The organism is Paenibacillus sp. NPDC058367 (assembly GCF_042723305.1).
GTDB lineage: Bacteria > Bacillota > Bacilli > Paenibacillales > Paenibacillaceae > Paenibacillus_AQ.
In genome coordinates this window covers 173,015-288,357 of sequence record NZ_JBHXIZ010000002.1, presented here as the reverse complement: position 1 = coordinate 288,357, position 115,343 = coordinate 173,015, and the positions used below count along the sequence as shown (strand labels likewise).

The 115,343-nt window shown below is 41.6% G+C and carries 100 protein-coding genes and 1 pseudogene (2 of these 101 running past the window's edge); 21 read left to right on the top strand and 80 right to left on the bottom strand.

Annotated features, from left to right (window positions below):
* The 7 genes from ACFWMP_RS11835 to ACFWMP_RS11805 all read right to left on the bottom strand — a co-directional run.
* Window positions 1–388: the 5' end (the start) of an MFS transporter gene (locus tag ACFWMP_RS11835; protein ID WP_379423798.1), read on the bottom strand. Its footprint begins 848 nt before the window's first position; 388 of the gene's 1,236 nt are visible here — the first part of the coding sequence; it begins with the start codon at window positions 386–388; its stop codon lies beyond the left edge, outside the window.
* 164 nt (window positions 389–552) lie between these two features.
* Window positions 553–1,017 (bottom strand): MarR family transcriptional regulator, encoded by a 465-nt coding sequence (locus ACFWMP_RS11830; protein ID WP_379423797.1) that lies wholly within the window; start codon window positions 1,015–1,017, stop codon window positions 553–555.
* A gap of 201 nt (window positions 1,018–1,218) precedes the next feature.
* Window positions 1,219–1,866 carry a FusB/FusC family EF-G-binding protein gene (locus ACFWMP_RS11825; RefSeq protein WP_341053146.1) on the bottom strand — a complete coding sequence of 216 codons (648 nt, stop codon included), beginning with the start codon at window positions 1,864–1,866 and terminating at the stop codon, window positions 1,219–1,221.
* A 228-nt stretch (window positions 1,867–2,094) separates the two neighbouring features.
* Entirely contained in the window at window positions 2,095–2,889 is a 795-nt protein-coding gene (locus ACFWMP_RS11820) for a PHP domain-containing protein (RefSeq protein ID WP_379423796.1), read from the bottom strand.
* A gap of 34 nt (window positions 2,890–2,923) precedes the next feature.
* Window positions 2,924–3,757, bottom strand: coding sequence for an energy-coupling factor transporter transmembrane component T family protein (locus tag ACFWMP_RS11815; RefSeq protein WP_379423795.1), 834 nt, complete (start codon window positions 3,755–3,757; stop codon window positions 2,924–2,926).
* Window positions 3,744–5,492, bottom strand: a complete 1,749-nt coding sequence (locus tag ACFWMP_RS11810) for an ABC transporter ATP-binding protein (RefSeq protein WP_379423794.1) — start codon at window positions 5,490–5,492, stop codon at window positions 3,744–3,746. The genes ACFWMP_RS11815 and ACFWMP_RS11810 overlap by 14 nt, the downstream gene beginning before the upstream one ends.
* Window positions 5,485–6,363 carry a DUF8171 family membrane protein gene (locus tag ACFWMP_RS11805; protein ID WP_379423793.1) on the bottom strand — a complete coding sequence of 293 codons (879 nt, stop codon included), beginning with the start codon at window positions 6,361–6,363 and terminating at the stop codon, window positions 5,485–5,487. Before ACFWMP_RS11805 ends, ACFWMP_RS11810 begins: the two co-directional genes overlap by 8 nt.
* Before the next feature lie 180 nt (window positions 6,364–6,543).
* Between ACFWMP_RS11805 and ACFWMP_RS11800 the strand changes: the two genes are divergently transcribed.
* Entirely contained in the window at window positions 6,544–7,377 is an 834-nt protein-coding gene (locus ACFWMP_RS11800; protein ID WP_379423792.1) for a MurR/RpiR family transcriptional regulator, read from the top strand.
* A 106-nt stretch (window positions 7,378–7,483) separates the two neighbouring features.
* The gene (locus ACFWMP_RS11795; protein ID WP_042189511.1) at window positions 7,484–8,158 is read left to right on the top strand and encodes an SOS response-associated peptidase; all 675 of its coding nucleotides are present in this window, start codon (window positions 7,484–7,486) and stop codon (window positions 8,156–8,158) included.
* A gap of 146 nt (window positions 8,159–8,304) precedes the next feature.
* Here the strand turns inward: ACFWMP_RS11795 and ACFWMP_RS11790 are convergent, their stop codons facing one another.
* The 3 genes from ACFWMP_RS11790 to aroA all read right to left on the bottom strand — a co-directional run bounded on the left by ACFWMP_RS11790 (window position 8,305) and on the right by aroA (window position 11,581).
* The gene (locus tag ACFWMP_RS11790) at window positions 8,305–8,838 is read right to left on the bottom strand and encodes a hypothetical protein (protein WP_379423791.1); all 534 of its coding nucleotides are present in this window, start codon (window positions 8,836–8,838) and stop codon (window positions 8,305–8,307) included.
* 322 nt (window positions 8,839–9,160) lie between these two features.
* Window positions 9,161–10,216, bottom strand: coding sequence for a chorismate synthase (aroC, locus tag ACFWMP_RS11785; RefSeq protein WP_379423790.1), 1,056 nt, complete (start codon window positions 10,214–10,216; stop codon window positions 9,161–9,163).
* A gap of 18 nt (window positions 10,217–10,234) precedes the next feature.
* A complete protein-coding gene (aroA, locus tag ACFWMP_RS11780; RefSeq protein ID WP_379423789.1) occupies window positions 10,235–11,581 on the bottom strand; it encodes a 3-phosphoshikimate 1-carboxyvinyltransferase in 1,347 nt (448 codons plus the stop codon).
* A gap of 105 nt (window positions 11,582–11,686) precedes the next feature.
* Between aroA and ACFWMP_RS11775 the strand changes: the two genes are divergently transcribed.
* Window positions 11,687–12,583 carry a LysR family transcriptional regulator gene (locus ACFWMP_RS11775; RefSeq protein WP_379423788.1) on the top strand — a complete coding sequence of 299 codons (897 nt, stop codon included), beginning with the start codon at window positions 11,687–11,689 and terminating at the stop codon, window positions 12,581–12,583.
* A gap of 41 nt (window positions 12,584–12,624) precedes the next feature.
* On the opposite strand, the gene ACFWMP_RS11770 is transcribed toward ACFWMP_RS11775, so the two are convergent.
* Both ACFWMP_RS11770 and ACFWMP_RS11765 read right to left on the bottom strand, forming a co-directional pair.
* The gene (locus tag ACFWMP_RS11770) at window positions 12,625–12,885 is read right to left on the bottom strand and encodes a helix-turn-helix domain-containing protein (protein WP_379423787.1); all 261 of its coding nucleotides are present in this window, start codon (window positions 12,883–12,885) and stop codon (window positions 12,625–12,627) included.
* Between the two features lie 15 nt (window positions 12,886–12,900).
* Window positions 12,901–13,893, bottom strand: a complete 993-nt coding sequence (locus tag ACFWMP_RS11765; protein ID WP_379423786.1) for a hypothetical protein — start codon at window positions 13,891–13,893, stop codon at window positions 12,901–12,903.
* A gap of 402 nt (window positions 13,894–14,295) precedes the next feature.
* On the opposite strand from ACFWMP_RS11765, the gene ACFWMP_RS11760 reads away from it, so the two are divergent.
* The gene (locus ACFWMP_RS11760) at window positions 14,296–15,015 is read left to right on the top strand and encodes a class I SAM-dependent methyltransferase (protein ID WP_042189522.1); all 720 of its coding nucleotides are present in this window, start codon (window positions 14,296–14,298) and stop codon (window positions 15,013–15,015) included.
* Between the two features lie 83 nt (window positions 15,016–15,098).
* Here ACFWMP_RS11760 and ACFWMP_RS11755 read toward each other — a convergent pair whose 3' ends face one another.
* Window positions 15,099–15,197: a YjcZ family sporulation protein gene (locus ACFWMP_RS11755; RefSeq protein ID WP_231573297.1), complete on the bottom strand. Its 99-nt coding sequence runs from the start codon at window positions 15,195–15,197 to the stop codon at window positions 15,099–15,101.
* A 354-nt stretch (window positions 15,198–15,551) separates the two neighbouring features.
* Between ACFWMP_RS11755 and ACFWMP_RS11750 the strand changes: the two genes are divergently transcribed.
* Entirely contained in the window at window positions 15,552–15,731 is a 180-nt protein-coding gene (locus ACFWMP_RS11750) for a hypothetical protein (RefSeq protein WP_042189524.1), read from the top strand.
* A 116-nt stretch (window positions 15,732–15,847) separates the two neighbouring features.
* On the opposite strand, the gene ACFWMP_RS11745 is transcribed toward ACFWMP_RS11750, so the two are convergent.
* The 12 genes from ACFWMP_RS11745 to ACFWMP_RS11690 form a co-directional block, all read right to left on the bottom strand.
* On the bottom strand, window positions 15,848–16,705 hold the full coding sequence (locus ACFWMP_RS11745; protein ID WP_339242192.1) for a hypothetical protein: 858 nt from the start codon (window positions 16,703–16,705) through the stop codon (window positions 15,848–15,850).
* A gap of 353 nt (window positions 16,706–17,058) precedes the next feature.
* Window positions 17,059–17,823, bottom strand: a complete 765-nt coding sequence (locus tag ACFWMP_RS11740) for a VOC family protein (RefSeq protein ID WP_379423785.1) — start codon at window positions 17,821–17,823, stop codon at window positions 17,059–17,061.
* Between the two features lie 2 nt (window positions 17,824–17,825).
* The gene (gene proC, locus ACFWMP_RS11735; RefSeq protein WP_379423784.1) at window positions 17,826–18,632 is read right to left on the bottom strand and encodes a pyrroline-5-carboxylate reductase; all 807 of its coding nucleotides are present in this window, start codon (window positions 18,630–18,632) and stop codon (window positions 17,826–17,828) included.
* 18 nt (window positions 18,633–18,650) lie between these two features.
* Window positions 18,651–19,478, bottom strand: a complete 828-nt coding sequence (locus tag ACFWMP_RS11730; RefSeq protein ID WP_076299273.1) for a MetQ/NlpA family ABC transporter substrate-binding protein — start codon at window positions 19,476–19,478, stop codon at window positions 18,651–18,653.
* Between the two features lie 11 nt (window positions 19,479–19,489).
* Window positions 19,490–20,509, bottom strand: coding sequence for a uroporphyrinogen decarboxylase family protein (locus ACFWMP_RS11725; protein ID WP_379423783.1), 1,020 nt, complete (start codon window positions 20,507–20,509; stop codon window positions 19,490–19,492).
* A gap of 31 nt (window positions 20,510–20,540) precedes the next feature.
* On the bottom strand, window positions 20,541–21,200 hold the full coding sequence (locus ACFWMP_RS11720) for a methionine ABC transporter permease (RefSeq protein ID WP_042189536.1): 660 nt from the start codon (window positions 21,198–21,200) through the stop codon (window positions 20,541–20,543).
* Window positions 21,175–22,218, bottom strand: coding sequence for a methionine ABC transporter ATP-binding protein (locus ACFWMP_RS11715; protein WP_042189539.1), 1,044 nt, complete (start codon window positions 22,216–22,218; stop codon window positions 21,175–21,177). Before ACFWMP_RS11715 ends, ACFWMP_RS11720 begins: the two co-directional genes overlap by 26 nt.
* A 46-nt stretch (window positions 22,219–22,264) precedes the next feature.
* Window positions 22,265–23,425, bottom strand: coding sequence for an amidohydrolase (locus ACFWMP_RS11710; protein WP_379423782.1), 1,161 nt, complete (start codon window positions 23,423–23,425; stop codon window positions 22,265–22,267).
* Window positions 23,426–23,445: 20 nt separating this feature from the next.
* On the bottom strand, window positions 23,446–24,117 hold the full coding sequence (locus ACFWMP_RS11705; RefSeq protein WP_379423781.1) for a GntR family transcriptional regulator: 672 nt from the start codon (window positions 24,115–24,117) through the stop codon (window positions 23,446–23,448).
* A 243-nt stretch (window positions 24,118–24,360) separates the two neighbouring features.
* Window positions 24,361–25,713, bottom strand: coding sequence for a sodium-dependent transporter (locus tag ACFWMP_RS11700; RefSeq protein WP_379423780.1), 1,353 nt, complete (start codon window positions 25,711–25,713; stop codon window positions 24,361–24,363).
* A 211-nt stretch (window positions 25,714–25,924) separates the two neighbouring features.
* On the bottom strand, window positions 25,925–26,797 hold the full coding sequence (locus ACFWMP_RS11695; RefSeq protein ID WP_042129067.1) for a carbohydrate ABC transporter permease: 873 nt from the start codon (window positions 26,795–26,797) through the stop codon (window positions 25,925–25,927).
* Window positions 26,798–26,812: 15 nt separating this feature from the next.
* Window positions 26,813–27,763 (bottom strand): ABC transporter permease, encoded by a 951-nt coding sequence (locus ACFWMP_RS11690; protein WP_042132288.1) that lies wholly within the window; start codon window positions 27,761–27,763, stop codon window positions 26,813–26,815.
* 155 nt (window positions 27,764–27,918) lie between these two features.
* On the opposite strand from ACFWMP_RS11690, the gene ACFWMP_RS11685 reads away from it, so the two are divergent.
* The 4 genes from ACFWMP_RS11685 to ACFWMP_RS11670 all read left to right on the top strand — a co-directional run bounded on the left by ACFWMP_RS11685 (window position 27,919) and on the right by ACFWMP_RS11670 (window position 33,789).
* Entirely contained in the window at window positions 27,919–29,730 is a 1,812-nt protein-coding gene (locus ACFWMP_RS11685) for a sensor histidine kinase (RefSeq protein ID WP_379423779.1), read from the top strand.
* Window positions 29,731–29,734: 4 nt separating this feature from the next.
* A complete protein-coding gene (locus ACFWMP_RS11680; RefSeq protein WP_379423778.1) occupies window positions 29,735–31,345 on the top strand; it encodes a response regulator transcription factor in 1,611 nt (536 codons plus the stop codon).
* A 105-nt stretch (window positions 31,346–31,450) separates the two neighbouring features.
* Entirely contained in the window at window positions 31,451–33,130 is a 1,680-nt protein-coding gene (locus ACFWMP_RS11675) for a type 2 periplasmic-binding domain-containing protein (protein WP_379423777.1), read from the top strand.
* 122 nt (window positions 33,131–33,252) lie between these two features.
* Complete coding sequence (locus ACFWMP_RS11670) at window positions 33,253–33,789, top strand: CDP-alcohol phosphatidyltransferase family protein (protein ID WP_231573298.1); 537 nt, start codon at window positions 33,253–33,255, stop codon at window positions 33,787–33,789.
* A 4-nt stretch (window positions 33,790–33,793) separates the two neighbouring features.
* On the opposite strand, the gene ACFWMP_RS11665 is transcribed toward ACFWMP_RS11670, so the two are convergent.
* The 7 genes from ACFWMP_RS11665 to ACFWMP_RS11635 all read right to left on the bottom strand — a co-directional run bounded on the left by ACFWMP_RS11665 (window position 33,794) and on the right by ACFWMP_RS11635 (window position 43,537).
* On the bottom strand, window positions 33,794–34,390 hold the full coding sequence (locus ACFWMP_RS11665) for a DUF1349 domain-containing protein (protein ID WP_379423776.1): 597 nt from the start codon (window positions 34,388–34,390) through the stop codon (window positions 33,794–33,796).
* A gap of 174 nt (window positions 34,391–34,564) precedes the next feature.
* Window positions 34,565–37,681, bottom strand: coding sequence for an ATP-binding protein (locus tag ACFWMP_RS11660; protein WP_379423775.1), 3,117 nt, complete (start codon window positions 37,679–37,681; stop codon window positions 34,565–34,567).
* A gap of 168 nt (window positions 37,682–37,849) precedes the next feature.
* Window positions 37,850–38,569, bottom strand: a complete 720-nt coding sequence (locus ACFWMP_RS11655; RefSeq protein ID WP_379423774.1) for an ankyrin repeat domain-containing protein — start codon at window positions 38,567–38,569, stop codon at window positions 37,850–37,852.
* Between the two features lie 30 nt (window positions 38,570–38,599).
* Complete coding sequence (locus ACFWMP_RS11650; RefSeq protein WP_042189558.1) at window positions 38,600–40,111, bottom strand: S-layer homology domain-containing protein; 1,512 nt, start codon at window positions 40,109–40,111, stop codon at window positions 38,600–38,602.
* Between the two features lie 146 nt (window positions 40,112–40,257).
* On the bottom strand, window positions 40,258–40,950 hold the full coding sequence (locus ACFWMP_RS11645) for a response regulator transcription factor (protein WP_379423773.1): 693 nt from the start codon (window positions 40,948–40,950) through the stop codon (window positions 40,258–40,260).
* Window positions 40,928–42,427 (bottom strand): sensor histidine kinase, encoded by a 1,500-nt coding sequence (locus tag ACFWMP_RS11640; RefSeq protein WP_042189562.1) that lies wholly within the window; start codon window positions 42,425–42,427, stop codon window positions 40,928–40,930. The genes ACFWMP_RS11645 and ACFWMP_RS11640 overlap by 23 nt, the downstream gene beginning before the upstream one ends.
* 267 nt (window positions 42,428–42,694) lie before the next feature.
* Complete coding sequence (locus tag ACFWMP_RS11635; RefSeq protein WP_042189564.1) at window positions 42,695–43,537, bottom strand: sugar phosphate isomerase/epimerase family protein; 843 nt, start codon at window positions 43,535–43,537, stop codon at window positions 42,695–42,697.
* Window positions 43,538–43,781: 244 nt separating this feature from the next.
* On the opposite strand from ACFWMP_RS11635, the gene ACFWMP_RS11630 reads away from it, so the two are divergent.
* Window positions 43,782–44,681 carry a LysR family transcriptional regulator gene (locus ACFWMP_RS11630; RefSeq protein ID WP_379423772.1) on the top strand — a complete coding sequence of 300 codons (900 nt, stop codon included), beginning with the start codon at window positions 43,782–43,784 and terminating at the stop codon, window positions 44,679–44,681.
* A gap of 8 nt (window positions 44,682–44,689) precedes the next feature.
* Here ACFWMP_RS11630 and ACFWMP_RS11625 read toward each other — a convergent pair whose 3' ends face one another.
* Both ACFWMP_RS11625 and ACFWMP_RS11620 read right to left on the bottom strand, forming a co-directional pair.
* A complete protein-coding gene (locus tag ACFWMP_RS11625; protein WP_379423771.1) occupies window positions 44,690–45,679 on the bottom strand; it encodes an aldo/keto reductase family protein in 990 nt (329 codons plus the stop codon).
* A gap of 210 nt (window positions 45,680–45,889) precedes the next feature.
* Entirely contained in the window at window positions 45,890–46,978 is a 1,089-nt protein-coding gene (locus ACFWMP_RS11620; protein WP_379423770.1) for a DUF1648 domain-containing protein, read from the bottom strand.
* A 396-nt stretch (window positions 46,979–47,374) separates the two neighbouring features.
* Between ACFWMP_RS11620 and ACFWMP_RS11615 the strand changes: the two genes are divergently transcribed.
* Both ACFWMP_RS11615 and ACFWMP_RS11610 read left to right on the top strand, forming a co-directional pair.
* Window positions 47,375–47,713, top strand: a complete 339-nt coding sequence (locus tag ACFWMP_RS11615; RefSeq protein WP_379423769.1) for an alpha/beta fold hydrolase — start codon at window positions 47,375–47,377, stop codon at window positions 47,711–47,713.
* 62 nt (window positions 47,714–47,775) lie between these two features.
* Entirely contained in the window at window positions 47,776–48,450 is a 675-nt protein-coding gene (locus tag ACFWMP_RS11610; protein ID WP_379423768.1) for a CerR family C-terminal domain-containing protein, read from the top strand.
* A gap of 57 nt (window positions 48,451–48,507) precedes the next feature.
* On the opposite strand, the gene ACFWMP_RS11605 is transcribed toward ACFWMP_RS11610, so the two are convergent.
* The 3 genes from ACFWMP_RS11605 to ACFWMP_RS11595 form a co-directional block, all read right to left on the bottom strand.
* The gene (locus ACFWMP_RS11605) at window positions 48,508–49,767 is read right to left on the bottom strand and encodes a M24 family metallopeptidase (RefSeq protein ID WP_379423767.1); all 1,260 of its coding nucleotides are present in this window, start codon (window positions 49,765–49,767) and stop codon (window positions 48,508–48,510) included.
* Between the two features lie 324 nt (window positions 49,768–50,091).
* On the bottom strand, window positions 50,092–50,409 hold the full coding sequence (locus ACFWMP_RS11600) for a MurR/RpiR family transcriptional regulator (RefSeq protein ID WP_379423766.1): 318 nt from the start codon (window positions 50,407–50,409) through the stop codon (window positions 50,092–50,094).
* Entirely contained in the window at window positions 50,381–50,575 is a 195-nt protein-coding gene (locus tag ACFWMP_RS11595; RefSeq protein ID WP_042189585.1) for a hypothetical protein, read from the bottom strand. Before ACFWMP_RS11595 ends, ACFWMP_RS11600 begins: the two co-directional genes overlap by 29 nt.
* Window positions 50,576–50,748: 173 nt before the next feature.
* On the opposite strand from ACFWMP_RS11595, the gene ACFWMP_RS11590 reads away from it, so the two are divergent.
* Window positions 50,749–51,957 carry a GNAT family N-acetyltransferase gene (locus ACFWMP_RS11590; RefSeq protein WP_379423765.1) on the top strand — a complete coding sequence of 403 codons (1,209 nt, stop codon included), beginning with the start codon at window positions 50,749–50,751 and terminating at the stop codon, window positions 51,955–51,957.
* Window positions 51,958–52,053: 96 nt separating this feature from the next.
* On the opposite strand, the gene ACFWMP_RS11585 is transcribed toward ACFWMP_RS11590, so the two are convergent.
* The 13 genes from ACFWMP_RS11585 to ACFWMP_RS11525 form a co-directional block, all read right to left on the bottom strand.
* On the bottom strand, window positions 52,054–52,971 hold the full coding sequence (locus ACFWMP_RS11585; RefSeq protein WP_379423764.1) for an N-acetylglucosamine kinase: 918 nt from the start codon (window positions 52,969–52,971) through the stop codon (window positions 52,054–52,056).
* Window positions 52,972–52,999: 28 nt separating this feature from the next.
* Window positions 53,000–54,562, bottom strand: coding sequence for a glycoside hydrolase family 3 protein (locus ACFWMP_RS11580; RefSeq protein ID WP_379423763.1), 1,563 nt, complete (start codon window positions 54,560–54,562; stop codon window positions 53,000–53,002).
* Between the two features lie 17 nt (window positions 54,563–54,579).
* Window positions 54,580–55,722 (bottom strand): exo-beta-N-acetylmuramidase NamZ family protein, encoded by a 1,143-nt coding sequence (locus ACFWMP_RS11575; RefSeq protein WP_379423762.1) that lies wholly within the window; start codon window positions 55,720–55,722, stop codon window positions 54,580–54,582.
* A 98-nt stretch (window positions 55,723–55,820) separates the two neighbouring features.
* On the bottom strand, window positions 55,821–56,528 hold the full coding sequence (locus tag ACFWMP_RS11570) for a PIG-L deacetylase family protein (RefSeq protein WP_379423761.1): 708 nt from the start codon (window positions 56,526–56,528) through the stop codon (window positions 55,821–55,823).
* 2 nt (window positions 56,529–56,530) lie between these two features.
* Complete coding sequence (locus tag ACFWMP_RS11565; protein ID WP_379423760.1) at window positions 56,531–57,502, bottom strand: GNAT family N-acetyltransferase; 972 nt, start codon at window positions 57,500–57,502, stop codon at window positions 56,531–56,533.
* Window positions 57,503–58,723, bottom strand: a complete 1,221-nt coding sequence (locus tag ACFWMP_RS11560) for an anhydro-N-acetylmuramic acid kinase (protein ID WP_379423759.1) — start codon at window positions 58,721–58,723, stop codon at window positions 57,503–57,505.
* Window positions 58,723–59,583, bottom strand: a complete 861-nt coding sequence (locus tag ACFWMP_RS11555) for a carbohydrate ABC transporter permease (RefSeq protein WP_042129105.1) — start codon at window positions 59,581–59,583, stop codon at window positions 58,723–58,725. The genes ACFWMP_RS11560 and ACFWMP_RS11555 overlap by 1 nt, the downstream gene beginning before the upstream one ends.
* Window positions 59,584–59,601: 18 nt before the next feature.
* Complete coding sequence (locus ACFWMP_RS11550; protein ID WP_042189608.1) at window positions 59,602–60,504, bottom strand: carbohydrate ABC transporter permease; 903 nt, start codon at window positions 60,502–60,504, stop codon at window positions 59,602–59,604.
* Between the two features lie 104 nt (window positions 60,505–60,608).
* Window positions 60,609–62,063 carry an ABC transporter substrate-binding protein gene (locus ACFWMP_RS11545; protein ID WP_036688723.1) on the bottom strand — a complete coding sequence of 485 codons (1,455 nt, stop codon included), beginning with the start codon at window positions 62,061–62,063 and terminating at the stop codon, window positions 60,609–60,611.
* Between the two features lie 57 nt (window positions 62,064–62,120).
* Window positions 62,121–63,026, bottom strand: coding sequence for an N-acetylmuramic acid 6-phosphate etherase (murQ, locus tag ACFWMP_RS11540; RefSeq protein WP_379423758.1), 906 nt, complete (start codon window positions 63,024–63,026; stop codon window positions 62,121–62,123).
* A 570-nt stretch (window positions 63,027–63,596) separates the two neighbouring features.
* Window positions 63,597–64,460 carry a MurR/RpiR family transcriptional regulator gene (locus tag ACFWMP_RS11535; protein ID WP_042129113.1) on the bottom strand — a complete coding sequence of 288 codons (864 nt, stop codon included), beginning with the start codon at window positions 64,458–64,460 and terminating at the stop codon, window positions 63,597–63,599.
* A 305-nt stretch (window positions 64,461–64,765) separates the two neighbouring features.
* Entirely contained in the window at window positions 64,766–64,903 is a 138-nt protein-coding gene (locus ACFWMP_RS11530; protein WP_379423757.1) for a hypothetical protein, read from the bottom strand.
* Window positions 64,904–65,191: 288 nt separating this feature from the next.
* Window positions 65,192–65,449, bottom strand: a complete 258-nt coding sequence (locus ACFWMP_RS11525) for a TetR family transcriptional regulator C-terminal domain-containing protein (RefSeq protein ID WP_379423756.1) — start codon at window positions 65,447–65,449, stop codon at window positions 65,192–65,194.
* 88 nt (window positions 65,450–65,537) lie between these two features.
* Here ACFWMP_RS11525 and ACFWMP_RS11520 point away from each other — a divergent pair, with 88 nt between their 5' ends.
* Window positions 65,538–66,239 carry a response regulator transcription factor gene (locus ACFWMP_RS11520; protein WP_379423755.1) on the top strand — a complete coding sequence of 234 codons (702 nt, stop codon included), beginning with the start codon at window positions 65,538–65,540 and terminating at the stop codon, window positions 66,237–66,239.
* Window positions 66,240–66,245: 6 nt separating this feature from the next.
* Window positions 66,246–67,637, top strand: a complete 1,392-nt coding sequence (locus ACFWMP_RS11515; protein WP_042189621.1) for a sensor histidine kinase — start codon at window positions 66,246–66,248, stop codon at window positions 67,635–67,637.
* 82 nt (window positions 67,638–67,719) lie between these two features.
* Here ACFWMP_RS11515 and ACFWMP_RS11510 read toward each other — a convergent pair whose 3' ends face one another.
* The 4 genes from ACFWMP_RS11510 to ACFWMP_RS11495 form a co-directional block, all read right to left on the bottom strand.
* Window positions 67,720–68,073 (bottom strand): YxeA family protein, encoded by a 354-nt coding sequence (locus ACFWMP_RS11510; protein ID WP_042194171.1) that lies wholly within the window; start codon window positions 68,071–68,073, stop codon window positions 67,720–67,722.
* Between the two features lie 5 nt (window positions 68,074–68,078).
* On the bottom strand, window positions 68,079–69,998 hold the full coding sequence (locus ACFWMP_RS11505) for an ABC transporter permease (protein WP_379423754.1): 1,920 nt from the start codon (window positions 69,996–69,998) through the stop codon (window positions 68,079–68,081).
* A complete protein-coding gene (locus ACFWMP_RS11500) occupies window positions 69,985–70,752 on the bottom strand; it encodes an ABC transporter ATP-binding protein (RefSeq protein WP_042189627.1) in 768 nt (255 codons plus the stop codon). The genes ACFWMP_RS11505 and ACFWMP_RS11500 overlap by 14 nt, the downstream gene beginning before the upstream one ends.
* A gap of 153 nt (window positions 70,753–70,905) precedes the next feature.
* Window positions 70,906–72,054, bottom strand: coding sequence for a VanZ family protein (locus ACFWMP_RS11495; RefSeq protein ID WP_379423753.1), 1,149 nt, complete (start codon window positions 72,052–72,054; stop codon window positions 70,906–70,908).
* Window positions 72,055–72,238: 184 nt separating this feature from the next.
* On the opposite strand from ACFWMP_RS11495, the gene ACFWMP_RS11490 reads away from it, so the two are divergent.
* Entirely contained in the window at window positions 72,239–73,183 is a 945-nt protein-coding gene (locus tag ACFWMP_RS11490; protein WP_379423752.1) for a DUF418 domain-containing protein, read from the top strand.
* A gap of 66 nt (window positions 73,184–73,249) precedes the next feature.
* Here ACFWMP_RS11490 and ACFWMP_RS11485 read toward each other — a convergent pair whose 3' ends face one another.
* From ACFWMP_RS11485 to ACFWMP_RS11470, 4 genes are all read right to left on the bottom strand, one after another.
* Window positions 73,250–74,890, bottom strand: a complete 1,641-nt coding sequence (locus tag ACFWMP_RS11485; RefSeq protein WP_379423751.1) for an alkaline phosphatase — start codon at window positions 74,888–74,890, stop codon at window positions 73,250–73,252.
* 194 nt (window positions 74,891–75,084) lie between these two features.
* Window positions 75,085–76,221 carry a glycoside hydrolase family 18 protein gene (locus ACFWMP_RS11480; protein WP_379424299.1) on the bottom strand — a complete coding sequence of 379 codons (1,137 nt, stop codon included), beginning with the start codon at window positions 76,219–76,221 and terminating at the stop codon, window positions 75,085–75,087.
* Window positions 76,222–76,225: 4 nt separating this feature from the next.
* Window positions 76,226–77,326, bottom strand: a complete 1,101-nt coding sequence (locus ACFWMP_RS11475; RefSeq protein ID WP_379423750.1) for an acyltransferase — start codon at window positions 77,324–77,326, stop codon at window positions 76,226–76,228.
* Between the two features lie 44 nt (window positions 77,327–77,370).
* Window positions 77,371–78,696: a glycosyltransferase family 2 protein gene (locus tag ACFWMP_RS11470; RefSeq protein WP_379423749.1), complete on the bottom strand. Its 1,326-nt coding sequence runs from the start codon at window positions 78,694–78,696 to the stop codon at window positions 77,371–77,373.
* 655 nt (window positions 78,697–79,351) lie between these two features.
* On the opposite strand from ACFWMP_RS11470, the gene ACFWMP_RS11465 reads away from it, so the two are divergent.
* Entirely contained in the window at window positions 79,352–80,701 is a 1,350-nt protein-coding gene (locus tag ACFWMP_RS11465) for a lytic polysaccharide monooxygenase (protein ID WP_379423748.1), read from the top strand.
* 378 nt (window positions 80,702–81,079) lie between these two features.
* Here the strand turns inward: ACFWMP_RS11465 and ACFWMP_RS11460 are convergent, their stop codons facing one another.
* The 9 genes from ACFWMP_RS11460 to ACFWMP_RS11420 form a co-directional block, all read right to left on the bottom strand.
* Complete coding sequence (locus ACFWMP_RS11460; protein ID WP_042189640.1) at window positions 81,080–82,915, bottom strand: carbohydrate-binding protein; 1,836 nt, start codon at window positions 82,913–82,915, stop codon at window positions 81,080–81,082.
* Window positions 82,916–83,053: 138 nt separating this feature from the next.
* A complete protein-coding gene (locus ACFWMP_RS11455) occupies window positions 83,054–84,640 on the bottom strand; it encodes a response regulator (protein ID WP_081951162.1) in 1,587 nt (528 codons plus the stop codon).
* 10 nt (window positions 84,641–84,650) lie between these two features.
* Window positions 84,651–86,456, bottom strand: coding sequence for a sensor histidine kinase (locus ACFWMP_RS11450; RefSeq protein WP_379423747.1), 1,806 nt, complete (start codon window positions 86,454–86,456; stop codon window positions 84,651–84,653).
* 120 nt (window positions 86,457–86,576) lie between these two features.
* Window positions 86,577–88,934: a hypothetical protein gene (locus ACFWMP_RS11445; RefSeq protein ID WP_042189647.1), complete on the bottom strand. Its 2,358-nt coding sequence runs from the start codon at window positions 88,932–88,934 to the stop codon at window positions 86,577–86,579.
* Between the two features lie 137 nt (window positions 88,935–89,071).
* Window positions 89,072–90,703, bottom strand: a complete 1,632-nt coding sequence (locus tag ACFWMP_RS11440; protein ID WP_042189649.1) for an extracellular solute-binding protein — start codon at window positions 90,701–90,703, stop codon at window positions 89,072–89,074.
* Window positions 90,704–90,759: 56 nt separating this feature from the next.
* The gene (locus ACFWMP_RS11435) at window positions 90,760–91,641 is read right to left on the bottom strand and encodes a carbohydrate ABC transporter permease (protein WP_042189651.1); all 882 of its coding nucleotides are present in this window, start codon (window positions 91,639–91,641) and stop codon (window positions 90,760–90,762) included.
* A gap of 43 nt (window positions 91,642–91,684) precedes the next feature.
* Entirely contained in the window at window positions 91,685–92,638 is a 954-nt protein-coding gene (locus tag ACFWMP_RS11430; RefSeq protein ID WP_042189653.1) for an ABC transporter permease, read from the bottom strand.
* A gap of 218 nt (window positions 92,639–92,856) precedes the next feature.
* Window positions 92,857–95,445 carry a metallophosphoesterase gene (locus tag ACFWMP_RS11425; protein WP_379423746.1) on the bottom strand — a complete coding sequence of 863 codons (2,589 nt, stop codon included), beginning with the start codon at window positions 95,443–95,445 and terminating at the stop codon, window positions 92,857–92,859.
* Window positions 95,446–95,534: 89 nt separating this feature from the next.
* Window positions 95,535–96,443: a chitosanase gene (locus tag ACFWMP_RS11420; protein WP_231573302.1), complete on the bottom strand. Its 909-nt coding sequence runs from the start codon at window positions 96,441–96,443 to the stop codon at window positions 95,535–95,537.
* A gap of 235 nt (window positions 96,444–96,678) precedes the next feature.
* On the opposite strand from ACFWMP_RS11420, the gene ACFWMP_RS11415 reads away from it, so the two are divergent.
* A complete protein-coding gene (locus ACFWMP_RS11415) occupies window positions 96,679–97,518 on the top strand; it encodes an AraC family transcriptional regulator (protein WP_042189655.1) in 840 nt (279 codons plus the stop codon).
* 21 nt (window positions 97,519–97,539) lie between these two features.
* On the opposite strand, the gene ACFWMP_RS11410 is transcribed toward ACFWMP_RS11415, so the two are convergent.
* The 10 genes and pseudogenes from ACFWMP_RS11410 to ACFWMP_RS11365 all read right to left on the bottom strand — a co-directional run bounded on the left by ACFWMP_RS11410 (window position 97,540) and on the right by ACFWMP_RS11365 (window position 108,426).
* A complete protein-coding gene (locus ACFWMP_RS11410; protein WP_197071321.1) occupies window positions 97,540–98,190 on the bottom strand; it encodes a polysaccharide deacetylase family protein in 651 nt (216 codons plus the stop codon).
* Between the two features lie 78 nt (window positions 98,191–98,268).
* A complete protein-coding gene (locus ACFWMP_RS11405) occupies window positions 98,269–98,874 on the bottom strand; it encodes a YkoP family protein (RefSeq protein WP_379423745.1) in 606 nt (201 codons plus the stop codon).
* Window positions 98,875–99,225: 351 nt separating this feature from the next.
* Window positions 99,226–99,632 (bottom strand): annotated as a pseudogene (locus ACFWMP_RS11400) (MFS transporter); the annotation flags it as partial.
* 19 nt (window positions 99,633–99,651) lie between these two features.
* Window positions 99,652–100,842, bottom strand: a complete 1,191-nt coding sequence (locus ACFWMP_RS11395; RefSeq protein ID WP_042189661.1) for an NAD(P)-dependent malic enzyme — start codon at window positions 100,840–100,842, stop codon at window positions 99,652–99,654.
* A 70-nt stretch (window positions 100,843–100,912) separates the two neighbouring features.
* A complete protein-coding gene (locus tag ACFWMP_RS11390) occupies window positions 100,913–102,256 on the bottom strand; it encodes a 2-hydroxycarboxylate transporter family protein (protein WP_339242283.1) in 1,344 nt (447 codons plus the stop codon).
* A gap of 178 nt (window positions 102,257–102,434) precedes the next feature.
* Window positions 102,435–103,142 (bottom strand): response regulator, encoded by a 708-nt coding sequence (locus tag ACFWMP_RS11385; protein WP_042189663.1) that lies wholly within the window; start codon window positions 103,140–103,142, stop codon window positions 102,435–102,437.
* Window positions 103,139–104,746, bottom strand: coding sequence for a DcuS/MalK family sensor histidine kinase (gene dcuS, locus ACFWMP_RS11380; protein ID WP_042189665.1), 1,608 nt, complete (start codon window positions 104,744–104,746; stop codon window positions 103,139–103,141). Before dcuS ends, ACFWMP_RS11385 begins: the two co-directional genes overlap by 4 nt.
* Window positions 104,747–104,901: 155 nt before the next feature.
* Window positions 104,902–106,434 carry a flavocytochrome c gene (locus ACFWMP_RS11375; protein WP_339242286.1) on the bottom strand — a complete coding sequence of 511 codons (1,533 nt, stop codon included), beginning with the start codon at window positions 106,432–106,434 and terminating at the stop codon, window positions 104,902–104,904.
* Between the two features lie 182 nt (window positions 106,435–106,616).
* Window positions 106,617–107,027, bottom strand: a complete 411-nt coding sequence (locus tag ACFWMP_RS11370) for a DUF6855 family protein (RefSeq protein WP_339242287.1) — start codon at window positions 107,025–107,027, stop codon at window positions 106,617–106,619.
* Between the two features lie 121 nt (window positions 107,028–107,148).
* Window positions 107,149–108,426, bottom strand: a complete 1,278-nt coding sequence (locus ACFWMP_RS11365) for a hypothetical protein (RefSeq protein ID WP_339242289.1) — start codon at window positions 108,424–108,426, stop codon at window positions 107,149–107,151.
* A 270-nt stretch (window positions 108,427–108,696) separates the two neighbouring features.
* Between ACFWMP_RS11365 and ACFWMP_RS11360 the strand changes: the two genes are divergently transcribed.
* Entirely contained in the window at window positions 108,697–109,170 is a 474-nt protein-coding gene (locus ACFWMP_RS11360; RefSeq protein ID WP_042189671.1) for a hypothetical protein, read from the top strand.
* Window positions 109,171–109,309: 139 nt separating this feature from the next.
* On the opposite strand, the gene ACFWMP_RS11355 is transcribed toward ACFWMP_RS11360, so the two are convergent.
* Window positions 109,310–109,888: a sugar O-acetyltransferase gene (locus ACFWMP_RS11355; RefSeq protein WP_339242292.1), complete on the bottom strand. Its 579-nt coding sequence runs from the start codon at window positions 109,886–109,888 to the stop codon at window positions 109,310–109,312.
* 175 nt (window positions 109,889–110,063) lie between these two features.
* Between ACFWMP_RS11355 and ACFWMP_RS11350 the strand changes: the two genes are divergently transcribed.
* Window positions 110,064–110,954: a LysR family transcriptional regulator gene (locus ACFWMP_RS11350; RefSeq protein ID WP_379423744.1), complete on the top strand. Its 891-nt coding sequence runs from the start codon at window positions 110,064–110,066 to the stop codon at window positions 110,952–110,954.
* 193 nt (window positions 110,955–111,147) lie between these two features.
* Here the strand turns inward: ACFWMP_RS11350 and hcp are convergent, their stop codons facing one another.
* Both hcp and ACFWMP_RS11340 read right to left on the bottom strand, forming a co-directional pair.
* Complete coding sequence (gene hcp / locus ACFWMP_RS11345) at window positions 111,148–112,440, bottom strand: hydroxylamine reductase (RefSeq protein ID WP_379423743.1); 1,293 nt, start codon at window positions 112,438–112,440, stop codon at window positions 111,148–111,150.
* 94 nt (window positions 112,441–112,534) lie between these two features.
* Window positions 112,535–113,935: an MFS transporter gene (locus ACFWMP_RS11340; RefSeq protein WP_339242298.1), complete on the bottom strand. Its 1,401-nt coding sequence runs from the start codon at window positions 113,933–113,935 to the stop codon at window positions 112,535–112,537.
* A 234-nt stretch (window positions 113,936–114,169) separates the two neighbouring features.
* Between ACFWMP_RS11340 and ACFWMP_RS11335 the strand changes: the two genes are divergently transcribed.
* Window positions 114,170–115,343, top strand: partial view of a spore germination protein gene (locus ACFWMP_RS11335; protein ID WP_379423742.1) — the 5' portion only. The gene runs 407 nt beyond the window's last position; only the first 1,174 of its 1,581 coding nucleotides appear in the window; it begins with the start codon at window positions 114,170–114,172; the stop codon falls past the right edge of the window.

Genomic DNA, 115,343 nt, shown 5'->3' with positions numbered 1-115,343 from the left:
TGCTTATGCTCCCGCCTGTTATACCTTCGATTATACGTCCAGCAAATAGTACCCATAGAGCCCCTCCTATGCCAAAAACCAAGTACCCGACGGCGGAACCCAACAGGCATACTAAGAGTAATGGACGCCGGCCATATTTGTCGCTCAAAGCTCCAAGTACGGGGGCTGCAAAAAATACACAGACTGCATATACCGAGGTTAGCATCGTAACAACTATTGCTTGTTCTCCAGGACTGCTTGTATAAGGCTGCACTAAGAATGGGACGACAGGCATTATGATACTAAAGCCTATTCCGCAAAGAAACACAGAGATAAGACCGAATATTAATGCGTGTTTATCTACGGATTGTCCTGTGTTCTGTTCATTGTGTGCTTTAAATATGGACATTTATGTTCACTCCTTAAAGTTACTGTTTTGATTCCTAGGAAACATGTTTATCGTATCGTCATTTTGTTTCCTTGTCAACAAAATAATAACAATAAAAATGCAGCCGTTCTCCATAGAGCCCGACTGCATGTGGTTTCATTTTCATTATTGAAATTTTATTCCGATTAAATATCTTTACCCTGTTTCTTTATTTCCGCATCCAAATGACTACTATACTTTTCCACGAAACTAAGCATACTATCAAATTGTTCCTCGGTAATCTGCGCAAAGACGGCTTTATCCCGCTCTTGAAACTCTTTGTGAAGGTCCTCATGGATTTTATAAATTACTTTTCCTTGCTCAGTAAGCCTAAAATAGATTTCTTTTTTGTTATCCGACTTCTGGTAGCTTTCGATCAGGCCTTTTTCTATGAGTTTCTTAGTTAATTTACTTATGGCACCGCGAGTCATAAAAAAGGACTCAGCAAGTTTTGTTACGTTGGAATCTACATTTTTTTCAATGTATTCAATACAATGTACTTCGGAAGATGTATAACCCTTAAGGCTTCCTTCCATCTTATCTTTGTTAAGCCAAACCATCTTATTATATATGTCCCTGACACCCGTTAGGATCTGATCTTCTTTGTTCATGACCTGTCCTCCCACCCACTCTTGCATTAACAATATTATATCACATTATTTTTTTGTTTCTATTTCAACAATATTCAAAATAATTAATTCAGAATTGAACGAACAGCAAATAGGGTTTCGAAACGGAAATCATTCGTTTCAAAACCCTATTGCTCTATAGTCTGAAGCTACCTACAAAAGCAGCCTTTGCTAATCCTAACATTATGCACGAGTGGAGAGAATGAATCTCTCTAGTGCTGCTGTATCCGTAATCCTATGATTACATTCTTGGCTCTCAATGCAAATATATTGGCCAATGGAAGAGTAATCATCCGGCGAAGATTTTGCAAGCCTGGTCTTGACCGTAAAGAAGGCGAGCTGCTGCTGCCGATTACAGAACAGGCAATACCCCTTCTTGTTCATTGGTGTCATTCTACCCTCAATACCGATAAACTGCCCTTCGAACGGATATACAATAAATAGTTTATTGGTAGCAATATCTATCCAGCTCAAATATGTCATATATCGAAAGTCGATTGCTGATAAATCAGGTACCTTCAGCTTCTTATTCTTAGGGAATAACTTCTGAATCTGTTTCGGTGTAATCTGTGGAAAAGGTTCTAAATAAGGCTCTAATCCACTAAGATACTTCTGAAAATCGTATGCAGTCTCAAAGGCAGATATTTGTTGCAGCAACTGTTGCTGACTATCACTTAGTGTTGAAAAAGCTTCTACTACATTCAACGATGAACGATATCTTACCGTCTCCAAGACTCTTCGATCCGCTACAGTTCGCAGTGTTTTTAGAAGGAAGTCTGTTTGTTTTTTAATAAAATTATATTGATGGTTTCTAATAAATGGTGTATTCATTGCTCTTCAGCCCCTTATATTTTGTAATTTCATAAGGTGCAAAGCCCATTATTAGAAACGATAATATTTAGTTTGGGCGATCATCCATCCTATCGCACCTCACGCAAAGTATCGCCCTAATTTAGGCTTTGCGTGAGGAACTTCTAGCTAATGGGCAAACCAGCATTAGCACAGTACCACCTCCGATTACATTCACGAAAAAAGTATAACAGGAATGTTTGGAATCGGCTAGACCAGGTTACCAACCTCTGCATCATCTCTGGAAGGTGCTTCACCAATGAGCTGCTTCAAAAGTTTCTTCATCATGACCGAAGCTTTCACTTTGGTGTGAAGACAAGGCGAAAGCTCAATTTCGTAGTTTCCTTGCTTAATGGTTTCTTTCAATTCCTCAACCGTCGAGCAGGTAATATTCAACCGATTCAGAACACTCCCATATTGCAGACATTGATGACTATCACTACCGGCAATCACAGGTACACCAAGCTTTTCAGCAAATGGTGTGATCAGGTTCTTATAAGTCTCTGCCCCCTGCATGTAAATATCCTTTGCATTGAAATCAAAAGCATCTAATCTCCGAAGCAGCTCCGGGTCCAGTTGATGTAATGGCGTAGAAGTTCGGAAAGGATGAGCTCCGATTTTCCAAAGGTTATGTTCGTCAGCCATGTCCAGCAGATCCTTGAAAGGAATAAAATCCCCCTCCTGAGTATGCTCATCCAGTAAAGCGCGAACTGCTAGAACATTCTCCTTAAGACCGATCAGCAGGATATGACCTGTCTCCGCGATATCCACCTCCATACCTGGAAACAGTTTAAGTCCGTTTACATCATAATAATGTCCGTTATAAGGATAAGTCTGGTCCAGCGTCTCATACATCGCAAAGAAATTAGAAGTGTTAAAGTGCTCGGTCAAAGCTACTGCCTGTAATCCATTCGCTTTCGCCTCAAACATCATTTCAGCAAAATATTCAGGGGAAAAGGTCGATTTCTTAGATAATTTACCGTGGGTATGCAGATCAATATTCATGTCTAATTCGTCTCCTTTGAGCTTATGAGTGATGTTAATACACCAGTTTAGGGTAGAGGTAGCCGATCCAGAAAAGCAAAATAACATAAACGGTGGATCCGGATAAAAAGTACCAGTCGGACCACTTCATTTTCAAATAAGATAACTTGATCTTCTTCACTTTCTTATTATTCAGACCGTAGCTAAATCCCCTAGTCTCAAGCGCCTCGATCGTGGTCCGGGAACGTTTAGCGGTGTTTAGCATGAGTGGATAAAAAGCCAGGATCACAATGCGCAAATAATACGTTGCTGTTCTCCAATACAACAAACCATGTTGCAGCGGTCGTTGCCCTCTCAGTCTGAAGGATAACAAAATCTGATGGAATTCCTCCAATAACGTAGGCAAAATACGATAACCATAAGATAAGCTGAAAGCAAATGTATCAGGAATCCCTAAGGATAGCAGGCCGTCGCTAAGTCTTTCCGGATCGAGACTGGAGAACACCGTAATACTCGCTAGTGATATCACTGAAAGCTTAAGTGTCAGCGTCAACATAGGCAGCAACGATTCAATTCCTCCGCCGAAAAAGAGAGACAGGATGAACATCCACCCAATTTGGCTGATTAATCCCAGACACAATATAAAAATAATGTATGGGCTGACTCGGGAGAGGACAGTCGTTAAGACCATAAGCACGATCATCCCTAATAGAACTGTACGGTTATGTACAAACCAAGGCACAATGGCAAAGAACAAATACCAAAGTAGCAGCGTTCGCGGGTCGAGCCTCCCCAGAAAAGTACTGCTGCTGTTATAAGCAGTCCCTAAGAGTTCCAGTTTAATTTGTTCTACAGATATACGGTCAAGTGCCCGTTTAACGGCTTCCATGGATTGCAGTTACCTCCTTTTTCACTTCCACTAGACTTATGAATTCCTCTAAGCTGCTGCAAATTTTGGGCAAACCGAGCATACGACTCAGCTCCATCAATTGTGTCTGAGCCAGACCCGCCCTCCGTAATAGAAGTCCGTCAGCGAAGATTTCATCTTTCGTTCCGTCAGCAATAATCCTGCCTTGATGCATAACGATAATCCTAGTCGCCCATTCAGACACAAGCTGCATATCATGTGTCGCGATCACCACTGTCTCAACATGACTGCGAAGTGTATCCAGCACATGAACCATTTCCTGTTTGGTCGAAATATCCAGATTCGCCGTTGGTTCATCGAGCAGCATGACGGCAGGACGAACAGCGGCACCAATGGCTAGCGATACTCGGCGCTGCTGACCCCCACTCAGAAGTCGAGCGTCACGTTCTGCTAATTCATTGAGCCGGAAAGCTTTTAGCATTTTTGCTACTCTCTCTTCTGTGTCTGGTAGCTTCCGTGCCTTCAAATAATAAGCAATTTCTTTGCGTACAGAATCCTCAATAAACATTTCCTCTGGGTTCTGAAATACGTATGCTACGGTACTGGAGAGACGCTCGGGTGGCAGACCGTTCACGGTCATCCCTTTCACATTTACGGTTCCAGCTGTAGGTCTGACAATTCCAGCAATCAGCTTCATTAAAGAAGATTTGCCCGCTCCGTTGTTGCCAATAAGAGCGATAGACTCACCCTGCCGCAGATCTAACTGAACACCATTCAAGACTGGATGCTTCGTCTTATGAATCGTACGGTATGAGAGGTGTACATTCTCCATCTGAACGACACTCTTCTCTTCCCGAATTACAGTAAGGGACTGCTCCTTCATATAGTCAGATGGATCATTTCTCTGGATCGCATGCTGCCGTAATATCATGTGGGCGTTCCCTTCTTCAGCACTCAAGGGAAGGAATTGGGTTAGCCGCGCATCAGATTGCAACAGCCAAGCTGCCCGAGTCACATCGGGGGGATAAATGCCCAGCTCCAGCAGTTCTTTTACAGATGAGAGGGCTTCACGCACCGGCTTCTGCCAGCGCATTCTCCCCTTATCCATCAGGACAACATGCTTACAATAGTCTGCAATAAATTCCGCATGATGTTCGATCACTACAATGGTCTTCCCATGCTCCTCATTCAAACGGCGCAAAATATCATAGATATGGCGGGCATGCTGCGGATCCAGCTGAGCTACCGGTTCATCAATGACCAGAATTTCTGGATCCATCGCTAGTGCTCCGGCTAAAGCGAGCAAATGTTTTTGCCCGCCACTCAATTGCCAGATGAATTCATTTCTTAAATCACTAAGTCCGGTTAGTGCCAGTGCTCGCTCTCCCCGTTCCTTGTAATCGGCAAATCCATAATTGAGTGGCGTAAACGACACATCATCAAGAACCGTCGGACGCACCAATTGATTCTCAAAATCCTGATAAACATACCCTATATGCTTGGAAAGCTCAGCTACACTTTTCCCATCCGCCGGTTGTCCACAGATCGTCACCTCTCCAGTGAAGTCCCCTGTGTAATAATGAGGAATCAGGCCATTAAAGCATTTACACAGCGTGGATTTTCCCGAACCATTACTGCCGATAATAGCAATGAAATCTCCTTCTTCTAGCCGCAAGGATACTTCTTGCAGTACAGGTTGTTCGGCTCCTGGATAAGTAAAGGTAACTCCGTTCAGTTCGAGTATTGAATTACGCATCTACTTGACCCGCTTCCTGTCTTTTACGTGCAGAACGCAGAATCAGGGATATAATCGCTGTTGCTGCAACAATTGCCGCTACCAGCATACTCAGCCAGATTAAGCTCTCTTCATTGGACTCTGCCCATGCAAACTCAAAGTCACCAAAGTTCCATCCGGATTCCGAGAGCAATTCCGATCCAAGCGCAACCATGACCATAATCGTTCCAAAAATAACGAGCTTAGGAGATAACCAAGCCCCTGTTGCATATTTCATGTTCCGTTCACGCGGCTTCATACCAAGCAAAGGTTCGATTTTTCCATATAAACGTGGAACCAGATACATAGTTGGAATTAAGGCGAACAAGATACCGGAGAAGAGTACATCGTTCAAAAAGCCAACTCCCTCGATTACAACGATACTCTCTGCCAGACCTTTAACAGCTTCAAGTTCTTCTACACCCACCCATACTTTCACTATATCCACAACGGAGCTGAAGAACTGGTGAATTGCTACGCCAGTAATCGCCGCCACTCCAACCTGTCTACGATTCTTCGGATCAGATACCATACGGCCAGCAGTATACATCGCCAATGAGAAAGTGATGAATTTCTCCAATTCGCCCAGCCCACCAAATTGACCTAACATTAGTTCCCCGAAGATCACTTCACCTACAGCTGCCCCAATAGCCGCATACAATGGATGGAACAGCATACATAAGGTCAAAGGAATGAAAGCGAAATATTCAATCGATAATTCAATGGGGCCTAGTTTGATCCCAGGCACAAGCTCCGTAAACATATTGGACAAGCCATAAAGCGACATCGACAATACAAAAATCATCATTTTTTGTGACTGGGTCAGCGTGTAGCGTGTTTTTATCGTACTCATGAATATTTGGCCTCCCTACAGGAATTTATCTTTATTATAAGAAGGTCATGTCAACACAACTTTTACCAATTGTTAAATGGGAGTAATATTTTTTTCAGTATTTTTAACGTTGTAAAAATATTTACAACATCTTCGCACGTTATATTCTATTTATTGCTTCATATTAGGAGGAATGAGAGATTGTATAAGGATTGGAATCGTCGCGCTTTCTCACCAAATCAACGAATTATTGCTGACTTCATTCAAAAAAATGAGCAACGTGTGGTCTACATGACCGAACAGGAAATGGCAGATGAGCTTCAATTAAGTATCGCCTCTGTCTCACGGTTCTGGAAAGCGGCTGGATACAAGCATGCCAAGGATTTCAAGAGCAGACTCCGTTTCCGCTTCGAGTCTACTCCTTCCATAAAAATGCGTGATGCCATGCAAAGATCGGATGATAGTTCACTCCCTCAAGTGCTGCTGGACAATTGCTTACATCATCTGCAAGAAACACGCCGCTATTTAAGCGACGAGGCGCTGCAGCGCGCAGTGGATGCTCTGTCGACAGCACGAATTGTGTATGTATATAGCCCTGGTCCGTGTGCTGGACTGGCAGAGCTGATGATCTATCGTATGGCACGTTTTGGAATACAGATGAAAAAAATGGCCCCCAGCGGTCACGAACTGCTAGAGACCTTAATGCATGCTGATCAAAAAGATGTATTGCTTGTCTTTGGATTCGTTCAACTGTTACCTGAAATCGAAGTGATTCTGGACCATGCACGTGAAGCTAATTACCAGGTCATCCTGATCACCGATAGACTCGTGTATCCTCGATCCCAAGATGCAGACATTGTACTGTATGCCGGAAGAGGTGAGGTTTGGGAGTTTCACTCCATGGTCGGTCCCACGTATATTATTGAGAATCTGATTCTTGGGGTAGGCTTAGTAAACAGGGAGAGTAGTCTGAGTAAGCTGGACAAATTGCAGCAGCTAAGGGCGCAATATGGAGGGAAGCTTCCGAGGAGCTAGGTTAAGCTATAAAGAAACGGAGTGATTGCTAAAATAGGACCATGGAAATCATGAATAATTTACCTCCTTTTACAAACACTACGAAACAAAAGGAGGCTGATGTTTCATGTGTCAACGTTTTTCTCTGGCGGCCGAACTACAAGACATTAGGGATCATTTTGAAATCAAACGGGTGATGTACTACTATAAAGACCGCTATAATATTAGTCCCACACAGGATATGCCTGTTGTATTACAGCAGGATGGTGAGCGAATTCTGGATGAGTTCCGCTGGGGCTTCGTTCCTTATTGGGGTAAAGATGCGATCAATGCGGATCTCCGAAATGTGCATCAGAATCCAACCTATCGCAAGATGGTGGACAAGCAGCGCTGTATTATCCCTTGTAATGGATTTTACTATTGGAAAAAAGAAGGCAAAAAGACTTATCCAGTTCGGGTAGTCATGAATAATCGCAGTATGTTCGGAGTGGCTGGTCTATACGAAATTTGGCGGGATACGCGCGGGGAGCCTCTTCGCACCTGCTCTCTGGTCATGACAGATGCCAATCCACTGATTAGCGAATTTGAGAGCCGGATGCCGGCGATTTTGTCCCCACAGGATATCACTCGATGGCTTGATGAGGAGACAAATGATCTGGAAGCACTGAATCCGATTCTGCGGCCTTATTCAGCAGATGAAATGCAGGTGTACCCGGTCACACCAATGATTAGTAACAACAGGAATGACTCGGCTGATTGTATTCGGGAAATGGATCTGAACGAATCCTGGGTAAAGCCCTGAAATAATAGCAGAATTAGATTAGAATACCTAAATAATGAAGCAGCGGTGCTAGGGCTGGAAACTACAGACTTAACATACCGCTGCTTTTATTGTTACCGCTGAATATTGAAAGCAAGTAGCTGCTCGGACCTCTATTCTTCTACTGTCTACTTGACGGAGAGTTCGGTTTCATATCGTTCAAGCTTTTCAGAAACACCGTCTACCCATTCTTGATCATCCCATATTTGTGGATTGTTAATCTTCCTTTCTGCAGGGTGACCCGTTGTGAAAGTATCTACACCATCTTTGTATCCAAAGTACAAATCAACAATTTCCAATGACTTGTTTAAAGATTGAACTAATAGTTTGCAAGTCATTCCAGACCCTTCGCTTGAAAAAGGTAAGCTTAAATAGTAAAGATTCTTATCAAGTTTTTTAAACACTTCTTCCTTAAACTCATTATCAAGGCCGAAATTCACACTACTGGCACCACTCAATTTCTGCTTCTGTGTCAATTCCAACATTTTATTTGTGAAATTAAGAAGATTTGCATTCGAGATATAGTTCTCAAATACTACAGTTTCTTGTTTTGCAACAGCTCCGGTATATAGATTAATGAAGGCTTTACCAAAGGTCACAATGGAATCATAATCATCTTCACGGATCTGATCTTCTTTTATAGAAAATTTACGATTAGCCAATTCATTTAAGCTTTCTGCTGCTAATTTCTCTGACGGTCAACAGATGCAAATAACATCAATACTACAATACCTAACGTGAATATTCTCATAAAACCACCTTTTTTAACCCGTTCTTAGTTTATTTTTGAAATTTTACTGGTTCTCTGTCGTTGTTTATTAACGCCCCTCCTTTATTTTGTATTTTGTATATTGAATGAGTTCTTTTCTGTTTTTCTAATTCCATAATATACTAAATGAGGTTTCTATATGGGGTGAAATCGATGCGTGAACAATAAAAAGCCCATTAGCGCAATATGTGCTAATGGGCTATGCCGCTTTTGTATTATCCAAGCATAGCGGCTTGTCGTTTGTACTGATCCTCCAGTACTAAACAAGCCATAGCCTCTACGACAGGTACGATTCTCGGGCAAATACATGGATCATGTCTGCCTTCGGTGCGTATCTCTTGTTCTTCCCCTTTGATGTTAGTCGTTTGCTGTGGCACAGAGATGGACGAAGTAGGCTTTACACTGATCCGAAATACGATTTCTTGTCCTGTGCTAATCCCCCCGATGATTCCTCCGGAATGATTAGTTAGAAAACCATCGTTATTCCTCGCATCATTATGCTCACTCCCCAGCATCGTTGCTGCTTCGAAGCCAGCTCCAAATTCTATCCCTTTAACAGCGCCAATGGACAGCATAGCTTTCGCCAGTTCTGCATCCAATTTATCAAAGACCGGCTCTCCAAGACCCGGAACCACGCCACGAATACGGCATTCTACAATGCCACCACAGCTATCCCCAATCTCGGCTAACCCCTCAATTTTTTTAATCATTTTGTCAGCTGCAATTGGATCACAGGCACGGACAGCGTTTTGTTCAATCACACCCTCATCGAAGGATTCACATCTTATGCCTCCGATTTCTTGTGTGTACGCTACTACCTGTACGCCTCTTCTCTCTAACAACTTACGAGCTATCGCACCTCCGGCCACTCTTGCCGCAGTTTCTCTACCTGAAGCACGTCCGCTACCGCGATGATCCCGAATGCCGTATTTCTCTAAATAAGTAAAATCGGCATGGCCCGGACGAAAAGCGTCCTGGATCTCGCTGTACGCTTCTGGTCTCATATCGTGGTTTTGAAGAACTACAAAGAGCGGTGTACCTGTTGTTTTTCCCTCAAATACTCCAGATTGTATGTGGACAACATCATATTCTTTACGAGGAGTAGTCACTGAAGATTGGCCCGGTTTTCTCCGATCCATCTGTTTCTGTATATACGCTTCGTTAATCTCGACGCCTGGTGTTACACCATCCACTATGACCCCTACCGACACACCATGTGATTCACCGAAGGTTGTAATTTTGAACACTTCACCGAATGTATTTCCTGCCATTATATATGCACTCCTTATTTAGTATTGGACCTGTACGCCTAACGCTGACAACCGGTCAAAATAATCTGGACAGGTCTTTGAGACACAACCAGGGTCGTTAATCTGAATATTTTCAATCTTCAAGCCGATTAAAGAAAGCGCCATAGCCATCCGGTGATCGTCATGAGAATTTAGTAAAGCTGGGATTGGCTGACCCGGATATACCGTTAGACCATCCTCAAACTCTTCCACACGTATTCCGAGCTTACTTATTTCTTCACATATCGCGGATATCCGATCACATTCATGATGTCTGATATGTGCAGCATCCTTTAGAGTGATTGGTCCATCTGCAAAAATAGCCATAGCAGCCATTGTTAGTGTTTGATCCGACCATTTCTTCATACTCACTGTGAATCCACCCTTAAGCCGTGGGACACCTTGTACTTCAACAAAGTTTTCCCCACGAACAACGGTACAGCCCATTACCTCCAGAACGTCTAAGAACTCGATATCAGGTTGACTTGTATTGCTAGCATTGATCCCTTCAATTCGTACACGTCCTGCCGTAAGCGCAGCTACCGCCCAGAAGTAACAGCATGTGGATACATCAGGCTCTAAAGTGATCGCTTGTCCCTGATACTTTCCTGTAGGAACCGTTATCGATTGACCATCCTGAGATGCTTCTGGTGTTACACCAAAGGAGGCCATCATGGTAAGGGTCATCTCGACATAATCTTTTTGCACAACTTCTCCATCAATATACACGGTTACCGGTTTTTTGGCATACGGTGCGGCTAGCAGTAATCCACTTATAAATTGACTTGAAGTGGAGCCGGGCAGCGTTGCCTTTCCTCCTTGCAGACCTTTTGCCTCTAATGTAAAAGGTAAACAACGCTCGGCTTGTTTATACTCAAATTGTGCACCCAGGGTCGTTAATGCGTCGAGTAATGGGGCGAGTGGTCGCTCACAAAGCCGTTTACTTCCATTCATTGTCCAAGTGCCAGTCCCTGCCGCGAGTGCAGCGGGTAAGAATCTCGCAACCGTACCAGCCGCTCCTACATATAGCTCACCAGTCGGATTCGGCCAGTTGCCGCCACATCCATCAACAACAGCTGTCTCTTCTTCTATCACAACGGGAATCCCCAGTTTCTTTAATGATTCAATACACCAGTAAGAGTCATCACTTCTTAATATTCCCTTTATTTCTGAACGTCCATCAGCTAAAGCAGCGATTACCAAGGCCCGATTCGTCAGACTTTTGCTTCCTGATATGGCTATCGTTCCATTGATTACCGCTTTCGCTGGGCTAATCTTCACTATGTGTTTATCGCTATTCGTTGACCATGGAGAACGTGCTTCTAAGTCCGGTTGATTGGATTCCACTTCATCCACCCCTTTGAATTATTCCTCTAGCCTGATTATAATGAATGAAATGAAATAAATGAAATTGGATTTTTACTATAATGATATAGAGGTGATCTATACCACATGTTCAACTTGGAGTGGTATCGTATTTTCTGGCAAACGGCACGTCATCGAAATTTAACAAAAGCTGCAGGGGAACTACATATTACACAGCCTTCTGTGAGTTATGCCATTAAACAAATGGAAGAAGCCTTAGGACTGAAGCTATTTCACAGGCTGTCCAAAGGTGTAGAGCTTACAGAAGAAGGACGAGCGCTATTTGAATATGTGGAGCAATCCTTTTCCATGCTGGATTCTGCACAGAAGCATCTGCAGAGCTTGAAGCAGTTAAATGAGGGAGAAATACGAATCGGAGCCAGTGATTATCTGATCAAGCATCTTTTGTTGCCGCAGTTGAATACCTTTCATAGCACATACCCAGGTATACGAATTCGTCTCTCTCATGGGAAGACGCCAGACATCACTAAGCGTTTAAAAGATGGTGAGATCGACTGCGCCTTTGTCCATATGCCGCTTCACGATCCACTGCTAAATATACAGAAGCTGGCTGTGTTAGAGGATTGTTTTGTAGTAGGTGAAGCCTATCAAGAATTAGCTAGTCGTTCACTAACCATGAGAGAAGTGTCAGAGCTGCCTTTAATCCTATTTTCTCAAGGGAGCAGCACTAGAGTATTTGTTGAACAATGGTTTGCGACTAAGGGATTATCGGTAATTCCAGATATTGAATTAGGGAGTATAGAATTGCTAGCAGAGTTCGCCAGATTAGGGTATGGGGCAGCTTTTATCAGCCGTTCTTTCGTGCAAGAGGATCTTCACAGTGGAAAGCTTCATGAGTTGAAGTTAGAAGATCCGCTTTTACCTCGCAGTATAGGTTTTGCAGTACGACGGGATCGAAAGCTGTCTATTGCGGCTGAGCAATTTGTTCAGATGATTGGGGCACGGCTATCTGAGGGTTTATAATTCTTTGACTAAAAAAGCAAAAACACCGGGAATCCCGATGTTTAATTCATTCCTAGAGCTTCTTTAATTTGCGGGATAGATAAACCGTTTGTTTTCATCTCTTTGATCCAAAGAATGCGTACGACGGTTTCCTCTCTTTTATATCTGCGTGTTAAATTCTCCTCGGCCTGTTCAAAGGGAAGCATGCCTTCTTCTGTGTAATGTTTGAGTGTACTATAACGAGAGTTTGTGATTCTTACCAATTCACCTATAGATACATACTCTGAAGCCAAAATATTCTCCATGGAACGTTGCCTAGACATTGATAACCAACTCCTTTACAGCGGGCGCTTCGGAACAAGACGCACACCTTGGATTGGCACTTTCATCATTACAAAATGCGGGATCGCATCGTATAACAAGTTATCAATTTTAAGGGTCGCAATCGATCCTCTTTCCATCACCTTAACTTCATGTCCATAGGACAATAATCTTGTAATAACTGCGTCTAGTCTTTGATTAGAATTATCAAACCAAGACTCTGTTTCTATAAAGACAGCTCGCGATGGCTCTAGGGCAGGGAATAAAAGATTGATGCTACTACCGATAAAAGTCTTCGCAAACTTTGTCTTCAATTCTAAAAAGCGTTTGATTCCCAGCTCAATTCCATGGCGAATTTGTATTGGAAGCAATGCCTTTGCCCATACATTACTTTGGTATAGATCATGTAGTTTGATATTTACCTTTTCTATTTCATTTAGCGAGAAGAAATCATGCATGCATCCACATTCACGAAGCAGCCACAGCATACAAATGACCTCATCCGTTACTGAACCCTCTTCCAAAATCTCTGCGCGAATGTTCTCTGTAATGCTTGAGTACGCCTCCATATTACTGCGATACGCTCTAACTTCAACTTCGGCAGTATCAAAATACATGTCGCTCCCTAACAGACTTGGGATATCTTCAAGCAAATCCATTGCTTTAAGATAATCTGAAATCGCGGTCTCGAACTTTTTTAATTGTTTGTTAGACAGCATGGAGGCCTTTTTTACCCACCAATTAAGATCACCCTTCACTTCAGCATGTTTATGAAGCAAGGGCTGTAGAACCGTTTCTCTATAAAGTGTTGAATGAGCTTGATCCAATCCTTCCTTGGGCAAAGTTAACTTGTTCTCTGATTGCGTAAAACATCCCTCTAAGTAAAGCTCCAATATAACCGCTGCTGCCATACAGCGTAAAGACACTTTCTTGACAGTAGTCATATGAAGACTTCTCTGTGCATTAAGCGCGATCACTGAAAAACTTGGTGCTAATTTTAAATCCATCATAACCATCCACCCCTATCCATAAATTCGTATTTACTGGATGATATTTATTCCGTATGGTGAGCGTTTTGATTTACTTACTACTTACTACTTACTACTTACTACTTATCACTTACAATACTCTACATTTACATTATTTTCAAGTGTTCTTGAATAAATTAAATAAAACCCCAACTCGTAATCGGAGACTACTAAAAGAACGGACATTCATATCCTTTTTAGCAAAAAAATCCAGATCGTCAAGCAATTACGCACATTGCTTGACGACCTGGATTTTAACTTAAAAATAAACCAACATTTTCTTTTTATGTATGTTCTTAAGTCATTAATATTTAGCACTGCGGTACAAAGTTATTTTTTTTTCATATTATAAAATAAGACCCGCAGTGAAAGGAATTTACACTCATGGAATATTTGAATATGCTTGCTAAATTAGGTGTTGGAAATGCTCATCCTGGAGGGTTTACTGCAACTTTAAAGCAGTTTGAACAATATCCGCTACCACCTGCTTCCCGAATCCTTGAAGTTGGTTGTGGCACTGGCAGAACATCTTGTTATTTAGCTGCACAAGGTCATGATGTAATAGGTATAGATATTCACCCAGATATGATCTCAAAAGCAAAAATACGGGCTGAAAAAGAGAATTCTTTAATTCAATTCTTAGTAGGTGACGCAAGTTCGCTTCCTTTTCCTAACGAGTCATTTGATGTGATTCTTGTTGAGTCTGTATCCATTTTCACTGATACAGAAAAGGCATTTTCGGAATATTATAGGGTTTTGCGGACTGGAGGCAAGCTTTTTGATAGAGAAATGATTCAATATAAACCTATGTCTACAGAAATCAATCAAGTGATTAGTACATTTTATCATGTTGAGAATCTATGGGACTTTAATAAATGGTCAGCATTAGTAAACACTATGGGATTTTATCATTCACAGATAGATGGTCCCTTCTTGTTTCCTAAATCAAGTGAGGATCTTACAGAGCATCCAGACCATTATCAACAAATGGATACTGATTCCTTTCTTGACCATACGATTTGGGAAGTGATCAGTAAGTACAACAGTATAATGGACCGTTATCATGAATACATCGGATTTATTCTCGTTATTGGAACGAAATAAAGGATTGGCATGTCCATCAACATTTGCAAAAAAAGAACAATAGCCTTGGAACAGTGGCTATTGTTCTTTCTGATAGCCTGCTATTATACAAAGAAACAAGCAGATAATATAATTACCAATAAGATATAAAGAACCAAAATTTCTCCAGTAGAAGTAAATCTGCCTCCAACTCCACCGCTCATTGATTATCCCTCCCTTTTACTTCCTAAAATATAATATGCGCCACTATTCTAAAAGTATGGACTATCACCTAATTAACCGAAGGAAAAACACGGCACGTGCTGACAAACAAAAATCACATTCCCATCGATATTAAACATTATAGATTAAGGTTAGTCATTGGACATAAAAAAGACTTGCTCGAAGTAGCGATGCCCGACTTATCATCTATCTTAAGGCTGAAGCTAGCGTCCTCTAACTCTATTACAGGCACTCCGTATATCGATATCGAACCCCAATGTTTAGCGGTGGTTGCAGGATCGGAGACATGGAATATAGCGTGTACGATTTCAACATGCCCAGAAGGTTGAGGGTGGATGGATCTGGACGATGTTAATCTCTCCAACCTCATTCGTCTCTCACATGGGAAGACACCTGAGATCACTAAGCATTTAATAGATGGTGAAATCGACTGTACCTTTGTACATATGCCTCTTCACGATCCACTAAGACAGAAAGAAAGCTATCCGTTGCGGCTAAGCAATTCGTTCAAATGATTGGTGTAAGGCTATTTGAGGATTTCAAATGAAGGAGGATTCCCAAAAGCGATACACATAGTTATACTCGAACGTACCATTTTTGCGATAAGTGTATGCGTCTGATGCAACAGATATTAACGCTCCCATCCATTTGGATACCACTTGTCCCAGAAGGCATGAGCAGCTTTCTTGTAGTCTTCGACATTCGTGATTCTTGAATAGTCTCCGCTATAAATCTGATACTTGAAAATAACTTTGGGCTTCTCATCTTCATCCAAAGCATCTATATATGGATCGTAATTGTCAAGCATAACTCCAATCAACCCCTCGTAAGTACCAAAATACCCTCTATTCTTATGATCAACTATATAGCTATCCATATCAAAATTACCCTTTTCATAAAACATGTAATCCACCGAAAACTCTATTTCTTTATGAGCACTATCCGGGTGAGTTTCAAAGTACCTAATAAGCGCTGAGATAATTTCCCCCTCTGCTAACCAGTTTTTCTCTAGTTGCTTGTCGATGTCGATGCGATCATACATCACACCTAAGTGCAAGTCGGTAGAACTGTCCCTAATAAGTACTGGTCCTGAGATATTTTCAGGATAGATACCTTGATATTTATTAAGATGATTATCTGGGTTGTACTTCTCTAGAATATTGAAAACTTCTTGTCTCAGTTCGAAAGCATCATTATTAAAGTTATCTTCAAACTTGCCTGTTTCCAGGCGCTTCTGGATTTGAATAGCTAAGCTAGGGTCTCTCTTGTCAAAGGCCTCGGCAATAAGATCTCCTGTTTTAGTACCGTGAGCATTATTTTCATACTTTTCGTACCACACATCAACTTCTCCAATTTGGAGACCATATGTCTGCTCCAGATAGGAAGTAACCTCAGCTTTCTCTTTCGAATAATCTGGTTCTTCACTAATCAAACTGCATCCCGAAAGAATAAATAAAGAAATAAAGAATACTAGTACTGCTCTTTTCACACAAACGACCCCCTAGAACTTTTTGACCTCGCTGACCCACGTCACTAACACTTTCCTATTTTCAACACTGTTTCCGGAAACCATTTCATAACTAATATTCCCAATTTCCACAATTAACCATTATTATAAATATTCACAAAACGTTATACAACCACTTTTATGAACAATTAAAATCTGAAAAACACCGGATCTCTCCCACAAATGCTCATAGTGTATTTACCCTCTTGACCCTTAGAAACGCGCAAGACATCCTCTTAAGCAAAAATGCCAGACCACCAAGCAATTAAGTACATTGCTTGGTGGTCTGGCTTTGTATTTAAAAAGAAATCAAAAATGTAAATATGCTACTTCCTTTAAACAAAAACATACTCCCCGTCACCGATCTGAACCGTCTTCCCTTTCAGCGCTAACGAATCAGTCTCAAAAATCACCTGCTTGAACTGGTTCTCATCCCCTTGCACGAAAGCAAAAGACTTATCTCTTATCGCAAGTTTGAAGGTACCGTCCCCTGACTCTGCTACAGGCAATCCGAATTTCGATCCCCAATGTTTAGCGGTAGCTGCAGGATCGGAGACATGGAATACAGCGCGCACGATTTCAACATGACCTGCAGGATGAGGCTGGATTACTCCAGACGATGATAATCTCTCTAACCTCTCTGCATCTGTCCCGCTCCATTGAATGATAAACGGATAGACTAGGCCTTGAAAGTCACCACCGATAGTCATCATGCGCCACTCGATTAATCTTCCCTCGTTATCTAGACGCTTCCCATCGATGATTGGAGATAGTGATAAACCCGCTGCTTTCATGGAAGCCGCTACTTCTTCAATATCATCTGTCCGGATAACTACTCTGCTTAAGACTTCATGCTCCGGCAGAAGTTTTACAGCGTCTTTCACCACTAGATTATGTTCAGTCGCCTCTGCTAGTTCAAGATTCTCAATGCCCAGAAATTCGAGATAGGTTAGCCCGAAATAACTTAATGCGTTATAGGTTCCCCAATCTTTATGAGAGCCCCCCTTAAAAGCAACCAAATCATGAGCTCTAAAGATTTCAACCGGTTTAGACAGATCATTGACGTAGTGTACTAAGTGATCCCATTTCACTGTTGCCATGATTACTTCACTCCTAGCTCAGTAGTACGCTTCACAGCTGCCAGAACACTTCTTTGCAGACCTGCTGCGAAATCACTATTATTTAATTCGTACAAGCCATGCATCCCAACTCCGCCAGGTGAATTATTAATATCAAGCAGCTGTCTTGGATGCAGCCCTGTCTGCTGCAGCATAGCTACCGATCCCATCATATTCTCCAGTGCAACATTCCAGGCTTGCTCACGCGGCAATCCGGCAAGCACACCTGCATCTACAAAAGACTCAATGAAATAATAAATATAGTTGGGGCCAGCCACACCAAATCCAGTGAAAATATCCATGAATGTCTCATCCAGATATTGCACTTTACCAAATCCGAGTAAGAAATGCTCCACTTGATCACGGCTAGCGTAAGCATTTAATGCCACACCGCTATATCCGTAGCCTGTATCCGTCAATGTATTTGGAATGACACGGATAATGGACCTCTCAGCTCCAAAATAACCTGCTAATTGGACATTCGTCACACCTGCCACAATCGATAAGATGACTGCGGTAGGTGAAGCGAATTGTTGTACAATTTGTCCAAGTGTAGTCAAATCATCCTGTGGGCGCACCGCAACCACAATCAGATCTGCAGTAGATAGGCTTTGCTCCTGTGAGCTCTTCGTATCTATTCCGTATTTGGTACTCAAAAACTGAAGACGAGCTTCATTAATGTCAGATACACTAATTTGATCTACCGACAGGGTGTTGTTGGATATACATGCGCGAATGATCGCTTCCGCCATCTGTCCTCCACCAATAAAATGAATCTTTTCTTGTGTCACTTGCGTTCACTTCCTTACTTAATTGTTGTCCCATGCTTCAGGCAGAATGAAACCATCATATTTCTCTATTCCACGAATATATTCTTCGAACTCTTTAGATTCATAAGCTGCTTTCAAGTCTTTCGCCCACTGTGTATTTTCATCCTTTTTATTAACCGATACGATAATTCTGTGTTCCATAGGCGTATTTTCAATTTTCAAGGCATCCGTAATCTTTCTGTCTGAATTAGCAATATAATTCCCGTTTACAACGCCGTAATCAACATCTTGCAGTGAAACTAGAATTTGAGCAGGGTCCAATATTTTAATATCAATGTTATATTTATCCGGTTCCATGCTGTTGATGTTAAAATCAGCTACGCCTGCGCCATCTTTAATCTTGATCCAACCCAATTCTTCCAGGATACGAAGTGCACGCTCTTGGTTCACCGGATCATTCGGAACAGCTACGGTTGTACCATCTTTAACATCGTCAAGTGTAGTATGATTTACGGAATAAAGACCTTGTGGTGCACCAGGCGCATAAGCAATTCCTACCATGTCTGCTTTGATTTCTTTGTTGATTGCCTCCATGTATGCTGTGCTTTGGAAGATACTTGCGTCAATGGAGCCTTCCTTCATCGCAGGATTGACCTGCATGTTTTGCGAAAAGGACTTAATTTCAACGCTATAGCCTTGTTTCTCTAGGATCGGAAGGATCGATTGGCGGAATTGCTCCTCATAGGTTCCCACACCAAATCCAATGGTAAGCTTCTTCTTATCTCCAGAATTATCGGATTGACTATTCCCGCAAGCCGTCAACACCGCTAGAACCCCTATCATCAACACTACTATCAACTTTTTCATAACTTCATCTCCTATTCAAATATAGATTGTTTTAGTTGTGCTAACGCCTCATCCGTCACATTAAGTGGGATAGCGCAATTTGGAGAAAGAATAAAAGGCTGGTCTTTCATTAATGTCAGTGCTTCTTTAGCCTGCTGCTTAATTTGTGCGATATCGTTTACAGCGAACAACGCATGATCGACGCCACCTACTTTAGTAGCTTTAAGATCCGCCTCTAAACCAGGGTTCCCCTCGGCTACAGTATCCCAGCTGATCCCATCAATTCGATAATCATTAAATTTCTCAGGCTGGGCATAAGCCCCACAAGTATGAAGAATGTTTTTGCCGTAGCTTGCAGCTTCTAAGACAATAGAGTCATAAGGTCTGGAGAACTCGTCAAACATGGCTTCATCAAATAATCCTGGGTGAGCGGTGCCTGTCACAGCGTAGAACAAACCGTCAGAACCCACTTGCTGCAGCTCTTGTACATAATCGGCTAAGGTTAATGAAATCGCATGTAACGCATGGTGCGCTGCCGCACGATGCTCCTTAAATAACGACTCCAAAGTTACCGGATGCTCAATGCCAAACACTGTTTTTGTAACATAAGCAGAACGTCCTACAATAAATAGCAATACAGTCAATGGAGAGAATACCGTTTGGATTAGTGGGGTATCAGGTAGTCCTTGACGAATTTTTCTAACACTCTCTAAGTGTTCGGCCAAGGAAGCTGTATGCACCGCCTTTTTAACTTCGATATCCCATAGATTAACCGCTGATGGAATTGCTGTTGTTTGCTGCCTTGGAAATACAGTCTGATAATCCGTAAAATCATATTGATTGCCCCAAGCTTCCGCCAAATAAGTTGCTCTAGGATTGATCTTGACCCAGTCCCAATCATATTGTTTCGTAAAAAAAATCGTAGTTTGCGCTAAATCATCTGCAGTTTGTTCTTTGTCGATAAAATGCCGCCAACCACTTACAATTGGGCGATCTGCCTTTTCTCCAGATAATATCGCTTTAAATCGATCTTGCTTGCTCCATTCACTCATCTGCCAAACTCCCTCCCGGAATATGTAATGACTAATAACGGCGAATTTTTCTTGCTAGCGTGTTGCCTAAAGATTGAATGCCTTGCACTAAAATAATGAGAATAACAACAGTAGCTACCACGACAACCGTATCAAAACGTTGATATCCATATACAATCGCCAAGTCGCCGACACCGCCGCCCCCTACCGTTCCAGCCATTGCAGTTGCACCGATCAACCCGATCGTCGCCGTTGTCAAAGACAGAATTAATGATCCAACCGCCTCTGGCAACAAAAAGTACCAAATCACTTGAAATGGCGTAGCCCCCATCGCTTCAGCAGCTTCAAGAATTCCCGGGTTTACTTCAAGCAAGGAGTTCTCTACCAAACGGCCAATATAAGGTGCGATATAGATAATTAAAGGTACGATCGCTGCGCTTGTCCCAATCGAAGTATGAACAATTAAACGTGTGAAAGGTACAATCGCTACAAGTAAAATAATAAAAGGCAGAGAGCGTATAATGTTGATGATCGGATTTAGTATGGCGTAAAGCGCTTTGTTCTCCAAAACCCCACCAGGACGAGTGATTACAAGCAATATCCCAAAGGGTATCCCTATCAATGAGCCAACAAACAAGGAGACGCCAACCATCTGAATCGTTTCAATAATCGCCTGCAGAAATTGATCACCTGTTAATGTGGTCGAAAACATTAGATTCTACCTCCTCTACACCGACTCCATGACGTTTTAAGAAAGATAACGCATTGTTAATCTCAGCTGTATCTCCACTGCATTGAATAATTACTGTACCCAGTGTCGTTTCCTGAATCTCGGTCGTGTTCGCAAATAAAATATTGACCTTCATATCGAAGGATCGAATCATCTCGAACAGGATAGGCTCAGAGGCGCTTTCTCCAACAAAATTAAGTTTATAAAGAACACTTCCGGGTTCTGTTTTGATGGATTTTTGGACGCTTGGCGTAATGCTGTTCTGAATAACCGTCTTCACAAAATTTTGTGTGGTCTTATGCTTCGGACTACCGAATACATCTAGAACACTTCCTTGCTCAATAATTCGGCCCTCTTCCATCACCGCCACCTTGTTGCAAATCTCTTGAATGACAGACATTTCATGTGTAATGATCATCACAGTAATGTTGTACTCTGCATTGATTTTTTTTAATAGCTGTAAGATAGAATGTGTCGTCTGTGGATCTAAGGCAGAAGTCGCTTCATCACATAATAGGATGGATGGATTCGAGGCAAGCGCTCTGGCAATCCCGACCCGCTGCTTCTGTCCACCTGATAATTCACTAGGGTAACTCCCTGCTTTGTCACTTAATCCAACAAACTCTAGCAACTCTTGTACACGCTGGCGGATTTCATTCTTATTCTTTTTTAAGAGAACTAGAGGAATCGCTACATTATCAAATACTTTTTTAGATTCTAATAGATTAAAATGTTGAAAAATCATGCCGATATTCTTCTTAGCCGCCCGTAACTCTTTATCGTTATAGGTTCCTAAATCACGCCCAGCAACGAAGACCTGTCCTTCAGTAGGTCTTTCCAAATAATTGACTAAACGAATTAATGTACTTTTCCCCGCACCACTATAGCCGATAACGCCAAAGATATCGCCTTTATCGACCTTTAAATCGATCCCTTTAAGAGCATCAATCGTGATTCCTTTCCGAGTGAACGTTTTGGAAACCTGCTTTAGTTCAATCATATACATTCCTCTCAATCATCTTTAGGATTTAGGTCTAGGAGATCAATTAAGCTTTGACTTGTAGCTTCACCAGCGCTTGTTCTGCCAATAAAGCGAAGTACTTCGCAGCGGGTAAAATCGCAGCTTCATCCACATCGAATCGAGGGTGATGTAAAGCATAGGCTGGGCCTGATCCTATATTTACAAAAGCACCCGGTATCTGTTGTAAATAAAAGGAGAAATCTTCTCCTCCCATTTGCGGTGGGATGTCATGTACTATATATCCGGCATCTGAAGCGACCTCTTTGGTAAAGTCAGCCCATTCGCCATGATTAATCGTTGCTGGTGGTCCTGGATACCAATGTAGCTTAGCCTCTGCCCCAGCAGCTGCAGCAATTCCTTCGATGATTCGGGTCATTTGGATTGGAATCTGGCGACGAATCTCTTCATTGTAAGTTCGCACCGTACCTTCTAATTCCACTTTTTCCGGCAGGACATTCCATGTGAAGCCCCCATTAATTCTGGTGACACTTAACACAACCGGTTCAGTGGTACTATTTTGACGGCTTACGATGGTTTGTAGCGAGGTAATGATCTGAGCCGCAGTGACAATGGAATCCACACCTTTTTCAGGATAAGCAGCATGAGCGCCGACACCTTTTATCGTAATTTCAAACCGATCAACACCTGCAGTTAAAGCTCCTGTTCTTGTTCCAAAAGCTCCTGTAGGCAGGTCTGGTGAATTATGTAAACCGAATATAGCGTCAACACCTTTGAGTCCTCCTGATGCTAAGACACTCTCCGCTCCATGCCCTGTTTCTTCTGCTGGTTGGAACAATACTATAACCTTGCCAGGCAATTCACTTTCACGTGCCTTTAACAATAAGGCAGCTCCTAGAATCGTAGCCGTGTGAAAATCGTGCCCACAAGCATGCATTTTTCCAGGAATCTCAGAAGCAAAAGATAATCCAGTCTGTTCCTCTATCGGAAGTGCATCAATATCACAGCGAATAGCTACAACAGGTCCATTACCTTGTCCGATCTCTGCGATAAGTCCGGTTTGTAAAGGAAGGTCTAGAATATGAATATTGGCATGGGTCAGCCATTCCCGTAATTTCTCTGTGGTCTTAAATTCTTCATAAGCTAATTCAGGCTCTCTATGTAGGTTTCTACGAACATCAATTAATTGATTCGCTAATGCTTGATCAACCTCATTAAGTATATTCATAGTAAAGTGCTCCCCTTTCTTTATGCTTCCAACTTTTCTTCAATACCTTTAATCCGGTCAAGTGCAGTAGCTAGACTGCTTAAAATATGATTTCGCATTGCTTTTTCAGCGCCATCTTCATTGTGGTCAGCGATCATTTGCAAGATAAGATCATGTTCTTCATCCGCCTGTGTATTCCAATCTCCATGCATGGAGACGAATCTACAATAGCGAAGGGAATGATCTCTTAATTGATTCAGAACTTTCTCGAATGTTTTTAGTTCGCTGATTTCTGATAAATAATCATGGAACTCAAATCCATAGGTTACAAAATTCTGATTGTCGCCAAGTTGGAAGGAGTGTTTCATTTTTGTAATCATCGTCGTTAAATTAACAATATCGTTCTCTGTAGCATGCTTAGCTGCATTTCTTGCGATATAGCCTTCAAGCATGCTGCGAATTTGGAATATTTCTTCAACCTCTTTGAGTGTCACAGAAGCCACCCGCAGTCTTCCATTTGGCTGTCGAATGAGAAAATCCTCGTTCTCCAATCTCTGTATTGCCTCTCTTAGTGGAGTACGACTAACCCCTAGTAACGCTGCCAAATTTTCTTCATGTACAGGTTGATTCGGCTCTAATTCACTATCAATAATTTTTTGTTTTAATGCATCATAGGTATTATCCTTTGACAACCTACGTGATCGTATCGCCATATTTATGTAGCTCCTCATCGATAATCTGTCGGGCAAGAGCCTCAACAATATATTTGTATAATTGTATACAATTATTAGTTTTGAATTGATTCGTGCAATCTTTTTTTATACTATATTCCAATTAATCCACCTAGTCAAGTAGGATTTAGAGGAATAATGTATTTATCTTCAATATCAAAAAAAGCTCTACAACCACAAGGGTCGTAGAGCTTTTTTTGATGATTTTTTAGAAATTGAATTAAATTAAAATTTAATAATCCCTGAAGTATGAAGCAACACCAAGAACACCAGAATCGGCGCAACATACCGGAGCATAAATAACCAAACGCGGAACCAACCTGCCTTAAGCCCAGCCGCTTCTGCTGCCCCTTTCCAGAAATAACCGGCAAAGATGGTAACCAACAGACCGCCTAGTGGCAACATAATGTTAGAAGTTACAAAATCCACCCAATCGAACAACGCTTTGCCGCCAAACGATAGCTCAGGGACCATTCCCAGTGACATCGCCGAAGGAACACTGAGGAGGAAACATACTAATGACAAAATCCAAACTGAACGTTTCCGGCTCCAATTCCAGCGCTCCATCGCGAAAGATACAGGCACCTCAAGCAGAGATACGGCAGAAGTTAAAGCGGCAATCGCCAGCAAGATAAAGAACAAACCACCAAAGAATGCACCAAATGGCATTGCTGAGAAAGCTGCTGGTAAAGCAATGAAAATTAGCGAAGGACCTTGATCAGGAGCAATGCCAAATGAGAATGTCGTCGGAAAAATAATCAATCCTGCGATAAACGCATATAACAAATCTCCTGCCCCGACTGCGAGTGCAGCAGTTCCTAGCGATTGTTTTTTATCCACATAAGAGCCGTAAGTCAGGAGAATTCCCATCCCAAGCGACAATGAAAAGAAAGCATGTCCCAAAGCGACTAACGCAGATTCCGCCGTCAGCACCGAAAAGTCTGGTTTTAGGAAAAAGGCTACTCCTTCGTTTGCACCTGGTAAGGTAACCGCACGAATCATCAATACAATTAGGAGAACAACCAGACCAGGAATCAATACCTTATTAAATTTCTCGATCCCGCCTGATACTCCAAGAATAACAACACCCGCCGTTATAAGGATTGCTATCCCCTGCCAAACAATTGGCATAGGTCCAGATATAAAGGAGCTGAATTCACCTGCATAATTACTGGAACTGAACAATTGTCCATTGAAGGCAATCATTGCGTAGTTCAACGTCCATCCTGCAACAATGATATAAAAGGAAAGAATTAAAAATGGTGCAAGGACTTGCAGAAATCCGACTGCCATCCAGTTCTTCCCGCCTCCGGCACGTACAAATGCAGTAGCCGCGCTTCCACGTCCGCTACGACCGATGGCCAACTCTGCCAACAATACGGGTAAACCGATCAACACTAAACATACAATGAAGAGAAGGAAGAAAGCCGCTCCCCCATTTTCCCCAGTGATATACGGAAATTTCCACATATTCCCCAGTCCTACTGAGCTCCCAATCGCTGCGAAAATAAAGCCGGCGGAAGAGAAACGCTCCTTCTTCTCTGAGAGAAGATTTTTTTCACCTTTAAATTGATTCATTCTTATGCCCCGTTTTCTTTTTTTTCTTTTTTAGACCTCATTATAGCCTATGTTAGCTTGATCGTCATATGAAAATTTTCTGAATATTTTTATTGTTTTCAATAATTATCCAATTTAGCCATGAAATCCATCTAAATAAAAAAAGAGCTACATGTTCTAGTCTTGGACTAGAACCGTAGCTCCTTCTTCAAACTCTTTTTCTAAAAAGAGATTATTCTTTTACAGCACCTACCACAATCCCAGTTACAAAGAAACGTTGCAGGAATGGATAAACCAATAGAATTGGCAAAGCACTTATAAAAATCTGCGAGGCCCGGATGGTTCGTTGTGATAAATTAGCAACGGCTGCCGGATCAAGCTTAGACATATCTGCCTGAACGATAATCGTCTGCATAAACGTCGCTAGCGGAAGCTTGTCTGCATCTCTGATATAAATAATACCGTCAAAATAAGCGTTCCAGTGTCCTACCATAAGGAATAGAGAGACGGTTGCAATAACAGGTAAGGAGACCGGTAAATATATTTTCACAAAGGTCTGAAAGTGTCCTGCCCCATCAATAAAAGCTGCTTCCTCAAGATCTTTAGGTACGGTACGGAAGAAATTCAGAAGCAAAATGATGTTAAATACAGCAACTAATCCAGGAAGAATAAGTGCCATCAATGAATTCATAAGACCAAGCTTCAGAATTAGAATGTAACCCGGTATCAGACCACCGCTGAACAGCATGGTGACAACAAAATACCAAAGATAAACGTTTCTTGCACGAAAGACTCTTGTTTCCTTAGACAGCGCATAAGCTGCAACCGTATTTACTACCAGCGCTAGTCCTGTTCCGAGTACTGTCCGTTCCACAGACACCCACAAGGAGTTAAGGAAATTGACATTATTAAACGTCTTTGCATAGGCTTCAAAGGTAAAGCCAATCGGCCAGAATGTGACTAATCCAGCATTAGCAGGTGCGGATGCACTAAGAGATACCATGAGTAAGTGGTACAAAGGTAGCAGGCAGAGCACGGAAAGGATAGTCAAGCACACATTATTGATAATACTGAATATTCGATATGGAATTGTTTTATGGTACATCAGTTGTCATCCTTTCTAGAAAATTCTGTACCCTGCAAATCTATAAGCAAGTCGGTAAGAGACTACAATTAAGACTAAGCTAATTAACGATTTGAATAGATTAACTGCGGTTGCGAAACTGAACTGTCCGCTTAGTAGACCTTCTCTATACACGAAAGTATCAATGATATCTCCCTGCTGATAGATCAATGGACTGTACAAGTTAAAGATCTGGTCAAAGTTTGCGTTGAGCACATTACCCAGTGCCAAGGTGGCGATTACGATAGCGATTGGGATTAACGCAGGAATTGTGATATACATCGTTTGTTTCCAACGCCCCGCCCCATCCACTTCAGCAGCTTCATAAAGTGATGGATTGATACCCGAAAGTGCCGCTAAAAAGATAATCGTATTGAAACCAAACTCTTTCCAAACATCACTAGCAATGATAGTGAACCTGAACCAGTTGCCGTCTCCTAGGAAGAAAATCGGCTTGATGCCGAATACAGATGTGAGGAATTGATTGACAATACCTGTCTGAGCAAGGATATCAATGAGAATCCCTGAAAGTGTAACCCAAGACAGAAAGTGCGGAAGATAAACGAGTGTTTGAATAGTTCTTTTAAGGCCCATTCTTCTTACCTCATTAAGCAATAAGGCGAAGATAAACGGAATAATCAAGTTCAAAACAATTTTAGAGCAAGCAAAAAATAACGTATTCCACGTAATGGACAGGAAATAATCATTCTCCCACATGTACCTGAAATGCTTAAGTCCGACCCACTCGGAATCAAAAAAACCTAGTGCAGGTTTATAGTCTTGAAATGCCATAAGAATTCCGGACATCGGAATATAAGAAAAAATAAAAACCATGATTGCCGCTGGCAACACCATAAAATGGAGAATCCATGGTTGATTAAAGCCTTTTTTTCTTTTTTTACTCGGCTGACTTTCTAGGCTCGCCTGTGGTATCGAGTTAACCTCCATATTAGCCTCCATAGCTCTCTCCTGTTCCCAAAAAAAATATTTTGTGTGTGATGGGGATCTCTGCTATAAATAGTATCAGGCGTTTCTCAGGTTTGACTATATAACATTGTTAGGCTTGATAGGGTTTTATTAGGACAACATCTGGAGGGGCATTTATGAATTTATGGAAGCGCTTTACAATACTTAGAGGAAACTTACAATCTCGGTTTAGTCTGTTTGCCAAAATAAACAGCTTGATCATACTCCTATTCATTCCCATCATTATCATGTATACCTTTTCAAATAACGTCACCTTCGAGGTTGTTGGCAAAGAGTTGCAGACGTCCAATACGAAACAACTCACTTTTTTATCCAATCAGATCGATTCTCGAATTAATCAGATGATGGACTTCACCCTTATTCTCTCAAGAGATCCCAACGTCAGGGCATTCAATGGACTAAATGTATGGGAAGATCGATATGATCAGATGCAGACCAGATATATTCTCCAGGAAAAGATGGTGCTTCAAGCTGGGGTTACAGATATTTGGCCGACCAGATACGCCGTTCATTCACAGCAGAATAAAGATGTCATCGCCAATTACGACAGACCCATCGGGTATGATGAGGATTATTTAAAAGCAAATATGAGCGGAAGATGGACGTATGGTGATCATGGTGTGGAATCTCAAGGCGATTTAAAATCCTTTTACTGGTTCTTAACGGATTCCTTAGCTCAGCCGGGGACATTAACAGGAAGTAGCCTAGTCATTGAAGCCAGCTTCAGTTATACGAACATTCAGAACATGCTCGATTCGTACAAAGCAGGTGGGCAAGGCGATCCGTTCTTCTATCACAAAGGGGAGAAACCGATCCTCAACCGTAGCGCGGACAAGCAGCTATCCGACGAACTAGTTAATTACCTGGATAATCACTCTCCGGAGAATACAACTCAGGATGTAGTGAAGCTAAATGGGAAGAACTATTTGGTCAGTTCTGTGAAATCAGCCTCTTTGGATTGGCATCTAGTAGATGTTGTCCCCCTTTATCAAATTCTCAAACCGATTTCTCTTAGTCGAGATTTATTCTATATCACAATGATTCTGCTGTTTGTTGTGGGAGTATCCTCTTCCATTCTGCTGTATAGAAACGTTCAATATCCGATTAAAAAACTAGTCAGTGGTTTACAGCGCGTACAGCAAGGAGATTACTCCGTACGGCTTCATAGCAATGAGCAAAATGAGTTTTCGTTTCTGTTCCGTCGTTTTAACGATATGTCCCATCAAATTCAAGACCTGATAGAAAATGTATTTAATGAAAAGATCCGTGCTAGAGAAGCTACCCTCAAGCAGCTTCAAGCGCAAATTAATCCACATTTTCTCTATAACTGTCTTGGTTATATTATCAATATGGCCCAGATGAAAGATGAGGACGCAGTCGTCTCAATGGCTTATAATCTAAGTGCTTACTATCGTTATACCACCCGGATGGAACGGGAGACGGCTTCTTTGGAGGAAGAAATCAAGCTCTTGGTCAACTATTTAGATATCCAGAAACTGCGTAATGGCAGAATTGATTATCATATTGATATTCCTGAGGATATGCTTAGCCAATCTGTACCTCGCCTAATGCTTCAACCTATGGTGGAGAATTCTGTGATTCATGGAGTAGCGAAGTCCTATTCATCAGGTGAGATCAAGATTAGTGGTGAGAAGTCAAACGGTTTCTGTAGAATTTATATCGATGACGATGGTCCTGGCTTGAATCCCGATCAGCTAGAAGCATTAAACCGTAAAATGCAGGAGCCTTTGCAGGAGGAAATGGGTTGTGGTCTTTGGAATACAAATCAGCGGATCATTCACCTGTTCGGCAATCATTCAAGTCTTACCTTCAAGCCATCCCCTCTCGGTGGATTCCGAACAGAAATTATCTGGGAAATCCCAATTGAGGATGATAGTTATAAATTAAAGGAACATCAAGGAGACTAACAACATGCAGATGATCATAGTAGACGACGAAGCACACTGGGTAGATAATCTTTCCATGACTAAACCCTGGCATACGCTAGGAATTGAACATGTGCATAAAGCTTATTCCGCACGTGAAGCGCTACAAATTATCGATACGCATCCCATTGATATAGTAATCTCAGATATTCAAATGCCAGAAATGACGGGAATCGAATTGATAGAGCGGATAAGAAAACATAACAAAAAAATTAAATGTATTATTTTATCCGGCCATTCAGAATTCGATTATGCCAAAAAAGCACTTCAGAACAAGACCGTGGATTACTTGCTTAAACCGCCGACTGATGACGAATTGCTCGGAGCAGTCAAAAATGCGATCAATCAATTGAATGCTGAATGGGAGCTTATAAGTTCTCTTAAACGAACCCAGTTTACCCTCCGTGAGAACCTCCCTGTTTTACGGGGGCGATTGCTACTGGATGCCTTACAAGGTCATCGTTTTCAAGCCGGTGAATGGGAACGGAAGCTCGTGAGTTACGATCTGCCCTTTCAATCCGGAGAAGCCGCATTGATGCTGGTACGAATGGAAGAAGAATTCAGAGAATTTGATAATACCGATCAAACCTTGATTGAATATGCGATTATTAATATGGCTGAAGAGATTATGGGAGAATTTATGGAAGTCTGGGGCGTTAAAGAGGAACATGGATATCTTGTGTTTCTGCTCCAGCTTAAAGAACAAGGAGCTGACCTTGGAAAAGAATCCATATTAGAGAAGCTTTCTTTACAACTTCAATATAAGGTCAAGCAATTTCTGAAAGGCTCACTATCCATTGTAATCACGGAGTGGTTCAAGTTTCCTGAGCAGCTGTCGAATCGTTTTCATCAGGCCTCCGCCTCTTTCCGCCAAATTGTCGGAGATGAGCGAGAATTCATTATGCGGGTCAGTGACTTGGAGCTTCCCTCAACACAAGGGCCTTTAGACGCTCTTTATACTCCACCCTCTTTGATTCATCTACTGGAGAGTGGACATTGGGATGCGGCCGAAGAGAAATTGCTTGCCGTCTGTGCCGAGCTGGATGAGAAATGGTCTGAATCCTGGGAGCATTGCATGGAAGCTGGCTTTTTAATTACTGCTTCTTTCACGAATCTTGCACATCGCAATGGTCATACGCTAGCAAACTTAATGGGGACCGATATAGAAGCGTTACAAAGTGGGGATGCTTTTACCAGCATTAGTAAACTAAGAAAATGGTCGCTAAGTGTTCTAGCCAATCTAAAAGAAGGCACATCCAACGAAATCAAAGACATACGTTCCGAGTATGTAAAGAAAATTCAAGATTATACGGATAAGAACTTACATGATGATGTATCATTACGTGTTCTCGCTGACCATGTAAATCTCCATCCGACCCATTTATCAAAAATTTATAAGATTGAAACAGGTGAAGGCATTAGCGATTATATCTCGCGCTTGCGGATGGATCGTGCCTGTCATAAGCTGAAGACCACCAATAAAAAAGTCTATGAAATCAGCATGGAGATTGGATATATGGACCCTGCTTATTTTATCAAAGTATTCAAACGGCAGTTTGGGGTAACGCCGCAGGAATATAGAGATACTAACAAATAACATGATAGAGTCCTATCGAAACTAAAAATCTCATATAGATGACATCCCCGACAAGTTGTTAAAGTTACACTTGTAAAGATCATACACAGTAGGGGGAATTGAAGAATGATCAAGTTCAAGAAAATGTGGTCGGTTCTCACGGTCACAGCACTTATCTCTCTCACAGCATGTGGCAGTAGCGGCACATCTAATGAGAATGCCAAAAATGGTAACGCTACCAATAATACCCAATCCGAAGCAGATGCTGCTTTCGCAAAAGGCAAATACGATCCACCGATCGAGTTCAGTGCCGTATTGATGCCTAAGAAGTATGTTCAAGGTGATACCAAAGAAAACAACGTTCACGATCGCTGGATGCTTGAAACATTGGGTATGAAGCATAAAGATACTTGGTATCCTGCAAATGACGATCAATACAGACAAAAGCTTCAACTTGCCATTGCTTCCGGCGAAAAGCTTCCTGATTTCGTTTTTGCACCAACTAACGCAGTATTGACCAATCAGCTTATTGATTCCGGTCAGTTCATCGCTATTGATGAGTTGTTTGATAAGTATGCAAACAAAATTCTGAAAGATCACGTTGCAGCACATCCAGAACTTTGGTACCCATTCACTAAAGACGGTAAGAAATACAATCTGCCGATCCTTGAATATACCGACAATGATGATACGCTCTTGTGGTTACGTGAAGATTGGATGGAAAAGCTGAAGCTGGAAGCGCCTAAGACCATCGCCGATCTTGAGAACATCATGGATAAATTTAAGAACGAAAACCCTGATGGGTTAGCGCCTAAAGATGTGTACCCGCTTGCAATTTCTTTGAAAAACAACACAAATACCTGGATGGGCCAACTAGACTGGTTATTCGGGGCATACGGTACAATTGAGGAACAATGGAACAAAGATAAAGATGGCAATCTTGAATATGGTTCCATTAACCCAGGTGCTAAGCAAGCACTCGCAAAGCTTAGCGAATGGATGGATAAAGGATATATTCACACGGACTCCGCCCTTTGGGATGAAGGTAAATCCGCTGAGAGCTTCACGAAAGGTGCAGCTGGTATTCTGCCAGGCGCCAACTGGGTTCCAGACTGGCCAGCTCCCGATCTTATGAAGAATGTACCTGGAGCGAAGATTAAAGGTTATCCGGTTCCAGCAGGACCAGATGGTTTGATTGGAACCAAATGGCAGAATTCCGGTGTAAATGCTAGTATCATGATTAACAAGGATGCTAAGCATCCAGAAGCTATTTTCTTGTACTATAACTACTTGCTTGATAACTTAGCTAACCCTGCTGCAGGCAGTCAATATGAATATGGCTTTGCTAAAGGTTACGACTGGGATATGATTGATGGAGAACCAACAAGTGATAAAGACAAGATTAAAGACTTCTCCAATGAATTCCCATTCTTAACAGGTCCGGCCCGTATTCCTGATCTGTTTATGAAGACTTTGGTTAAACTTGCTGACGGCGAGACACCTGTAACACCTTATGAAAAACAAATGGCAGAGTTCCGTAAACCAGAAAACTGGGCGGCAGGAAAAGTGGTTATGTCACAACTAGACGTTCGTAAACAAAACTACTTTACTGGTGCTGCTACACCAACGATGGTTTCCAAATGGAACCTGCTTCGTCAGTCCGAAATGGAAACTTTCAACAAAATTATTTATGGCAAACTGCCAGTAGACTCCTTTGACCAATTCGTTGCCAATTGGAAATCCAATGGCGGTGACCAAATCACTAAAGAAGTTAACGAATGGTTCAAGTCTGTATCCGCGCAATAAGCTTTAACAAACATAGAAACAAGCCGGAGCGTGATTCAATCGCTCCGGCTTGTTTTTTATAGAATTTGCACTCCTCTGGTAAAATAGAAATAAGATAAGGTCGTTTACAAAGGTGGGATTGAATGATGAAGGGAATACCCAATGGAATTACGTTTGGCAGAATCATTTTGGCAATGTTGTTGTTATTCCTCAAGCCGCTAAGTTTGGCCTTCCTTGTAATTTATATCCTTTGCGGGGTCACCGATCTGATCGATGGACCTATTGCTAGAATGACGAACACAACAAGTAGCCTTGGAGCAAAACTGGATTCCGCAGCCGACATGATACTGTTAGCGGTCTCCTTATTTACACTATATCCGCTTCTGGGACTTACGCTCGAAATCATGATATGGATCTTCATGATCGCGGTCATCCGTATAACATCGATAGGAGTTGCCCTCCGAAGATTCAAAACTTACGCAAGCATTCACACCTATGGCAATAAACTGACCGGACTCCTCTTATTTATAACTCCTCTATGGCTTCTCCACATCGATCACACCATTTGGAATGTCTTTGTATGTATCATTGCTACCATATCCGCCGTGGAGGAATTCATCATCCAATTCACTTCAAAACAATTACAGTTAGACCGAAAAGGATTGTTTATTAAAAATTGATCCATTAGAAGCGGCTTTCACCCTTCGATTCAGACAAACTCAAATACTCGAATTTCATCGAGCAGCCTTCACCCTGCGGGGATTGCGCGACAACACCTGCTACGCATTCAGCACCTTCCTTCATTCCAAAATATCGGATCAGTGCCCAGTTCGCTCCGTCCTCTGAATAGGAGAAAGTAACACAATGATTTTGCTTGGTGATACGCAAATATGGATTATCCACAGCAACTTGTACGGAGTTACAATCATCAGACATCCCTTCCCTTGTTACCACAGACACGATTATGGGATACTGTCCGTCAAACTCAAAGCAAATTTTGGCCCAGTTATAATGGTCCATCATAAACATGAGACATCCTGAATCATATTTATGGCGCATTTCGACACGAAGTCTGGTTGTCAATTCAAATGAATCTCCAACAGGTGTAGATAAGAATGGCGCTGAGCTTACCATATGTTTTCCTGCCGGGTCTTGGAAAAAATCCGATTTAGGTGGTGCAATTATTGTAAGCTCATCTAAGTTTGTAAACTCCCAACGCTCGGGGCAATTCATCCAGCTCAGTTGTTCTCTTGTCTCGTTTACAAATAAGTTATTAGTCATTCTAATTCTCCTATCATGAATGATTTTTTGATTACAAATTTTCCTTTCTCTGTAATAATGGCAGGTAGCTTTTATTTTTACAATCAATGATACAACAATAGTGAAATATTCACATAATTTCCTAAAGAAAACAACAAAAAGGGATAACTCCAAGGAGTTCCCCCATGATCACAATCAATCTTTATCAGGTATGATAAATGACACCGTAGTTCCCAAACCAGGGATACTTTGAATTTGCAAGCCACGTCCATATAGTTGTGTCAATCTTCTATCCGTATTAAGCAGTCCAATACCTTGATTCTTATATCCTTTTGGATTTAACAGCTTGCTGACTTGAGCTTCTTCCATTCCCAACCCTGTGTCTACAATGTTAAAATGGACAGCATCCGCACGTGTCTCAATATGAATACGCAGTGTTCCACCTTTAGCCCTACTTAAAACGCCATGTCGAACAGCATTCTCAACTAGTGGTTGAATCGTAAGCGGAGGCATCAACATTTCAAGATTCGCATCTACTTTCCATTCCACATGGAGTCTCTCCTCAAAACGCTGCTGCTGGATATATATATAATTCTCCACCAGCTCAAGCTCCTGTGACAGCGTAACGAGCTTGCCTGCATTTAAGAAGTCAAAACTTATGCGCAGATAAGCTGTGAACGCATCTGATAACTCTCTCATTTTGGCAGTATCAAAGTCACTTAAGGACATGATCGAATTCAGTGTATTGAAGAGAAAGTGTGGATGGATCTGCGCTTGTAAATAAGCACCCTCCATCCTCAACCGGTCATTGACCGCTCGCTTCATAGATGAAAGGGATAAGGCACGATACTTCAACTCCATTGCATCTACCGGCTTGGTAACATAGTCATTTGCTCCAGCCAAGAAGCCTGCATAGACATCTTCCCGCTCACTGCGTGCAGTCAGTAGAATAATAGGTAATTCATATATCGTAAACCGCTCGCGGACTAATCTAGTCATTTCGTAACCAGACATACCCGGCATCATCACATCAGCGATGATCAGATCGAATCGATCATGGTTTAACTTATCCAGCGCTTCACGTGCAGAAGTCGCAGTCACCATCTGATATGTTCCATCTGACAAAATATTTTGCAAAACTTTTAGATTGACCGAATCATCGTCAACCGCCAGAACACGAATAATATCAGCGTCTGTATTCGAGAGTGGCTCTACTTCCTTCGTGGAGTATGTGGCGGCCACCATAGTAGATACCTCAGCAGTGATCCATTCACTGAAAGGTGACAATGGGTCCGTATCTTTTTCTATATGAATATCAGAAATGGAAGACTGTACACTCTCATTTACTTCAGGTAATTTGAAGCTGAACTTACTTCCCTTGCCCGGCTGCGATTGCAATAATAATTCACTACCGTGCAGCTCAACCAACTCTTTACAAATACTAAGACCCAGACCGATACCACCTTCACCGTAAGCTCCTTGTTCATAACGCATAAATACACGCTTTCTCAGTGCCTCATCCATACCAATTCCTGTATCCGTAACATGGATCCATACCTGCCCATCCACTTGTTCTGCTGACAGTACAACACTTCCCTGTTCGGTGAACTTAAGCGCATTATGAACTAGATTAATCAGAATCTGTACCAATCGTTCCTCATCAGCATATACACACGGCAAATCCTCATTAATGTCCATGCGAAGCTCCACCTTAGTCTCACCGGTCAGGAAGCGTAACATATCCAGCACGCCCTCAGCCAAGGACCTTACTTGCACCACCTTGATGTTCATCACAATCCGTTTATCCTGCAATCTCACTACATCTAGCAAATCGTTCAGCATGAGCGACATCCGCCGACTGACCATTATTAGCAGTTCCATGTCACGTTGACTCTCTTCATCCAGTACATGTTTCTTTCTTATGAGCACACTCTGAGCAATATTCATAATCCCATGCAAAGGAGTCCGTAGTTCATGAGATGTATTGGCCAAAAAACGATCCTTTAATTTGTTCGATTCAGCCAATTGAGCATTCAGTAACACATTTTGATGGGATTGATGAAAATATCTCCTAAACCAATAAGTAGAAAAAGCGGCAAGTGCAGCAATTAAATCTACAGGATAAAACATGAATTGTGAGGTTCCTGCGTAATAGACAGACGCCCACAATATATTATTAATCACAGCTAGCACTGAACATAATAAAAATAGAGCTCCCTCAGCTTGAATAAATACCATTTTCATAAAATAATAAGCCGTCCAAAATACTGGAATGTAATACAGGATCATATAGACCCCTTTTTCGATCGAATACAGCACTGTCTCTTCTGGACCAAAGATTATAAATAGGGTAAAACCGAGGAGTGAGAGGATATAACTATAAAAAGCCTTACCTTTCCGCAGGTTCCCAAAGAGCTCTCTTCCCATGAGGAACAGGAACAAGCAAAACCCTATGTATGAAAGAACCTTTAGCTTCAATGTCCAGGCAAAATCAACTTGAAGAAACCGGAACAATAGTCCATTATGCTCAACCCCAATAGAAACAGCTGCTGCGACCATCATCGAAAAGAAAATAATCAACTCTGTTTTCCGCACATCCATCAAATAAATAATCAGTAAATAAAGCCCGTGGATCAAGAGCAATACCCCTACAATTAGCTGCAAGCCAATGGAATTCCAGTAGACTGTATCAATCTCATGTTGAATGCCAAACTCTACAGACCTAACAATGCCTCCTTTTAACGGTGACCCGTAATTTGACGCTCGAACAAATAGATCCATTTGGTTCTGATCTGTCGGTACATAACTGATCAAGAATGACTTCGTGACAGAAACATGGCCTTCTTTCTCTTCAGATAACTTACCGAATCGTGAGAGGACTGTTCCATTAATCTCCACTTCAGAAGCAGTATAGACCGATTGAAACCAAAAGCTAAGCGGCTCAGACAAGGGTTGATCCAGCAGAATACGCAAATGATAAGTTCCGTATCCATATGCCTTCTCTTGATCTGCTGGATTGAATTTAGAAGTCCAGTTACCCGGCACCTGAAGCCTCTGCCATTTCGTAGCGTTGTTAATATTGGTAGCGTTCACCCATTGTTCAGGATAGAATTCCCATTCACCATCCAGCGGAAAGGAGCTTAGTGATTCAATATCCACCCCACGTAAATCTAATACACCTTGTTTCACAGCAGGTGGATTGGACAACGAAAAATGATTATGCCAGCCCCATCGCACAACAATCAAGAGACCGATAAATACTACTATGTATAACATATGACTTAACTTAATTTTATTCTCCGAAGTTCTCATGTACGCCTCATTCTTCGATAAATTTAATAGTGCTATATTCCCATCTTCCACTATTGAATATTATAGTCTGATTATACTATATTATGAGGTTTATAGAGGTGGGTAATCCTAGTTTCAAAGGACAAAAAAAGGAAACTCCAAATTGATCAGAGTTTCCTTTTTTAAAAATTATATCGAATCACTACTCTTGTTCATTAGCATTTCTACCATTTCTTGATAACCCCTATTTTGCGCATGCTGTAAGGGACTAACTCCGTTAGAATCTGCTATATGAATATCAGCACCATGATGTATTAACAATTGCACTATAGCCTGATGTTCTTTGCCCCCATCGCCTAGTATGATAGCTTCTAGTAATGCAGTCCAACCCAGATTATTGACATGATCAATATTGACGTCAGAACTTGTAAGAAGTTCTTTCACAATATCCACATGACCACGGTCTGCAGCAGGGATGAGTGCGGTCCCCCCAAACCTATTCACAATTGAGGTATCAGCACCTGCAGCAATAGATACCTTCACAAAATCAAGCATTCCTTCAGCGCCTGCATAAAGAAGTGGATTATCCGAGCGATTGTCGCGGATATTGATGTTGGCACCTTGTTCAAGCAATAATTTGAATATATCCAGTTGATTCGTGTGTACAGCGATTAAAGCGGGCGTTCTACCCTCATTATCTGTAACATCAATAACTGCACCGTCTGTTAATAGTTTTGTTATAAGCTCCTTATCCCCTTCACGGGTAGCAGCTAACAACGCTTGGTTCAGCTTATCCATTTCATTGTTCACCTCCTGAGTTGATTGCTGCTCTTGGCTGTTTAACACCTTGAAATCATCGGTCTGACATCCTGAAATAAAGAGGAAGAGTGTTAAGACGAGAAAGCGCATGACATTCAACACCTTTCATGTAGACTCGCCTTATTTCGAAGTGAATGTGGCTTGAGAGGTTGCCCATGCGCCTAGTGGTGTTACAGTATACACTGTCCCAGCAGCCAATTTACCGCTATTCGTAATATCGAATACACCTACGGCACCTTTACGACTGGAGAATTTATAGGTTGCAACCCATTTGTCTCCGTTTGGAGCGGTTAGTTGTACACTACGGCCCGAAAACAATTCATCGCCAGGGTCTTGAGCCAAGGATACATTGATGGATGTATCGCTGACAGCTTCAGCGCCAGAGATTTGCAGTGGAGATATTTCTTTTGCTTCGAATGAAGGATTTGCTATATTGGCCCAGTCAGATGTTACGGTATATTTCACACCCGGTTTCAAGACTTGTCCTTCAGGAAGCCGGAATTTCGGCTCAATCTTACCATCTGTTGATTGTGTAAATGGAACATACTTGGCAACGATGGATTCTCCACCTTCTGGGGTAATCGTTACTTGTCTACCTTGCATGGAAGGAATGATTTGATACGTGATGCCATTTGCTCTGTTGTTCTCATCCAAAACAAATGCGTTAGCACCACGTCCACCACTGTATGCAGAGATGACATATCCATAGTCAATGACGCCATTTGTTTTCAGTGCTTCAATCTCAAAGGTGTCGCTGGTTACCTGAGTGGTTGCTGTCATATCCACCTTGGCTGCGTTTCCTACAAATGATCCTGCATTCTTACCTTTGTACGTTAAATTATAGGTTGTTCCAGCTTTTTGCACCGATGTAGGAACAATGTACGTTGCAACAGAACCCGATTTCAGCCGCGGCATATTCGTTAAGGTTAGACCGTCATTGAATACAAAATCTTCTTTTACTTTAGCAAACACCTCATTCTCAGCTGTCAAAGGAGCATCTAAGGTTACGATTAATGTAATTTCATTGATCGATTTCACACTTGTAATTTGAGCTTTATCGGATGGCATTGCTTTACGTGCTGTATTCAGTAAGGCCGCTGTTTCGCCACGTGTTGCGGGTTCAGTAGTAGAATTCAATTGATTAACCCAGTAGTTAACCGATAAGACGTCACGCTTCAACGCCTTCGATACAACTTGCACGATTTCTTCATCCGTTACCGTTTTATTAGGGCTAAATTTACCATCTTCCGTTTCCATTATCCCTAAACCAACAAGTACTGACGCATATTTGTAATACCATACGTTCGAGTTCACATCGGTGATTGGGGCAGTGTTCTCTTCAGTGCTTTGTAATTTAAAAGTCAATACTACCATTTTCGCTAATTCTGCACGATTGATTGGATTGTTCACACCCATCGAATGATCTGCATAGCCCTGTAACACACCTAATCCCGCAAGTACTTCAACGGCTTCTTGAATTTCTTTATCTGATAACTTAGATGCAGCTGCGGATATTCCTATGTTGCCTGATGTAGGTGCTGCTTGTACATTTAACACCGCAAAGGATAAAGAGGTTGCTCCTAGTGTTGCTGCGACCATTAATGCTGCTGCTTTTTTAGCTACGATTTTCACTATATTTCCCCCTAAGATCATTAAGTTATTTGTTGTTCATGTCTATAACTAAATGATAATTGAAAGAAATAAACTCCCCAGAAACGATTTATTAATAAAGTATTAACTAGAGCTTAAAAATATCGAAAATCGTCAAGAAAATGCCATTACACCGTAAATCGGTATCCCGCACCCCACACTGTTTCAATATACTGTGGGTTCGAGGGGTCCGATTCCAGCTTCTCCCGTATTTTGCGAATATGAACCGTAACCGTTGCGATATCTCCGCTGGAGTCCATCCCCCAGACCCGTTCGAATAAATCATCTTTGCTGAATACCCGATTCGGATGACTCGCTAAAAAGACCAGTACATCGAACTCCCGCGCGGTAAACAAAACCTCATGATTACGTACAAACACTCTGCGGGCATTTTTATCGATATGAACTCCACGGATTTGGAGCTCATGCTTCTCCATTGGCTCTAGCTTGCTGAGCATGCGTTCATATCTAGTTAGGTGCGCTTTCGCTCTTGCCACTAATTCACTTGGACTAAAGGGCTTCGTAATATAATCATCCGCTCCGAGATTAAACGCCCGAAGCTTATCGATCTCCTCTTTTTTCGCAGATACGATAAAGATCGGCACTTCCTTAGCCTCCCTAATACGGCGGCATAATTCAAAGCCATCGATGCCAGGTAACTGCAAATCTACGATAATAAGATTGTAATCCCCTTCAAGAGCCTGCCCAAGCCCCTCAGAACCTGTATGACATATATCAACGGCAAAACCGTTCAGCTCAAAATAATCCTTTTCCAATTGCGCTATCGTTGCCTCATCTTCAATAATCAGAATCCTTGTCATGCGAATGAAATCCTCCTTCATCGGTCGTTCGCTTCAAAGTAAAGAACAAGCTTGATCCCACACCTGGTTCACTTTCCATCCATATCGACCCACCATGCCCTTCAATAATCTGACGAGCTATCGCAAGACCAAGTCCGCTACCGCCTGTCGATAGGTTCCGAGAAGGCTCTGCACGATAAAACCGTTCAAAGATATGTGGAAGAGCTTCGGCATCAATACCCATTCCATTATCCTTCACTTCAGCAGTCACCCATTCGCTATCCACTTGCAAAGAAAAACGGATGAAAGGGTCCGGCTTGTCCATATACTTCAGCGCATTTCCAATTACATTCAGTAATACCCGCTTTAATTTATCCAAATCTGCTATAACCTCAATACGCTCGGAGTTATGGTCGTCCAGATGAAATGAAACTCCTTTATTTTCGTTATGGTAGCGCATCTCTTCGATACAATCCTCGAGGAATGCAATAATATCCACAGCCTCGAACGAAAACGGAACCTGATTCAAATCCAGCTTGGAATAAAGGAACAATTCATCAACCAATTTATCCATTCCAATAGTTTTGTTATAAATAATGTCGACGTACATGTCCATCTTCTCAGGTGTATTGGCGACACCATCTCGTATGCCTTCAATAAACCCTTTAATATTCGTAATCGGAGTACGTAAATCATGTGAAATATTTGAGATTAATTCTTTCCGATTCTCCTCATATTGCAGACGAAGGTTCACTGACTCTTGCAACCTCTGTCTCATCGTCTCAAACGCTTTATTTAACTCCCCAATCTCATCTTTGGACTGCAGGTTAAGTTCAAATTGGAGGTCACCCTCTTGAATTCGTTCTGCGGAATCCCTTAACTTGTTCAGTGGCTTAATAACACTTCGTGTAATCCAGCGATATAATAGCACATTCGCAATCACAAGAACGCCAATTAATATCAATGAAAAGATCGGTAGCAGCCTCCGTGTGAGTTCCGCAAAAGGGCTATGCTCTTTGATGACGAAAACACTGCCTTTCGCCCCATCCGAATATTTAAAGTCAAATTTGGCATAGCCATAAAATCTTTCTTTAATATTAAACGTGTTACGAATCTGATAGTTATTGAGATCGTAAGGAGGTAAAGCATCCTTTAATTCAGGTTGATTGAAGGTGCGCGATTCAAAAACAGGGTCATTCACTCGCCTTACAAATAGTCCCGCTTTCTCAGTCTTTAGCTTAAAATCATATTCCAGTAACAAATCCTTGTTCTGCAATTCATCCGGGTCATGCTTGGCTAAATACTTTAATTCTAAAAAAATAGATTCCTCTTGCTCCGACAACGGATTTAATTGATAGTGCACTTTATAAAAATCCCGAAGACTGTGAACATCTCCTGTAGATGCAATTGTAAATAAAGCTGCCGTCATTACGATGATAAGTAAACTAACGACTAGCATTCCCGTATAAGATAACAGTAATTTTATCCGAATCGACACGACTGTTCCCCTCTCACTAACATTGGATCCGCTAAATAATCATCTCCGTATTTTAGTGAAATACTATCACATGGGGAGAGCGTTTGCTAACAGAAAAAAACTTCTACCAACACTTTGGCAGAAGTTTTTATAGAACTTAATTTACGCGAGATCATCAAATGCTATATAGATTGATCTGATGATTTTCCTATTTCGGGTTGGTCGCGACTCCAGAGAATGTTTGGACTTCGACCACTTTTCCCTTTTTTGAATATTTTCAAGTTCAATCTATATGGGTACGTTTTTCAATGATGAGAATACTTTATCGAAGCCTGCTTTAGAACGAGAAAATAATTCAGATGAACTTTGCGCGGAAGCCGGCGCCAGAACTTCTTGGGCGATCACACCGGTATACCCGATCTTTTTCAGGCTTCCCAAGAATCCTGTGAGATCAATAGAACCTTCTCCTGGATACAATCGATCGAAATCTAACAATTCCACTATCGGTAGAGGTTTAGCATCATTAATATGGACATATGCAATTTGATGCGGTTGTAATTTCAACAGATCCTCACTCGTTAATCCATTCGTATGCCAATGGTAAGAATCCAATAACAATCCGATGTTCCTTACTTGAATCGTCTCCATCCAGCTCAACGTATCTTGCATCGTCCAGATCAGTGGATTTGCCCATTGTGTACGTAAGTGATGAGGGCCTACGAACTCTAATGCTAATGTAATTCCATAAGCGCCTAATATTTCCGCGCATAGTCTTAAACGTCTTGTGGCTGCAATCATAAAAGCTGCGACCGGAAGATCTGTCGAAGGTAAAATATATGTACAACATGTCGTACAATTTAATGCAGCAGCGGCCTCAGCCATTTGGGTAAGCGATTTCAACCCTTCTCTAAAGCTTTCCTCTGTTGTGCGCCAATCTACCACTAAACCAAATGATCCTAGCATGATTCCATGGCTTTCCAGCAATTGAACAGCCCCATCCTTACCATACTGCTGCACTAACTCTAATGGATTTGCGTCTATCGACTGAAAGCCGAATTGGCTCGCAAGTCTGATATATTCTTCATTAGAACTGAGTTCACCCAAGCCTGCTGTTGTTAATCCTCTTATCATCGTCGTTCTCCCCCTTATGACCAATCTAAACAGTTCGTCATATCTAGTCTAGCGCATCGTGCACTCGAATAAAACCATCTCTAGTCCCCTTTAACAAATTCTACGATCCAATTGCAATAATGTTTTTTGTCAAAAATTAAGATGGGGTGAGAGGCTTATGGGGGGACGATGAGCCCTTCCTTTCATTTTCGTTCAAAGATCCTTATACTTGCTTGGAGAAGCATTTCAAGGGAGATTGAACAGTATGGACATAAAAAAATTGCAATACTTTATCGCAGTAGCAGAGGAACTGCATTTTAACCGTGCAGCAGAGAAGCTGAATATGACACAGCCTCCCTTAAGCCAGCAAATTCAAGCTCTGGAGAATGAGATTGGTGTGAAACTATTAGAACGGAACAAAAGACAAGTTCGTCTAACGCCAGCGGGGGCGGTATTTCTAGAGGAGGCTAAATCCATTTTATCTCAACTGGAACGCTCTATTAAAACAACACAATTAGTCGATCAAGGAATTATCGGACATTTGAACATTGGATTTATAGATTCTGCAGCTGGTGGAGTATTGGTCGATATGTTAAAAATGTTTCGGGAACGTTATCCACAAGTACAACTCACATTACATGAGATGACGTCTGCTCAGCAGTGGCAGGCTTTACATGAAGGAACGATTCACATTGGATTTGTACGTTATACAGAGTCGGGCAAGCATATCGACCATCGTCCCTTAGTCAATGAATCGCTTATTGCCGTTTTGCCAGAGCAGCATCACCTAGCTCATTTACCGGTGTTATCCATTCGCTCTTTAGCTTTAGAGCCGTTTATATCGTTCCCACGTCATTTAGGAGCTCCTTTTCATGACCTCATTATGAGCTTCTGCGCCCAACACGACATGTATCCGAATGTTGTACAGGAAGCCATTCAGATGTACACCATTGTAAATTTGGTAGCTGCTAATCTTGGAGTTTCCATTGTGCCCTCTTCAGTTACTATTTTTCAGCGTGAAGGTGTCACATTTCGTCCCTTTGAAGAAAGCACACCATCGATTCCCCTTTATGCCGCTTGGAGAACCGATTGCGATCGTGCCTCCTTATCCGCGTTACTAGAGATCATAGGACAAATGAGTTCAGAAGTTATTAATGGTGAATGATATAATATTCAGCCCGTTTTTCTAGGATCACGTTCAACGAGTCCTTCTAGCACTCTATCGATTTGCATCATCACTTCCCTATCCAGACGAACTCCCGCAGCTTTGGCATTTTCTATTACTTGCTCAGGCTTGGATGCCCCAATAATTGCAGATGAGACTTGTGGATTTTGCAACACCCATGCTATAGCCAATTGCGGAAGCGTCAACCCAACTTTGCTGGCGATGGTAGAGAGATTCGAGATCGCTTCAAGCACCTCAGTCCGAAGCCATTGACCCGCCAATTTATTCATAAAAGGTGAGCCCGCAGCTGTTGAAGCACGAGAACCCTCTGGCAATGGTTGACCTGGCATATATTTGCCTGAAAGAATCCCTTGAGCAAGCGGCGACCAGACCACTTGTCCAATCCCTTCCCGCTCACAAGCTTGAACTACCTCCGTCTCCATTACGCGCCATAACATCGAATATTGAGGTTGACTAGCCACCAATGGCACCTTCAATTCCCTCGCCAAAACAGCACCTTCTGCTATCTGATCCGCCGTCCACTCACTTATCCCGACATAGAGAACCTTACCTTGGCGCACCAGATCCGAAAAAGCCAAGAAGGTCTCTTCAAGGGATACTGTTGCGTCAAAGCGATGCGCATAATAGATATCAATATAATCGGTCTGTAATCTGTTCAGTGAAGCATGGCACGCCTCCATAATATGCTTGCGAGACAGACCTCTTGCGTTACGTCCCGTCCCTGTGGGATGGCACACCTTGGTACACAATTCAATATCAGCTCTGTGCACTCCTTTTAATGCTTGGCCCAGCACCATCTCAGCTTTCGTATCGGAATATACATCTGCAGTATCAAATGTTGTGATCCCTACATCCAATGCAGCGAGAACACAAGCATGGGCAGTATCATTGTCCACTTGAGCACCATGTGTAATCCAATTACCATAAGCAATCTCACTTAGATGTAAACCACTCGTTCCTAATTTGCGATAGTTCAATATATACCCTCCTTTAGATAACAATCTGATTGTAACAAAGAGATATTAATACGAGAAATACTCTTTGATATGCGATTTAATTCAAAAAAGATATTACTGAGATACTTAAAGATAATAAAAAACGCCCTTTAGGCGTTTTTTTCGGTAAATATTCTGTTTCGAAACTCTAACTTCGCCTATACTCCGGTGGGTATTAACCTCCAAGCCTTGTTACCGCACCACAACTAACAGTACAATAATTCCGAGCCAAAACAGCCAGCTTACTGGGTGACCGAAATTTAATCCCCAGCCGACTCCGAGCCTTTTCTTGACGATTAGGTTTGGATCTTTACGATTGAAATAAATCATACCTAATCGCCATTTATCATCATCATGGACAGGTCTGACATTGGAGCTATCGGCAGATCGCTCCAAGCGGCTTTCGCCCTGACCAGCCCAGAACGTTAAGGCCAAGGCGTATAGGATAATAAGGGCTATTATGATTAGGATAATAGGGATAGCGAAATTCATGTTAAGCAGAGATATCATGTTTAGTTGCACGACAGAAAACAGGATAACCATTAAGAAGCTTGCTGTAAGCATAAAATATGACCAAGTACGGCGGTAAGTTGCGTCTTGTCTGATGGAACGGTTAGGATCATTGGGTTGAACCTGCTGCTTTACTCTGCGAATACTCCAATTCTCAAATATGAACAAAAGTGTTATGAACACTTGCATTATCGTAGGCATAAACACAGAACTAAAAGATTTAGCTGCATAGCGGTCTACGTTCCAACTGCTGTTGTAATGGATCGGAATCTGATCAGGAATCAGATCGTAGTTGTATAGCACAGTTACAATACTAACAACAGTAATTAAAACATGAATGAGGAACCAATTATTAGACAAGCCAATGTTTCTTTTCCGAAATCCAGTGTCCACTGCCATGATCGATGGTTCCAGAGCAATAGGCAGCATAGGTAGTAAACTTTTCATTTTGAAATGATAGCTAATGTTTATGACTAGGGAGATTCCGACCATGGCGAGTGAATAAGTGACAATGATCCAACTTTGTTGCTTGGAATGTTCATCACCGTATAGTAGACAGATGATACAAACAATGAACAAGATGGTATGCAAGGTAGCACTGATCCTAGCATATGACTTCCGCATCTGGTGCAGAGGCTCACTTTGGAATTGTACAGGGCTGACGTTGACCCCAAAACTAATCGTCTCTCTTGTTAAATAAGGCATGCTTACCATGAGTACAATGGCAGGTACAAATACAAGGATCATTACTATAACAGGCATTATCGTCATATCATTCGCCTCCTCTTATACATAAGTGTTTATTTGAAAACTCTATAGCATATCCTATTAACTTAGGATAAGGAATCGACTTGAACATAAATTTTATTATAATCGATTTTAGTGACTATTGTGATGAAATTAACAATTTATCCAGTTTTTTTGCTACATAGAGCTACTCATCTGACAACTGAATTATGGCAAGTACATCTGTTTGAAATTCTATGTAGGTAAAAGATAGGATTTCGGACACTTACTTTAAATATTCTGCAATTTGGATGACTTGTGTGGGTAATAAATAAACATCATCCAACTCTTGTCGAGTGTTTCCTATGGACGCTAAAGTGACACTCGGTGCTGAATGTGATTACTCTTACGATTTAATGATGAGAGGAAACTGAACAGCATATGCCTTATATTGATCGAAATGGTATGAACATTTATTATGAATATCTTCACTCTAACTCTCTTAACCAACAAATAGACGCTATCCTGATTATCCACGGAGCGGGTATGAATTTACGTTCCTGGGATTTGATTGTTTCTTATTTGAAGCAACACTATCATATTCTTCGCTATGATTTGCGCGGACATGAATTGAGCGATAAAGGGCCAGTCAGAGTAGCTTGGAGACTGCTATTCACTCTTTTTCTTCTAGAGCGGCTCAATATTTCTTCTTTTTTCGCTGTTGGTCATGGAGAGGAAGCATATGTGCCGTGCTGCTCGGTACAATCCGTCACTTCATAAAGGAAGTTAGTTTGATTAATTCATTTGAATTAATTATACTCAACAGTATGGAGGAATGGACATTGAATACAAACCTAAGCAACGATATGAATAAAGGAAATGAAGACTCCACCCAAACTCGTTTATTAGAAGCAGGGCTGCGGATCTTTGGATTAAATGGCTATGAAGGCGTACGTACGCGGACCCTTGCAGATGAAGCTGGTGTGAACCAATCGGCGATTCCGTATTATTTCGGTGGAAAAAAAGGATTGTACTTAGCGGTTGCCCGTCGCTTGACAGCAGCCGTTCAAGATAATTTTTTGAAGCAGGCTTTAATTGAGACAGAAGAGATTGAGAAACGGTCAAAAGAAGAAGCCGCAGAAGCTCTTAAAAAAGTCATGACGCAATTTTCCAAGACGATGATTGGTAATCATGAAGCCAATGCAAGAAGTGTATTTATCGCAAGAGAGCAGATGCAGCCTACAGAGGCTTATGACATTTTGTATGAACAATTCTTCCAGCCACTACATCAGATGATTGCCGTCTTGGTGAGTAAATTAATGGATCTAGACGCAAAAGATCCAAAAACGATATTAATCGCACATGCAATTGTTGGACAATCGGTTGCGTTCTCTGTGGCGAAGGAAACCTATTTGAGACGCCAAGGGATTCAAGACTTGGATGAAGTACACATTGCTTTGATCGCCAAGGAGCTTGGCGAAATGTCGATTCGTACATGCAGCGGCTATTCTCATTAAAAATGAGGGTACGTAACGAAGACATAAACATTCTTCTATACGTACCCTTTTGCTATTTTACCAAGTTGCCCTCATCAGCTGAGTAGAATTTTTATTTAGTTCAATCCCCCCAGCTTCACCCACGATCACCGTTCCGCCAAGATTAATGACCTTCTTACCAATCGCACAATTCGGCTCAAATGCAAACACCATTCCTGTCTTGAGTTCGGTCTCTAACCCTATGGATGGGATCGGCAGCACTTTCCCGTACTCTCTCGCCTCAGGCAACCGTGCAATCTCATCGCCAACCCCAATAAGACCAAATGGACTAATGGAATGAATAAGCGGATGAACGTGCCAACCTCCTGCTTCACGCATCGGCTCATTCATCGCTTTAACCACGTCTCCGAAAGTAGCCCCATGCCGCAGCTCTTTTACTCCGTTCTCATACGATTGTCTCGCTGCCGCTGCCGCCCGCTCAAAATCCGGATGCACAGCTCCTACAGCGATTGAAGGCTGATGCTGCGTCTCTAGCATTCCGAATGATGAAAATACCTCGGCCAAAATAATATCTCCTTCTTGGATCACCCGCGGCTCCTCTGGTCGATATGTCCATGCGGGCAATCCCCATCCTACGAACTCTGGTCCTGATCCCATTAATATCGTTGTCGTGAACCCGACATGGGTCGCACAAGCATTCATCGCTGCCGCATAGATCTCATTTTCTCTCACGCCTGGCTTCGTTGCCTCAAGCATCGCCTGGCACATTTTTTCCCCAACGTTCGCTGACCATTTTAATACCGCGATCTCCTCCTGACTTTTCACAGAAGACAGTGCGAAAAATTTGTGTCCCACAGGCTTAAAGGTCCCATTCGGTAATCCTTTTAGGATCGTTTGCCAAGTATTATAGGGCATGGCTCCATCAAAGTAATAGGGAGGATAAGGCTCTAAGCCAATCACACCAAATGCTTTATTTGTAAGTCCTCTCTCTTCCATAATCTTGACAATGTGCGCACCCATTTTTCCGACATACATATTTTCCGGGCGTATCCAGCCTTGCGTATTCGTATATCCAGCTTGAATATGATCTTCCACAGCAGTGGCTAAAAAGACAACAGAGATCGGCTCTTCATTCTTAGGGAAAATGACAATAGAACCTGGACGCTCATTCGTAAAGTAGGCGTCCGGGTTAAATACAGCAGGGAACGCACCTTCTCGATCTCCATACACAATCAATACATCCACATGCTCTTCTTCCATTAGCTGATTTGCAATGTTCCATCTACGATCTCTTTCCGCAAGTGAGTAGGTAGGGATTCTAGTATCTTGATTGTTCATACCTCTTTCTCCTCCTAACGTTTATTTCTTTCCAGAGTTCATTGCTGATCGTTGCCTTTTGTCATCGTCCAACCGTATACATGCGAATGGCCCCCCTCCAATAGATGTCATGAATGAACCTGTTACATTGCAAGTATAATTCATTCATTTGATTAATTCAATTGAATTAAATTAATTGATTTATGTGCAAAAATAGCTCCAATAACTTGGAGAATTAATCTTTAAATCATTAAAATGAAAAACACTATCACTTCAACTTGTTGTAACAGGTTCACTGCCTGCTCATAGATTGTGCATCCAGTTAACTGGCCGTATTCTGAAAGGTCAGTATGGTGTTCGACAGCAATTTATCAATGATGGAATCAACGTTTCATTCGATTCAACATCAAAGTATCTAACATGCGGCGTGTTCTCTACCTCCGCGGATAAACGGATTTTCAGCGCTGGAAAGCCCTCTATTCCAAGCGACCGACAAAAACGAACAACCGCGGCACTGCTTGCCTCCGCTTTTGTCGCTAACTCATGTATGGTCATATGCAGTACTTCTTTAGCATTTGCAAGAATGTACTCCGCTACTTTTTTCTCTGATTCTGGCAATTCATTTAAGTCTAGCTCAATTTGCGAAATCATACTTCCCCGCAATTAAACCTGCTCCAACAAATGTAGGAATCATTGGTATGAAAATATTTCCCATTTTTCGCAAAAAGTTCTTGAACGGTTTATCATTCTTCTTTTTAAGCTTCGCCTTCATTTGTGCGCTTTGTGCTTGTAATTGCTCAGCCGAAGTCGCTATTTTCCCAATACTCATTTAGACTATATTGAGTAATCTAAACTTTGTATCACTTCTACGATTCCACACGTTCCATTATTGACGAATTTTTATTTCAACATTAAACTATAAATAAGAAATTAAATTCCAAAAAACCGTTTTTTTATTTATTAAATTTATCCCAACATTACGTCGCAGGAGGAAAATGAAAGATGACGACGACACCAAACATCATCGTAATGAACCATCCAACTAGAGAGCAGCTTGAAAAGATTTACGATATTTTAGATGAATGCTTTTCCGTTGGCCGAGCTTTTTTCCAAGAAAGATTAGACCTAGACACCACATATGATCCAGATACAACATGGTTTGCGATGGTTGACGATAAGATTGCATCTAATGTACAAATTTTTCCGTTTCATATTAGAGTCGGTCAAGCGATCTTGAAAACGGGTGCAATGGGGAGTGTCGGTACAGATCTAAATTACCGCGGGCTGGGGCTTGCACACAAAATTCTTCATGCGCAGACCAACTATATGAAAGAAACCGATTATGATATAAGCTTGCTTTTGGCTAGCAAGCATGCGTTTTATGAAAAAGCTGGCTGGAGACTTATTCCGGAGACTGCTTTCGCAATTGAAAAACCAGCAAGTTTGGAGCAGCAGCAAAACAGTGATGAAATCATTCCTTTTGAAGCCTGTTATCTCGATGATATCCGTTTCATCTATGAACAATTCAATAAGAATCGTACCTACACCGTGATCCGAAGTAGAACGTATTGGAATGATTTATTGACCTGGCCGGAATGGAAGAAAGTTGACTGCTTGCTCCTTCGCAGAAATGGAAAAATCGTCGCTTATGGCATCATTGAAAAGAAAGATACTGAACAAGTATTTATTAATGAATTATTGTATTTGAACGAAGCCGAAAACGGCGTTGAAGCTTTGTTTCATGCCTTATGTCAGCTGCGCCAAAATGCAAAGCAAATATTAGCGATGCTCCCAGAGGACCATAAGCTATATTCCTATTACCAACAGCATCAAGCAAATTCAATTCAAATCAATATGGCGATGTGGAAAATGATCAATCTCAGTTCAACTTTCCATAAGCTTCAGCCTGAATTAGAAGATCGCCTAAACCGTAGCAACATAATTGCAGACCAGGAGCTGCATATTGTACTTCGCAGCAATGAGGACTGTATCTACTTGGATTATAAGCAAAAGCAGCTTTCTGTTTCCGATGCTAGTAATCATACCAATCCCTATACTTCAATAGAAGTAGATGAACGCGAGCTAATGACTTATATCATGTTCGGCTATAATGAAGCAGGCGCAGCAAAGGACAGTACTGAGCACGCTAACATCCTTCAAGCTCTATTTCCGAAACAACAAGCCGTTTTTTATTTGACCGATAAATTTTAAGCCATTTTTGATTCCTACCATTTTAAAATAAGGGTGTGTCGCAAGTCCAACTGCTCGGACTTATGACACACCCTTATTTTTCCATAGCGACAAAAACTAGTCGTTGTTCATTTTTGATCTTCCTAACAGGACAGCACCGTAGGTTGCATCCTTAATCGGCAAAATCAGCTTTGTTTGCGGGTAGCTCTGTGCGAGCTTTCGCTCCAAGGCTTCTTTCACAAAGCGAGACTTTTGCAGCACACTTCCTGCAATCGCAATCGGACTTTCATATAGCTTAAGCCGTTCAATAACAGGCACAACAAGTTCATATAGATTGGCTGCACATTTCTCCGCTAACGCTATTGCATGTGCATCGCCCTTCTCGCATGCGGTCGTCATAATCGGTGCGAGCTGCGCAATATCTTTTTTCGTCGTATTTTTATCATAAACAAAGCCAATAATCTCTTTCACAGTGCTTAATCCAAGGTGCTCATATACCATCGCTGGGATGACCGTATCGGTTATTCTTCCGTCCTCCACTTGAACTAATACGGATAATAGATCGCGCCCAATGCTATAACCGCTTCCCTCGTCATCAATCAGATGACCAAAGCCTCCTGTGCGATGCTGCTCTCCTTTTTCATTGACCCCAAAGCAAATCGATCCTGTACCGGCAATGAGAATGATGCCTTGCATCGCATTTTGTGCCCCGTATAATGCGGTTTCTTGATCGCCTGTAATCGTTACTGGCCCGATATAACCGTTATTTCTCACATGCTGCTCCAAAAAATTGATGACCAGCGGATTACTTATTCCTGCCGCACCTATACATATATGAGCAACTTCTTGTAAATTACCGCAGTAGAGCTTCGTTTGACTAAAAATTTCCTCAAAGGAGGCGGCAATAGCATCAGCATCACCACCGTTATAATTAATAGGCCCCACAGTAAAGGTGAATAAAGCGTCTTCCTGGTCATGCGTAATGGTGACAGCTGTTTTCGTGCCACCCCCATCAATTCCAACGATAAATGCCATACCTATGTCCCCTTGTTGTACTTTTTATCTACATCTGTATCGTAATATTGGCGGTGGGTACAACCTCACCATTTAGGATTGGAAGGAGTGATTTGAATGCATCAAGTGTATACTCAAATGCCGCAATTCCGCAGAACTCGCCTTCGATTAACGGTAAATCATACGGGCGACCTAATGTAATGGCCGTTACTTTGCAGCCTGCAGCCAGCAGCTTCTGAACAAGCGCAAGCTGACCTTTGTTTTCACGCGCATTGAACAAGCCGATAACAATATGCTTGTAGCCTTGTACCTTTGGCAGCGCAGCGTTGATTTGCTCCTCGCTCGGGTCAATGTCGATAATCTCATAAGCTGTATTAAAATGCTCCCCCATATATTGCGGAAAGCTAAGAGCTTGATTCAAGCTGCTGGACGCAAGATCGGTGCGGTATGAATAGGAACCCATAAATAACATTTGCTCGTCACCGGTATGAATGGGCTGGAGCTCACCTTTAATGAGGCAGATCGTTTCCGTACGCATTAGCTCATTTGCTCGGCGATGTACATCGCAGCCAACTAGTTCATAATCTAGCTCCTCAATCGTCGCATATTGTGCTTTATAAGCTAAAATTTTTGTAACAGCTGCATCAATTAGCGCTTCATCCAAATCACCGGTGGCTACAGCTTCTTCGATCAAATGAATCGCTTCCTTCACTGTCTCAGGAGTATGACTAATGAATACCAAATCAATACCTGCTTTAACAGCTCCTAACGCTCCTTTTGCCGTACCATAGTATCGTTTGATCGCGTCCATTTCTAAACAATCCGATACAACTAACCCTTTATATCCTAATTTTCCTTTTAATATCTCTGTAATAATGGTATGAGACATAGTTCCGGGCACACCGGATTTTTCAATTTTCGGAAATAAAATATGTGCACTCATAATCGCTTGAGCGCCTTGCTCAATTGCGGCCTTAAACGGCAACAGCTCAAGCTGCTCTAATTCCTCAAGTGTTTTTTCAATGGTAGGCAAGCCAATATGTGAATCGACATTTGTATCACCATGACCTGGAAAATGCTTAAGTGAGGACATGACGCCTCCATCGAGCAATCCCTTCATCATTTGAATTCCATACTGGGATACTGTTGCAACAGAATCACCATATGAACGAACATTTATGACTGGATTCAATGCATTATTGTTAACATCCATAACTGGAGCTAGATTAAAATTAATACCTAATGCTTTCAATTCTCTGGCAGTCATTCTGCCTGCTGCATACGCATTTTCAGGTCGTCCTGAAGAAGCAATTGCCATGGCTCCAGCAACATTGGTCGCGTCTTTAGGCATACGAGTGACTCGACCGCCTTCTTGGTCGATCGTAATAAAACCCGGGATACCAGTATGTGTCGTGTACCATAGCTGCAGCTCAGTAACAAGCTCGCCTAATTGATATTTATTGTCGATATTATGTGAGAATAAAATAATATTGCCGACTTTATAATGCTCAATAACTTCCTTCAGCTCAGGAGTGATCTCGGTTGAAGGGAAGCCTGTTACGAACATTTGTCCAATCTTTTCGCGCAAGCTCATATGTTCTATTGTTCTCATCAATTATTCACCTTCCTCTAGCGATATAAATGATACTGCTGTGTTATTTCTGCAAATTGCTTGCTTTCCGCTGCAAACTGTTCAAGCAGCTGCTTGGCTTGCATATTTTCCGTACGATACATGTTGTCTCCCCCCAGCAAATCGATAAATGGACGAGAGCCCTCCTTCACAGGAGGCAGGAATGAAAATTGCTCGTACAAATCTCTTATCGTAAATAATAAGGTTACCCCAACTTCTAAAGGCCTCAGCACTTGGAGATCTGTAATGTAAATTTGTACCCCGCCGCATAGCTCGCCACAATGTTTAGATGACGTTGGCTTGAAATGAACTGGACGAAAAAGCACACCCGGGATACCTTTTGCATTCATCTCATCTGCCAATTGCTGCGCTTGAATGAACGGAGCACCAATCATTTCAAACGGAAACGTTGTGCCTCGTCCTTCCGAGCAGTTCGTGCCTTCAAATAAACATGTTCCTGTATATAATAAAGCTGTTTCATATCGTGGCATTCCAAGTGAAGGATGAACCCAAGTTAATCCTGTATCCGGGAAGGACATGCTCCGTTCCCAGCCTTCCAAACGAACAACATGCAGCGATGCATTCCAATTCATTTGATCATTTGCCATCGTTGCTACCTCACCTGCTGTTAATCCGTATCGCACGGCTAGCTCGTAATTTCCAACAAATGATTTGAAGCCGGGCTTCAAGACATTCCCTTCTACCGTTACCCCGTTAAGCGGATTAACACGATCAAGAACAACAAATTCTACACCTGCATTTGCACAATCTTCAAGTGCATACAGCATCGTATAAATAAATGTGTAATAGCGTACACCAACATCTTGAATATCGTATACAATGATGTCTACTTCATTCAGCATTTCTTTTGTTAAACGCTTGGAGTCTTTACGGTACAAGCTATAGACTGGAACATTCGTAAAAGGATCCGTGTAAGTATCTACTACTGCCCCTGCATCCAAATCTCCGCGAACGCCATGCTCAGGTGAAAACATCGCAGCAAGATTAAAATTTTCATGTAATATAGTAATCGTTGATGCAAAATCCTTCGTAAGACCTGTCGGCGCTGTAATCAATCCTACGCGCTTACCTTCGAACAAATAACGATAATTCGTTATAGAATCAATCCCATTTAACACCATATGAAGCTGCCTCCTAGCTGCTTTTTCGCATAAATGGATAGAACAAGGGAATGTTTCCTGCTATACATAGAAACACTCCCTCTTAGCTAGTTAAATAGTTACCAAAGACTAGACTGCCTAACCTTCACCGTTTCAGCAGGCACCATAAATGCTTCTGCATATGTCTTTCTTGCTTCACAGCCGCGAACAACTGCTAGTGCTTTATAGTAATCCATGTATTTGAAAGATTTGCTATTCGTCACAAACCAATGCTTGCTTAAAGCATCTATCCATAGATCAAATGCCGCTTGATCGAAATCCACATATACGTAAGGGACATAATCAACCGCATCCTCCCAGTTTTCGGAGTAATATAATCTTGCTGCAAAGTGCGCGGGGAGCGCTCGTTCAAAGGATGATAGACTTGCGAAGAAACGGGCATCATTTACGATATGATGCGTTAGCGCATGGTCCTTATGCATACTGTTTTTCCAGTGTGTAATAATAATGTTAGGCTTCACGCGACGAATTACATCACAAACCTCCATACGAATTTCCTGATTGTCAGGCAACTCTCCGTCACAATAATCATCGAATACAATGGCTTCACCGCCTAGCATATCCGCAAAAACCTGTGCCTCTTTCACTTTTTTCTGACGATATTCCTTTATATCCTGTCCTGCCGGGACCCCTCGTTCACCCGCAGTTAACGCTAGTGTCACAATGCGATCTCCCTTTAAACTATGACTTGCGAGTACACCACCAGAAGCTAGCTCCACATCACCAACATGTGCTCCAATTGCTAATACTGTGAATTTTTCGCTCATCTTTAAAGTTCCCTCCGCAATATAGAAAATTGTTTTTCAATAGTAAAGCCCGCTTTTTGATAGATTCGAAGAGCCGGATTATTATTTCCAGTGAATAGAGAGATATATTGACAGCCCACATTTTGAAAAGCTTCAACCATTCGGAAAAATAATACACTGCCAAGGCCATGCCCCTCATGCTCTGGGTGCACTCCGATACCGCAAAAAAATGCTCTTCCATCAGGCTGCGAAATAATTGGACCTGCAAAGCCCACAACCTCGTTTCCGTACACAGCTACTACAAGCGGTGCGCCAACCTTCACATAAGTAACAACATCCTTCTTCCACTGCGGATTTTGCAGGGCAGCAAGCGTTGCTTCAAGCCCAGTATGTAAATCAGGGACATAGGACGTAATGTAATAGTCCTTGCTAGTTGCATTGGTTTCCTTATCTAAAATATCTTCGGGAACTATAAAGCTTCCGAGTTTTAAATACATGCCGCATTGCGTCGCTCGATCTTCGTAGCCTCTAGCCATTAAAGCTTCATATAATGGCAGGTCCTTACTGATGCCCGGGGCATTATTATGCTCATGCTGAGGTGCACTTGGAATACTCCACTTCAGCTTAACAGGGTTGAAAAACAATACATCAGCTTGTCTTTTCCCAAGTTCTTGGAATCTTTTTTCTAAACGCAATAGAAAAGCATCGTAAAGCTCCAGAGAAGCCACATGGGTATCTATAATAACACTCGTAATATAACCCGCCACATCTCCAAGAGGGAGATCAGAGCCGCAGCAGCCAGCTGCAAAACCAACAATCCCTTTTTCGTCACTGCCTACCCATATACAGTCAGCGTCAAAATAAGGATGGTCGATGAATGTATCTTGAAACTCTCGCTCTGTAAATGGCTTATAATCATATTTTGTAGCCTCACGATTCCAAAGCTCTACAACTGCAGAGTGATCTTCAATTGAAAAGGGTCTGATTTGCAACATTTAAGCCTCCTGTGAACGTCCAATATAGGGCCAGGAAATTTTGCCCATTACTACTGGCTGTGAAGCTCCAGTTACTAGCGGGATATTGTTTGGTAAGCGCTCCATCGTGTAATACGCTAGCAGAGCAAAAGCAATTGCTTCCTTAGCATCACTATTACCACCGATATCCTCCTGCGTCAGCACCTGCACGTTATGCGGTGCAAATAAGTGCTGTAAATCACGCAAAAGCGTCTTGTTATAGCTTCCACCGCCGCCAATTAACAATTGCTCAGCCTGGTGCTGCGGTGCAATATACCGTTCATAGCTATCGACGATGCTCCAGGCAGTTAAGTACGTAGCTGTTGCAACAACATCTTCTGCTTTCCAGTTATAAACCTTCATCATTTCAATAATTTGTGCCACGTATTGTTGGCCAAACCGTTCTCTGCCTGTCGATTTTGGTAACGGCATCGTATAATATTTATCCTGCTGCATCCATTTCAATAGCTCATCAATCACTTGACCGCCCGCACCAATTTCGCCATTAACATCCATTGTCATTGGTGCAAATAATTGCGATACAAGGCCATCGATAATCATATTTCCAGGACCCGTATCAAAAGCAAATACCTCATCCGGTGAGGCATTTACAGGCAAAACAGTCACATTGCCTATTCCGCCAATATTTTGCATCAGAAGTGTTTTCTTTGGATTGTTAAACAATAAGTATTCGGTAAATGGTACTAACGGAGCTCCTTGTCCACCCATTGCCATGTCAGCAACTCGAAAGTCTGATACGCAAGGAATTCCTGTGCGATTGGCGATAACTGCACCATCCCCAATCTGAACGGTACAATGCAGATTATAACCGCCCATAACATTCTCATCCGGAGCATGATAGATTGTTTGACCATGCGATCCTACTGCGAATATTTGCGAAGGCGAAAGGCCGCATTTCCCTATAACGGATAATGTGGCTTGGGCGTATAATTCGCCAAGCCACATATTCATTGCGCCAACCTTATCAATCGTAGCGCTAGCGGGATCAAAAAGCTCAAATATGGAGTTTCTAACTTGCATCTCAAAAGGTGTGTTTTCAAAAGCCAGTAATTCAATCTCTACTCCATGCTCTTTTTCGGCTGATGGGAAAAGCTTAACTACTGCTGCATCAATACCATCTACTGATGTACCGGACATCAAGCCAACTAAGTATGTTGCATCAACTTTTGATTGTTTGTTCATTAACCTTTCACCGCTCCAACTGTTACCCCTTCAAGGAAGTATTTTTGTAAACTGAAGAACAAAATAAACATTGGAACTGCTGAAATGGTTGCCCCCGCCATCATCGGTGCAAAGTAAGTTGTATTCGCAAAGCGAAAGTTTTTCAAGCCGACCTGAATGGTTTGCATATCCATCGTATTCGTTACTAGGAACGGCCAGAAAAAGTCATTCCATGCCGCCATAAACGTTAGGATTGCTAGTACTGCCATAATTGTTTTAGATAAAGGCATAATGATATACCAGAAGATTTTAGGCTGTGAACAACCTTCGATTTTAGCAGATTCAATAATTTCAACTGGAATGGAGGACATGAACTGCTTAACCAAGAAGATGTTGTATACCGTTACTATGCTCGGCATAATCAACGCCGTGTACGTATTTTGTAATTCAAAAATATTTACGATCAAAATATATAGTGGAACCTGTGTGACTTGAACAGGAATCATCATAGATCCCAGCAAAATAGCGAACAAAATGTTTTTTCCTTTAAATTTCATTTTTGCAAAAGCATATCCAGCGAGTGTAGCAAAAAATACGTTAGATACCGTAATACACGCTGCCACTATAAATGAATTCAATAACCAGTCCCATGTATGTGGGCTGAAGTTAAAGAAGAATTTATAGGAATCAAATGAAATCTTCGATGGTAAGATAGAATAGCTCATTGCACCAGCTTCTACCGGATCACCGAACGAGGAGATGACCATAAAGTATATCGGGAATATGGTAGCTGCGGCAAATAGGATAAGGAACGTAATGTTTGCGCCATTACGTATGAACAGATACCCTTTGCTTCTTAAGCTGTTGTTGTACAAACCCATAGTATTCTGCTCCTTTTCCTAGTATTCTACATCTTTACCTAAAAACTTGAATTGAAGGAATGATATAAATCCGATAATCGCTGCTAGAACTAATGATTGTGCCGCTGCCTCACCAAACTCAAAATATGTGAACGCATTGTTAAAGATTAACAAACCTACCATTGTTGTTGCATGGTCTGGTCCACCGCCTGTCATAAGATAAGCGTTTTGGAATACTTGGAAGGAACCGATAACACCAGTAACAAGTAGGAATAGCGTTGTTGGCTTAAGGAAAGGGACAACGATAAACCAAAGCTTTTGCAGGAAAGACGCGCCATCAATTTCAGCTGCTTCATAATAGCTGTTATCAATAGCGAGTAATGCGGCTATATAAATAATAATTGCTGTACCATGACTTGATAACCATGACATTAACACAAGTGAGAACATTGCAGTTGCACTGGAACCAAGCCAGTTTTGATTTTCAATACCTAAAAAACTCACGAGCTTATTAGCAATACCTGATTTTAACGGATCGAAGATCCACAGCCACACAACAGAAAGCGCTACACCAGATGCTACGGCTGGCAAGTAATATAGTGCTTTAAAGATCGTTTGTGTTTTTTTCTTGAAAGGAATAATCAAAATTGAAATTAAAAATGATAGAAGAATATTAAACGGAACAGTTAATAGCGTATATACTAACGTGTTTTTCAGTGCTTTCCAGAAAAGTTCATCTGAAAACGAGTTAACGAAGTTATCCATGCCGACAAAAGTGGATCCTAATGGACCATATTTTTGTAAGCTGATAATAAAAGCATTGATGACTGGATATGCGGTAAATAAAGAAAACGCAATAAGTGCTACTGCGATAAACGCGTATCCCCAACCTGAGTCACTTTCGAGTTTCAATTTTTTTCTTTTAGTCAACGTTTGATTCATTGGGTCGCACCTCTCTTCTAAAAACAGTACAAGCTCTAGCTAATTTAGAAGGAAAGCTGTACGTTCTAGCTACGCACAGCTTTCACATGTCAGCCTAAGACAGACTAGTCAACTACAATACCATCTTTACCGAAAGATTTAATTGCAGCTGCTTTAACTGCATCATACATTTCTTGTGGAGCAATCTCATTTGCAAGTAAGGCTTGTAGTTTAGGAATAATAACTTCTGTTTCAATTTTTAATGCTTCAGCAGCCAGATCAGTAGGAATATCTGTACGAGCCGGAAGCGCTTTTGCCATCATAGCTTTACCTGCAGCAACGTTATCTTCGTTACGAGGGAATTTTTCAAGTACTTCTGCATTACGTGCAGATTCAGTAATTGGTGATAAGAACAGCTCATTACTGTAGTTAGCAGCAATTGAACCAGAAGACAAGAAATTCGTTGCTAGGGCAATATTTTTGATGTGCTCTTCAGATGGAGCTTTTTTACCACGAAGTGCGATATAACCATCAACGATTGAAGTAGGGACATAATCGGCACCGTTGAATGTTGGGACTGGAAGTGAAATATAATCAACTTCAATAGAATCTGCAACAGCTGAACCATCGTTCGCTTTAATCTTCTCATTGTTTAGACGAGCAGAGTTTTCAAATGCAGATAAACCTTTACCTGTGATCATCGTTTGACCCGTTAGGAACATGTTCCACCGTTTACCAGCATCGATAGAGCTTAGCTCTTTAGGCATAGAACCATCGTTGATCATTTCGCGAATAGATGTAAGTAGCCCCAAGAAGTTTTTGCTTGTATACGTATATTTAAGATCTTTATCGAAGTAATCTGGTAAACCAGCAGTTTTAGCAAGAATAGCTAGATAGTCTTTAGATGCTACACCAGATGTTGCGAACACGAAACCATAACGAGTAGTTTCACCTTTATCATTTTTCACTACGCCTTTAGAAATTGCATTACGGAACTCTTCATAAGTCCAACCGTTTTGTTGAATGCTTTTCCAATCAATTCCGGCTTCTTCAAGGAATTGTTTGTTACCACCGATAGTGTGGATTTCCATATACGCTGGTAGGCCGTATTGAGCGTCACCTAGTTGGAAATATTTCAATGGAACTTCGTCATAATCCGCCTTCGCTTCATCAGAAAGGGCACCGTTAAGGTCGATTAGTACATTAAGTGCTGCATATTTCGAAATTCCTGAAGCACCGATAAAAGCAATATCTGGAGGAGAACCTGCATTTACTTGAGTATCAAGTTTTTGCGTCATATCTTCCCAGCTCGCTGGCTCGATTTTCAAAGTCAAGTTAGGATGTAGTGTATTAAATTCTTTTTCCATATCAGCAAAACGTGTTTGATAGTTCGCTGATATCGGAGGTAAAAGTGCTGTAATCGTATCCTTTTTAGGCTCAGAACCACCGTTACTAGTTCCTGTGTTACCGGAATCTGTAGAAGCTGGAGCGTTATTTCCGTTTCCTCCGCAAGCCGATAATAGTGATACCATCATGATTCCTGACAAAAACAGAGTTAATCCACGTGATCTTTTTTTCATCGAAAACAGCCTCCTCAATTATTAATAGCATCCATCCTGTTATTCCACTTTTCACACCTAAACCAATGATGCGATTGCCTGTTTCAAGCGTCCTCCGTTTGCGTTAAGTACTTGTTCTGCTTCTTTTGCATCTAACCCCGATTTAATAATCATAATTGCCAGCTTACAGTTCATAGATGCTTTTTCAAGTGTTTCTGCGGCGGTTGATGTATCTACACCAGTCGTGTTCATGATGATACGAATCGAGCGATCTACGAGCTTAAAATTACTAGCCTTCAGATCAACCATCAAGTTGTTGTACGTTTTTCCTAACTTGACCATTGTGCATGTTGTCAGCATATTAAGCACCAACTTCTGAGCAGTTCCTGCCTTTAATCGAGTCGAACCGCTAATGACCTCAGGTCCTACAACAGGTGTTATACAAACATCTACAATGGGTTCGAACTTTGAGCCTCTGTTGTTACAAACACCGATAGTGGCTGCTCCAAGTTCCTTTGCTTTCGCTAAAGCTGCAATAACGTAGTTTGCACTACCGCTTGCCGAAATCCCAATAAGTACATCTTTGTTTGTTACACCAATGCTTTCGATTAATGCGATCCCTTCATCCATATCGTCTTCACAGCCTTCAACCGCAGTACGCAAAGCAATATCACCACCAGCAATATAGCCCTGCACCAAGGAAGGATCTGTACCAAAGGTAGGAGGACATTCGGAAGCATCCAGAACACCTAATCTTCCTGATGAGCCAGCTCCTATGTAAAACATTCTTCCACCATTAGACAACCTATGATGTAGAATATCTACCGCCTTTGCAATCTGCGGAATCTCCTCAGCTATAGCTCTGGGGACCAGTGCATCTTGTTGATTCATTAACTGGATCATTTCTTCCGTAGTACATTCATCAATCATTAACGTGTCTGGATTCACAGCCTCTGTTGTCAATCCCGCAAGGTAGTCATTCATAGCCATCCTCCTTCTTCCCAGTCTTAATCTGTCATGTAATTAACAAAACGAGTTAGATTAACTTACAATTAGTATGTTCTTATACTAATACAACACCATCGCTTCGTCAATAGATTTTGAAATATAATTTCATAAAGAAAATAAATTCTGATGTTTTATTTCATTCCTTACACACTATGTTATACCACATTTATAAAGCGCTTACAAGATGCAATTTAAATTTTTAACAATTGCTTTGATCGCTATGGCTCTAAGGTTAAAGCGATTTAAAAAAATGTATTATTTGCTGATTATCGCTCCAAACGAAACATAAAGTTACATCATCCGTGTTCAACCGGATGATGTTTCGTCTTCGATTCCATTCATTTTCTTCCTCATAATTGTGTGCCAAGCTATTAATTATTGAATTAAACTACTTATTATATTCATTAGATCAACGTATTCATCATGTAGATAATCTGACATGGATTGATAAATAGTATATTTAAGTATACGAAGTGAATGAAATACAAAAAAAAGAAAGCATTGATCCATGATCAATGCTTTCCTCCACATTCATTCTATCAGAACCTAATTTCTAAGTTTTTTCTTTAATATATTATGCGTTTTTGTTAAGTAGGTTTTTACTTCTTCATATTCTGCACTTGCGACACCAGCAAATAATATGTCGATGATCGTAAGCATCGCAATACGCGAGCCCATAGCCCCACTGCGGATTGTTATTTCAGGTGTGGATATGCTCAGTACAATATCCGCCCGCTCCGCAAGCTCACTTTTATTGTACTTCGTAATCGCAATACATTTCGCTCTATTCTTTTGGGCAATTTCCAGTGCATCAATAATATCACTAGTTGCTCCAGAGTTAGAAATGAAAATGGCAACATCATCTTTCTCAAGTAAAGTTGCTGCCGTGAGCTGACTATGACCATCTGTATAGGCATGACACATCTTATTAATTCGCGAAAACTTCTGTTCCCCGTCCATACAAACGAGTCCCGAAGCACCTATTCCAAAGAAAACAATTCGCTTACTATGACATAGTAATTCTACAGCTCTTGTAATTTCTTTTCGATCAATAACACTAAGCGTATCCTCAATGGACTTGCAATTATTCAATGAAATATTTGATATAATTGTCGAGAGATCGTCACCTGGCTGAATATCTGTATATTGAGCCTTTGAATCCTCATCACGAGAACCCAAAGATGCAGATATACTCACAATAAAATTGCGGTACCCGCTGTAACCCATCGTCTTACAGAAACGAAGGACAGATGCATCGCTTGTCTTACTCGATTGAGCCAATTCCTTAATCGACAAATGAGGGATCTCTTCCGTATTTTCTAATATGTAATCTCCGACCAATCGTTCAACTGGTGTAAAACTCTCTCGCATATCACGAATTTTAATTAATACGTTGTCATTTAGACTCATAATCTACCTACTCTAGATTTAATTAACACCTTTAATAATATCATAAACAATATAAACAACCTATTTCAATAACAAAATACGTTTTGGCATATCAAAAGCAAATATTAATTAATCTATTAAAATCATCCTACTCTTAGATCATCTGGTGACTTTACGTTGATTATAGCGTAATAAAGTTGTAAGGTATAGTCGATAATTATATACCTTCTGATATGGTGAAACAAGGGACCACAAAGGTCCCCGAAGATTCTTTCTATTGTTCTCAGCATACGTATAACGCATGTATTTTTTAATTTTACTGCCGTCTAAATATGACTCGATTTGTCAACTACATTCTTTGATGTAGCACCGTTTTTATCAACAGATATCCGGGTCAGAATCGTCGTCTTGTCTTCAGAGACTAACTGCTTCTCCAACTCCTTGCCATCTAGGTATGTAGTCATTTTGGTGATTCCAAGCTAGGATTTCTTATCCTGCAATGCCTTGATGACTGAGGCAATAGAATACTTTTTTGTATCGGTTAGGGCCTTATTGCTGCCGCTGTTAAATACCGCAATGATATCAAATGTTTCTTTGTTACTCTCATTTATGGTTTTTAACATCATATTTGCCAGAGCGCTTTGTGCAGTATCAGGTATCTTAATACCTTCCTCTCATTTCTCGGAATGAATTTTCATTCTGAACGTAGTGACAAAAGAACCTAATGCTCCTTAGTCGGAAAATCAGCAGACTCACTGCAATCTAATGGCATTCCAAAAGCTGTCTGCAAGTTCTTCTTCGAGTTCAAGCGAATACAGTAACTCACCTTCTTCCATCATTTTAGCGAACATCTTCAAAGGGCCATATACAGTGCAGATCAATACCATGGAAGGCAGGGGGCGTAACAATTTCTCCTCCTTACCTGATTTGGCTATATCTAGAATGAATTTTAATAAATCACCGAATATTGCTTTGCTATGTTCGTCTAAGTAATACCCATCTTCATGCAAGCCTTTCTTTTGCGATTTTTTTGCGCAAGAAATAAAGAGTCCTTTATAATGTAATAATGTACATAAAGACGGATTTGGAGGAAAACAAATGGCAAGTCATAAATGGGTATTAATCATAGACGATGAAGATGATTTAGCTCGTCTGATGAAGGCAGTTTTACATAAAGAAGGTATTGCAGACGTTGTAACTGCCGGGACAGTTGCAGAGGCCTGGGACAAGTTTCAGGAGTATAATCCTGAACTTATCTTGCTAGATATTATGCTACCAGATGGAGAAGGATATGACTTATGCAGAAAAATTCGGGAAACATCAAATGCACCGATCTTATTTATGTCTGCAAAGGATGAGGAAATTAATAAGCTGTTAGGACTGGCGATAGGTGGCGATGATTATATTACTAAACCGTTCAGTCCCAAAGAAGTTGCCTATCGGGTAAAGGCACAACTGAGAAGAGCTGGCTTTACAGAGGAAAAAAAGGCTCCGAAAAGTTTGCAAGTGGGCCCCTTTGAGCTCAGTGCCAATGAGACAGAATTAAAAAAGAATGGCGAACCCCTTGTGCTTACCGCCAAAGAAGTCGGTTTAATGAGCTGTTTCATGCATCATCCGAATCAGATCATAAGCAAAGAAACCTTATTTGAACAGGTATGGGGTGAAGATTTTTTTGGTTCCGATAATACAGTGATGGTACATATTCGGCGCTTACGCGAAAAAATTGAGGCCGACCCTTCAAATCCTTCCTTTATTTTGACGGTTAAAGGGTTAGGTTATAAATTAAATACCAAGGAGTGAGACTAGTTGAAATGGAAATTGACACTCCGCTTTTTAAGATCGGTTATGACTATTGTTGTGATCGTTGGTATTGTAAACGCGATTTTGTTCCTTTCCTTATTCGTTATAAAGGTAAATAATAATAACTTTGGCACTGAAGAAGCATCTGCAGAAACCTTTAGCCGGACCTTTTCACAATACGTAGAATTACAGGCTGGCAAACCTGTTGTGAATGAAGAAGGTCTCAAAAAACTACAAGAAATGAGCGCCTGGGTACAATTCTTGAATGACCAAGGGGAGCAAGCAGCTGCCTTTTATACCCCTAAAGAATTGAAAACAGAGTATTCTCCTATTGAAATTGTACAAATGTATAAATATAAAGAATTAGATGCACGCACGACGGTTTTTGTCAGCGAAGCCCAAAATTTCAGTTACTTTTTAGGGATTAATAATCCAAAAATAGGCCGGTACGTAATGACCTATGACTACGCTAAAATTTTCAAAGATGTTAATGTTTTTCTTTTCATTTTTTTAATCGTTGATGTGCTTATTGTAATCATCATTGGATTTTTATTTGGGAAAAAGTTAACTGCACCCCTTCATACATTAATAGAGGGTATTCAACAGCTTAGGGAGCGACGTTTTAAGAAAATGCCTACTCCTAAAGGCGTTTATGAAGAAGTTTTCCGAAACATGAATGAACTATCAGAAAAGCTCGATCGACATGAAGAAGAACGTAAGCATCTCGACCAAATGCGTGAGGAATGGATTAGTAATGTTTCACATGACATGAAAACACCACTTGCTTCTATTCAAGGTTATGCAGAATTTATAAACGACAGTGCCACAGATTTAACAGCACAAGAATTACAGGAATACACAGCAATTATCAAGAGTAAATCGATGTATATGAAAGATTTGTTAGATGACCTCAATTTAACGACGCGTTTGCGTAATCACCAGCTATCCCTGCAATTTGAAGAGGTGAATCTCGTTCAGTTTCTACGAGAAATGACGATTGAACTTTTAAATGACCCGACCTTTGGTGAACGGCAGATAGAGTTTGAGGCAAATGTGGTTAAAGCCGTACATAAAGTAGATAAAAAATTACTAAAACGAGCGATCCTTAACTTTATCTACAACGCGCTGGTGCATAACGATGAAAATGTTGTGGTGAAGATTCGAGTGGAAACCATTAGTCCGCATACCCAAATTACAATTTCTGATAATGGCCAGGGTATTCCAGCTAAAGATCTGGAACAGGTTTTCGAACGCTACTATCGGGGTACAAACACAACGAGTAAGCATGGAACTGGGTTAGGAATGGCCATCGCCAGAGATATTATTTGGGCTCATGAGGGGAAACTCGATTTGACGAGCGATGAAAATACCGGTACCACCATTACTATACTTTTATAATTCAAATGCCTTACTTACTCATTAGGCAGAGAAAAGGGCTGTTCTCCACTTACTTTATTGGAGACAGCCCTTCTTCAATTTATTAGTTTTTTAGTGCCTTTAGCGGAATATCCTCTAATTTCACTTCATCGTATGAGGAGACTTGATCACCTTTTTTTACATACATTTTCAAGTAGGCGCCTTTACGAAGATTTTTTTGTGCATTAAATTCCAGTGGAATTGTATTACCTTTGGCATTTGTAGCCTCTAGTGTATAAGAATAAGAGGTCATGACTGAACCATCGCTCAGTTTATATTCGTGGGGTTCCCCATCCTCTGTGATTTGTAAGTAGTAATTTTCGGCATTGAAGCGATTGAAATCAATCTTGGCTATAGCAAAGACCCCTACAACTCCAATAACAAACAAAATACCCATAGTAATTAGAAATTTTTTCATCTCAATCATCCTTCTGTTTTATTATTTAGTGTGATAATTCGATTGTAAGAAGCTACGGTTAATAAATAATACAACCCGTAAATTACGGTATAAGCAATCATCCAGAGCAACACAGGTTTTGCCAAATCCATCATCAATAGACTAGAGAATGCTTTTAAAGCCACTACACTATGCAATAACCCTACTACAAGCGGTACAACAAAGATAACGAATACCTGTGACGCAATGGATTTTCGCATTTCTTTTGCACTGACACCCATTTTATGCAGCATATTGTACTGTGATTTATCCTCTTCTGCCTCTGTTAAAACCTTAAAATAAATGATACTGCCTGTAGCAGCCAGAAATACTAGACCAAGGAAACTTCCGATAAACAGTAGAGACCCCACACCTTCCAAACTTGTTTGGTAATCTTGTGGACCACTTGAAAATAACGCTTCTTCAGGTAATTGGTTTGCTATTTTTTTAGATAAATCCACAGAAGCATCATCTACCCCAAGAACACGATAGTGCAGCACTTCCCCATCATTTTGCAACACTTTATACTGATCCTCCGAGACTACCACGGTTATACCTGCTGTACCTACATTCAATACGCTTTGTGTTTTAAAGCTTTGGAATGTGAGAGGATGGCCGTTGCCTGTTGTTATAGTTTTTCCTGTATATATTGGTGAGAACCTTTTGTCATATCCGATATCTAAAATAACCGCGTAGCTGTCCTTTACATCTAATTTTTCTTTATGTTGTAGACTTGCTAATTGGTTGTATGTTTTTTCATCGATAACTGTATATTCTCTTTTATCAGAGCTATCGAATGCTGATGGCGAGTTTAACTCTTTCGTATGAAACGTAATGGATAGTGCTTCAATATTTTTATCGTATTTTGTAGCTGATACTACAGCACTCACTTGTTTATCCATTTCTGCATCTATCGACTGATACATAAAGGTATTCGGATTAATCGTTTTCGCCGAGTCATTCGTATTGTAATAAAGGCCATAGACCGCTCCACCGGCAGTTACTGTCGTAGCACTCAACACGGCAATCACAGTTAATGTACGTGCGTTCCCACGAATACGATAGAGCAGCTGAGAAATAGTAATGACATGAAGGCCTTTCCAAAGCCACCTTTCATTTTTCTTAATCATTGCTAACACAAAGCCAGTCACACTGTGGAACAATAAAAATGTACCCAAAATAACCGTTGTTAAAATAATTAATACAGTCAAGGGGAATCCAATTTTTCCCCATACCTTAGAAGTGAAAAGGTCCTGCATTGCAAGCCAATAACCCAAGACAATGAGTAACACTCCAAGAACAGCTACTATCATAGATGGTTTAGGCGCCACTTCTCCCTTTTTGGAAGCATGAAATAAATCAATCAGCTTAAATTGATAGATCAAGCGATAGCCTTGAAACGATGTTACTAAGAAAATAACCAGAAATACGATAGCCGTGTTCATCGCTGCCACCGCTGAAAATGTAAAGGGTGCTACAACGTCATAACCCATTAAATGAATTAAAATCGTCATAAATCCTTTTGAACATAGGAACCCAAGTACAATTCCTACTACTAAAGAGAACAATCCTAACAATAAATTTTCGAAAAAGAGCATAAAGCCTATTTGACGATTACGTACCCCTAGCAACGCATACAATGCGACTTCTTTTTTACGTTTTTTCATAAAAAATGAATTGGAATAGGCTATAAATATGAACACGAAAAAGATGAGAATGACTGCCGCCCCACTCATTAGTGAACCAAGTTTTTGGGATGAAGCCGTCTGTTCTGCTATCGTATCGCTATATTTTAAGGTCACAAATGTAAAGTAAATGATGATACTAAACACCATCGATGCAATGTATAAAAAATATTGCGAAAAGTTTCGGGCTATATTTTTTCTTGCTAGACTAAATAACGTCATCTACCTCACCCCCAATGGCCGCATGAACATCTAAGATCTCTTGGAAGAAGGCTTTGCGTGTCTGATCACGACGAAATATTTCTGTAGAAAAAGAGCCATCCTTGATGAAAATAATCCGGCGGCAGAAGCTTGCGGCAAAGGCATCATGAGTCACCATCATAATGGTCGAGTTGTTATTTTCATTTAAAGTGCTTAAGCTTTCCAATAAATCTGTTGCTGATTTAGAGTCAAGCGCACCTGTTGGTTCATCAGCCAAAATCAGTGCAGGCTCTGTCACGAGCGCTCTAGCCGCAGCGGTTCTTTGCTTTTGACCACCAGAGATTTGGTAAGGATATTTTGCCAGTAAATCTTCAATCCCAAATACTTTAGAAATCTGAGTCACGAGGTGATTGATTTTCTTCGCTGGAATTTTAGCAATCGCCAGAGGAAGCAATATGTTCTCCTTTACCGTCAAGGAATCGAGTAAATTGTAATCTTGGAAGATGAAGCCGAGATGTTCACGTCTGAAGTCTGATAAGGCTGCTTCCTTCATATCATGAATACTCTTGTTCTTCATATAAATCTTCCCTTCAGTTGGGGAATCAATAGTTGCTAACAAATTTAGCAAGGTTGATTTCCCCGCTCCTGAAGGTCCCATAATCCCTACAAACTCACCTTCATGAATGTCAAAAGACACGTTTTCTAAGGCTGTGTAAGCAGCACTTAACTTCCCGTACACTTTTTTTATGTTTTCTACTTTTAATAATGGTTCCATTCATTTCACCTCATAATTTGCTGATACTTATACTATAGGCTGTGAACCTTACAGCAAATTCATGCCAACCTTACAATAAGCTTAAATCCAAAAAAAAGGGGTACCCAGTAGCCATTTAAGACTACGGAGTACCCCTTTACGATTGAAAAAAATTCATTTTTTTCTCGTTGTATATAAATCAGAAGCTTCATCAAAGTAAAAGCGGCGTTTTTGTTTGCCAAACACGACTAATATAACATGAATGAACAACACGATCGTTAAAATGATAGAGGTCAATGCTGCACCTAACGTTAAGAATATAGATGCCTTATAAAATGGAGAATCCATTGATAGTTCCACGTTATTCAAAGTATTCGCAATGACTGTTATGAAGTACATCGCGTAAATGGCACCAAAGCGTTTAAATAACCGCTTGTTCGTTTCCACTCGACTTATTTTACTGTCATAGCGATAACGCATTATTTTCGTACCGATTGTCGATCCATTCCAAATCCATGGAATAATAAACAAGGTTACAGATAGTGTAATTGTGCTCACAATAAATTCACTAACCATATTAACGTTGGTCATACTCAACACAACTTTAACTAATATGTTGCTGATAAATAGATCAATAATAACAGCCAGCAACACAGACATCCCTCTTACTTCATCAAGAGCCAATAATCTTTCTGCTTTCTCATTAATATTCTTTTTTGATGGGAATAACGCCAACACGGCTGGAGCAATAAAGAAGCCCAGTACCCCGCCGGTAGTATTCAACAATAAATCATCCACATCAAAAATACGATAAGGGCAATTATAAATCCCGTAAATGCCGGTTACCTGTGTTATCTCATAAAATAATGTTAATAAGAACGTGATTGCTAGCGCTTTTTTCCAGTGTTTCTTGTCTTGAAAAAAGTATCGCAAATAAACACCAAAAGGTAATAATAGCAAGAAATTAAAAAAAGCTTGATAGAATGAGGGTTGGCTAAATAACAGTCTATAAGTTGCAGGCTGTGATAACACGATACCACTATTCCCTAAGGTGCTCACTATAAATTGAAATGGCATCAATGAATAATGTTGTGTGCCCGGTTTTTGTAGTGAACAAGTATCGCGTATCTCTGGCAACGGCAACAAGACTAAAAATAACGCTGCTAGAAAGTAAAAAATAAACGAAAATGAAATTAACGTGGTAGAAAATGGCAGATAGTTATACTTTCTATAGGTATAAATGAGCCATGGGATAAATAAGGCGAATGCTAAAACCACAAAAAAGATCGCTGCCACAAAGATTGGTTGAGTATATGCTGACATTTCTAGTTCACACCCCATAATTATTTAGTATTCATATTAACCATAAAACTGATTCTAATTCAACTGAAGTTGGAACATTTCATCATATTTAAGGATCCTGTAATGTTGGCATCAATTTAATGTAAGGTTCGCAACTTATACTGACTTCTAAGCAAATGAAACCTTTTTCAAAGGAGAACTTTTAATGAATCCCTCGATTTCACAAAAAGAAAGAATCGTTTCACTCGACATCATTCGCGGACTTGCTCTTTTTGGCATTCTGCTGATAAATGTTGGAGCCTTTAAAGTTATTATTGAAGGAGATCCTTTACCAGACTATAGTGGCATTAATGGAATCATCAATACTTTGATAATCATCTTCGTACAAAAAAAGTTCTTTTCTATTTTTTCATTCCTTCATGTATTTATCTTTTGGGGAACCATTCTACCCGTATACGCCATTATCGGATTGTTTCTGATCCCTTTTTATCACACAACGGTTTCTACACTTAAAAAGTGGCTTATGGGTATGACATCCATTTACATCATTTCCTTGATGGTAAAAATATTTTTACCCTCTCAAGGGGCAATCTCATCTATCCTTGATATTTTTTCTAATGACGCTATGCAAATCTTTATTATGTTTTTAGCTGGTTTTTTAACTGCAAATTCAGGTTGGCTGACACATATACAAGAATTATCAAAACCAATTAGATGGATTCAAATAGCATCATTTCTTTTGGTCGGTGGGATCTCATTATGGATTTGGAACGCTTCTCAAAGCGGGAGCAGCAATGTAGATTCAGTTACGGGCTTAGGATCACTTCCAACCACTTTGTTTTACTTAACAACATTATTTCTACTATTAGAAAACAAACAAATGGTGAAATTCCTGACACCCATATCACGGGTGGGTCAAATGGCATTTACAAATTATGTAGCTCAAAGCATTATAGGGACGGCAATCATTTCAATGATAGGTCTCGAAGTCGTTTCACCCAAAGATATTCTCTACATCGCTGTTCTGATTTATATTATTCAAATCATTTGTAGTACCATCTTGTTCAAGTTCTTTTCCATGGGACCTTTAGAAAAGCTTTGGCGCTTGATGACCTATGGAACAAAGCCTGCAACAAAAAACCCCTCATAAAAAAGGGGTTTTCGGGTTTAAGCATTTTAACTTTTAGTCGAAGAATCATGCCATGAACTCTAATAATTAGAGAATCAAGTCTAATGCATCCTGTGAAACCCACACTTTATCTTTAATCATTACTGTCAGTACATTGAGTTTCGTTGTTTTGCCATCCAGAATGGCGATGTTTTTATCTATAGGCAGCTTGAGAACTTGGCCTGCTTTTTTCACTACAACCACCGGATTAGTCTTATCGGTCTTGTCTAGGGTGATCGTAGCTCCTTTGGCCTTGAATTTATCACTGGATACGTACAGTGTATCCTGAAGCTGCGCCAGATTTAGTCCGGTCACTTCTTGAATATACTTATTCACATCCGTATTCTGGATTACACCGCTGTTCACGAAATCGGTCGGTTTATAATTAGCCGGATGGTAGGCGAACAATCCAACTTCTTCCGATGTATGATCATCCGTAGAGAAGGTTACGCCTATCTTATTCCCCAAGATTTTACCGATGACCGGCGAAAGGTTATCTTTCATGCCTAATCTGACTTGATCCGCTTCTTCTTTGGTTAAATCACTAAGTCCATAATTATCCGCTAGGACCTTTTTGAAATTGTGCTCATTAATACTGCCTTCAATGTAATAACTGGTGTGCTTCGCTTTCTTCAACACGGAGACTAGGTCTTTGGTGGAATCATAGTTCGTCATATTGAGCCCGCCAGTAGCATGATCCGAAACGGACAAGACTGCTGTATTTCCGTCTTTTTCTGCAAAATCAACAGCGGCTTTGAAAGCTTTATCAAACGCTAAGGTCTCACTCATAATCCCCACCGGATCGTTATCATGACCATACCAGTCAATCTGGCTTGCTTCGACCATCAGAATAAAACCTTTCTCGTTCTGTGACAATTTCTCTATCGCTACTTTGGTCATTTCAGCAAGGCTCGGTTGCTTTTGCGGGTTCAGATCAAAATCAGCATCCAGTGCTTCGGGGTTGAACAGCCCCCAGATTTTATTCGTTTTAGAATTCATTAAACCTGCTTTATCCGTTACGTATTCATATCCATTTGATTTCAGGATTTTGGTTAAATCTTCTCCGTCCTTACGGTTAATGTCTTCTTTGCCGGGTACCAAATACCCGGACCCACCCCCGAGAAGAACATCTACACCACTGTAGACCATCTGTTCTGCAATAGACTGCGCATTGTCACGCGTGTAGGCATGACTTAAAAATGTAGCCGGCGTCGCATCCGTTAATTCACAAGTAAATACCGTTCCTGTACTTTTCCCTGCCATTCTCGCTGCATCCATAATCGTAAGCAGAGGTTTGTTCACGTCCTCTGGCTTAACTGCGTCCACGAACGGCATCGTGATTCGGTCGGGCAGTATGGAGACCGTCTCACTCTTAACCTTATGGCCTGTGGCATAAGCCGTAGCTCCCGCAGCGGAATCTGTAGTAAGTGAGTCCGTAGAATAGGTTCTGACCAGCCCGCTGAAATACTTATCCATTGCAAGCGCCTGTCCTCCCTGATACCATCTGGCCAAGTTCACATCGGATAAGCTCATCCCATCCGTAATAAACAGGATTACGTTCTTGACTGAATTGTTTGTAGGAGCATCAGAGTTATTGGCGCCACTGGCGTAGGTCGTTCCGTTGCCTGCTGCAAGCAGACTGCAAACCATAACTGTACTGCAAATTCTCCCGATAACCTTTTTGCGCATTTGAATCCTCCTCTAGCAGATTTTGTTAAGTACGTTTCTAGTTTAAAGGAGGATTGTTTGCGAGAGCAGCACCTATTCTCTTTTAATATATTAAATTCTGTGCATATTTTGACTTGACCTGTGCTACTGATAGTGGGCTGCATCCCTAACGCCTTAACACATTATTGTCCATATAATCTTCTATTTAACAGTAGCTACTTGTTCAGATTATCAGATAAGTACTTAACAATGCCGTCGTCAGAGTCTTGAGAATACTCCCACACCATGACACCAGCCAGTTTTTTATCTTTGATATATTTAACTTTTGCCTGCAAGGCTTCTTTATCTTCATACGTAATAAAAGTATCACCATCATACAAATAAGCAGTCTTCGCTGTATCGTCAAAGTATCGTTTAAATCGATCTTGGCTCATATATTTTTCTTTTATCGTCTTGTAGCTTAAATCTACTTTGTCGATATTGATAGGTTTACCCAGTAAAAATGAGGCGTCATTATTCACATCACTTTTAACATTCTCCCATCCGTAGGAATAAGCTGGAATACCTAGGAGAAGCTTGCTCGGATCAACATCACGATCTAAATATAAACGAATAATACGATCCACGCTGGTTTTGCTCTTCTTATTCTTATCTATAAATAAATTCGAATTATACCCTGTTGTATCTGACCAAGCTCCAGTCAAGTCATAGCTCATGACATTAATGAAATCCACATACTTTTCTACTTCTTTAACCTCAACGTTTTTGAAGAACCAATCTTCATTTCCAGCAGCAAAGGTTAAATAGTAATTTTTATTTTTACGCGGCAGTCTATCCAGTTTTTCATTAAGTTCCTTCATAAGACTAGTAAAGTTCTTGGTATCTTCCGGTCTGGCTTTAGTTGTATTCCAGGAATCAAAGGCTGGATATTCCCAGTCTATATCAATCCCATCTAAATCTAACTCCTTTACCATTGCGATCATACTCTCAGTAAAGGAGTACCGGTTTTCATCCATTGAAGCATCGGAGAATCCGTCCGCTTTATACCCACCAACACCAAGTATGAAACTCGTTTTTTTATTATTTGCTTGCAGCTTCTTTATATTTTCTTTAATAATCTCATTTTTAGCAGGGTCTAGATCAAAATATACATTGGTTTTATCAATTTTGGCAAAGGCGAGAATAGCGATATCAATGTTTTTGTCTTTTAGATTAAGATCTTTAAAGTCTTTCCATAACGGTATGTACACGGAGGTTATTTTTTTGTCTGAATCATTGAGAGTGTAATAATAAATTCCCATGCCTATAGCTAATATAGCTATGAAGATTTTTGTATATATACTTATTTTCATCATGTTAACTTCTTCCCCCAAATAATACATGTGTAATATATTTATTTAGATTTAAAACTTTAACCGTGACATAGCTAAATAAGAATATAATAATGACATTAAAAGTAAGGTTAAATATGGATTGGAGTAGAGTAGCTTGTATTTCTGCTCTTCTGGATACCAATATTTCAACTAACAAATGAATTAAGTAGATACTAAAGCTAGCCTTGGAAATGGAGCTGATTATTTTTTTGACTTTGTAATTCAACTTCTCGCTAATGGCAGTTTCTTTTTCTTTAAAATAGATAAACGTTCCAATAGCCATAAAAAATGTTGAGAGTGAATAGTTGCCATAGAACATTTCATCTAACACACCACTGTACAAGGAAGAAAAATAGGTCGCTAATGGCGTAACAAAAAAGGATATAATGCCTAAATTAAAGAAAAGATTTTTGGCTTTCATCGATATCGTATAGTTAAAGAGATAATATCCCAGGATAAAATATCCTAGATAACCCATAAAAAAAGGTATATTAGTTATAGGAATATTGATATATTCGGAGGTCAATCTGAATACAAGATCGGAGATGAATTTATAAACCATACTTATCAGGAACCAGATCAGCAGATAATATTTCAAATCCTTTTCACTGCACACTTTTACCAACTTACTAATTAATGGAACTGTTATATAGATCGCAATAATTGCATATAGAAACCATAAATGTATATAATTCTTATCAAAAATTAAACCGTACGAAAAATGAATAAAAAAATCATAAACGCCCATGCTGCTTTTTTGAATGAAATATTGGGTGTATACAGCATAAATGAGTGACCAGCTAACTAAGGAAATGATTAAAGGAATTACTTTTTTAATATAAAACTGCCGATATGATTTCACTTCCACTCTAAGGATCATCGCACCACTTATCATAAAAAACACTGGTACAGCAAATCTGGATATCGAATTAAAAAAGTTGCTAATCCACCAAGAGGTTGTATTGAAATCATTTGTCCTTGTAAGCAAGTCTGCAGTGTAGTGAAGAATGATGACAGCTATAATGGATATTATTCTTAATACATCTATAAATATAATTCGTTTATCTTTCAATATATGATTCATAAATACCTCCCGATGAATAGTTTGCTGATAGTTTCAGTTGGAGACTAGCTGATACTTGATACACCTTTTCTCTCAACGAATCCCCAGCCCTCGTCATTATCAAAGTATTTAAACGTGCCTACGATATTCATATAAAGCAGCAGATTTCGATAGGTTAGTAATTCAAATTGGCTAAACAAAAACATCCTAATATAATCTTTAACTGAATAATTGCTGCCATATTTTTTGCATAAATAGAGTGAAATCCCGATTTGCAGTGCATTAATGACAATAACAGACAACAAGAGAATAACTGCCTTAAATAAATTTGTACCTTGAAAGAGCGATTGTATGAGATAAAAAACGCTTGTAAATGCTGTTAATGTACCTAGAACAAAACCATCAATAGCAAAAAAGAGACTGACGCCAACGCTAAACTTTCGCGATAATTTAGACCAATAGATTAATATGCAATCTACAAAAGCTTTTTGCCAGCGTATTCTTTGTTTATAAAAGTTACTTAAGTTTTCTGGGCATTCCGTGTAGCATACGGCTTCTGGCGCGTAGACGAGCTTCTTATTCAAGTTATTCGCTTTAATGAACTCGTGAATTTTCAAGGTAATATCAATATCTTCGCCTACAGTACTTCTAAACCCGTTAACGTCCACCAATATACTCTTATAAAAAGCACCAAATGCGCCTGAAATAACGACAATTGAATTAAAAACGGATTGTGTTAGTTTTCTAACATAAAATCCATGGATGTAGCTGATAACTTGGCTTTTTATAATACCTTTACCAGTAAATTTATCTTGGATAACTCCGTTCCTTTTCTCAGCGCCCTGTACGATCTTTACCGTGCCACCTAAGGCGATGATCTTATCATCTTGAAAATATTGATTTACATATTTAAGAGAGTTTATTTCCAGCATGCTATCTGCATCCAGCGTGATAACAACATCAGAATTCGCACAATCGATGCCGGCGTTAAGAGAATCTGCCTTTCCGCCATTTAATTTATCAATTACAAATACTTTTTCATATTTCTCCGAAAAATAAATTCCTTTTATAGCAGCGTATGAAAGCTTACCCTCTGCTTCTCTATCACTTATCGATAAATCCAAAAGCTCATTTAATTTTTGAAACGTCTTATCCTTTGAACCATCATTAATAATGATGACTTCATAATTACAGTAATTTAGGCCCTCCATTGCATCTATGCAATTCTTAATAGTGAGCTCCTCGTTATAAGCAGGAACTAAAACGGAAATCGATTTTTCATCACAATCGTTATTCAACTTCTTAACTTTACTGAAAAATAAAGGGATGACTGTGTAAAGAGTTTGAAACCCAATAAAAATGAAGGTTAACAAATAAAAAAAGTATTGCATCTCCTCACTCCTTTTTATTTATCTAAAGCTTATAATTCTATGAATTGAACTGTTCTCCAGACAGTTAATCCCACACTAATTTCAATCACTTACATCCTTTGTTAGTAATTCCAACTAATAATAGTAAATAAAACCAAAAATAGCAACCTTTGAAAGCGTTGTTATTGTAATTTTCTGAATAATATATAGTTTCCCTCTTTATTTTACATACAGTAGTTTTCATTTTTCATTACAAAAAAAGAAGAAAATTAAAAGAGAGATGAATTAAGAAAATGGTATATTAATCGTTTGATCATAATTTAAAGTAAATCTTTCAAATTTCAAGAATTATATGGAAAGATAGGGGGAATGTAGATCAGGTTCCGAGGAAGTCATTTCATACTAAAAACAGTTTATTTTTTCTCATTTAATTCTAATTTTGGTAGACAAATACCATTTATTTGCATATAATCACTGTGGTGTTATAACAATTGTTATCATTCAATGAATTTAGCCCTACGCACCTTTTTCTCTTACCTTTCATGTCGATATATGAGCTCTTTGTGAGTTTATATAAATACGTTCAACAAAGAAAGGAGTTGTAATTGAGACAAGACGTTCGGTTCTGAATGTAACATTCGTTCGTAGTGCATATTTCAAAAAAAGGAGGAATAAAATGTCATTTATTCGCATTTCTCATTCACCTAGGGTAAAGTTGTTAGCTTATGGGAGTATGATCTTGATTTTTTCATTGGTTGTAATGTTATTCCCGGAAAGATCCTTTTCTCACGGTTATGTTGAAGGACCTGCTAGCCGGGCTGCACTCTGTAAATCCGGACAAAATACAGATTGTGGCCCGATTGTTTATGAGCCCCAAAGTCTAGAGGCCCCTAAGGGGTTCCCTGCTGCAGGACCAGCAGACGGGAAGATTGCAAGCGCTAACGGAGCTTTTCCTAAGCTTGATGAACAATCAGCTACACGCTGGTCTAAAGTCAATATATCTGCCGGACAAAATACATTCACTTGGAAACTGACTGCCGCTCATTCAACGGCCAGCTGGAAATACTATATTACAAAGCCCGACTGGAATCCTAACGCCGCTCTTACTCGGGACTCATTCGACCTGACTCCTTTCTATTCGGTGAACTATGGAGGTGTACAGCCACCCTTCACTTACTCAGACACGTTTAACGTTCCGGAACGTAGTGGATACCACGTCATCTTGGCTGTGTGGGAAGTCGCAGATACTCCGAACGCCTTCTATAATGTCATTGATGTCAACTTTAGCGGAAGCAACCCTGTCGATACCCAAGCTCCTTCCGCACCAGCAGCTTTGACGGCAACTGCAAAAACATCCACCAGCGTTTCCTTAGCCTGGAACGCATCCACGGATAATACCGGTGTAACAGGGTACCAAGTATTTAACGGAACTTCATTGGTTGCAACCGTATCCGGCACTACATTAAATTACACCGTATCTGGATTAACCGCGAATACTGCCTATACCTTTAGTGTCAAGGCAAAAGACGCTGCTGGAAATGTCTCAAGTGGAAGCAATTCCGTCAGTGTTACTACTAATGCACCCGTTGGTAATGATACGGAAGCACCCACAGCCCCCGGCGGCTTACATGTTATGGGGACACCAACATCCTCCAGCATTCAGTTAATGTGGAATCCGTCAACGGATAATGTTGGTGTTACAGGCTACCGTATTTATAGAGGAACGACATTAATCACCACTGTACCTGGCTCCACAACGGATTATATGGTAACAGGTCTTAGCGCCGGTGCAACATATACGTTCAATGTACATGCCTTCGACGCCGCAGGCAATCAATCAGTGGCCAGCACCATCAATGGCACAACCGCTACAGCCTCTACAGCCCCAGCTTGGGCACCCAATACCCCTTACACAGTCGGTATATTGGTAACCTACGATGGTTCTGTGTATGAATGTCGTCAAGCCCATACATCGTTAACCGGTTGGGAGCCTGCTAATTCCCCGGCGCTATGGTTGTTAAAGTAATGTTGTAATAAAAACATTAAATACCTAAATCTTAAAAAACCACGAGATACAGTGAAACTGTACTTCGTGGTTTTTTACTGTTTCGATCATATCGTTCAATTACCTTTTCACAAATTTTGGCACTCGTACATGGCCGACAATTTTCATGATAAACTAACGTTAAATATTAACTTACCTCATTACAACTGCTGGCTGGGCTTAGTAATATTTCCATATTAAAATCGGAGGGAATACATGAAAACATTTATACTCAAATGGAACCAATTGAGCCTGGTAAAACAAATACACTCGGAACGGTTACGGTGAGATTGATATAGCTTCCTACAGCATCCATAACCCCTACAGCCTTCAATCCGGAGGCATAGTACTTGTTTATAATCAGGGCGCCTCCACCAACGGTTCAACGGTTCCGCTTTCCATCTCCACATGGATAGGCTTTAAAGTTACCTCAAGATAGTCAAGGTCTGCTGTGTAGAGGTCATTGGAATCCTTTTGGATTTTAATTTTGTTGGTCCCCGCTTGCAGGTTTACCGTTCCGACGCCAGATACTTTCTTCCATGAGGAGGCAGACTGGTCCCATCCAGCATTTGTCTTGGGGAATGATGCCTGGAACTTATAAATTCCATTTACATAGACGCTTTGGGCGGCATCCGCCCCCGATCCGTTCGCATAGGCAATATCCAGTATATAGTCTCCGGCTACAGGCACATCTATTGTAACTTCCGCGAAACTCCCTACACTGTTCATAACGGCCACAGCTTTTCCAAAGGATGCATAATTCTTATTGGCGGCAATTGGCCCATTCAATTGACCATTTTCAAATTCATAGTGCTTCCCGGATGTCCCATTCAACACTTGAACTTTCCCAGAGCCTGTAACATTAGCAGCGGAAGTATTGGCGACCAAATTGCCTTTATAATATACGTTGTCAAATCTTACATAATATTTATCACTAAGATAGCCTCCAGTGGTTTTATCAAAGTATACATTCTTCAGGTTGAAATTTTTATTGGAGGATACATTCAGGTCAAAATACAGCAAGTTGTCCCTAGTCGAACCCGGCTCGGTATAGAGATTTTCGATCGTAAAATTATCGATATTGTCCTGAATTTTACCCCATATGCTTCCCAGTACATTTGTTTGCTTTATGGCATAGAAGTTAGTAATGCGAACAGTTCCAATCGAGCTGGTATCCTCGCCCGGCTTAGTTCCCTCAATTCCCTGAGCGAAGATGGCTGAAGTTTGAGCAATGCCGGCATGTTCGGGGAAATAAGCAATGTAATTATCGATCGTTACATTATCGGTTTTGCCCCACCAGCCAATGACAAGATTATTATCACCGGATACACTGAAGAAATTCTTAACATCTACCCCATTATTTCCACCAAGCGATAAACCGTCAGAGCATCTAGCATCGCTAATAACTTTAACATTGTCTATGGACACATTGTCCGTATTGCGTACAACCAGTTGATGGATCAGATTGTCGTTAAAATTTCGTACCAGGATGAAATCCCGCAACTCAACATTGTTGGATTTATAGAATACCATGTTGTTTTCAAACTCTGATTCATTCGGATTCACACCTGTATCATAGGCAACAACAATTCCTGGGCCCAGAATTTTTAGGTTGGAATTGTTAGCGGTATCAATTCTGGCATGCAGAACAGCTCCCGGCATGAGGAAAATCGTCTGATTGTCCTGCATCGTGAGTTCATTATTAGCGGGATAATGCGCCCCTGCTTGATAGACGATTGCACCGGCAGGAGGCGTCGCTACAGGCGGATCCCCGAACAAGAAAAGCTCTTTATTCGGATCGTTGTCGATCCGAATAATAATTTTGCTTTTTTTATAATCGTTTAACGTGAACTGAAGCTGGTTGGCCGCCGGTTTAGTATACGTTATTCCGTATTGGGAAGGCATAATATTAGCTGATGTGAAATTGGACTTGTACTGTACCTTAACAGTCACCGTACCCGTGAATGCGAAGCTGGTAACTGCTTTGGGGGTAGCGGCCATTCCCGGTGCAGTCCATACGGGTGATGAAGTGTTTTCGACCCACACCTGAAAATCGCTGTTTGAAGCGAGACTTGCGGGAAACGGATAGACTGTACTAGTTCCTGCTGCTTCGGCTTGCCGGACATAACCGACTGTAAACGCTACCAAAAAAGATAAAAAAAACATCCAATAAAACCTATTCTTAGCCCAAGTCATTTTTTCTCCTCCTCTAAACTTGTGTTGTAGGGGACTACAATCTGAATATTAGCAACACTGCCTGTAAAAAAGAATGGAAAATTTCAAGAAAGCGTGCCATATTTATTGAAATCGCATTTATTGTTGTTAAAAATAAACCTACATGTGGAATATGCTTTTTTCTTTATATTCCTTAGGTGTAATTCCCACATTTTTCTTAAATACCTTGCTGAAATACTTCTCATCATTGAATCCGGTTTTGGTTGCGACCTCGTACACTTTGAACTGGGGATCTATTAGGTATTCCATTGCCTTGTTTATTCTGACATTCACAATATAATCGGTTAAGGATATGCCCTCCTCCTTTTTGAACAATACACTGAAGTAGGAAGGATTCATGGAAACCTGATTTGCCAGCATATCGAGATTGATTACCTTGTGGAAATTCTTCTGGATGAATAGTTTGACAAGCGCAATTGATTTATTGTCTCCTGATTTTGTTCCTTCTTTATGGTCATAGGTACTTATCAATACTAAAGTATCAATAAAGCGCTTATTGGCCGCCGGTAAAGAAGTACATTCCTCCAGTTCCTCCACGAATTGATAGATGTTATTAGCCATAAAAACAGCGGCCTTTTCGGAACCGTTTATACCGGACCCCACCTGTATAAGCAAGCTGCAAAGCTTGTCCTGGTATTCCTTCACCGTTACCATTCCTTTTATACTTGTCTCATTGCACCTCTGATTGATGAAGACTTCCAGCCTCCCGGTGTCCATCATTCTGAGCATGGATATCATTTGGGTAATATCAGATTCGTTAAAGTGCAACCTGTCAGCGAGTTTAGGCAGTTCATCTGCAAAATAAATATTCCCTTCGCCGTATACCAATTTTTCCATGAAGGCGGCTTTGGCCTGCCTAAACAGCGTGTACAGAGGCACAGATTTACTGCTAATACCGCTGACTCCCCAGTTTACTCGAAGCCCTTTTTCCCGGAGATATTCATTCATTTCGTTTAAGGAGGCTCGAAGTTCTCTCAAACCGTCTCCTTTTTTTATGTTGATGATAGAGATCACACTGTTTTTCACATGCGGAACAGATAGTACCTGAGGAAACATTGCCACCAGCTTACTGCCGAGCATAGTTGCAGGGAGAATACTTCCCTGTCCGGCATCTGAAAAAAGTTGCAGGTGGGTAAACTGTGCATATAAAATGATGAAATGCGGGCAAGGCATTTCAATCCTTCGTTCGGATAAAAACATTTGAAAGACCTCATCGCTCCCACCAGCGCTTAGCAGCATATCTTTAAGCATATTCCCATCTGTCTCGGAGAGGCTCCCAGGAGGCAGTTCTTCCGTTCCCTTTTCCTGGTCCAGATCGTCCAAAGCCCTCTTCAGGGCAGCCTCCAGATCCTGTCTCTTGATCGGTTTGAGCAAATACTCGGTAACCTTAAAACGAATAGCTTCCCTGGCATATTCAAATTCACTGTAGCCGCTGAAAATAATAACCCGGCTATCAGCACCTATATCCCTTATTTTTTTAAGAAATTCAATACCGTCCATATGAGGCATTTGAATATCGACTATAATAATATCCGGCTTGTGTTTCTCATATATTGCCAAAGCTTGGACTCCATTTTCGGCTTCCACCACTTCCCTGAACGAGAACCCAAGATCGTCGATAATCACTCGCAACCCTTTTCTAATGATGTTCTCATCATCTACGATCAATAATGAATACACGTTCATCCCTCCTTGGTTAATCAATAACCGGAATGCTGATATAAATTCGGGTTCCTTCCCTCATTTCACTTTCAATCTCTATACCATAGCAGCTTCCATACGCCAGCTTAAGCCGGTCATTGACATTGGACAGACCGATTTCGTTCTCACCTGGGGATAACCTGTTTTTATGGTTGTTTTCCAACCGTTCTCTCAAGGCTCTGAGCTTCCCGGGCTCAATGCCGTTCCCATTATCGCAAATTGTGAATCGGATATTATTTTGGTATACCTCGGCCGAAATTTTGATGACACATTGACCATCAAAGTTGCGAAACCCGTGGAGGATTGCATTCTCTACGATCGGCTGAAGGATCAGCTTCAGCATCTTTAACGAATATATCTGCTCTGCAATCGAGCATACCAGCTCCAATCGGCCGTTCATCATCAAATTCTGCAAACTGCAATAGCTCCTGATTTGTTCGATTTCTTCCGTTATCAGGACCAGCCTGTTGTCTTTTGTCAAATTGTAGCGGACCATAGCGCCCAATGAGGTTAACGCATCGGAGATTTCCCTTTCCCTGTTGATCTCGGCCATCATCTTGATGGTCTCCAGCGTATTATACAGAAAGTGGGGATTCACCTGGTTCTCAAGCGCTTTCAACAGCGCATCCTTCTGAAGAATTTCCGTTTTGTATACCGTCTCGATCAGTTCATTTATCCTGTTAAGCATTCTATTAAAATCCTTGCCGAGCTCGTCAATTTCATCATTCCCTTCAATTACCACTTGGGTATTCAGGTTGCCCTTCTGGACGCTCCTCATGACCTTTACGAGCCTTTTTATTTTCTTCATCAGTTTTCTGGAAAAAACATAGGAGATGAGAATCATCAAGATAAGTGCGGCTACGAGACAAACTACGAAGGTGTTTCGCGCTTTCGTGGTTTCTTGGATAACTAGATTCTGAGGAAACATTCCAATAATTCTGTAGTTAGGATTCTCTAAAGTCTGGATTTCCGTCAGAAAGGACTGGCTTCCCACCTTCGTAACGAAATTGGATGTACTTTGTTCAGCCTTGTTTAATTGGGAGGATAGCTGTGAGAGAACACCTGCCGGGTGATGATTGGATTCATAGACCAGTTGACCTACGCTATCATATACGAACACGGCTCCCTGTTTGAACTCCTCCATCTTGCCGAGACCACCAAAAATAGCGTCAGGTGCAATAAAAATTTCCAGCAGCGTGTTTCTATCGTTGGTTGTATAGGATAACATAGGCACGAACAAGGAGATTTCCTGATCGCGAATCGCTGGGTTTTTGACTTTGTCATAATCCAAAATACGGGCTTTGTGGAGATTCTCCCAGTATGGAGCGCTGTAAGTCGCCTGGATCGCTTCTTCAAACCATGCTTCGTTACCATAAGGCTTAGAATGGTAAATCCATTCATTCTGAAAGGTGTTGTCATTCGCAGTAAAGAACCGGAAGTGATACTCCGTAGTCTCCAGGCTGCGGACCCAATCCATAAAAGAATTGAGGTAATGATAGGAAAAATCAATCTTGTTGGTATCGGACATATATAAATCATCAAAATATGAAATCAGCAAAGGGTATTGCGCAATTTGGCTCCCGAGTTTTCGGTAATCGTTAAAAATTTGATGCACATTCTCTTTTTCTTTTGCCAAGGCTTCCTTGAGGGCGGTCTTAGACTGATCCTCCACATATTGGACAGACCGAATGTAGATAAAAACAGCCGACAAGGTTACGGGTATGAGAAGGACAAGCACAAAGGAAATCATGATCTTCCAAGTATAGCTGGTGTTTACGGGTCCCCGAAGCATTCTTAACATAACTCGTCCCTCTCTGTCCCTCAATATCCACTGCCGCGACCGTATTTATTATATCAATACTTACTGAAATCGACAAAAAATGAACATTTTTTGAGCTTTACTGCCCTCTTGCATGGGAGATTACCCTAATTCAATTTCAATCCATTTGTTCTCCGGTGTAATCTCGCAACGGATTCCCTGAGCAGCCTCAATACGACCCTGGTATACTGACAAATACTCTGTTTGAGATATGATTGTGATTCTTTTCTCTGTAGCAAGCCTGATTCTTCCCCTTATATCACCAACAAAAAAATAACTAAACTCGGGAGCCGTGCTCATAAAAACCAGACAATTTTCATGAAACGTAACTTCACCATTCAAAGCAATCGGCTTACCCTTCTGGCTGTGAATGCCGCTCGATTTAAACCAGGTGTCCACTGCCCGCGGCCACACATACCTGGAGAGAGAATGGTCTGGCTTCAGCGGGTATCGGTGGACCAGCACCCCAGGTTCCGTGCTATAAGGAATATAATCCGGAATATAACAGGCATATACAGTGCCATCCTGTTGAATCTTGCTGAGATTGGTTAGATAAGCATTGTAGGAAGAGAGGAGCCTGTTCATATCCCCTGTGAGGAGTGAGTAATAGAAATCGGCTTCTCCCCGCCAGATCGTCCAGGCATGTCCTGCATTGATGCACGGGCCGTCCTGATCGCCTTCCCAGATGGTCTCCCACCATCTGAAGGATGACTGGTACATCCGGGCATCAGGCGTGTACATCTTCCAGGCATCATGAAGCCGTAGAATACTTTCGGCAAATCGAATGTATTCATGCTTGAATTCAATGTGAAAGCAAACATACAGAACGGATAATGCCGTGCAGGAGATCGAGCCGTCCTCCATCTCCGACTGTGAGTATTCCTGATCCCCCTCCGTAGGGAAATGAAATCCCCGTTGCAGCAGATAATCCGCAATTTTCACGGCTGCTGCTTGAAAGACAGCCTCTCTGGGATCTCTCCTCTCCCCAAGCACCTTCGCCATATCCACCACTGCAATTACAGGGGCGCATACGGTGGTATAATCGATCTCTCTTCCTTTCTCATAACACAGGATGGCCCCATTCTCGGCAATATGCTCATGGAGCAGGTTCAGCAAGGTATCAATCGCATACTCCAGATAGCTTGAATTGCCAAATGCTTGATAAGCAGATAGAAGAATAGACACCCCAAAAAACTGCTCTTGTATTCGGGTTGACTCGAAGATATGGTAAGGCCCATATTCCCGACCCTCAAACCTGTGCGGATAAGGTACGATGGAGCATCCTGGCGTAGGGGAGACTCCGGACAGATTCAATATTTTATGATCAATATGTTCTAAAACCCTGTCCGCCAATTGCGGGTCCACCCCAAACCGCTTGATATGTTCACACAGAGCCCAGCACCACACCCCTCCCTCAGCAAGATTCTCATCACAGTGATAGGGTTGTTCGATAGTACTGCTCGCCTTGCGGAACAGCTCGTTCCAACCGCTGAAGCTGAATAATACACAGTCCAGGCTGTTCAGGGAATTTCCAAATGCTTCAACCCTGTAGAATCCCTCTTCACAAAGCCTAATTGAAACCTGATATACTCCGCTATCTTCTACTACATGCTCTGTAATATCCGTGCTGTTACCTGATGGTGAATGAAGGATAATTTTGTTATATACTCCTTCAATAGTCATGGGAAGCTCTGTCCCCAATGTTCCCCCTGCAACCGGAAAATAGGGAACAGGGGATCCCAAGGCGGAGCTCGCAAGCGACATGGCCTCCCTGTACGTGTCGGGAAAGTCGATCCTAAGGGCTATCGTATGTTTTTGTTTCGTGCCTGAATCTGAAACAAAAACATCATCAAAGCTCTCAAACATCTTCAATCCGAGAATAAAATGTCCAAAATTATTGGGAGAATACTCCAGTCGCCACCCAGCCAGGGGTTGAGGTGAGGTAACCAGAACCCATCTGCCGTTAGGCCTTGTCATTAGATAATAGGAGGCTTTGCCGTCTGCTGAGGTATAGGGGGATGTCGGGATCACCTGATCCTCATATCCTGTGCCTAACTTCCCTAAAAAATTGAAGTCAAGGTTCATGCCGAATTGGCTGATATTCGTGTCTGCAGCTTCAATGGAAAGGATAAAAAACTCGTCCATAAATTCGTATTTTAAGGTGGAGTTATATTCGAAATTGGTAAAAACGGCACAGGAACCTCTCAGATAAGAAAAAGAATGGGTGATGAGTTGGTCATCTATAACGATGTGTTTCTTGGACTCTGCGACATGGCTTATTTCTGTATGGTATGATTTCTTGTCTTTAAAGGTTGCGGCCAAGCTCCCGAATCGCCTGTTGCGGTCAACAAGGTTCACCCGGTTAGCATCTTTATTGTCATACAATTCCCTGATGCAGCCAGAACCTTTCTCGATGACAATGTCATACCCTTTTTTGCAGATTTTAATGGTTTCCTTCATTGTATCCCCCGAATAAACGTATAACGCGGATTTGTAGTGGATTTAAGAGTTTTCCTTGCGAAAAGAAGAAGGATGAGCCTGATTCTCGTCACACTCATCCACTTCTTTGATTAACATTATTTTATTGCTAAGCTGACTTATTTAAACTCCGCATACTTAGCGGTCCAAGCAGCCTCCAGTTTTGCCAAACCGGTGTCTTCCGCCTTCTTCACAAACTCATTATAGGTATCTAAAGCGGCACCCTCGTTCTTGGCCATAACCATTTTAGGGTAGTACGCTTTGGAGAGCTCATTGAGCTTATTTTGGATAATCCCTTCTTCAGAAGTGGACAATGGATGAATAAGTCCCAATGCGATATCCGCTTCTTTGTGCGGCTTGACAATGCTCTCCAAGTTCTTTCTGTAATCTGTCTTCTCGGAATCGGTAAGTGCAGCCATTCTGCCATGGATATAGTCATCCGAGAAAGCAAAGTAGGTGGATACCCCTGTTTCCTTCTGATATTTGCTTCCGTCGGTTTCGTATAAGGTCTGGAATTCCGGAGTCCGTCTTGGTACTTGCTTCCCATCGATCTCCTTCATCTCCCAATGAACGCCCTTTACCCCATAAGCATCAAGCTCTCTACCTGTTTGAGAAGTCATAAAAGAGATGAATTTAGCCAGCCGTTCAGGGTCAGCGACTTTCTTGGAGATCAGCGTAGCTGTCCAACCAGAGCCATCTTTGAAATACTTACCATCCGGGAAATACGGTAGAGGCTCCCAGCCCACTTCCGGATTATCCTGAGTTTTGATCGTTTCGTTAAAATCATTCACGATCCCGGAGAATACGATCGTATCCCCTTTTTGTTTCTTAGCTTCTTTAATATCCTGCGCATCTACGAATGATTCAGAGGACATTAATCCATTCGTGTACATTTTATTCATGAACTTTACGAATTCAGTGAATTTCGGATTACGCACACCCGATGTGAGCTTTCCATCCGCGTTTACATCATATACATGGATGCCGAATTGGGTAGCAGGGAACATATAACCTTGAAATTCACCTGCTTTAAAGAAGGTCAGATCTTTGTTGAAAGCCCCGAAATACCAGCCGGTAAGCTTAGGAAACTTTTCCTTTGCTGCTTTCACTGCATTAAAGAATCCGTCAGGCGTTGACATATCTGGTTTTCCGATTGCCTCATAAACATCACTTCTGATAGCGCTTACTCCATCACCTCCGCTAACCGTATTATAATCTGATTGTTGAAGGTCATATGGGGTAACGAGAAACGACGGGAAGAAATATTGCTTTCCATCCTTATAGTTGTAGTATTTAAAGACCTCTGGTTCACTCTGCTCCCTAATCTCAGGCGCATATTGATCAATAAAATCAGAAATCGGCAAAACCATGCCATTCTTGATCATTAAATCGATGGCGGGATCATCCTTGTTGGTTGTAATCAAATCAGGAATGTCACCGGAAGCAACCATCATATTTAGCTTGGTATTATCACCAGAAGTTGCTTTGCTTAATTCAATCTTTACATTGGCCTGCTTTTGAATTTCCTGACCGGAGGGCGAACTTGTCCAATCGACATTGAACCAGTCATAATTATAGAAATGCTTGATAACTAGAGGTTCCTGCGTCAATTCTTCCGAACCCGCAGTTGCTTCTGTACCCGTTGCTGGCTGACTTGAACTCTCCGCATCCTTATTCGATTGACACCCGCTAAAAACAACAGCCATCATTACTGCCATAAAGATTGACACAATCCTTTTTCCCTTACTCATCTTCTTTCCCCCTTTTTTTGTGTGTATATCAAGGCAAGTGACCTAGATATCGAGCATTATCCTTTTACAGAGCCCACCATCATGCCCTGGACAAAATATTTCTGCAGGAATGGATACGCGAGAGCTACCGGAACGACGGACACAACCATAGTTGCATACTTCATGGAATCAATAATGTTAATATTCTGCTTACCGGCTCCGAGATAATTTGCAGCAATCGCGGCTCCTTCCGATTGACTGATGATCTGATAAAGAACCAGTTGCAGGGTGGCCAGGTCTGGTGAATTGGTGTAGTAGGCTGCATCAAACCATGAATTCCATTGCTGTACTCCATAGAACAACGACACGGTGGCCAGAATCGGCGCAGACAACGGAAGGAATATTTTCCAGAAAACACGCCAATCATTTGCACCGTCTATCTTGGCTGATTCCTCTAACGCATCGGGAATGGAGGAAAAAAAGTTAATAAACAAAATGGCATTAAAAAATGAATACAGGGAAGGTATGATATACACCAAGAAGGTATCAATTAATCCAAGTGAGTTGAGCAGCAGATAGGTTGGAATGATTCCACCAAAAAAATACATGGTGATTACACCCGTCCGGATATAGAAGCTTCTAAGGGCCAAGTTTTTTTTAGATAAGGGGTAAGACACGCAAGCAGTAAACAATACGCTTGCAATTGTACCCAAAATCGTTCTCGCCCCTGTAATTAGGAATGAATGAGCTAACTTGCTCTCTGTAAAAACAATCTTGAAATTCTCAAGTGTGAATTTTCTTGGAGATAAATAGATGAAGCCTTTTTCGGCGATGTCATTGGCATCATTCAAGGATATGATGAATGAGTAGTACAATGGATACAACGTTACCAGGGTGACAATCGACATAAGAATAAACAGAACTATGTTGATGACTTTGTCTTCTGTATTTCCCTTCATTTCCTTCGCTCCTGACGGTTCACTTTATACGGGAATTTGCTTGTTAATATAAACTGGTGTTTGTTAAATTACGGCTGACTGCATTTGCTCCACTGAACAGCACAAACGATAACAATGATAAGATTAACCCTGCAGCAATAGCATAAGAGAAGCGACCTTGGGAAAGCCCCATATTTACGATATAGGTTTCCAAAATCATGGAATTGTCATAATTGAGCGAATTCCCAAAGAGTAGAGATTGCTGCAGATTTGATCCGGAGAGTCCTCCGTAAATCATGCTTCCAATACTAAGGATAACTACCATCATAATTGTGGATTTAATGGACGGAATAGTGATGCTAATCATTCTTCTGATGCGACTTGCTCCATCCACCACAGCAGATTCATATTGTTCTACAGGAATCGCAGCAATGGCAGCGAGATATATAATCGCCCACCACCCGGTCTCTTTCCAGGTGTCAATAATTGCCATCCAGATCCAGAAGCCTCCGGGAGAATTCAGATGAGCTTGGGGCTCATTGGTGAAACCAAGCGACATCAGTACATGATTGACAATGCCATCGGTGTTGAGCCACATAATAAACAGTCCTGCAACAACTACCCACGAGATAAAGTGCGGAAGATAACTCGCCGTCTGAACGATTTTTTTCAGGGTCATATTCTTGATTTCGTTAAGCATTAAGGCAAACAAAATCGGCATGATGATGGCAAAAACCGTCTTCGTTAAACTTAACCCGAACATGTTTCTTACCGAATTCCAGAACAACTCATCGTGAAACAGTTCTTTAAAGTGCGCGAAGCCTACAAATGGACTCTTTAGAATTCCCAGAAAAGGATTATAATCAAAAAATGCTGCAAAAAGTCCGACCATAGGGATATAGCAAAAAACAATTAGCCATATAAGACCAGGTAGCACCATAAGTTGAAGATATTTCTGTTGCCTTAGCGAATTTCCGATTCGTGAAAGCTTTATTTTTTTCCCTGCTTCATTTGACATTGTAGCTTCCTCTTCTTTTTCGTTTTGTAAAGCTCGGCCGGCCTACCAACCCTGTTACAAACCTTATTATAAAGGGGATTAAAATTCCGAAACACAGATAAAATATACATAAGGTGCAATATTTATAGGTCTTTGCCCTTGGAAGGAAAAAGACACTAGCGTGAGCTAGTGTCTTTTAACCAGGGTACATTCGGTTAGTAATTTTGTTTTTCGAGGATTCATTGCATTCCTACCTCTGCTGGAAGCGAATTATTTCTTGTCCCCACTGCTTTAATCACGAAATTGTAGGCTTTAGCAGAATCTATGCCGTTTAATGTATAGCTGTAACTCGTCTGACCGCTTACCGTCGGCACATACACGCTCCAATTTGTGCTGACTTTATCATTTTTCTCATAAATCCGGTAACCTCGCACCGGCTCAGGGCTATTTGTTGGTGCTTTCCACGAAAGAACTGCACGGTTCCCTGATTGTCTTACTGCGCTTGGATTTTCGACGATGCCGGGTTTGACGTCAGTCCGCTTGATACTGTAAGCATCATAGACGGCAAGGGGTTTATCTTTAACTGCTGTGTAGGATGTAAATTTCAGCACATCGTTTGTAATGGAAACATCCACGAACATTTTCTTGTTGGGCTGATCGTTTTTTGCTGCAAAAAAAGTGTCTGCGTCTGGATTAATAGCATAGAATTTCGAAGCGGCCGAGTTGCCCATTAGATACACAGTCCCTTTGGGATTCAGCACATTTCCTTGCTCATCGGTAATGACATTCTTAATCGGAACGTTGTTCAGCATTTGAAAAGACCTCATATACATATGGTCATGTCCCTCAAACACCATATCCACACCCAGCTCATCAAATACAGGAATCAGATATTTGCGGTAAAATTCTACCCGGTCGCTTTCTGCCGAAGCATTATCCCCTGAGGAATAAGCTCCCTTATGCATAGAGACGAATTTCCACTTCTTATCGGTCTTTGCCACCTGATTCCGCATCCATTCCAATTGCTTCGTGAACTGAATATCTGCTTTGTACGGCTTGACCTCTCCTTCGTACTGGGAATTGATCTGCATAAACAGTGCATCGCCGTATTCGAAAGCATATACCGACCCGTCATGAGCACCCGTCCCGACATCTTTTGGAAGATTAAAATGGTTATAGAAGTTATTATTCGGATAATCCTCTATCTCATGGTTGCCGATAATCGGTGCAAATGGCACATTGGCAAATTCTTTTTTCGGCACACCTAAGAACCACTGCCACAGCTGCTCCAGATCACCGTCATCCGTTAGATCCCCTGTAAGAAGAACAAACTTGGGATCTACCGTTTTCTCAATAGCTCTCTTAAAAGTATCCTGCCACAGATCGAAATTCGATTTACTTGAGCCTTGGGTATCGGTTACATAGAGGAAATGGAAATCCTGATTATCCGCCTTGTCCGTGGTAAAAGAACCCGCCTCGCTCCAGCCGTCTGCATCACCGTTACCGGCCCGGTAGATATACTTAGTTCCAGGCATAAGACCGCTTGCAATAAGCTTATGGCTGGCGAACTTTTTATACTTCTTGGAACTTCTGTCTCCTGATATCATTAAGGTTTCAATAACTGTTGAGCTGCCCTCATAAGAAGTTGCCAGTTGTTCCGGGAACTCGCTTCCTCCCGCATTGGAGGCCTCCACCACTTGCACTACTGTACCTCTGACAGTTTCGGCTGTATACCAGTCAAAGGCGATACTTGTCTTTGGGTCCCCATTAAAAGTCATGTTCAGCAGAGTTGGTGTTTTGTTGCCGATATCCGGAGACTTCGTCTTAAAGCTCCAGGTAATATCGTTTTCCGGTGTCCGGCCATCCGTAGTCCCCTTAACAAGCTCTTTTGGGATGGTCACTTTATAAGTTTTACCGGCAATAAAATTAGGGTGGCTGACTTTAACCGAGTCTTGACCGAGGAGCGAAGTAGAGATGTTGTTAAGAGGAACATTGTTTTCTGTGATTACAACTTGATAGCCACTGTCGAGACTGATGGCTTTATTAAACTTCACAGTGATCTCTGCATTAAGGGAAACATCTGCAGCCCCTGAAGCGGGAGTTTTGCTTACCTCAAGTGTGGGAGTGTCTCCTGGTTCGCCGCTGCTGCGTGTTCCTTTAATTACCACATCTTTGATTCTGCTTGAGCCTGAGCTGGATACCGTTCCCCCGCTTACGCTTTTCGTAGAGTTAACCACCCAGCGGATATAGAGTACATCTTGATTGTTTGTTCCCGCAGGCAAAACGAGGTTCGTTAATTTGCAGGAATTATTGGAACAATTAAAATTGTTCTGGGCTAGAACAAGGTTGCCGCCCGCAACATCTGTCCATTCCTGCTGATCTATACTGTATTGCACCTTAAAATCCCTAGGTCCTGTACTTGAAGAAGTTTGCTGTGAAGAGAGGAGGATACCTTCGAAGCCTTGGGTAGAAAGCGTGGCAAGCCAGTATTTAGTGCCCGTTCCTTCATGCCAGCCCTGGTTGCGTACGCTGTTCTCACTGGGCTCATAGGTGTATGCATCCGTATTTGTTCCTATATCACGAATGGATGAAGCCGTTTGATATACTCCGCCTGTAGCCGGAAATACTCCGTTCTCGCCTTTGTCTTTAAAAATCCACTGGGCAATCGTTTCCTGAGCTGCAGTTACTTCGCTTGCAAGATCTTCCTCATTTCCCTCCCTTCCTGCTGAAACAAAACCGGTCAACTCCATGGCAAGCAGCAAACCTATAACCATTAGACTGATTACCTTGGGAAATCTGTTTTTGAGATAAGATTGGTGGTTATCCATTCGACCCATCTCCCTCTTCATTAATCTCACTTATCATCGAACCGCCGTCTCCAAGAAGAACGGCGGTTTTGTCTACTCTCACATTCCTGTTATTGGAGTTCCCAGTCGGTGACTTGAAGGACTGCCGAATCTGCACCCTTCAGGTCTGTCTCTCCCATGTTGAGCAAATTGCTCCACTGCTTCACACGGTTCTTGCCGTTAGGCGGAGAGTTGTACTCATTAGTATCCACAATCTTGGTCCGTTCTTTATAGAATTTGGTCATGAAAGTCTTCTCATCGGTGCTGCTTCCTGATTTACCCAAAAGCCCTTGAAGAGTCTCGGAGCCGCCGGTTGCTCCATGGTTCAGCGCAGCATCCACGAAGGAACCAATAGTTAATGCCGAGTTAAAGCCGCGATTTCGGGCCTGCTCCACACTGTATTTAATGTAGATATTGTAGAACGTTTTCCACATAGCCTCTCTCCACTCGGGATCATTTTGCAAATTGCCAATTTTTCTGCAGAAGCTCTCTTCGCTTTCATTGATTTCGAGGATCTTCCCTTTCATCGCACCCTTGACACCTATCCGGGCCAATGCGCCTTTAACCGAAGGATTACTCGCGCCTTTGGCAGCATCATATGCCTTGAACAGATCCGGACCGTCGGGACCGGTATCATTTGAGCCACCTGTAGTCGCACCGAATATTCCAATCGTATACCCGCGGTCATCATCAATATCTTCACAATATCCGTAAAAATTGATCCAGTTCAGATCGTCCTGCTCCGGTTTGTTGACAAGCATCATAATATTGTTCCACTGCTCACCATCCAGACCTGTGTTGTCGCGCAAGAATTGAAGTGTTGCCGGTGAGAAATTAGAATCAGGGTTCCCTGCCGCATAACTTTTCTGTTGAGATGCACTGGACAGATAGCCATAAGAAAAAATCATTGAAAAACTGAGCAGGATCAACAATGAAAATTTCATCTTCTTGGAAACCTTACTATTCGTTGAATTAAGCACCGCAATCTCTCCTTTGATTAAATAGTTTAAGCGCTTTAACTTTGAGTGGCAGCGAACCTTATCCCCAACCTAGCTGAGCATGACAACCCTCCTTTTTCCAACACTTGGTAATTCAATTTAAGCTTATCTCAAAAAGTTTGTCCAAACAGCACGTATTTTCTTGTAATTATTATTTTTTATACATATATTGCTATAACCCCTAGATTAAGTCTACAATCCTCTTAGGAGGTGCTGAATGAAACCGGTATTTTATGAGTCTACTCTTTTTGAGATCAGCCGCAAGAAACAGGTATACACCAGCATGCCTTCAAGACACTATCATGATGCATATGAGATTCTGTATTTAATATCCGGGGATTTTTATTATTTTATAGGGGACAGAACCTACCAGGTTGCGGGCGGTACGTTGCTATTTATGGATATTCACGAAATGCACAAACTGGTTAATTCCGGCTGCAATATGTATGAACGGGTTACACTGCTGTTTAAAAAAGAATTCCTGCAGCATTTTTGTACCGGTGGTCAAAGTGAGGAACTGCTCGAATTGTTCAAAAGTGATTACCGCGCTTTGAAGATGACCGGTATAGATCAGTATTTCATCGAACAGCTTTTTCAGAAGATGATTCAGGAGGGGAAGAAACAAGCCCGCGGATATGAACAGTACCAACAACTATTATTGGTGGAGTTGCTCCTCTATCTTAATCGTAAACTATTCGACAGCCGTGTTGCTCCAATGGTGGAATCCAATCGTACACACAAGAAAGTCCTGGACATCGTTAATTATGTAAATCAACATTATATGGAACCGCTTAAGCTCTGTGAGATTTCACAGAAATTCGACATAAGCTCTTCCTACTTATGCCGAACTTTTAAAGAAGCCACCGGGTTCAGCTTCATTGAATATATCAATAACATCCGCATTAAAGAAGCGCGTGATTTGCTGGTTGGCTCTTCTTTTAATGTTACTGAAATTGCGGGAATGGTTGGGTTTGATAACACCTCCCATTTTGGACGAACCTTCAAATTATTGATGGGCATCTCGCCGCTCTGCTTCCGCAAACAATTTAAGTCTTAACAGCAAAAACACTGGAATACATCAAGACATTTCGTCAAGACGAACAAATTGCAGGTTTCTTGCCTGCAGTTGGTTTAGCACTTCCTCTAAAGCTTGCAGCATAAAATAAGGAGCATGCCGGTCCGCGCCCACAGTCTCACCACTGTCGTGAAGTAGGACAACGGAGCCATCGGTGATTCCACCTAACAGAGTGGCCTGCATCCGGGTTTGACAGACCCGGGTGTTCCAGTCGCCTGCCTTCAGCGACCATAGAACAATTCGATACTGTTTGTATCGAAAGAAATCAAATAGATTGATTAATCCCCAGGGTGGACGGTAATGATTGGGTCGGGTTCCGACAATAGACTCTATAATATCAGCAGAGCGGTCCAGATGTTCTCGCCTAATAGTACGGGGCAGCATCAGCCAGTTAGAGGTATGACAATAATTATGGATGCCAATCTGATGGCCTTCCCGATCCATTCTTCTGATCAGGTCTGGATACTGCTCCGCTCTCGATCCTAGCACGAAAAAAGTAGCCTTCACTTGATGCAACTTCAATAAATCCAGCAATATCGGCGTATATTTCGGATGTGGCCCATCGTCAAAAGTGAATGCCACCTGTTTTTTTACCGTTCCTTTGCGAAAGACACCAAAGCCGCTCACTCGCGTAATCAAACTCGGAATAAACATGTAAAGAGTGGCGGTACATAGTATCCCTCCTATTAAATATGTAAGAATAATTACACCTCCATATAACAAGCTTAAGACTTATCCAGAATAGTTCTGTCCGGGTGAGAACCGACTCTTCAGTGAGGCCCGTGAATGAATCAGTAGCATCGGGACCAGTTGTTCGGTTCGCCGACTGATTCTGTGTCTCCCTTCCGGATGCATAGCAGACAGCAGCAATCGAAGATAAATGGTGGTGATGCGTTCAAAAACACCGGACTTTATATTTTGTTGTTCAAAACCAAGACCGTGTGTTAATCCCCGATGGAGCAGTGTAATCCCCAATAAAGCCTTGACCTGCCTGAACTCGGACTGCGATTCGAAGGCTTCATTGATTTGCTGCATTGATTTACGCAGCATGCGAGCCGTTTGGAGTGCAGCACGATCCGATCCTTCGGACTGGATCAACTTCAGGATGCTTCCATTATCGAGGTGGAGCTCTCCCACCCACTCCCCCTGGTTGATGACCGTGGTGTCCTGGCATACAATTGGCTGTCCCCGGTGTTTTTTTAGCATCACGGTACATATACCAAAACTCGACTTATGCGATCCGCGAAAATGTGAAAGCAACGCAAAAGCTTTTTCCCACATCATCCAGACGGATTGCACTGTGGTTTTACGTATTTTGAAACCCAACTCATCCACCATCCTTAATACGGTTATAGTCTCTCATTTCATACATTGTACATAACGGAACTTTCTTTTTTCTTATCCGATTCTTACAAAAATCTTAAGACTGTTCGACTGCAACAAGGAACATAATGAATCACATTTAATCTTTTTTAACATCTACTTCTATTTGACGTTATTCACCGGGAATTCTCTGCGCGTATATCAAATTTTTAAACAACTATTTTCATTAGGACATAAGCTTCTCCAGACCACATTGCGGGTCCCATGTGACTTCAAAGTAAAAAGGTAACTTCAAATGAAGTTACCTTGAATAAACAATCGTTATGATGTCATTTCATCGTTTTTTGTTTATTGATCACAAATTTACTAGCTGTTTAACTCCCCTGCTTCCTCATGATGAATAAGACATGCTACTATCAACCCAATGCACAGAATACATTCCAATAGAAGAAATGTAATTAAATAACTTGCATGATTCATCAATTGAAGCGAGATAATCGGACCAAAGCTTGTGCCTGTAAACAATATAAAAGTATATACAGATACAGCTATCCCGCGCATCTTGCCGCCCACTTGCCCAACAAGCGAAACAAGTGAAGGAACGGCTAGTGCGATCCCCCCACAAAAAGGATGCTCATCACAATAAGCAGCGGCAGATTAGAAATCATCCCCATAGACGCCAAACCAATGATCGCTAGCAGCAATCCACCGCGAAGCGTTATACCTACGCCGACATGCTTGGATATTCTTCTTGCCAATGGAGAAACAAGCATAAGGCAGAGTTACCTAACATCATGTATTATTGCTTTCCATTAACGTACCTATTCTTGCCACACCACTCTTGAGCGCCGCTCGAATAACCGCTTCCCGGATACGTTCCACTACCCGTGGATCAAACGCATTCGGCATAATATAAGTTTCATGAAGATCACTGGCGTCAATTACTGAAGATATCGCCTCTGCAGCAGCCAGTTTCATATCTTCATTGATTTCAGTGGCGCCACAGTCAAGGGCTCCACGAAAAATACCGGGAAAACAGAGAACATTATTGATTTGGTTAGGAAAATCGGAGCGCCCTGTCGCCATAACCTTGACGTAAGGCGCGGCAATTTCAGGATCAATCTCCGGAGTAGGATTGGCCATGGCAAATACAATCGGATCAGCAGCCATTCTTTTTACATCACCTAGCTTTAAGGCACCAGGGGCGGATAGTCCGATAAATACATCGGCACCCTGAATAACTTCAGATAAGGAACCTATCTCCAGATGTGGATTTGTAATTAGTGCAAACTCGCTCCAATGCGATTTATCGTAATGGACAGCACGGTTAATTGCGCCCTGGCGGTCCACACCGATCAAATTTACAGCACCGGCATGCAGGAGCATCTTGGATACGGCGATACCGGCAGCTCCAATACCGTTCACCACTATCTTTACATTCTTAATGTCCTTGTTGCATACTCTTAACGCATTCAAAATTCCAGCCAGTACCACAATCGCCGTTCCATGCTGATCGTCGTGGAAGACTGGAATATCGAGCTCCTGCTTCAGTCTCGCTTCAATTTCAAAGCAACGAGGCGAAGAAATATCTTCGAGATTAATGCCTCCGAAGGTAGGGGCAATTGCTTTGACAATCGCGATAATTTCTTCGGTATCTTTTGTATCCAGACAGATTGGGAAAGCGTCCACATCTGCAAACTGTTTGAACAACGCTGCTTTGCCTTCCATGACCGGCATGGCTGCTTTGGGACCGATATCGCCAAGTCCGAGTACAGCTGTTCCATCACTAACGACAGCCACCGAATTTTTCTTAATCGTATATTCGTATGCTTTATCTTGGTCTGCGGCGATAGCCTGACACACTTTAGCTACTCCGGGTGTATATACCTTGGATAAATCCTCCATGCTTCGAATAGGGTTCTTCAAGCCGGTCTCCAGCTTGCCGCCAACATGCATCTTCATTACTTCATCCATTATTTTCATTACTGTTCCTCCTGTTAATTGCAATATATTTTTCTCTATAAGCTTTCTGGATGTATGCTTGACATCCTAATCAGCTCCAAAACCGCAATAGAATAGTTGCCACAATAACAGTGCTGACGCCACCGATCCGGGTGGAGATCTGGGCAAATGGCATGAGCTGCATACGATTGGAGGCAGAGAGAATGGCTACATCTCCGGTTCCACCCAAGCCGCTATGGCAAACGGTTACAATTGCCGCATCGACAGGGTACATATTGATTTTTCTTCCCACAAAATAGCCGGAAACCACCATGCTGAAGACGATGGCGAGGCAGGTCAGCACATAAGGTAGAGAGATAATGGCAGCTACATCCTTCAGAGGAACGTATAGCATGCCCAAACCTACCATGAGCGGCCATGTCAAGTTACCAGCAACGAACTTATACAACTGGTAAGCCCCATTTTCGAATCTTTCGGGAAGCGCCTTGACACATTTGATCAGTACGGCCATCAGAATCATGACAATCGGTCCGGGTATCCCTACATAATCTGCAAGCAATGCCCCAACAATGAAGAAACTGCATGCGATCAGAAGTCCCGCACCCATCATCATGAAATCTTTGGGTTTGCTATCCGGATTGTCATGCTGTAGATCGTCACCGGATTTGACTAATGTACCGTTACCGCTTAGATGGGGCTTTTTCTCGCCCAGACGTTTCAGGAAGCCCGCCACAATGATGGCGAATACGTTGCCGATAATTGCCGACGGGATCATCTGCGATACGTAATAACCCGCTTCGTGTCCACCCAGAATGCTTGAGTATGCAATCGAGAGAGGAAGAATGCCTTCACCGATTCCACCGCCAAGGATCGGTACGATAATAAAGAAGAAAGTATGATACATGCTATAACCTGTGAGCATTCCTACCAGTAGTCCGCCGAGAACCGCTGCAATCGTCCCGACGATCAGCGGGATGAAGATCCGCGTAATACCCGCTACCAATGTTTTGCGGTGCATGCCGAGCATACTGCCACTCACCAGGATGGAGATGTACAAGTACAGGAAGTTTGCCTCTTTCATCAATGTAGTGACAGCGTCTGTCACAGTAGAGTTGAACAAATTCAAGTAAATCAGCAGGGATGGGATCATAAGGGCCATGATTGCGGGGCCGCCTATATTTTTCAACAAGGGAAGTTTCATACCGATATCACTCAGCAGAATACCCAGAACCATAATGACAGCGAACCCTCCAATCATGTCATTCGGTAGCTTCCCGGCCACACTTGCAAGAAGAATGACCACTGCCAGAGCTAGATACACAGGGAGCGGAAAGACACCGACCTTAAATTGCTTACATTTTTGAATGAAGGCAGCCTTTTCTGGCAGGGGACCTTCCTTTCCTTTGGAAACAGGTGATGGAATCGTATTTTGCATTTTTCATTTCCTCCTAAACTCTTTTCTAGCCTTATAGTAGCGGAAATGAAAGCGCTTTTGTTTTTACGTAATTATTGATTGAATTATAAAAATTATTAAAGTAAGCGCTATCAAAAATAAGCAATCAAAAACCGCCGATTCCTTATAAAACTCGGAACCGGCGGCCCACTCCAAAAGGCTATATGAATTTAGAAATCACAGAACTACCGCGGGAAGACATGCGATATCGCTGTACAGGCCTTCCAATGGTGCCATAGGTCAATTCACTGTTCAGCGCTCCCATATCCGCGAGGACGGCAAGATATTTCCCGACCGAAACCCGCGAAATTCCGGAACTAACTGCAATCTCTTCAGTGCTAAAGGAATTTGCATTATGGGTCTCCACCGCTTTCCAGACCGTCCGAAGTGTATGCCGGGTAAAGCCCTTAGATAAATCCTGAACGACCGAGGGCTCTTTCCTATACCCGGTTAGCTTATCTAGTTCAGACTGATCCAGGGAATCCTGATTACGGAACAGGAAATGCTGCTCCTTGTAGGCGGAAAGGGCTGCGAGAAACCGTTCAAACTCAAACGGTTTGATAAGGTAATCGACTGCACCGTTCTGAAGCGCGTCTCGGATACTGTCCTTATCGCTCGCAGCCGAAATGATAATCACATCTATTCGTTTGCTGCCTCGACGGAGAGCGGACAGCAGCTCCAATCCATTGCTCTCTTTCATGTAAATATCCAGCAGAATCAGCTCGAAAGACTCATCTGCCAATTTGATCAGAGCTTCACCCACTGATTTTGCCCAGCCTTTACACTGAAAACCTTCCACTTGCTCCAGATAGAATTTATTCATCTCGGCTACCATCGGATCATCTTCTACAATCAATACACTAATCATTGACCATCACTCTTTGCTCGATAGGGTAAACTAACCGTAAATCGGGTCCCTTCTCCCTTTCCTGTTTCACAAACAATCTTACCTCCCATAGCTTTAAGGCTCCGCTCAACCAGATACAAGCCTATGCCTCGGTCATGTCCTTTTGTCGAATACCCCTGTTGAAAAATATACGGCAATTTCTCATCTGGGATACCGCTTCCATTATCGCTAACCGTAACTATCAGCGTCTTATCCTGATATTGAAAGCTGAAATGAATATATTTGCTGCCTCTACCTTCCGGCGCTTCCATTGCATTATCCAAAAGATTACCGACTATCGTAATGAGTTGGCAGGAGCGTTCCGGATCGCTAGGCTCCGGCAGAACCCCATCCTCCAGAAGCACCAGTCGAACTCCGGCTTCTCTGGCCCGGCTCAGCTTACCCAATAGAAATCCCGCCATCACAGGGTCCTTCACTTGTCTCACCACCGTTCCCATCTCTGCCTGTGTTGTTGTGACAGTACTTGTTATATACGCCTCCAACCGATCATACCTTTTCATATGTGTTAATCCTAATATTACATGCAGCTTGTTCATAAACTCATGCGCCTGGGCACGCAATGCCTCAGCATATAAGGAGATGCCAGATAACCTTTCCATAAGTATGCTGATCTCCGTCTTATCACGGAATGTGGCAATTGCACCTTCTACAGCTCCCTTTACATGAATGGGAACCACGTTTGCCAGTAACGTAACACCGCTATGCTCCACCTCCAAGTCCTGGCTGGCTTCACCGGTTTTGAGCACTGTATTCATCCGCAGTGATGGCCAAAAGCTCTCTACCGACTGGTTCAAGGGATCATCCTGCATGCCAATGGCTGCAAGCAAACGCCTGGCTTCTGTATTAATCAAAGTAATACGTGACTCTTTATCAACGGCAATGACTCCCTCCCTAACTGACTGTAGCATGGAGTTACGCTCTTCCAAAAGCTTAGCAATAGCGGCCGGTTCCATGCCAAACATCATTTTTTTGATAACACGTGCCAGCAGAAATGCTCCCGCAGCCCCTATTAGACTGCCTATAAGCAATCCCCAATAAAGGATTCCCACGTTCTCTCTTATGGCAAGTCTGATGTTTCCCAGTGATATCCCTACTGCCACCGCTCCTAATTGTTTCCCACTTGCAGAGAAGACAGGTGAAAACGCTCTTACAGATGGGCCCAAAGAACCCTCGGCTTCCGAAATGCTTTCCTGCCCCTGCAAGACTGCGGCTTCGTCGCCACCGATAAAATGCTTACCAATTTTGTCCTTGTCCGGATGGGAATATCGGATCGCATTCATATCCATGACCACAACAAATTCCACATTGTTCAACAATCGGATTTCCTCAGTGTAGCTTTGCAATTCAGACGAGCTGCGTGATTTGTTTAACGCTTCAATAATTAGAGGGTTACGCGATAACGTACGGGAAATGATCACAGCCTTTTGTTCCAACGAGGATTTTGTTTGTGAGGAAACCTTTATACTAAATAGCACATAGACCACTAGCAGCATTATGATAAGAACTGCACCAATCATCAAAGTAATTGTTGTTTGCAGCCGAAGTGTATGTTTGCCAATTTTCATCAGCTGTCCCTCCGGAAATTTTTCTTCATTCTAACGTATACGTGCAAGGCTGGCTATGACCTTATACGCTACACCTTTATAATAAAACAACAAACGCATGGCTAAGATGAGCCCAAGCGTTTGTTTGCCTAGCCGAAAAGAGGCAGGGGGATAACTTATTGTGCTTTTACGAATTCAGCGGATTTTATACCCGTTTGGCGGCCGAAAATAATGATTTCCGCAACAGAGTTACCGCCGATCCGGTTTTGACCATGCAAGCCTCCGGTAACTTCGCCTGCTGCAAAAAGGCCTGGAATCGGTTGTCCGTCTTTATTTAAAACTTCTGTGTTGGTGTTGATTTTCACGCCTCCCATCGTGTAGTGAATTCCCGGGCCGATTTTAATTGCATAATATGGCGCGCCGGACAAGTCATTGTCCATTCCGGTTGTTCTGCCGAAGTCGGCATCCTGTTTATTCGTCACCGCGCTGTTCCAGGTCTCTAGTGCAGTTTTCAACTGATCTGCCGGTACGTCCATTTTTGTTGCCAAAGCCTCGATCGAATCTCCTTCGATAACGAAGCCCATTTTTTCATATTGTTCAATCGCTTTAGCGCGAGATTTTACGCCGGAATCAAATACAAGAAACGCAGACTTCTCAGGAAGCTTATTGATTGCAGCGGTGACATTATCTCTTGTATCCAGTTCGTTTGTGAAACGTTTGCCTACACTTGAAACCAGGATCGCTCCTTCCCCACGAACAGCCTCCCCAATGAGATAGGATTTTTCCTGCTGCACAGTCGGGTGAACTTGGATTTGATCCATATCGACTGTGGTACCGCCGAGCTTCTCAATCATCTTGATACCGTCACCGGTGCTGCCCGGCTGGTTGGTGGTAACGTACCCCTCCAAATCAGATCTGACTCCTGAAATCATGTCTAAATTGGCGCCGAAACCGCCGGTTGTCACCACGACAGCAGACGCTGTAATCGTTTTCTCTTCCGTTTGGTCAAAGATAACTTTGACGCCATTGACCTTACCGTCTTTTTCGGTAATTTCCTTGACATTGGCGTTCACAAAAAGGGGAATGCCTTGTTCTTGTACGTTTTTCACCAAGCCTTTGACAAGGTATTGTCCTACTGCAGAGCCATCTTCAGGACGGTGTGTGCGTTTTTCTTTCATCCCGCCTGTAATCGTGATATTATTCAATCTAATCCCGATAGAATCCAGCCAATCAATCGCACTTGCGGAATTGTCTACGAAGAAACGAAGCATCTCTTTATCGTTCGTATCATGGCCACCTTTTAAGGACTCTTCATAAAACAGATCATTGCTGTCTTCAATGCCTTGCTCTTTTTGAAATTTCGTTTCAGAAGCATTCATTCCCGAAGATGATTTTGTTGTATTTCCGCCGGCAACCGGCATTTTTTCAAAAATAACCGGGTTCATACCTTTTGCTCTCGCCTCAAGTGCAGCAGACATTCCGGCACCGCCTGCACCAATAATGATGATGTCATATTTATCTTTTAGTTGATCGTACGGTGTATAGCTAGCTTTGGATGCTCCCGAAACGGCTTCAGTTTCCTTTGTCTCGTTGATCTTGCTGGTGTTCTTGTTCCCGTTTCCATTGCTGCTGTTGCTGTTGCCACATCCTGTGATAACAAGCATGACTGAGAGAACGAGAATAAGAGCAGTGGTTACTTTTTTATTCATGTTATAGCTTTGCCCCCTTGTGAATATTTTTACAATCAGCTTAACGGCAAAGGCCCTGCTCTTGAAAGTTTATGTAACTAAAAAAAACGTTTTGTAACTAAATTAATCACTGCAATGTGTACGAAAGACCACCGGTTAGGGGCATGGCTCAAAAAAAGAAGAGCCTTTAGGCTCTCCTTCGTTTACAAGATCGCTTTCATCCGATTGTTTCTTGGATTATGCTCTACTTCCGCAAGACCCAATTCTTCGAGCAACGGTGGGATATACATTCCGAATCGCCCCCGAAGTCCCTTCTTTAATCCATACCAACCGCCAACAGGGTTTTCAGGTGAACGCCCCCATGCTTCAACGGTACCTTCTTTTGCTGGTTTTTGCTCATCAGCACTTCCTAACTCCATCCAATCACCATTTTGTACAAGCATGGCGTGCAGATCTTCAATACAGCGATAGTCATAATGCAAAACCGTTTTCCCTACAGTGCAAACTATAATTTCTTTACCGTCTTTTTGGACCTTGTACATTTCATACTCGGATGTTTGCGGTGGTGTCTTTAATTTCCAAGGATTTTCCTTGGTTCCTGTAGCTGTCGACATATTTTCAACTCCCAAAGTAACTCACAAAATTAGTAAGTTCTAATCATATTATTATATTTGCATCACCTTACTATACTTCATTCCCTTTATTCATCCTACTCGTATAAGGAAGCTGGCACTATTATTCCAAGCTATTCAACTCCACCACATCTCCGCTAGTAGCCTTCAAAGCATAATTACAATCTAACTTCCCGCACAGCACATACTTCTTCTGCTCAGGATCATACACATAGACGGGTGTTAATTCGAACCATCCCTTGAGCTTGTCATAAGCTTCGTCATGGCTCACAGCAATTTCCCCTTCGCTCTTGAACTCATCAAACATATCGAGCATTGGCTTGTTATCCATATAATTTATAACCTTATAATTCTGCACATCGATGAACAGGAGGATCTTACGCTGGAATATACGATTACTTGGCGCCTTCATCCTCAGTGTTGCCTGAATATGTCCTCTTTCCCGTTGTAAAGTCTTCAGTATCCATTGTCCGGATTCATCTGGATAGAGCTGGCTTAAACCAGCTTCGACTGCGGCTATACATTCGGCTTGTTCTGCGTCTGTGATAGGAAATGAGTCCGGATGCGGCTCACTAGCTATTGCCTGCTCAATGGTAACAACCTCAAGTAGACGTATCTCCGTCCTTTCGAACGGCTCCAGCTCCGTATTCTGTTGCTCCCAATGGATTACTTGATCAATATTCAGTCGTGCTCTCGTACCTGATATAAACTCAAATGGGATGGTGGTTGTTCCGTCATTTGTAATGTAGATTTCTTCTATCCCATAGATCGACAGGAGTTGCTTCGTCTCGTACACCGGATATTCTATAAGCTGTAGTTGTTTCCTCGCCTGTGGCTCTATCGTTTGAAGTGTGAGAGTATAGTTCTCTTTATGCACAAGGGAGCTGGAAGGAAACTGGCCATATACACTGTAAAAAACAAGCCTGCCTTCCGCATCGAAGCGAAGCTCGATCCGTCCACCAGGAGTGACTGGTATGCTACCTATTTTTTCAATAAAATGATATTCTCCAATCTGTTCCTTCTCTAAGTGAAATTGTTTACCGTATACAATCCTTGCCTCATCTTCAATCCACCGGATGACTCCGTTAAAATCTATATCTTGGAATGGTGTCCCATTCGCATAAGATATCCCGCCAACAAAAATCACACTTTTATAGTTGCGGGATTGTAGGTCAATCGTGATGACGGCAGTTCCTTCCGGATTGTAATCGCCCTTCCATTCCTTCATATGTGCAGGAAACCATTCCATACTAAGAAAATAGTTGGTCTCTCCCAGTATCGTAACGTCGCGATAAATTTCATGAGAGTGTAAGTAGTAGTTGTCCAATCCATATTTTTGCTGTGTAGCATCAAGCAGTTCTTTGATTCGAATATCCATCATAGTGCACCCCATAAAATTGATGCCTACATCATACCATTACTTAGCGTTGATTACGAAGCGCAGCAGCGAATATTGGAGTCGATTGTTACTTATTAAATAGTAAAATCTTCTGAATATACTACATGCTCATACAATGGGCTTTGGTGATGTTCAGAAAATGATCAGTAGCTTGGGTTTTAATAATGCAGAGTGTAATAATATTTTGCACAACCTTCACCAGAATTCTATACGTGAATAATAACTAAAAATTTTTAATGGAGGTAAATCATCATGAATGACATCATCGATGGAAATGCGGCATTAATACAATTTTTCCCACTTCCAGCGCATCTTTATAGTAAGGATATTGCTTGTATTGCAACTGTTGCTTATGCAGAAGAGCAGGGACCAAATTTAACGGGCCTCATAAATGCTCTATACTGCAAGGGATATATAAACCTTGATCACCTACTAAATTCCACATGGAAAAAACTATACCAAGTTCCGAGGTTGGGACACAAAAGACTGATGCTTCTACTTCGTTTACTAGAACGAATTTCTGCAGATCCCAAGACCATAGAAAACCATACCATTGTCCCTCGTGTTACAATGCAGAGTAAAAAGGATATGAAAGAATTAACTTTAAAGAGGATTATAAAAAAGTATAACGAAACATCTGTGGTGGTATTAACTGAAGCTACCGAAAAAGAAGCTCGTATAAAGAAAATTAAAGATAGACTCCGTGAAATGGGGTTGATTATATAACAATATCCCGCCAATAATCACTGATGGGAATCTTTTTTATGATCGATTTGGCTTGTGTGCCTGGATTACCTACCAACGAAATGCAATATACTTGCATGAAAAAACTCAAGCGGCATTACGCTTGAGTTTTTAAGATGTATTACAAATTGTTAATAATTTTTTTAAGCTCTTTTGCCGGTACTCCTGCAACGACAGTATTCGCTGGAACATCTTTAGTGACAACTGCTCCTGCCGCAACAACAGAGTTATCTCCAATCGTCACCCCGGGCAGTATGGTAGCGTTTGACCCAATCCATACATTGTCTCCAATGATAACTGGAGAGGGATAGGTTACATTTCTCGTTTCTAAAGGTAACCCATGATTAAGAGTAGCAATCGTGACATTCATACCAATCATTGTACCGTCCCCTATATTAATTCCACCTCTATCTTGGAAGGAACAGCCTATGTTGAAAAACACATTCTTCCCTACAGTGATATTTTTCCCAAAATCTGTATAAAACGGCGGAAAACACATAAACGACGAATCAACTTTATTGCCTGTAAGTTCACTAAAAATCTCCACTATTTCTTCTTTTGAATGATAGGATGTATTCAATTCCATGGTGATCTTTTGAGCTTGATAACTGCATTGAGTTAATAATCCATACAATTCTTTATCCTCACCCGAAATTGAATTTCCCTTCTTACAAAAATCAATAAATTCTTTCATCTCCATTTTTAAAAATCACCAGCCCAATTTAATTATACTTCTGATAATTCGATTCATATGTTAGCGACCTTGTTCACATCCCTTTTCATTCACATCATAAGTTGATATGATTCAAATGACTAATACTTATACCAAATACACTCTTATGCCTTTTAAGCATAGATATAATAAGGAGACTGTTATGGAAATTCGTGTATTACGCTATTTTATTGCTGTAGCGAATGAAGAGAATATATCGGCTGCTTCAAAACAGCTGCATTTGTCCCAACCTACATTATCAAGACAATTAAAAGACCTTGAAATGGAATTAGGAGCAACTTTATTTGAAAGAGGTAATCGGAAAATTACTTTAACAGATGAAGGGAAGTACTTATTTAAAAAAGCGAAGGAAATCGTTGAGCTAGTAGATAAAACCGAAGCCAGTTTTAAAGAATCGAAAGAACTGATTAGCGGAGAAATTCACATTGGTGGTGGTGAAACAGAAGCTATGAATTTCATTGCCAAAGCATCAAAAGAATTACTTGAACATTATCCAAGTATTCAATTTGATTTATACAGTGGTAATGCTGACGATATTACTAGTAGGTTAGACAGTGGATTATTAGACTTTGGCATTGTCATAGAACCCACAGATAAACAAAAATATGATTATATAAAATTACCTGCTACTGATGTTTGGGGTGTTTTAATGCGCAAAGATAGTCCTCTAGCGTACAAGCAGTTCATCCAGCCAATAGATTTAATAAATAAACCACTGTTAATTTCACGTCAAACTGCTGTCAGTAACGAATTCACAGGATGGTTTGGAGCGAATATCGAGGATCTCAATATTGTCGCAACTTATAATCTACTTTACAATGCTGCCCGAATGGTAGAAGAAAATATTGGATATGCATTGTGCTTGGATAAACTTATTAATACATCAGGAGATAGCAAGCTTTGCTTTAAACCTTTAAACCCCAAATTAGAGGCTAATTTAAATATTATCTGGAAAAAACATCAAGTGTTTTCTAATGCAGCAAATAAATTTTTAGCTCAGCTACGAAACAATATAAAAATATACAATTCATAACTGTAGACAATAACCCTGAAAAAGCGATCCCCCCAGTCGTAACGTGTGTTTGTATGTTAGCTTATCTTCAAAACGCAAGAAAAGCCCAAGCTTTTTTCTCAGCTTGAGCTTAGTCTTACAATATTAAATGTTGTGCCCTAACCAATGACACACAGCACTCCATATGTCTCAAGTGTTAAGCACCCATATTAACCTACGACAACGCCAACATCGCATTCATATCTTCCTCGGCAGTTGTAATCAGCTTCAATCCAAAGAGCTCTACCAACACATCCAACACCCCATCCGAGATAAACTCAGGCGGTTTCGGTCCGATGCGAATATCCTGAATGCCAAGACTGAACAAACCAAGCAGAATGGCTACTGCTTTCTGCTCAAACCAAGACAGCACGATACTGACAGGTAGCTCGTTCACCGTACAATCAAATGCCTCAGCCAGAGCTAAAGCAATCTTCACCGTAGAACCAGAATTATTACATTGCCCAAGGTCAATATAACGCGGAATGCCTGTGTCTCCAACAGTTCCATAATCTACGTCATTAAAGCGGAATTTTCCGCAAGAAGTGGTTAAAATGACGGTATCGTTCGGTAAGGAGGTCGCCAACTCGCGGTAATAATTCCCACCTTTACCTGGCGCGTCACAGCCTGCAATGACGAAAAACCGGCGGATATGCCCATCTTTGACAGCTTGAATGATCTCTGGTGCCAGCCCGATTACTGTTTCATGATGATATCCTGTCGTAAGTACCAGATCTGACTCTACATCAGCCGCAGGTAATGACAACGCACGATTAATCAGTGGGGAGAAATCGTCATTCGTGATTTTCGCTACACCTTCCAGCCCTGCTACTTCATATGAGAAAAAGCGGTCTGCATACGTACCCTTAATCGGCATCACACAGTTTGTAGTTGCAAGAATCGCACCAGGAAACTGCTCGAAAAGTCTGCGTTGATCGTACCAAGCTTTGCCGATGTTGCCTTTCAGATGTTTATACTTCTTGAGCGCAGGATAGCCATGGGCAGGTAGCATTTCCGAGTGGGTATAGATGTTGATGCCCTTTCCTTCCGTCTGCTGCAGCAATTCCTCGAGTGCATACAGGTTATGCCCTGTCACCACAATACATTGACCTTCAATTTTATTCTGGCTGACTGTGATTGGTTGTGGAATCCCGAAGCGGTCCGTATGCGCACGATCCAGCAGATCCATGACGCGAACCGCCGCATCTCCAACCTTTATCGCCATTTCCAAATGCTCCTGCGTATTAAAGTTGGAATTGGTCAAGGTCATGTACAAAGCTTCGTGGGTAATACGATCCACTTCAGGATCGCTATATCCTAGCTGCCGAGCATGTGTTGCATAAGCTGCAATTCCTTTTAAGGCAAAAATCATCGTGTCCTGTAAACTCGCAATGGTTTCATTTTTTCCGCATACTCCAACAACGGTGCAACCGCCAGTCGGTGTCTGTTCACACTGGTAACAAAACATATCGTTATCCTCCATATTTAGATAATCTTTCGTTACTCTCAACGTAACAGAACACCAAACCTTGAGTTGTGATTACACACACATTTTTTTTAGATCAAGCAGATTTAAATGGCCGTCTATTGATAACAACCATCATTATACTAACGCCTATACAAATGAAAAGATTAATCCCAAAAACCATTTTGAACGCCTGAAGCGGACTCTCCTGTCCTAACTCTCCACTCACCATTCCAAGTCCAAGTGCTGAGCCAAACACCATCCCCGCATTTCGTGTTAAGGCAATTATTCCTCCAATTGAACCTACGTGTTCCTTAGGCGTCTGCTGCATAATATAGCTATTATTCGGAGAAGCAATGAGCCCCATCCCAAGTCCAATAAGACATAGAATCGCAGCGACTCCATAGACTGGGATATTCTCTAAAAATACTAGCAACAGGACGAACCCGCCTCCCATAGCACTCAGCCCCATAAGCATCAGCCGACGAGAACCATAACGATCGGACCAGTAGCCTGCAAGAGGACCTGCAAAAGCCAATGCAATGGGATAAGCCGCCATAATGTAACCGGTCGTGGAGGACGAAAACTGAACCGCTGCTCCCATCAAATAAAATGGAATAAGGACAAGCAAGGTATTAGAAAGAATAAAAGAGGCACAGCTAACGATCAAGCCACCCGCCACAGAAGGAATTCTCAGCGCCCGAAGAGGTAAAAAAGGTGTCTTTTGCCTCCGTTCCCATAATAGAAACGTGACCAACAGCAGGATAAACCCCATCAAACTCGCCATCGTCTGCGTAGACACCCAGCCCCACTTGCTCCCATTTGTTATCACGAGAAGAAGCAAGGTGATCCATACCATGAACAAGCTAGCCCCCACGATGCTGACTGTTCCCAGCTTACGATCTTGCACACGGCTCGGAATGTACCGGTAAGCCATAACTGTAGCCACAATTGCCACAGGAACATGGATCAAAAATAGCCACTGCCAGCTGAGCCACTCCGCAATCAACCCTCCCGCAATAGGGCCTGTCATCCCGCCCAGTGCGACAGCCGTACTCAGAATTCCGAGTGCATGTCCTCTTTTCTCTTTCGGCATATGGATGGTGATGAGCGCAATATTCGTTGCTTGGAACATCGCAGCACCTATGCCCTGCACAACTCTAAGCGTAAGCAATATTGGCAGATTAGGTGAAAAAGCGACCAAGATCGAACCAACTGTAAAAATCACATATCCGAGATTATGAATGCGGCGAAACCCATAACGATCACCCAGTTTTCCCATCACAGGGAGAAGCGCAGTAATCACTAGTAGGTACCCTGTTGTGATCCACAAACCCTTTGCAAGCTCCGTCTGAAAATGATTTACAAAAAAAGGAAGCGATACATTCATAATTCCGGCTGTAAAATGGGAAATAAAAGCTCCCATACAAATAGCCGCCATCATACCCAACCGCCGCCTGCGGGTGCCCGCTAGCTCTGTATTTTTTGCAACAATCATACCGATCCCGTCCCCACTCATATTTGTCTAAGAATTACTAACAATTATAAGTAGATCCATTGCCAGGACCAATCCCATAAAGATGGGATATGAGAATCAAGCTCCATTAGTGAAAAAGCAATCTGATCAATCTAAATTTGCATTCAGATTAAAGCACACACCTACCTAGAATAAATTCCTAAATCAGGGAGAAGATAAAAATCACTTAACATCTAATTTATTAAGGAGAACTGCATGCGGAAATTTTTCAGCCCCAAGATACCTCCGGCAAATCCTAAGCTGCATCCACAAACAGAAACCAAAAATGAGCTTTCAAACAAGGATCCTTTGTCCCATGCCATCTCTGAATCTCTCGAGGACAATTTGCAGATGATTAGCGATTGTTTTGCCAATTGTTCAGATCTAAAGATTATCCCTTGGAATTATGGCCCTGATCTTAGCTATCAAGCCTTGGCAATCTACTTCAATACACTTACCAAGTCTGACCCTACAAATCATTTTAAAGATACTTTGCAAAATCTAGTTCCGCATGAGCTAGGTCCCACCTCAGATGTAAATGTTAAAGATGTCATCTCTTTCTTTGAACAAAATGGGGTTACTTCCCCACTCCTTGAATTGATGGACAATATCAATCAGGCCGTTAAGGGAATTCTTGACGGAAAGGTTGTAATTCTCTTTGATGGCTGGCAGAAAGCAGTCGCATATTATGCCCTTGATGTTGAGCAGCGTCAAACCTCTGAGCCTATTACTGAGCCAACCGTACAGGGCCCACACATCAGCTTTATAGAAAGCTTGGAGCGTAATATTGGTGTTATTCGTAGCTTATTAAAGACTACTAATCTTAAGTTTGAATTCTTCACTTCCGGTAAGCAGGTTCAAAGAACGTTGTCCTTTGGTTACCTGGATGGAGTAGTGAAACCAGAAACATTACAACAGTTCAAGCAACGCATAGCTGATATCGAAAAGGAAGAGATTATTGACGTATCCTATCTCGAAGAGTGGATCGGGGATTCTCTCTACTCTCCCTTTCCACAAGTCCGCTACACAGAACGACCAGATACAGCTATAACCGCTCTACTTGACGGGAAAATTATTGCTATGGTAAACGGAAGTCCTTCCATATTGATATGTCCTGGAAATTTCATGGAATTTTTTACGAATAGCGAGGATTATTACTACCGAACCATTTTTTCATCTTTAATACGGTTGATTAGAGTGGCTGCCTTCATTATCGCGCTGTTATTGCCTAGCACCTATATTGCGTTATCTAATTTCCATTCCGAACTAATTCCCACTGTTTTGCTACTTGCCATTCTTAACACGCGCGAAGGCATTCCCTTTCCTGCCTTGATCGAGGCATTAATCATGGAATTTTTCTTTGAGCTATTAAGAGAGGCGGGCATACGCT

Excerpts from the sequence above, each read along its gene's own strand:
- ACFWMP_RS11815 (WP_379423795.1), bottom strand. The coding sequence starts at position 3,757 with ATGGAAGCCGTTAAACGGGCACTTGACCGTATATCTGTAGAACAAATT.
- ACFWMP_RS11475 (WP_379423750.1), bottom strand. The coding sequence starts at position 77,326 with ATGAATCATATATTGAAAGATAAACGAATTATATTTATAGATGTATTA.
- ACFWMP_RS11365 (WP_339242289.1), bottom strand. The coding sequence starts at position 108,426 with ATGATGGATATTCGAATCAAAGAACTGCTTGATGCTACACAGCAAAAA.
- ACFWMP_RS11645 (WP_379423773.1), bottom strand. The coding sequence starts at position 40,950 with ATGACAAGGATTCTGATTATTGAAGATGAGGCAACGATAGCGCAATTG.
- ACFWMP_RS11495 (WP_379423753.1), bottom strand. The coding sequence starts at position 72,054 with ATGTCAGCATATACTCAACCAATCTTTGTGGCAGCGATCTTTTTTGTG.
- ACFWMP_RS11500 (WP_042189627.1), bottom strand. The coding sequence starts at position 70,752 with ATGGAACCATTATTAAAAGTAGAAAACATAAAAAAAGTGTACGGGAAG.
- ACFWMP_RS11395 (WP_042189661.1), bottom strand. The coding sequence starts at position 100,842 with ATGAAAATAATGGATGAAGTAATGAAGATGCATGTTGGCGGCAAGCTG.
- ACFWMP_RS11565 (WP_379423760.1), bottom strand. The coding sequence starts at position 57,502 with ATGTTGCAAATCAGACCCTTTTCAATTGAAGATCACTCTGCAGTTGTA.
- ACFWMP_RS11820 (WP_379423796.1), bottom strand. The coding sequence starts at position 2,889 with ATGAATATTGATCTGCATACCCACGGTAAATTATCTAAGAAATCGACC.
- ACFWMP_RS11750 (WP_042189524.1), top strand. The coding sequence starts at position 15,552 with ATGGATCTGGACGATGTTAATCTCTCCAACCTCATTCGTCTCTCACAT.
- ACFWMP_RS11385 (WP_042189663.1), bottom strand. The coding sequence starts at position 103,142 with ATGATTAGTGTATTGATTGTAGAAGATGATCCGATGGTAGCCGAGATG.
- ACFWMP_RS11810 (WP_379423794.1), bottom strand. The coding sequence starts at position 5,492 with ATGCGTAATTCAATACTCGAACTGAACGGAGTTACCTTTACTTATCCA.
- ACFWMP_RS11755 (WP_231573297.1), bottom strand. The coding sequence starts at position 15,197 with ATGAGCGGTGGAGTTGGAGGCAGATTTACTTCTACTGGAGAAATTTTG.
- ACFWMP_RS11490 (WP_379423752.1), top strand. The coding sequence starts at position 72,239 with ATGAATCCCTCGATTTCACAAAAAGAAAGAATCGTTTCACTCGACATC.
- ACFWMP_RS11435 (WP_042189651.1), bottom strand. The coding sequence starts at position 91,641 with ATGAAGGGAAATACAGAAGACAAAGTCATCAACATAGTTCTGTTTATT.
- ACFWMP_RS11480 (WP_379424299.1), bottom strand. The coding sequence starts at position 76,221 with ATGAAAATAAGTATATATACAAAAATCTTCATAGCTATATTAGCTATA.
- ACFWMP_RS11360 (WP_042189671.1), top strand. The coding sequence starts at position 108,697 with ATGAATGACATCATCGATGGAAATGCGGCATTAATACAATTTTTCCCA.
- ACFWMP_RS11710 (WP_379423782.1), bottom strand. The coding sequence starts at position 23,425 with ATGAATATACTTAATGAGGTTGATCAAGCATTAGCGAATCAATTAATT.
- ACFWMP_RS11545 (WP_036688723.1), bottom strand. The coding sequence starts at position 62,063 with ATGAAAAAAAGATCACGTGGATTAACTCTGTTTTTGTCAGGAATCATG.
- ACFWMP_RS11590 (WP_379423765.1), top strand. The coding sequence starts at position 50,749 with ATGACGACGACACCAAACATCATCGTAATGAACCATCCAACTAGAGAG.
- ACFWMP_RS11630 (WP_379423772.1), top strand. The coding sequence starts at position 43,782 with ATGGACATAAAAAAATTGCAATACTTTATCGCAGTAGCAGAGGAACTG.
- ACFWMP_RS11425 (WP_379423746.1), bottom strand. The coding sequence starts at position 95,445 with ATGGATAACCACCAATCTTATCTCAAAAACAGATTTCCCAAGGTAATC.
- ACFWMP_RS11430 (WP_042189653.1), bottom strand. The coding sequence starts at position 92,638 with ATGTCAAATGAAGCAGGGAAAAAAATAAAGCTTTCACGAATCGGAAAT.
- aroC (WP_379423790.1), bottom strand. The coding sequence starts at position 10,216 with ATGGCAGGAAATACATTCGGTGAAGTGTTCAAAATTACAACCTTCGGT.
- ACFWMP_RS11715 (WP_042189539.1), bottom strand. The coding sequence starts at position 22,218 with ATGATTGAACTAAAGCAGGTTTCCAAAACGTTCACTCGGAAAGGAATC.
- ACFWMP_RS11555 (WP_042129105.1), bottom strand. The coding sequence starts at position 59,583 with ATGGGTTTGTACAACAACAGCTTAAGAAGCAAAGGGTATCTGTTCATA.
- ACFWMP_RS11535 (WP_042129113.1), bottom strand. The coding sequence starts at position 64,460 with ATGAGTCTAAATGACAACGTATTAATTAAAATTCGTGATATGCGAGAG.
- ACFWMP_RS11575 (WP_379423762.1), bottom strand. The coding sequence starts at position 55,722 with ATGGTGTTAAATGGGATTGATTCTATAACGAATTATCGTTATTTGTTC.
- murQ (WP_379423758.1), bottom strand. The coding sequence starts at position 63,026 with ATGAATGACTACCTTGCGGGATTGACAACAGAGGCTGTGAATCCAGAC.
- ACFWMP_RS11680 (WP_379423778.1), top strand. The coding sequence starts at position 29,735 with ATGCAGATGATCATAGTAGACGACGAAGCACACTGGGTAGATAATCTT.
- ACFWMP_RS11410 (WP_197071321.1), bottom strand. The coding sequence starts at position 98,190 with ATGTTTATTCCGAGTTTGATTACGCGAGTGAGCGGCTTTGGTGTCTTT.
- ACFWMP_RS11615 (WP_379423769.1), top strand. The coding sequence starts at position 47,375 with ATGCCTTATATTGATCGAAATGGTATGAACATTTATTATGAATATCTT.
- ACFWMP_RS11465 (WP_379423748.1), top strand. The coding sequence starts at position 79,352 with ATGTCATTTATTCGCATTTCTCATTCACCTAGGGTAAAGTTGTTAGCT.
- ACFWMP_RS11595 (WP_042189585.1), bottom strand. The coding sequence starts at position 50,575 with ATGAGTATTGGGAAAATAGCGACTTCGGCTGAGCAATTACAAGCACAA.
- ACFWMP_RS11605 (WP_379423767.1), bottom strand. The coding sequence starts at position 49,767 with ATGAACAATCAAGATACTAGAATCCCTACCTACTCACTTGCGGAAAGA.
- ACFWMP_RS11450 (WP_379423747.1), bottom strand. The coding sequence starts at position 86,456 with ATGTTAAGAATGCTTCGGGGACCCGTAAACACCAGCTATACTTGGAAG.
- ACFWMP_RS11445 (WP_042189647.1), bottom strand. The coding sequence starts at position 88,934 with ATGAAGGAAACCATTAAAATCTGCAAAAAAGGGTATGACATTGTCATC.
- ACFWMP_RS11665 (WP_379423776.1), bottom strand. The coding sequence starts at position 34,390 with ATGACTAATAACTTATTTGTAAACGAGACAAGAGAACAACTGAGCTGG.
- ACFWMP_RS11690 (WP_042132288.1), bottom strand. The coding sequence starts at position 27,763 with ATGGAGGTTAACTCGATACCACAGGCGAGCCTAGAAAGTCAGCCGAGT.
- ACFWMP_RS11620 (WP_379423770.1), bottom strand. The coding sequence starts at position 46,978 with ATGACGATAATGCCTGTTATAGTAATGATCCTTGTATTTGTACCTGCC.
- ACFWMP_RS11655 (WP_379423774.1), bottom strand. The coding sequence starts at position 38,569 with ATGCGCTTTCTCGTCTTAACACTCTTCCTCTTTATTTCAGGATGTCAG.
- ACFWMP_RS11355 (WP_339242292.1), bottom strand. The coding sequence starts at position 109,888 with ATGGAGATGAAAGAATTTATTGATTTTTGTAAGAAGGGAAATTCAATT.
- ACFWMP_RS11520 (WP_379423755.1), top strand. The coding sequence starts at position 65,538 with ATGGCAAGTCATAAATGGGTATTAATCATAGACGATGAAGATGATTTA.
- ACFWMP_RS11505 (WP_379423754.1), bottom strand. The coding sequence starts at position 69,998 with ATGACGTTATTTAGTCTAGCAAGAAAAAATATAGCCCGAAACTTTTCG.
- ACFWMP_RS11725 (WP_379423783.1), bottom strand. The coding sequence starts at position 20,509 with ATGAGTGAATGGAGCAAGCAAGATCGATTTAAAGCGATATTATCTGGA.
- ACFWMP_RS11440 (WP_042189649.1), bottom strand. The coding sequence starts at position 90,703 with ATGAGTAAGGGAAAAAGGATTGTGTCAATCTTTATGGCAGTAATGATG.
- hcp (WP_379423743.1), bottom strand. The coding sequence starts at position 112,440 with ATGTTTTGTTACCAGTGTGAACAGACACCGACTGGCGGTTGCACCGTT.
- ACFWMP_RS11340 (WP_339242298.1), bottom strand. The coding sequence starts at position 113,935 with ATGATTGTTGCAAAAAATACAGAGCTAGCGGGCACCCGCAGGCGGCGG.
- ACFWMP_RS11585 (WP_379423764.1), bottom strand. The coding sequence starts at position 52,971 with ATGGCATTTATCGTTGGAATTGATGGGGGTGGCACGAAAACAGCTGTC.
- ACFWMP_RS11485 (WP_379423751.1), bottom strand. The coding sequence starts at position 74,890 with ATGCGCAAAAAGGTTATCGGGAGAATTTGCAGTACAGTTATGGTTTGC.
- ACFWMP_RS11740 (WP_379423785.1), bottom strand. The coding sequence starts at position 17,823 with ATGGCAACAGTGAAATGGGATCACTTAGTACACTACGTCAATGATCTG.
- ACFWMP_RS11830 (WP_379423797.1), bottom strand. The coding sequence starts at position 1,017 with ATGAACAAAGAAGATCAGATCCTAACGGGTGTCAGGGACATATATAAT.
- ACFWMP_RS11635 (WP_042189564.1), bottom strand. The coding sequence starts at position 43,537 with ATGATAAGAGGATTAACAACAGCAGGCTTGGGTGAACTCAGTTCTAAT.
- ACFWMP_RS11730 (WP_076299273.1), bottom strand. The coding sequence starts at position 19,478 with ATGAAAAAGTTGATAGTAGTGTTGATGATAGGGGTTCTAGCGGTGTTG.
- ACFWMP_RS11550 (WP_042189608.1), bottom strand. The coding sequence starts at position 60,504 with ATGAATCAAACGTTGACTAAAAGAAAAAAATTGAAACTCGAAAGTGAC.
- ACFWMP_RS11415 (WP_042189655.1), top strand. The coding sequence starts at position 96,679 with ATGAAACCGGTATTTTATGAGTCTACTCTTTTTGAGATCAGCCGCAAG.
- ACFWMP_RS11685 (WP_379423779.1), top strand. The coding sequence starts at position 27,919 with ATGAATTTATGGAAGCGCTTTACAATACTTAGAGGAAACTTACAATCT.
- ACFWMP_RS11570 (WP_379423761.1), bottom strand. The coding sequence starts at position 56,528 with ATGAGCGAAAAATTCACAGTATTAGCAATTGGAGCACATGTTGGTGAT.
- ACFWMP_RS11675 (WP_379423777.1), top strand. The coding sequence starts at position 31,451 with ATGATCAAGTTCAAGAAAATGTGGTCGGTTCTCACGGTCACAGCACTT.
- ACFWMP_RS11370 (WP_339242287.1), bottom strand. The coding sequence starts at position 107,027 with ATGTCGACAGCTACAGGAACCAAGGAAAATCCTTGGAAATTAAAGACA.
- ACFWMP_RS11560 (WP_379423759.1), bottom strand. The coding sequence starts at position 58,723 with ATGAACAAACAATCAAAAGTTGATGCAACATACTTAGTTGGCTTGATG.
- ACFWMP_RS11765 (WP_379423786.1), bottom strand. The coding sequence starts at position 13,893 with ATGATGGATTTAAAATTAGCACCAAGTTTTTCAGTGATCGCGCTTAAT.
- ACFWMP_RS11470 (WP_379423749.1), bottom strand. The coding sequence starts at position 78,696 with ATGCAATACTTTTTTTATTTGTTAACCTTCATTTTTATTGGGTTTCAA.
- ACFWMP_RS11390 (WP_339242283.1), bottom strand. The coding sequence starts at position 102,256 with ATGCAAAATACGATTCCATCACCTGTTTCCAAAGGAAAGGAAGGTCCC.
- dcuS (WP_042189665.1), bottom strand. The coding sequence starts at position 104,746 with ATGAAAATTGGCAAACATACACTTCGGCTGCAAACAACAATTACTTTG.
- ACFWMP_RS11775 (WP_379423788.1), top strand. The coding sequence starts at position 11,687 with ATGTTCAACTTGGAGTGGTATCGTATTTTCTGGCAAACGGCACGTCAT.
- ACFWMP_RS11700 (WP_379423780.1), bottom strand. The coding sequence starts at position 25,713 with ATGAATCAATTTAAAGGTGAAAAAAATCTTCTCTCAGAGAAGAAGGAG.
- ACFWMP_RS11805 (WP_379423793.1), bottom strand. The coding sequence starts at position 6,363 with ATGAGTACGATAAAAACACGCTACACGCTGACCCAGTCACAAAAAATG.
- ACFWMP_RS11660 (WP_379423775.1), bottom strand. The coding sequence starts at position 37,681 with ATGAGAACTTCGGAGAATAAAATTAAGTTAAGTCATATGTTATACATA.
- ACFWMP_RS11350 (WP_379423744.1), top strand. The coding sequence starts at position 110,064 with ATGGAAATTCGTGTATTACGCTATTTTATTGCTGTAGCGAATGAAGAG.
- ACFWMP_RS11460 (WP_042189640.1), bottom strand. The coding sequence starts at position 82,915 with ATGACTTGGGCTAAGAATAGGTTTTATTGGATGTTTTTTTTATCTTTT.
- ACFWMP_RS11405 (WP_379423745.1), bottom strand. The coding sequence starts at position 98,874 with ATGGTGGATGAGTTGGGTTTCAAAATACGTAAAACCACAGTGCAATCC.
- ACFWMP_RS11795 (WP_042189511.1), top strand. The coding sequence starts at position 7,484 with ATGTGTCAACGTTTTTCTCTGGCGGCCGAACTACAAGACATTAGGGAT.
- ACFWMP_RS11705 (WP_379423781.1), bottom strand. The coding sequence starts at position 24,117 with ATGGCGATACGATCACGTAGGTTGTCAAAGGATAATACCTATGATGCA.
- ACFWMP_RS11580 (WP_379423763.1), bottom strand. The coding sequence starts at position 54,562 with ATGAGAACAATAGAACATATGAGCTTGCGCGAAAAGATTGGACAAATG.
- ACFWMP_RS11375 (WP_339242286.1), bottom strand. The coding sequence starts at position 106,434 with ATGAATAAAAAAGTAACCACTGCTCTTATTCTCGTTCTCTCAGTCATG.
- ACFWMP_RS11770 (WP_379423787.1), bottom strand. The coding sequence starts at position 12,885 with ATGTCTAGGCAACGTTCCATGGAGAATATTTTGGCTTCAGAGTATGTA.
- ACFWMP_RS11670 (WP_231573298.1), top strand. The coding sequence starts at position 33,253 with ATGATGAAGGGAATACCCAATGGAATTACGTTTGGCAGAATCATTTTG.
- ACFWMP_RS11530 (WP_379423757.1), bottom strand. The coding sequence starts at position 64,903 with ATGACTACATACCTAGATGGCAAGGAGTTGGAGAAGCAGTTAGTCTCT.
- ACFWMP_RS11825 (WP_341053146.1), bottom strand. The coding sequence starts at position 1,866 with ATGAATACACCATTTATTAGAAACCATCAATATAATTTTATTAAAAAA.
- ACFWMP_RS11510 (WP_042194171.1), bottom strand. The coding sequence starts at position 68,073 with ATGAAAAAATTTCTAATTACTATGGGTATTTTGTTTGTTATTGGAGTT.
- ACFWMP_RS11760 (WP_042189522.1), top strand. The coding sequence starts at position 14,296 with ATGGAATATTTGAATATGCTTGCTAAATTAGGTGTTGGAAATGCTCAT.
- ACFWMP_RS11455 (WP_081951162.1), bottom strand. The coding sequence starts at position 84,640 with ATGAACGTGTATTCATTATTGATCGTAGATGATGAGAACATCATTAGA.
- ACFWMP_RS11720 (WP_042189536.1), bottom strand. The coding sequence starts at position 21,200 with ATGTTTTCGACCACATTAACAGGTGATCAATTTCTGCAGGCGATTATT.
- ACFWMP_RS11695 (WP_042129067.1), bottom strand. The coding sequence starts at position 26,797 with ATGTACCATAAAACAATTCCATATCGAATATTCAGTATTATCAATAAT.